103 protein-coding genes, 1 pseudogene and 1 riboswitch (2 of these 105 running past the window's edge) are annotated in these 113,227 nt (G+C 63.6%); of the genes and pseudogenes, 64 read left to right on the forward strand and 40 right to left on the reverse strand.

Annotated features, from left to right (window positions below; all coding sequences use genetic code 11):
* The 7 genes in view from LJX93_RS16745 to LJX93_RS16775 are tightly spaced (at most 16 nt apart) and all read left to right on the forward strand, a layout consistent with a single transcriptional unit that may run on beyond the window.
* Positions 1-517, forward strand: the 3' portion of a protein-coding gene (locus LJX93_RS16745) for a hypothetical protein (protein WP_033698866.1). It extends 23 nt beyond the left edge of the window; the window shows 517 of its 540 coding nt (coding positions 24-540); its start codon lies beyond the left edge, outside the window; its stop codon occupies positions 515-517.
* A complete protein-coding gene (locus LJX93_RS16750) occupies positions 514-834 on the forward strand; it encodes a hypothetical protein (protein ID WP_033698867.1) in 321 nt (106 codons plus the stop codon). Before LJX93_RS16745 ends, LJX93_RS16750 begins: the two co-directional genes overlap by 4 nt.
* An 11-nt stretch (positions 835-845) precedes the next feature.
* Positions 846-1,415, forward strand: coding sequence for a DUF6162 family protein (locus LJX93_RS16755; RefSeq protein ID WP_033698869.1), 570 nt, complete (start codon positions 846-848; stop codon positions 1,413-1,415).
* A 16-nt stretch (positions 1,416-1,431) separates the two neighbouring features.
* Complete coding sequence (locus tag LJX93_RS16760) at positions 1,432-2,334, forward strand: metal ABC transporter substrate-binding protein (protein WP_227696210.1); 903 nt, start codon at positions 1,432-1,434, stop codon at positions 2,332-2,334.
* Positions 2,331-3,077, forward strand: coding sequence for a metal ABC transporter ATP-binding protein (locus LJX93_RS16765; protein ID WP_033698873.1), 747 nt, complete (start codon positions 2,331-2,333; stop codon positions 3,075-3,077). The genes LJX93_RS16760 and LJX93_RS16765 overlap by 4 nt, the downstream gene beginning before the upstream one ends.
* Entirely contained in the window at positions 3,077-3,976 is a 900-nt protein-coding gene (locus tag LJX93_RS16770) for a metal ABC transporter permease (protein WP_033698874.1), read from the forward strand. The genes LJX93_RS16765 and LJX93_RS16770 overlap by 1 nt, the downstream gene beginning before the upstream one ends.
* The gene (locus LJX93_RS16775) at positions 3,973-4,842 is read left to right on the forward strand and encodes a metal ABC transporter solute-binding protein, Zn/Mn family (RefSeq protein ID WP_033698876.1); all 870 of its coding nucleotides are present in this window, start codon (positions 3,973-3,975) and stop codon (positions 4,840-4,842) included. The genes LJX93_RS16770 and LJX93_RS16775 overlap by 4 nt, the downstream gene beginning before the upstream one ends.
* Positions 4,843-4,894: 52 nt before the next feature.
* On the opposite strand, the gene LJX93_RS16780 is transcribed toward LJX93_RS16775, so the two are convergent.
* From LJX93_RS16780 to LJX93_RS16800, 5 genes are all read right to left on the reverse strand, one after another.
* On the reverse strand, positions 4,895-5,947 hold the full coding sequence (locus LJX93_RS16780; RefSeq protein ID WP_033698878.1) for a DUF1615 domain-containing protein: 1,053 nt from the start codon (positions 5,945-5,947) through the stop codon (positions 4,895-4,897).
* 26 nt (positions 5,948-5,973) lie between these two features.
* The gene (locus tag LJX93_RS16785; RefSeq protein ID WP_033698881.1) at positions 5,974-6,525 is read right to left on the reverse strand and encodes a hydrolase; all 552 of its coding nucleotides are present in this window, start codon (positions 6,523-6,525) and stop codon (positions 5,974-5,976) included.
* Positions 6,526-6,582: 57 nt separating this feature from the next.
* Positions 6,583-7,302: a thioesterase II family protein gene (locus LJX93_RS16790; protein WP_033698882.1), complete on the reverse strand. Its 720-nt coding sequence runs from the start codon at positions 7,300-7,302 to the stop codon at positions 6,583-6,585.
* Positions 7,299-7,520, reverse strand: coding sequence for an MbtH family protein (locus LJX93_RS16795; protein WP_033698884.1), 222 nt, complete (start codon positions 7,518-7,520; stop codon positions 7,299-7,301). Before LJX93_RS16795 ends, LJX93_RS16790 begins: the two co-directional genes overlap by 4 nt.
* Before the next feature lie 149 nt (positions 7,521-7,669).
* Complete coding sequence (locus LJX93_RS16800) at positions 7,670-8,071, reverse strand: hypothetical protein (protein ID WP_033698885.1); 402 nt, start codon at positions 8,069-8,071, stop codon at positions 7,670-7,672.
* 240 nt (positions 8,072-8,311) lie between these two features.
* Here LJX93_RS16800 and purU point away from each other — a divergent pair, with 240 nt between their 5' ends.
* From purU to LJX93_RS16830, 6 genes are read left to right on the forward strand one after another with little or no spacing between them, the layout of a single operon-like run.
* On the forward strand, positions 8,312-9,178 hold the full coding sequence (purU, locus tag LJX93_RS16805; protein WP_033698887.1) for a formyltetrahydrofolate deformylase: 867 nt from the start codon (positions 8,312-8,314) through the stop codon (positions 9,176-9,178).
* On the forward strand, positions 9,175-10,086 hold the full coding sequence (gene folD / locus LJX93_RS16810; RefSeq protein WP_227696211.1) for a bifunctional methylenetetrahydrofolate dehydrogenase/methenyltetrahydrofolate cyclohydrolase FolD: 912 nt from the start codon (positions 9,175-9,177) through the stop codon (positions 10,084-10,086). Before purU ends, folD begins: the two co-directional genes overlap by 4 nt.
* A complete protein-coding gene (locus LJX93_RS16815; protein ID WP_033698889.1) occupies positions 10,068-11,309 on the forward strand; it encodes an FAD-dependent oxidoreductase in 1,242 nt (413 codons plus the stop codon). The genes folD and LJX93_RS16815 overlap by 19 nt, the downstream gene beginning before the upstream one ends.
* 11 nt (positions 11,310-11,320) lie before the next feature.
* Complete coding sequence (locus LJX93_RS16820; RefSeq protein ID WP_033698890.1) at positions 11,321-11,626, forward strand: sarcosine oxidase subunit delta; 306 nt, start codon at positions 11,321-11,323, stop codon at positions 11,624-11,626.
* Positions 11,623-14,526: an FAD-dependent oxidoreductase gene (locus LJX93_RS16825; RefSeq protein WP_227696212.1), complete on the forward strand. Its 2,904-nt coding sequence runs from the start codon at positions 11,623-11,625 to the stop codon at positions 14,524-14,526. Before LJX93_RS16820 ends, LJX93_RS16825 begins: the two co-directional genes overlap by 4 nt.
* A gap of 3 nt (positions 14,527-14,529) precedes the next feature.
* A complete protein-coding gene (locus LJX93_RS16830; RefSeq protein WP_033698894.1) occupies positions 14,530-15,102 on the forward strand; it encodes a sarcosine oxidase in 573 nt (190 codons plus the stop codon).
* Positions 15,103-15,124: 22 nt separating this feature from the next.
* On the opposite strand, the gene LJX93_RS16835 is transcribed toward LJX93_RS16830, so the two are convergent.
* The 4 genes from LJX93_RS16835 to LJX93_RS16850 form a co-directional block, all read right to left on the reverse strand.
* Positions 15,125-16,030 (reverse strand): LysR family transcriptional regulator, encoded by a 906-nt coding sequence (locus tag LJX93_RS16835; protein ID WP_047581006.1) that lies wholly within the window; start codon positions 16,028-16,030, stop codon positions 15,125-15,127.
* A gap of 104 nt (positions 16,031-16,134) precedes the next feature.
* Positions 16,135-16,524 carry a hypothetical protein gene (locus tag LJX93_RS16840; protein WP_227696213.1) on the reverse strand — a complete coding sequence of 130 codons (390 nt, stop codon included), beginning with the start codon at positions 16,522-16,524 and terminating at the stop codon, positions 16,135-16,137.
* Positions 16,517-17,914 (reverse strand): PAAR domain-containing protein, encoded by a 1,398-nt coding sequence (locus LJX93_RS16845; RefSeq protein WP_227696214.1) that lies wholly within the window; start codon positions 17,912-17,914, stop codon positions 16,517-16,519. Before LJX93_RS16845 ends, LJX93_RS16840 begins: the two co-directional genes overlap by 8 nt.
* Before the next feature lie 108 nt (positions 17,915-18,022).
* Positions 18,023-18,316, reverse strand: a complete 294-nt coding sequence (locus LJX93_RS16850; RefSeq protein WP_227696215.1) for a DUF1330 domain-containing protein — start codon at positions 18,314-18,316, stop codon at positions 18,023-18,025.
* A gap of 78 nt (positions 18,317-18,394) precedes the next feature.
* Between LJX93_RS16850 and ribBA the strand changes: the two genes are divergently transcribed.
* From ribBA to LJX93_RS16885, 7 genes are all read left to right on the forward strand, one after another.
* A complete protein-coding gene (gene ribBA / locus LJX93_RS16855; RefSeq protein ID WP_227696216.1) occupies positions 18,395-19,516 on the forward strand; it encodes a bifunctional 3,4-dihydroxy-2-butanone-4-phosphate synthase/GTP cyclohydrolase II in 1,122 nt (373 codons plus the stop codon).
* A gap of 244 nt (positions 19,517-19,760) precedes the next feature.
* Positions 19,761-20,786, forward strand: a complete 1,026-nt coding sequence (locus LJX93_RS16860; RefSeq protein WP_033698898.1) for a polyamine ABC transporter substrate-binding protein — start codon at positions 19,761-19,763, stop codon at positions 20,784-20,786.
* Positions 20,783-21,700 (forward strand): ABC transporter permease, encoded by a 918-nt coding sequence (locus tag LJX93_RS16865; RefSeq protein ID WP_033698899.1) that lies wholly within the window; start codon positions 20,783-20,785, stop codon positions 21,698-21,700. The genes LJX93_RS16860 and LJX93_RS16865 overlap by 4 nt, the downstream gene beginning before the upstream one ends.
* A 6-nt stretch (positions 21,701-21,706) precedes the next feature.
* Entirely contained in the window at positions 21,707-22,516 is an 810-nt protein-coding gene (locus tag LJX93_RS16870) for an ABC transporter permease (protein WP_227696217.1), read from the forward strand.
* Between the two features lie 18 nt (positions 22,517-22,534).
* Positions 22,535-23,683, forward strand: a complete 1,149-nt coding sequence (locus tag LJX93_RS16875; protein ID WP_033698901.1) for an ABC transporter ATP-binding protein — start codon at positions 22,535-22,537, stop codon at positions 23,681-23,683.
* A 98-nt stretch (positions 23,684-23,781) separates the two neighbouring features.
* Complete coding sequence (locus LJX93_RS16880) at positions 23,782-25,089, forward strand: substrate-binding domain-containing protein (protein WP_047581018.1); 1,308 nt, start codon at positions 23,782-23,784, stop codon at positions 25,087-25,089.
* A gap of 163 nt (positions 25,090-25,252) precedes the next feature.
* Entirely contained in the window at positions 25,253-26,314 is a 1,062-nt protein-coding gene (locus tag LJX93_RS16885) for a TerC family protein (RefSeq protein WP_227696218.1), read from the forward strand.
* Between the two features lie 72 nt (positions 26,315-26,386).
* Here LJX93_RS16885 and LJX93_RS16890 read toward each other — a convergent pair whose 3' ends face one another.
* From LJX93_RS16890 to LJX93_RS16900, 3 genes are all read right to left on the reverse strand, one after another.
* On the reverse strand, positions 26,387-26,788 hold the full coding sequence (locus LJX93_RS16890) for a hypothetical protein (RefSeq protein WP_156311234.1): 402 nt from the start codon (positions 26,786-26,788) through the stop codon (positions 26,387-26,389).
* Positions 26,781-28,178 carry a PAAR domain-containing protein gene (locus LJX93_RS16895; RefSeq protein ID WP_227696219.1) on the reverse strand — a complete coding sequence of 466 codons (1,398 nt, stop codon included), beginning with the start codon at positions 28,176-28,178 and terminating at the stop codon, positions 26,781-26,783. The genes LJX93_RS16890 and LJX93_RS16895 overlap by 8 nt, the downstream gene beginning before the upstream one ends.
* A gap of 182 nt (positions 28,179-28,360) precedes the next feature.
* Positions 28,361-29,590, reverse strand: a complete 1,230-nt coding sequence (locus LJX93_RS16900; RefSeq protein ID WP_227696220.1) for an acyl-CoA dehydrogenase — start codon at positions 29,588-29,590, stop codon at positions 28,361-28,363.
* A gap of 140 nt (positions 29,591-29,730) precedes the next feature.
* Here LJX93_RS16900 and LJX93_RS16905 point away from each other — a divergent pair, with 140 nt between their 5' ends.
* Positions 29,731-30,657: a LysR family transcriptional regulator gene (locus LJX93_RS16905; RefSeq protein ID WP_033698907.1), complete on the forward strand. Its 927-nt coding sequence runs from the start codon at positions 29,731-29,733 to the stop codon at positions 30,655-30,657.
* 187 nt (positions 30,658-30,844) lie between these two features.
* Positions 30,845-31,999, forward strand: a complete 1,155-nt coding sequence (locus tag LJX93_RS16910) for a cysteine desulfurase family protein (protein ID WP_095063612.1) — start codon at positions 30,845-30,847, stop codon at positions 31,997-31,999.
* 40 nt (positions 32,000-32,039) lie between these two features.
* Here the strand turns inward: LJX93_RS16910 and LJX93_RS16915 are convergent, their stop codons facing one another.
* Positions 32,040-32,693 (reverse strand): oxygen-insensitive NAD(P)H-dependent nitroreductase NfsB, encoded by a 654-nt coding sequence (locus LJX93_RS16915; protein WP_033698911.1) that lies wholly within the window; start codon positions 32,691-32,693, stop codon positions 32,040-32,042.
* A gap of 104 nt (positions 32,694-32,797) precedes the next feature.
* Here LJX93_RS16915 and LJX93_RS16920 point away from each other — a divergent pair, with 104 nt between their 5' ends.
* The 3 genes from LJX93_RS16920 to LJX93_RS16930 are packed head-to-tail and all read left to right on the forward strand — an operon-like array spanning position 32,798 to position 35,233.
* Complete coding sequence (locus LJX93_RS16920) at positions 32,798-33,721, forward strand: LysR family transcriptional regulator (protein ID WP_227696221.1); 924 nt, start codon at positions 32,798-32,800, stop codon at positions 33,719-33,721.
* Positions 33,722-33,767: 46 nt separating this feature from the next.
* Positions 33,768-34,598: an AraC family transcriptional regulator gene (locus LJX93_RS16925; RefSeq protein WP_227696222.1), complete on the forward strand. Its 831-nt coding sequence runs from the start codon at positions 33,768-33,770 to the stop codon at positions 34,596-34,598.
* Between the two features lie 50 nt (positions 34,599-34,648).
* Entirely contained in the window at positions 34,649-35,233 is a 585-nt protein-coding gene (locus LJX93_RS16930; RefSeq protein ID WP_095063615.1) for a LysE family translocator, read from the forward strand.
* Positions 35,234-35,295: 62 nt separating this feature from the next.
* Here the strand turns inward: LJX93_RS16930 and LJX93_RS16935 are convergent, their stop codons facing one another.
* Positions 35,296-36,495: a sugar transporter gene (locus LJX93_RS16935; protein ID WP_033698919.1), complete on the reverse strand. Its 1,200-nt coding sequence runs from the start codon at positions 36,493-36,495 to the stop codon at positions 35,296-35,298.
* A 201-nt stretch (positions 36,496-36,696) separates the two neighbouring features.
* Between LJX93_RS16935 and LJX93_RS16940 the strand changes: the two genes are divergently transcribed.
* A complete protein-coding gene (locus LJX93_RS16940; RefSeq protein WP_227696223.1) occupies positions 36,697-38,013 on the forward strand; it encodes a hypothetical protein in 1,317 nt (438 codons plus the stop codon).
* A gap of 61 nt (positions 38,014-38,074) precedes the next feature.
* On the opposite strand, the gene calA is transcribed toward LJX93_RS16940, so the two are convergent.
* Positions 38,075-39,127, reverse strand: coding sequence for a vanillin reductase (gene calA / locus LJX93_RS16945; RefSeq protein ID WP_033698923.1), 1,053 nt, complete (start codon positions 39,125-39,127; stop codon positions 38,075-38,077).
* Positions 39,128-39,307: 180 nt separating this feature from the next.
* Here calA and LJX93_RS16950 point away from each other — a divergent pair, with 180 nt between their 5' ends.
* The 4 genes from LJX93_RS16950 (at position 39,308) to LJX93_RS16965 (ending at position 44,645) form a co-directional block, all read left to right on the forward strand.
* On the forward strand, positions 39,308-40,213 hold the full coding sequence (locus tag LJX93_RS16950; RefSeq protein WP_227696224.1) for an AraC family transcriptional regulator: 906 nt from the start codon (positions 39,308-39,310) through the stop codon (positions 40,211-40,213).
* A gap of 430 nt (positions 40,214-40,643) precedes the next feature.
* A complete protein-coding gene (locus LJX93_RS16955) occupies positions 40,644-41,150 on the forward strand; it encodes a sigma-70 family RNA polymerase sigma factor (protein WP_033698927.1) in 507 nt (168 codons plus the stop codon).
* On the forward strand, positions 41,147-42,124 hold the full coding sequence (locus LJX93_RS16960; protein ID WP_227696225.1) for a FecR family protein: 978 nt from the start codon (positions 41,147-41,149) through the stop codon (positions 42,122-42,124). Before LJX93_RS16955 ends, LJX93_RS16960 begins: the two co-directional genes overlap by 4 nt.
* A 91-nt stretch (positions 42,125-42,215) precedes the next feature.
* Positions 42,216-44,645 carry a TonB-dependent siderophore receptor gene (locus LJX93_RS16965; protein WP_227696226.1) on the forward strand — a complete coding sequence of 810 codons (2,430 nt, stop codon included), beginning with the start codon at positions 42,216-42,218 and terminating at the stop codon, positions 44,643-44,645.
* A 24-nt stretch (positions 44,646-44,669) separates the two neighbouring features.
* On the opposite strand, the gene thpR is transcribed toward LJX93_RS16965, so the two are convergent.
* A complete protein-coding gene (gene thpR, locus LJX93_RS16970; protein ID WP_033698932.1) occupies positions 44,670-45,215 on the reverse strand; it encodes an RNA 2',3'-cyclic phosphodiesterase in 546 nt (181 codons plus the stop codon).
* A gap of 157 nt (positions 45,216-45,372) precedes the next feature.
* Here thpR and lpxO point away from each other — a divergent pair, with 157 nt between their 5' ends.
* The 3 genes from lpxO (at position 45,373) to LJX93_RS16985 (ending at position 47,476) form a co-directional block, all read left to right on the forward strand.
* Positions 45,373-46,272 (forward strand): lipid A hydroxylase LpxO, encoded by a 900-nt coding sequence (lpxO, locus tag LJX93_RS16975; RefSeq protein WP_033698934.1) that lies wholly within the window; start codon positions 45,373-45,375, stop codon positions 46,270-46,272.
* Positions 46,273-46,485: 213 nt separating this feature from the next.
* On the forward strand, positions 46,486-46,830 hold the full coding sequence (locus tag LJX93_RS16980) for a carboxymuconolactone decarboxylase family protein (protein ID WP_033698936.1): 345 nt from the start codon (positions 46,486-46,488) through the stop codon (positions 46,828-46,830).
* Between the two features lie 76 nt (positions 46,831-46,906).
* Complete coding sequence (locus LJX93_RS16985) at positions 46,907-47,476, forward strand: GNAT family N-acetyltransferase (RefSeq protein WP_186654880.1); 570 nt, start codon at positions 46,907-46,909, stop codon at positions 47,474-47,476.
* A gap of 69 nt (positions 47,477-47,545) precedes the next feature.
* On the opposite strand, the gene LJX93_RS16990 is transcribed toward LJX93_RS16985, so the two are convergent.
* A complete protein-coding gene (locus tag LJX93_RS16990) occupies positions 47,546-48,292 on the reverse strand; it encodes an outer membrane beta-barrel protein (protein WP_227696227.1) in 747 nt (248 codons plus the stop codon).
* Between the two features lie 260 nt (positions 48,293-48,552).
* On the opposite strand from LJX93_RS16990, the gene LJX93_RS16995 reads away from it, so the two are divergent.
* The 6 genes from LJX93_RS16995 to LJX93_RS17020 all read left to right on the forward strand — a co-directional run bounded on the left by LJX93_RS16995 (position 48,553) and on the right by LJX93_RS17020 (position 54,666).
* A complete protein-coding gene (locus tag LJX93_RS16995) occupies positions 48,553-49,719 on the forward strand; it encodes a DUF1624 domain-containing protein (RefSeq protein WP_033698941.1) in 1,167 nt (388 codons plus the stop codon).
* 28 nt (positions 49,720-49,747) lie between these two features.
* Positions 49,748-49,941, forward strand: a riboswitch (cobalamin riboswitch).
* A 127-nt stretch (positions 49,942-50,068) separates the two neighbouring features.
* Positions 50,069-51,079 (forward strand): ABC transporter substrate-binding protein, encoded by a 1,011-nt coding sequence (locus tag LJX93_RS17000; protein WP_227696228.1) that lies wholly within the window; start codon positions 50,069-50,071, stop codon positions 51,077-51,079.
* Positions 51,079-52,095 carry a FecCD family ABC transporter permease gene (locus tag LJX93_RS17005; RefSeq protein WP_227696229.1) on the forward strand — a complete coding sequence of 339 codons (1,017 nt, stop codon included), beginning with the start codon at positions 51,079-51,081 and terminating at the stop codon, positions 52,093-52,095. The genes LJX93_RS17000 and LJX93_RS17005 overlap by 1 nt, the downstream gene beginning before the upstream one ends.
* Positions 52,092-52,880 (forward strand): ABC transporter ATP-binding protein, encoded by a 789-nt coding sequence (locus LJX93_RS17010; RefSeq protein ID WP_033698947.1) that lies wholly within the window; start codon positions 52,092-52,094, stop codon positions 52,878-52,880. Before LJX93_RS17005 ends, LJX93_RS17010 begins: the two co-directional genes overlap by 4 nt.
* Before the next feature lie 17 nt (positions 52,881-52,897).
* Complete coding sequence (locus LJX93_RS17015; protein WP_033698949.1) at positions 52,898-53,332, forward strand: pseudoazurin; 435 nt, start codon at positions 52,898-52,900, stop codon at positions 53,330-53,332.
* Entirely contained in the window at positions 53,329-54,666 is a 1,338-nt protein-coding gene (locus tag LJX93_RS17020; RefSeq protein WP_227696230.1) for an OprD family porin, read from the forward strand. Before LJX93_RS17015 ends, LJX93_RS17020 begins: the two co-directional genes overlap by 4 nt.
* Before the next feature lie 24 nt (positions 54,667-54,690).
* Here LJX93_RS17020 and LJX93_RS17025 read toward each other — a convergent pair whose 3' ends face one another.
* Positions 54,691-55,014 carry a hypothetical protein gene (locus LJX93_RS17025; protein WP_033698953.1) on the reverse strand — a complete coding sequence of 108 codons (324 nt, stop codon included), beginning with the start codon at positions 55,012-55,014 and terminating at the stop codon, positions 54,691-54,693.
* A 131-nt stretch (positions 55,015-55,145) separates the two neighbouring features.
* Positions 55,146-55,643 (reverse strand): GNAT family N-acetyltransferase, encoded by a 498-nt coding sequence (locus LJX93_RS17030; RefSeq protein ID WP_033698955.1) that lies wholly within the window; start codon positions 55,641-55,643, stop codon positions 55,146-55,148.
* Positions 55,644-55,773: 130 nt separating this feature from the next.
* Between LJX93_RS17030 and LJX93_RS17035 the strand changes: the two genes are divergently transcribed.
* The 7 genes from LJX93_RS17035 to LJX93_RS17065 all read left to right on the forward strand — a co-directional run bounded on the left by LJX93_RS17035 (position 55,774) and on the right by LJX93_RS17065 (position 64,053).
* Positions 55,774-56,259, forward strand: coding sequence for a hypothetical protein (locus LJX93_RS17035; protein WP_033698957.1), 486 nt, complete (start codon positions 55,774-55,776; stop codon positions 56,257-56,259).
* Between the two features lie 87 nt (positions 56,260-56,346).
* Positions 56,347-57,924, forward strand: coding sequence for a diguanylate cyclase (locus tag LJX93_RS17040; protein ID WP_227696231.1), 1,578 nt, complete (start codon positions 56,347-56,349; stop codon positions 57,922-57,924).
* Positions 57,925-58,046: 122 nt separating this feature from the next.
* Positions 58,047-58,823, forward strand: a complete 777-nt coding sequence (locus LJX93_RS17045) for a ParA family protein (protein ID WP_033698961.1) — start codon at positions 58,047-58,049, stop codon at positions 58,821-58,823.
* 125 nt (positions 58,824-58,948) lie between these two features.
* Positions 58,949-59,356: a DUF2946 family protein gene (locus tag LJX93_RS17050; RefSeq protein ID WP_033698962.1), complete on the forward strand. Its 408-nt coding sequence runs from the start codon at positions 58,949-58,951 to the stop codon at positions 59,354-59,356.
* A 68-nt stretch (positions 59,357-59,424) separates the two neighbouring features.
* The gene (locus LJX93_RS17055) at positions 59,425-61,575 is read left to right on the forward strand and encodes a TonB-dependent receptor (protein ID WP_033698964.1); all 2,151 of its coding nucleotides are present in this window, start codon (positions 59,425-59,427) and stop codon (positions 61,573-61,575) included.
* Positions 61,576-61,692: 117 nt separating this feature from the next.
* Positions 61,693-62,460: a hypothetical protein gene (locus LJX93_RS17060; RefSeq protein ID WP_033698965.1), complete on the forward strand. Its 768-nt coding sequence runs from the start codon at positions 61,693-61,695 to the stop codon at positions 62,458-62,460.
* 255 nt (positions 62,461-62,715) lie between these two features.
* Positions 62,716-64,053 carry an MFS transporter gene (locus tag LJX93_RS17065; RefSeq protein ID WP_227696232.1) on the forward strand — a complete coding sequence of 446 codons (1,338 nt, stop codon included), beginning with the start codon at positions 62,716-62,718 and terminating at the stop codon, positions 64,051-64,053.
* Between the two features lie 32 nt (positions 64,054-64,085).
* On the opposite strand, the gene LJX93_RS17070 is transcribed toward LJX93_RS17065, so the two are convergent.
* Genes LJX93_RS17070 through LJX93_RS17080 form a run of 3 tightly spaced genes read right to left on the reverse strand, consistent with a single transcriptional unit; the run spans position 64,086 to position 69,714 of the window.
* The gene (locus LJX93_RS17070; RefSeq protein ID WP_227696233.1) at positions 64,086-67,232 is read right to left on the reverse strand and encodes a CusA/CzcA family heavy metal efflux RND transporter; all 3,147 of its coding nucleotides are present in this window, start codon (positions 67,230-67,232) and stop codon (positions 64,086-64,088) included.
* A 16-nt stretch (positions 67,233-67,248) separates the two neighbouring features.
* Positions 67,249-68,448: an efflux RND transporter periplasmic adaptor subunit gene (locus LJX93_RS17075; protein ID WP_033698969.1), complete on the reverse strand. Its 1,200-nt coding sequence runs from the start codon at positions 68,446-68,448 to the stop codon at positions 67,249-67,251.
* A gap of 30 nt (positions 68,449-68,478) precedes the next feature.
* Positions 68,479-69,714 (reverse strand): TolC family protein, encoded by a 1,236-nt coding sequence (locus tag LJX93_RS17080; RefSeq protein WP_033698970.1) that lies wholly within the window; start codon positions 69,712-69,714, stop codon positions 68,479-68,481.
* A 224-nt stretch (positions 69,715-69,938) separates the two neighbouring features.
* Here LJX93_RS17080 and aroQ point away from each other — a divergent pair, with 224 nt between their 5' ends.
* Together aroQ and LJX93_RS17090 are read left to right on the forward strand one after the other, a co-directional pair.
* Positions 69,939-70,388 carry a type II 3-dehydroquinate dehydratase gene (gene aroQ / locus LJX93_RS17085; RefSeq protein ID WP_033698972.1) on the forward strand — a complete coding sequence of 150 codons (450 nt, stop codon included), beginning with the start codon at positions 69,939-69,941 and terminating at the stop codon, positions 70,386-70,388.
* Positions 70,385-71,233: a shikimate dehydrogenase gene (locus tag LJX93_RS17090; RefSeq protein ID WP_227696234.1), complete on the forward strand. Its 849-nt coding sequence runs from the start codon at positions 70,385-70,387 to the stop codon at positions 71,231-71,233. Before aroQ ends, LJX93_RS17090 begins: the two co-directional genes overlap by 4 nt.
* Before the next feature lie 54 nt (positions 71,234-71,287).
* Here the strand turns inward: LJX93_RS17090 and LJX93_RS17095 are convergent, their stop codons facing one another.
* Both LJX93_RS17095 and LJX93_RS17100 read right to left on the reverse strand, forming a co-directional pair.
* Positions 71,288-71,824 carry a thioredoxin family protein gene (locus tag LJX93_RS17095; protein WP_033698975.1) on the reverse strand — a complete coding sequence of 179 codons (537 nt, stop codon included), beginning with the start codon at positions 71,822-71,824 and terminating at the stop codon, positions 71,288-71,290.
* On the reverse strand, positions 71,814-72,089 hold the full coding sequence (locus LJX93_RS17100; protein ID WP_033698976.1) for a DUF2790 domain-containing protein: 276 nt from the start codon (positions 72,087-72,089) through the stop codon (positions 71,814-71,816). The genes LJX93_RS17095 and LJX93_RS17100 overlap by 11 nt, the downstream gene beginning before the upstream one ends.
* A gap of 219 nt (positions 72,090-72,308) precedes the next feature.
* Here LJX93_RS17100 and LJX93_RS17105 point away from each other — a divergent pair, with 219 nt between their 5' ends.
* The 3 genes from LJX93_RS17105 (at position 72,309) to LJX93_RS17115 (ending at position 74,975) form a co-directional block, all read left to right on the forward strand.
* On the forward strand, positions 72,309-73,049 hold the full coding sequence (locus LJX93_RS17105; RefSeq protein ID WP_033698977.1) for a response regulator: 741 nt from the start codon (positions 72,309-72,311) through the stop codon (positions 73,047-73,049).
* On the forward strand, positions 73,046-74,332 hold the full coding sequence (locus tag LJX93_RS17110) for a sensor histidine kinase (protein WP_095063625.1): 1,287 nt from the start codon (positions 73,046-73,048) through the stop codon (positions 74,330-74,332). Before LJX93_RS17105 ends, LJX93_RS17110 begins: the two co-directional genes overlap by 4 nt.
* A 148-nt stretch (positions 74,333-74,480) precedes the next feature.
* The gene (locus LJX93_RS17115; protein WP_033700153.1) at positions 74,481-74,975 is read left to right on the forward strand and encodes a DoxX family protein; all 495 of its coding nucleotides are present in this window, start codon (positions 74,481-74,483) and stop codon (positions 74,973-74,975) included.
* A gap of 60 nt (positions 74,976-75,035) precedes the next feature.
* On the opposite strand, the gene LJX93_RS17120 is transcribed toward LJX93_RS17115, so the two are convergent.
* The 7 genes and pseudogenes from LJX93_RS17120 to LJX93_RS17150 form a co-directional block, all read right to left on the reverse strand.
* Positions 75,036-75,746, reverse strand: coding sequence for a DUF2063 domain-containing protein (locus LJX93_RS17120; RefSeq protein ID WP_095063626.1), 711 nt, complete (start codon positions 75,744-75,746; stop codon positions 75,036-75,038).
* The gene (locus LJX93_RS17125; RefSeq protein WP_227696235.1) at positions 75,727-76,563 is read right to left on the reverse strand and encodes a DUF692 domain-containing protein; all 837 of its coding nucleotides are present in this window, start codon (positions 76,561-76,563) and stop codon (positions 75,727-75,729) included. Before LJX93_RS17125 ends, LJX93_RS17120 begins: the two co-directional genes overlap by 20 nt.
* A 105-nt stretch (positions 76,564-76,668) precedes the next feature.
* A pseudogene (locus tag LJX93_RS17130) lies at positions 76,669-76,938 on the reverse strand (EF-hand domain-containing protein); the annotation flags it as partial.
* A 165-nt stretch (positions 76,939-77,103) separates the two neighbouring features.
* The gene (locus tag LJX93_RS17135; protein ID WP_033698985.1) at positions 77,104-77,664 is read right to left on the reverse strand and encodes a DUF4174 domain-containing protein; all 561 of its coding nucleotides are present in this window, start codon (positions 77,662-77,664) and stop codon (positions 77,104-77,106) included.
* A gap of 225 nt (positions 77,665-77,889) precedes the next feature.
* Positions 77,890-82,413 carry an NEL-type E3 ubiquitin ligase domain-containing protein gene (locus tag LJX93_RS17140; protein WP_227696236.1) on the reverse strand — a complete coding sequence of 1,508 codons (4,524 nt, stop codon included), beginning with the start codon at positions 82,411-82,413 and terminating at the stop codon, positions 77,890-77,892.
* 80 nt (positions 82,414-82,493) lie between these two features.
* Entirely contained in the window at positions 82,494-84,854 is a 2,361-nt protein-coding gene (locus LJX93_RS17145) for a DNA polymerase II (protein WP_033698989.1), read from the reverse strand.
* Between the two features lie 103 nt (positions 84,855-84,957).
* Positions 84,958-86,148 (reverse strand): MFS transporter, encoded by a 1,191-nt coding sequence (locus LJX93_RS17150; protein ID WP_033698991.1) that lies wholly within the window; start codon positions 86,146-86,148, stop codon positions 84,958-84,960.
* Positions 86,149-86,267: 119 nt separating this feature from the next.
* Between LJX93_RS17150 and LJX93_RS17155 the strand changes: the two genes are divergently transcribed.
* A complete protein-coding gene (locus tag LJX93_RS17155; RefSeq protein ID WP_033700155.1) occupies positions 86,268-87,173 on the forward strand; it encodes a LysR family transcriptional regulator in 906 nt (301 codons plus the stop codon).
* Here the strand turns inward: LJX93_RS17155 and LJX93_RS17160 are convergent.
* Positions 87,158-88,078 (reverse strand): LysR substrate-binding domain-containing protein, encoded by a 921-nt coding sequence (locus tag LJX93_RS17160; protein WP_033698993.1) that lies wholly within the window; start codon positions 88,076-88,078, stop codon positions 87,158-87,160. The two genes, LJX93_RS17155 and LJX93_RS17160, sit on opposite strands and share 16 nt — an antisense overlap.
* Before the next feature lie 159 nt (positions 88,079-88,237).
* On the opposite strand from LJX93_RS17160, the gene LJX93_RS17165 reads away from it, so the two are divergent.
* From LJX93_RS17165 to LJX93_RS17200, 8 genes are all read left to right on the forward strand, one after another.
* Positions 88,238-89,014, forward strand: a complete 777-nt coding sequence (locus tag LJX93_RS17165; protein ID WP_033698995.1) for a YqcI/YcgG family protein — start codon at positions 88,238-88,240, stop codon at positions 89,012-89,014.
* Positions 89,015-89,016: 2 nt separating this feature from the next.
* Entirely contained in the window at positions 89,017-89,643 is a 627-nt protein-coding gene (locus tag LJX93_RS17170; RefSeq protein WP_033698997.1) for a LysE family translocator, read from the forward strand.
* 26 nt (positions 89,644-89,669) lie between these two features.
* Positions 89,670-90,764 (forward strand): hypothetical protein, encoded by a 1,095-nt coding sequence (locus LJX93_RS17175; protein WP_033698999.1) that lies wholly within the window; start codon positions 89,670-89,672, stop codon positions 90,762-90,764.
* 150 nt (positions 90,765-90,914) lie between these two features.
* Positions 90,915-91,616 (forward strand): sel1 repeat family protein, encoded by a 702-nt coding sequence (locus tag LJX93_RS17180; protein WP_227696237.1) that lies wholly within the window; start codon positions 90,915-90,917, stop codon positions 91,614-91,616.
* A gap of 102 nt (positions 91,617-91,718) precedes the next feature.
* On the forward strand, positions 91,719-92,420 hold the full coding sequence (locus LJX93_RS17185) for an AzlC family ABC transporter permease (RefSeq protein ID WP_033699003.1): 702 nt from the start codon (positions 91,719-91,721) through the stop codon (positions 92,418-92,420).
* Positions 92,417-92,731, forward strand: a complete 315-nt coding sequence (locus LJX93_RS17190) for an AzlD domain-containing protein (protein ID WP_047581077.1) — start codon at positions 92,417-92,419, stop codon at positions 92,729-92,731. Before LJX93_RS17185 ends, LJX93_RS17190 begins: the two co-directional genes overlap by 4 nt.
* Entirely contained in the window at positions 92,728-93,561 is an 834-nt protein-coding gene (locus LJX93_RS17195; RefSeq protein ID WP_033699007.1) for an AraC family transcriptional regulator, read from the forward strand. Before LJX93_RS17190 ends, LJX93_RS17195 begins: the two co-directional genes overlap by 4 nt.
* Positions 93,562-93,635: 74 nt before the next feature.
* The gene (locus tag LJX93_RS17200) at positions 93,636-93,863 is read left to right on the forward strand and encodes a hypothetical protein (protein WP_156310782.1); all 228 of its coding nucleotides are present in this window, start codon (positions 93,636-93,638) and stop codon (positions 93,861-93,863) included.
* A 33-nt stretch (positions 93,864-93,896) separates the two neighbouring features.
* Here LJX93_RS17200 and LJX93_RS17205 read toward each other — a convergent pair whose 3' ends face one another.
* From LJX93_RS17205 to LJX93_RS17225, 5 genes are all read right to left on the reverse strand, one after another.
* Entirely contained in the window at positions 93,897-94,385 is a 489-nt protein-coding gene (locus LJX93_RS17205) for a copper chaperone PCu(A)C (RefSeq protein WP_033699009.1), read from the reverse strand.
* Complete coding sequence (locus tag LJX93_RS17210) at positions 94,385-94,993, reverse strand: SCO family protein (protein WP_033699010.1); 609 nt, start codon at positions 94,991-94,993, stop codon at positions 94,385-94,387. Before LJX93_RS17210 ends, LJX93_RS17205 begins: the two co-directional genes overlap by 1 nt.
* A 206-nt stretch (positions 94,994-95,199) precedes the next feature.
* The gene (nfuA, locus tag LJX93_RS17215; protein WP_012271640.1) at positions 95,200-95,784 is read right to left on the reverse strand and encodes a Fe-S biogenesis protein NfuA; all 585 of its coding nucleotides are present in this window, start codon (positions 95,782-95,784) and stop codon (positions 95,200-95,202) included.
* Between the two features lie 58 nt (positions 95,785-95,842).
* Positions 95,843-96,877: an acyltransferase family protein gene (locus LJX93_RS17220; protein ID WP_033699011.1), complete on the reverse strand. Its 1,035-nt coding sequence runs from the start codon at positions 96,875-96,877 to the stop codon at positions 95,843-95,845.
* A gap of 153 nt (positions 96,878-97,030) precedes the next feature.
* Positions 97,031-99,331 (reverse strand): fatty acid cis/trans isomerase, encoded by a 2,301-nt coding sequence (locus LJX93_RS17225; RefSeq protein ID WP_047581147.1) that lies wholly within the window; start codon positions 99,329-99,331, stop codon positions 97,031-97,033.
* 165 nt (positions 99,332-99,496) lie between these two features.
* Between LJX93_RS17225 and metH the strand changes: the two genes are divergently transcribed.
* Together metH and LJX93_RS17235 are read left to right on the forward strand one after the other, a co-directional pair.
* A complete protein-coding gene (gene metH, locus LJX93_RS17230; protein WP_227696238.1) occupies positions 99,497-103,204 on the forward strand; it encodes a methionine synthase in 3,708 nt (1,235 codons plus the stop codon).
* Between the two features lie 107 nt (positions 103,205-103,311).
* On the forward strand, positions 103,312-103,530 hold the full coding sequence (locus LJX93_RS17235) for a DUF2970 domain-containing protein (RefSeq protein WP_033699015.1): 219 nt from the start codon (positions 103,312-103,314) through the stop codon (positions 103,528-103,530).
* 296 nt (positions 103,531-103,826) lie between these two features.
* Here the strand turns inward: LJX93_RS17235 and LJX93_RS17240 are convergent, their stop codons facing one another.
* Positions 103,827-104,903, reverse strand: a complete 1,077-nt coding sequence (locus tag LJX93_RS17240; RefSeq protein WP_033699017.1) for an ABC transporter substrate-binding protein — start codon at positions 104,901-104,903, stop codon at positions 103,827-103,829.
* Positions 104,904-105,118: 215 nt separating this feature from the next.
* Between LJX93_RS17240 and LJX93_RS17245 the strand changes: the two genes are divergently transcribed.
* Both LJX93_RS17245 and LJX93_RS17250 read left to right on the forward strand, forming a co-directional pair.
* Positions 105,119-106,771, forward strand: a complete 1,653-nt coding sequence (locus tag LJX93_RS17245) for a nitrite/sulfite reductase (RefSeq protein ID WP_033699019.1) — start codon at positions 105,119-105,121, stop codon at positions 106,769-106,771.
* On the forward strand, positions 106,755-107,249 hold the full coding sequence (locus LJX93_RS17250) for a DUF934 domain-containing protein (protein ID WP_033699021.1): 495 nt from the start codon (positions 106,755-106,757) through the stop codon (positions 107,247-107,249). Before LJX93_RS17245 ends, LJX93_RS17250 begins: the two co-directional genes overlap by 17 nt.
* 72 nt (positions 107,250-107,321) lie before the next feature.
* Here the strand turns inward: LJX93_RS17250 and LJX93_RS17255 are convergent, their stop codons facing one another.
* Both LJX93_RS17255 and LJX93_RS17260 read right to left on the reverse strand, forming a co-directional pair.
* Entirely contained in the window at positions 107,322-112,559 is a 5,238-nt protein-coding gene (locus tag LJX93_RS17255; protein WP_227696239.1) for an NEL-type E3 ubiquitin ligase domain-containing protein, read from the reverse strand.
* Between the two features lie 100 nt (positions 112,560-112,659).
* Positions 112,660-113,227: the 3' end of a leucine-rich repeat domain-containing protein gene (locus tag LJX93_RS17260; protein ID WP_227696240.1), read on the reverse strand. It continues 3,482 nt past the right edge of the window; 568 of the gene's 4,050 nt are visible here — the last part of the coding sequence; its start codon lies off the right edge, out of view; it ends in the stop codon at positions 112,660-112,662.

Below are 113,227 nucleotides of genomic sequence, written 5' to 3' on the forward strand. Positions count from 1 at the left end.
CGCCAGCCCGCTCAAACAGTGGTGGCTGAAGTGGCGCTTTCACCTGAACATCCTGCTGATCCTCATCCCGCTGGGGTTCATGCCCAAGTACTTCGCCGACGCCAAGCTGTTTCGCGGCGACGCGGGGCTTGGGGTGAACGTGATCAGCGACATCCAGGTCGGCCCCTACAGCCTGGACCTGGCCGAAATGCGCGACGAGGCACCACGCGCCGACGGCCCGGCGGGCCACTTCAAGTCGTTCAATGCTTCGCTGTGCAAGGCGTGCATCAATGACGTCAAGGCGGTCTACCTGCGCATTGGCAAACCGCGCAGCCTGCGCGCCGCTGGCACCATCTTCTTCGGCGCACCGTATCGCATGGGCACCAACCTGCCGATACCGCCACGCACTCAGCCTGATGCACAAATCTGGATCACCCTCGAAGGCTGGGACGGCAGCATGCACCAAGCTTCAGTGCCACTGGCCAAGGCTTCGCCCGCCACCGTGGCGTGGCTCGAAAAACAAGGAGGCAAGAAATGAAACACCTGATGCGCAAGCTCGCCCTGCCCTTGCTGGTGCTGGCCGCCGGCCCCGCCCTGGCACACAACCCGATGTGCGAATGCGAAGAGGTCGCCAGCGGCCAGGTCAAATGCACCGGCGGCTTCTCGGATGGCAGCGGCGCCCCTGGGGTGACCCTGGATGTGATCGGCTACGACGAGCAGGTGCTGGTTGGCGGCAAGCTCGGCGACGACTCGACCCTCACCTTCAAGCGCCCCGACGGTGAGTTCTACGTGCTGTTCGATGCCGGCCCTGGGCACGTTGTCGAAGTCGACTACGCCGACATTGGCCAACCATGAGCACGCCTACCATGAGCCGTGCCCAGGTCGTACGCCCGGCTGGCGCTGGGCACGAAACCCTGTACGTGCTGCTGGTCAGCCTGCTGATCGTGATTCTTGCCGCTACCGTGGTGATGCTGCGCGGCGAACGCGAGGACGAGCAGGCCATCGCCAGCCACCAGATCGACGCCCGCCGCGACCTCACCGCCGCTGAACAGGGGCTTTACACCGACCTGCGCGTGGCCTTCGACGAGATCCAGCTGCTGCGTGAAGAAACCGCCGCCGTGCCCAGTGTGCAAGCCCTGGCCGACGAAGGCCTGCCACCCTTCGTGGTCGACGCAGGCAGCCAGAGCCGCGGTAGCCACCAGTGGTCATGGCTGGAAACCGGCGCCTACCTGGGCCGCAGCCAGGCCCCGCAGGTAGCGGGCAGCCTGCTGCTGATCCTGCCGGGCGACAGCAGCGGCCAGGCAGATGTCTGGCTACGCCGCGACAGCGCTGCCGTCACGCCGGATGACCTGGGCCACGCCGCCCTGATCGCCGCCGGCTGGCAACAGGTGGTCAGCCACTACGACGCCGGGGTCACCCGCGAACACCGTCACTGAACCCAAGGACTTCCCCATGTTCCGCTCCGCCCTCGCCCTGCTTCTGGCCCTTGCCCTGCCGGCAATGGCCCTGGCCGATAACGGCAAGCCGTTGCGCATCGGCATTACCTTGCACCCGTATTACAGCTACGTAAGCAACATTGTCGGCGACAAGGCCGAAGTGGTGCCGCTGATTCCGGCGGGGTTCAACCCGCATGCCTACGAACCGCGGGCCGAAGACATCAAACGCATCGGTACGCTGGATGTGGTGGTACTCAACGGTGTCGGCCATGATGATTTCGCCGACCGCATGATCGCTGCCAGCGAAAAGCCCGGCATCGCCACCATTGAAGCCAACCAGAACGTGCCTTTGCTGGCCGCCACCGGTATCGCCGCCCGGGGTGCCGGCAAGGTGGTCAACCCGCACACGTTCCTGTCGATCAGCACCACCATCGCCCAGGCCAACAACATTGCCCGGGAGCTGGGCAAGCTCGACCCCGACAACGCCAAGCTCTACACGCAGAATGCCCGCGCCTATGCCAAGCGCCTGCGTGCCCTGCGTGCCGAAGCCCTGGCCAAGGTCACCGAAGCACCCAGCGCCACCTTCCGCGTAGCGACCATCCATGCGGCCTACGACTACCTGGTGCGTGACTTCGGCCTGGAGGTCACAGCGGTGGTCGAGCCGGCCCATGGCATCGAACCCAGCCCGGCCCAGCTGAAAAAAACCATCGACCAGCTCAAGGCGCTGGACGTCAAGGTGATCTTCTCGGAAATGGACTTCCCGTCCGCCTATGTCGAAACCATCCAGCGCGAGTCGGGCGTGCGCCTGTACCCGCTGACGCACATTTCCTACGGCGACTACACCAAGGAGAAGTACGAGGTAGAGATGAAGCGCAACCTCGATACCGTGGTCCGCGCCATCCAGGAGAACCGCGCATGACCGCCGCCGCCCACCTCGACGCGCCCAGTGGCCCGCGCATCGAATTCGCCGGCATCGACCTGACCCTCGGGCGTACCCGCATTCTTGAGCAGGTCAGCTTCAACGTGGCGGCCGGCAGCGTGCATGCGATCGTCGGCCCCAACGGCGGCGGCAAGAGTTCGCTGATCAAGACCCTGCTCGGGCAGATGCCCCACCAAGGCCAGTTGACTTTGCACTGGCCCAGCGCCCTTGAGGTGATCGGCTATGTACCCCAGGCGTTGGAGTTCGACCGGGGCCTGCCGATGACCGTGGACGATTTCATGGCCGCGATGTGCCAGCGCCGGCCGGCCTTTCTGGGGCTGTCGCGCCGCGTGCAACCGGCTATCGATGCCGCCTTGGCGCGAGTCGGCATGCTCGACAAGCGCAAACGGCGCATGGGCGCGTTGTCTGGCGGTGAGCGTCAGCGGGTGCTACTGGCCCAGGGCCTGATCCCCGAGCCGCAACTGCTGGTGCTGGATGAACCCATGTCGGCCCTCGATGAAGCGGGCATCCAGGTCTTCGAACAACTGCTGCACAGTTGGCGCCAGTCCGGCACCACCGTGCTATGGATCGAGCACGACCTGCAAGCCGTGCTGCGCCTGGCCGACCGGGTCACCGGCCTGAGCCGCCAGGTATTGTTCGACGCCCCACCGGTACAGGCCCTGACCCCGGAGCGCCTGCTCAGCCTGTTCTCCGTTCACCCGCGCAGCGAGAGCCTTGCCTGATGAGTTTTGAAGCATTTCGCCAACTGGTCCAGGAATGGGCCAACGCCGGCTACCTGCCCGAGGCACTGGCCTACGGCTTCGTGGTCAATGCCCTGCTGGCCGGCCTGATGATCGGCCCGGTGCTGGGCGGCCTGGGCACCCTGGTGGTGGTCAAGCGCTTTGCCTTCTTCTCCGAGGCGGTCGGCCATGCCGCGCTCACCGGCGTGGCTATCGGCATCCTGCTGGGCGAGCCCTATACCGGCCCCTACGGCAGCCTGTTCGGCTACTGCCTGCTGTTCGGCATCCTGCTCAACTTCCTGCGCAACCGCACCGGGCTGTCGCCGGATACGCTGATCGGCGTGTTCCTGTCGGTGTCCCTGGCCCTGGGCGCCAGCCTGCTGCTGATGCTGGCGGGCAAGATCAACGTGCATATCCTTGAGAACGTGCTGTTCGGCTCGGTACTGACCGTCAGTGCCCAGGACCTTATGGTGCTGGGTATCGTCGCGGTGCTGGTACTGGCCCTGGCCTTGCCCCTGTACAACCGCATCATGCTGGCCAGTTTCAACCCGCAACTGGCGGCGGTGCGCGGGGTAGCGGTAAAGACCCTGGACTACCTGTTCGTGGTGCTGGTAACGCTGGTCACCGTGGCTTCGGTGAAGGTGATCGGGGCGATTCTGGTCGGCGCGCTGCTGGTGATACCGGCGGCGGCCGCACGCCTGGTCAGCCAGTCACTGAAGGGCTTTTTCTTCATTTCGGTGCTGATCGCCACGCTGAGCACCCTGCTCGGCATTCTGCTGCCAATCGTCTACGACCTGCCGGTGCCCTCGGGCGCGGCAATCATCCTGGTGGCCGGTATCTGCTTCGCCTTGGCCGCGCTGGCCCGCGCCCTCGTTCCACGCCTGCAAGGAAACCCGGCATGAACCTGAAACAGCTGACCTTGGCACTGGCCCTGGCGGGCCTGCCCTCGCTCTCTTTCGCTACGCAAGTGCTGACCACCCTGCCCGTCACCCACAGCCTGGCCACGGCGTTGCTCGACGGTACCTCGGTGCAACTCAAGCGCGCCGCACCCGCCAACCTGCCGGCCAGCCGCCAGCCGTCCTACTTCAGTGGCCGCGGCGGCGCCACCCTGGAGAAGGCCGCGCAACAGGCAGACGCCGTCATTGGCGTACGCTCGATCTGGCGTGACGACCCGCTGTACCCGATGGCGCGGCGCAGCAACATCCGCATCGTCGAAATTGATGCGGCGCGGCCGGTGGACGGTGCCTTGCCGGGGATTGCAGTGACCGGTGACGATGCCTACGGCGCGTACCCGTGGCTCAACCCGACCAACCTCGGGCGCATGGCCGATGTGGTGGCCAATGACCTTGAGCGCTTGTCGCCGGCTGACAAGGCGAAGATCCAAGGCAACCTGGCAGGCCTCAAGCGCCAGTTGCTGGAGTTGACGGCCAACAGCCAGACCCAGCTGGCCGAGGTCGACAACCTTACGGTGGTGAGCCTGTCCGAGCGCTTGGGGTACCTGGCCAGCGGGTTGAACCTGGATGTGGTGGAGCAGGCGCTACCGGCCGAGGGCAAGTGGGATGAAGCGGCGCTCAAGGCGCTGGGGGACAACCTGAAGAATCAGGATGTGGCGCTGGTGCTCGACCACCGCCAGCCGGATGCCGCAGTGGCCGAGGTGATCAAGGCCTCTGGGGCGACGCTGTTGGTGGTGGAGAGTGATGCCGATGATGCTGTGGCAGGGTTGAAGGCCAGTGTCGAGCAGGTGGTTGGAGCATTGACCGAAAGCTGACGCCTGGTGCTAGGAGCGCCCTTGCCGGGCGCTCCTACACAAGGTTTTAGCGCTAGCGCTTCATGCACCGCTGATAACGCTCATCCACCCTGCCGGCGAACCACGCGGTGGTCAGTTTGCGGGTAATTTTCGGGCTCTTCAGCTGAATCCCAGGCAGTACCGCACGCGGCACCGGCTTGCCCGCCGCTGCATCCGCCAAGGCGAATACCCCGCTGTACAGCTTGCTGTCTTCAAAGGCCAGGCTGTCGCCCAATTCCAGCTGGCTGCGAATCTGCGGGTTGCGCAACCCCAGCTTCACCCCCAGCTTGCGCGCCGCCTGCTCGGTGGTCCCTGGCATGATCGCGCCTGGGGCAATCAAGTCCCCGTCCAAGGCCAGGTTGGCACCCGCCACCTTGCTCAGCGCAGCCTGAAACGCCGCATTGCGGCTGGCGTACCAGCCTGCGTTGAAATCTGCGAAACGGTACAGCTGGCGGTCGTAATGCACCGGGTAGCCGAGTAGGTGGGCAATCCCGAAATACATGCCCCCACGCCGGCTGAACACTTCCTGGCGTACCGTGCCGTCGTAGGTGTAGGGGTAACCCTTGGCATGCTGTTCGGCAAATTCGATGCTCACCTGCATCGGCCCGCCGGTGTGCACCGGGTTGAGCCCGCCCAGCAAGGTCTTGCCCAATGGCAGGCGGGCAATGACTTCATCGAACAGTGCACTCAGCTGCTTCTCGCTGCGTACCGCAAGTAGCCGCTGCTGATAGGTTTGGCCGTTGCCGGACGGCGTTTTCAGTGCACCATCGACCAGCAAGCGCGGGATGTGCAGGCGCGCGGCGCGGCGGTCGATCTCGTCACGGGCGATACGCCCCAGGTTGGGCACCTGCGGGTCGGCATTGAAGGTCGACTCTTGCTCGGTCACCGCCAGTACCGCGCACAAGTTGCTCTTGCTGGGGGCAATCCGCTGGGCTTCGAAGGCCTGCTGAATGTCCTTGGCCCAGCCCTCACGGTCCTTGGCCTGAGCGGGTAAAAGCCGCAGCAACTGCGCACGCACCTTGGCCGGGTCCGCTTCTGGTTCTTCTTCACGGCGCCCGGCACAGCCTTGCAGCAGCGCCAGGGCCATCAGCCCCGCCGCCAGTAACCGCGCGTTCAGGGCTGCTCACCGACCAGGTAGGTCTTGCTGATATGGCGGAACAGCGGATGGCTGGCACTGCCCATCAGCTCGAACAGCACCATCTCGCGGGTCACGATGTGCGCCCCGGCTGCGCGCATGCGCGCCAGGCCTGCAGCCTTGCTGGCGGCCGTGCGGCTGTCACAGGCATCCTCGACCACGAACACCTGCTTGCCCAACGCCAACAGGCCGAGCACGGTCTGCAACACGCAAACGTGGGTTTCCATGCCGCAGACGATCACCTGCTCACGCGCCATCAGGCTGGCCGGCAGGCACTCGGCGGCCACACAGGAAAAATGGCTTTTTTCCACTACCTCGGCAGCGGGCGACGCAGCAATCAGCTCTGCCAACGTATGGCCAAGCCCTTTGGGGTACTGCTCGGAAACCACGGTGGGCAGCTCCAGCTCGGCAGTCGCCGCCAACAACCAGCGCGCCCGCGCGCGGGTGCCTTCAGGGTCGCTCATGGCGCCGATGAGTTTATCCTGGATGTCGACGACCAGCAGCGTGGCCTTGTGTGGATCGATCAGCATTGTCTGCCCCTTGCCTGGGAAAAGGCCTAGCCTCCCCCAGGCAAGCGGTGACGTCAATCAGGCAGAAAGCCGATGCGGCTCAAGCGACGCGGCCAGCAGGCCGAGTACGCGGTCCTCGTGTTCGTGGATGAAGAAGTGGCTGCCGGGGAACACCTCCAACGAAAAGTGCCCCAAGGTTTCCTTGCGCCAGGCCAGCAGTTGCTCCTCGCTGGCTCGGTCATCCTCGCCACCCAGCACGTGCAGCGGGCACTGCAACGCAGGCCGCTGACGATAGGCATAACGGCCGCAGAGCAAGAAATCGGCACGCAGAATCGGCAAGGTCAGGCTCATTAACTCGGCGTTGCCCAGTACTTCCTCTGGCGTACCGTTGAGTGCGCGCAACTCGCTGATCAGCTCATCGTCGCTTTTAGGGTCGCGCCAGTTCTTGCCGTCATAGTCTTCACGCCGAGTAGGGGCGGCAGTGCCGCAGGCAAACAACGCCAACGGCGGCGGACAACCCAGCGCCTGCAGCTCGTGGGCCAGCTCGAATGCCAGCAACGCGCCCAGGCTATGGCCAAGCAGTGCGTAGGGCGCGCTGGCCGCCAAACGCTGTTCGGCTGCCAGTTGCCGGGCAAGCGCCTGCATGTCGGTTTGCAGCGCTTCCCCCATGCGCGCGCCGCGCCCAGGCAGCTCCACCGGCCGCACCTGAAGCCAGGCTGGCAGCTTGCGCCGCCAGCGGCTGTAGACCATGGCGCTGGCCCCCGAGTACGGCAGGCACAGCAGGTTCAGCGTGGTCACTGCGCTGCGGCTTCGGCCATCTTCTGGCGCAGGCTCAGCGGGCGCATGTCGGTCCAGACTTCGTCGATGTAGGCCAGGCAGTCTTTTTTCAGGCCGCTCTTGCCCACTGCACGCCAGCCAGTGGGGATGGCCTTGTAGTCGGGCCAGATCGAGTATTGCTCTTCGTGGTTGACCACTACCTGGAACTGGATATCGTCGCGGTCGAAAACGGAAGTCATTGCCTGTCTCCTTGAGTGATAGATGCCGATACGCGTATGGCGTAGGGCGGCTCTTAGGTAGACGTAGGGCGATGCGGAAAAATTAGAGGGGATTTGGGGTGCATGACGGGGGCCTTGCAGCGCCTGTGAGCCAATTCACCGATCCCGCTTCAAGCCCCCCGCAGCAGGTCATGGTCATCAAGCAACCGATAAGCCACCTGCGGATTACGCTCCAACCCCCGCCGAATCGCTGCCGGTATCAACTGCCGGGTCTTGCGGCACAACCCCGGTTGCTCATCCAGCTCGATCACGATCCCGCGCATGGTCCGCACTTCGTTGAACCCAGGCGCAATGCGCACACGAATACCCAGGTTCTCGTACATCCGTTGCTGCAGCCGCTGCAGGTCATCCAGGTCCTTGAGGTTTTCCAACCGCTCGATCAGGCGTTTTTCTTCCTGCCGGGTAAGCAGGAGGATGCGCTGCGCCGCCGGCGGGTGCTCGGCCAGGTGCTCGCGGCCGCAGTTACAGGCACCAGGGGGGCAAGGTTGGCGAAGGCTGGGTGCTGTGCTCATGGGCCAAGCATAGCGCGTGCCGGCCTCTTCGCAGGTACACCCACCCTGACAGGGAGGGCGCAGCCTTAAAAACTTTCCTGCCAGGATAAAAAGTTTCACAAACCCCTAGACCGCAACCCACCTCTTCGCCTATAAATCGCCTAAAGGAAATTAATATTCCTACGAAGAAACACTTTTCACCACCCCGCGACCCCCTTTGCCCTTGTGCCGACCTGCCCCACTCCACCACGAGGCCCCGACATGCACCCCGCTCCCGATCATTTCATCCTGCGCGTCAGCTGCCCGGCCGTGTCCGGCATCGTCGCCGCAGTGACCACCTACCTGGCCGAGCACGGTTGCTACATCAGCGAAATGGCGCAGTTCGACGACGAGGACAATGGCCGCTTCTTCATGCGCGCCGTGTTCCGCTACAACACCGGCGTGAGCGGCGACACAGCGCAACTGGAAGCGGGCTTCACCGACGTTGCCCAGCGCTTCGACATGGACTGGAGCCTGCACAGCAGCGCCCGCCCGATGCGCGTGCTGCTGATGGTCAGCAAGTTCGACCACTGCCTGTCCGACCTGCTCTACCGCCACGCCAAGGGCGAGCTGGACATGCACATCACCGCGGTGGTCTCCAACCACCTCGACCTGCGCCCCATGGCCGAGCGCCAGGGCATCCGTTTCGTCTACCTGCCGGTGACCAGGGAGACCAAGGCCGAGCAGGAGGCCGCGCTGATGCGCATCGTCGAGGACAGCGGCACCGAGCTGGTGGTACTGGCGCGTTACATGCAAATCCTCTCCGACGACCTGTGCCGCCAGCTGTCCGGCCGGGCAATCAACATCCACCACTCGTTCCTGCCCGGCTTCAAGGGTGCCAAGCCCTATCACCAGGCCTATCAGCGGGGCGTCAAGCTGATCGGTGCCACCGCCCACTACGTCACCAGCGACCTCGACGAAGGCCCGATCATCGAGCAGGAAGTGCAGCGCGTGGACCACGCCTACGCCCCCGAAAACCTGGTGGCGATCGGTCGTGACACCGAGACCATCGCGTTGTCCCGTGCGGTGAAGTACCACCTGGAGCACCGGGTGTTCCTCAACCACGACCGCACGGTGATCTTCAAATGAACGCCACCCTCAGCGTCAAACTGATCGACGGCAAGGCCACCGCCGCGCGGGTATTGGCTGAAGTCCGAGAGCAGGTGCAGACCTTGCGCCAGGGCGGCGTGCAACCGGGCCTGGCCGTTGTGCTGGTGGGGGCAGATGCCGCCAGCCAGGTGTATGTGCGCAACAAGGTGCTGCGTGCCGAGGAAGTGGGCATCCACTCGCTGGAACATCGCCTGCCCGCCGACACCTCCCAGGCGCACCTGCTGACCCTTATAGGCCGGCTCAACCGCGACAGCGCGGTCAACGGCATCCTCGTGCAGTTGCCACTGCCGGCGCATATCGACGCACACCGCGTGCTGCAGGCCATCAGCCCGCTCAAGGACGTGGATGGCTTTCACAGTGAAAACGTCGGCGGCCTGGCCCAGGGCCGCGATGTGCTCACCCCTTGCACGCCCAGTGGCTGCATGCGCCTGCTGCGCGATGCCTGCGGTGAGTTGCGCGGCAAGCATGCGGTGGTGGTCGGCCGCTCGAACATCGTCGGCAAACCCATGGCGGCGTTGCTGTTGCAGGCCGACTGCACGGTGACCGTGGTGCACTCGCGCAGCCACGACCTGCCAACGTTGTGCCGCCAGGCCGACATCCTCGTTGCGGCGGTCGGCAAGCCAAGGTTGATCGGTGCCGACTGGCTCAAGCCCGGCGTGGTGGTGATCGACGTGGGCATCAACCGCATCGATGAACACGGCCGCAGCCGCCTGGTCGGCGATGTCGACTTTGCCGCCGCCTTGCCCCAGGTCGCCGGCATCACCCCGGTGCCCGGCGGCGTCGGCCCGATGACCATCGCCTGCCTGATGAAAAACACCCTGCTCGCCCTCGACCTGCAACAACAGGCCGCCCAACAGGAGCGCACCGCATGCCTTTCGCCCTGCTGAAATACGGCCTGAGCGCCGACTACCCGGTGGAGGTCGACCTGCCACCCCCTTGCGACCTCAAGCCGCACTACGACGTGGTGATCATCGGTGGCGGCGGCCACGGGCTGGCCATCGCCTATTACCTGGCCAAGTACCACGGCATCACCAACGTCGCGGTGCTGGAAAAGGCCTACCTAGGCGGCGGCAACACCGCACGCAACACGGCGGTGATCCGCTCCAACTACCTCACCAGCGAGGGCGTGCGCTTCTACGCAGAATCCGTGCGGATGTTCCAGAACCTGTCCAACGAGTTCGACTTCAACATCATGTACTCCGAGCGCGGCCAGCTCACCCTGGCGCACACCGACGCCACCGTGCGGGCCTTCCGCCAGCGGGCCGAGGTCAACAAGCACTTCGGCGGGCGCACCGAGATGATCGACCGCCAGCAGATTCGCGAGCTGGTGCCGAGCCTCAACCTCGACCCCGGCCACCTGCCGGTGCTGGCTGGGCTGTGGCATATCGACGGCGCCACCGCGCGCCACGACGCCGTGGCCTGGGGCTATGCCAAGCAGGCGGCCAAGCGCGGTGTGCAGATCCACCAGCTGACCGAAGTGCAGGAGCTGCTGATCCGCAACGGGCGCATCGAGGCGGTCAAGACCAACCGCGGCACCGTGCAGTGCGGTTGCGTGGTGCAGGCGGTGGCCGGGGCCAGTTCGCTATTGATGGCCAAGGCCGGCATCCGCGCGCCGATCCACACCTACCCGCTGCAGGCCATGGTCACTCAGCCGTTCAAGCCGTTTCTCGATCCGCTGGTCAGCTCGTCGGCGCTGCACTGCTACGTGCAGCAGACCAGCCGTGGCGAAATCGTCTTCGGCGGCGGCTCCGACCCGTACCCGCTGTACAACACCCGCTCCACCCTCGACCTCAAGGAAAGCCTGCTGGCCCACGCCATCGAGATGTTCCCGTTCATGGCCAACGCCAAGCTGATGCGCCAATGGGCCGGGAGCACCGACATGACCCCGGACTACAGCCCGATCATGGGCCTGTCGCCGGTCGACAACTACTACCTGGACGCCGGCTGGGGTACCTGGGGCTTCAAGGCCACGCCCATCTGCGGCAAGACCATGGCCGAGCTGGTCGCCAGTGGCGGCAAGGTGCCAGAGATGATCGCGCCGTTCGCCCTGGAGCGCTTCAGCCGCTTCCAGCAAGTCAACGAGATGGGCGCGACTGCGGCCAGCCACTAGAGGAACGCACGATGAAGATCCTCACCTGCCCCTTGAACGGCCCGCGCAACATCAGCGAATTCACCTACGGTGGCGAGTTCAAGCTAATGCCCGACCCGGCCCGTTGCAGCGACGTCGAATGGGCCGACTACGTGTTCAACAGCGACAACCTTGCCGGTGTGGTCACCGAATGGTGGCTGCACAACGCTTCCAGCTACTGGTTCCTGGCCGAGCGCCACACGGTCAGCGACCAGGTGCTGCGCACCTTCGACCCAAACGAAATCTTCGACCGCCGTGTCGAGTTCACCCCAGCCGCCAACCCGGAGATTGCCGGATGAACAGCCTCACTCGCCTCCCCGCCCCCATGGGCCTTTTGATCGACCGCGAGCGGCCGCTGCGCTTTGTCTTCGATGGCCAGGCCTGCCAGGGCTTTGCGGGCGACAGCATCGCCAGCGCACTGCTCGGCAGTGGCCGCTGGCTGCTGTCGCGCTCGTTCAAGTACCACCGCCCGCGTGGCCCGCTGAGCCTGGCCGGGCAAGATGCCAACACCTTGGTGCAACTGCCCGACGAACCCAACGTGCTGGCCGATATGGAGGCGGCCCGTGATGGCCAGGTGGTCGAAGGCCAGAACTTCAACGGTAGCCTGGAGCACGACCGTGACGCCTACCTGGGCAAGTTTTCGCGGTTCATGCCGGTTGGCTTCTATTACCGGTCGTTCTACAAGCCCAAAGGCATGTGGAAGGTCTGGGAGCCGCTGATCCGCAAGAAAGCCGGCCTTGGCGTGCTCGACCTGGGCTTCAAGCCGCAGTACCACGACAAGGCTTACCTGTTTGTCGACGTGGCCGTGATCGGCGGCGGCCCTGCTGGCCTGCGCGCGGCGCTGGACGCGGCCACTGCCGGGGCCAAGGTGCTGCTGATCGAGCAGCAGCCCGTGCTGGGCGGTTCCCTCACCTACGCCCGCTTCGACATTGCCGGCACCCGCGCCAGCCACCTGCGCCAGGCATTGCTCGATGCCGTCGAGGCCCACCCGAACATCCAGGTGCTGCTGCAAGCCACCTGTAATGGCTGGTTCACCGACAACTACCTGCCGGTGATCCAGCACACACGCCTGTACAAGGTGCGTGCCACTCGCTGCCTGGTCACGGCCGGTGCGTTCGACCAGCCGGTGGTGTTCCGCAACAACGACCTGCCCGGGATCATGCTGACCAGCGCCGCGCAACGGCTGATGAAGTTGTACGCGGTCAAGCCGGGGCAGCGTGCGGTGGTCCTCACCGGCCACGACGACGGCTACCTGGCGGCCCTCGACCTGCAAGATCAAGGCGTGGCCGTCGCCGCCCTGGTGGACATGCGCGCGGCGCCGGCAGACGCCGCATTGGCCAGCGAGCTCAAGCGCCGCGACATCCCTCTGCACCTGGGCAGCACCGTTTATGAAGCCCTGCACGACAAGGGCCTGCGCCATGTCAGCGGCGTCGACATCCGCCCCATCACCGGCCAAGGCAAGGTGGGTACGCAAGGCCTGCGCCTGGCCTGCGACCTGCTGTGCATGTCGGCCGGCTACATGCCGGTATATCAACTGCTGTGCCAGGCAGGCGGCAAGCTGGCATACGACGTCGACCGTGATGCGTTCAGCCTCAGCAACTTGCCAGTCGGTCTGGCTATCGCAGGTTCGGTGAATGGCCGGCATCACCTGGACAACGTGCTCGCCGACGCGACCCGCGCCGCTGCCGAGGCGGTCGCGGCGCTGGGCCTGCCAGCGCCCGCGCTGACGGCTTTCGGCCCCGAGGCCAAGGTCAACTTCCCCTGGCCGATCTTCCCGCACCCCAAGGGCAAGGACTTCGTCGATTTCGATGAAGACTTGCAGGTGCGCGACATCGTCAACGCCACCCGCAGTGGCTACCGCGACGTGCAACTGGTCAAGCGTTTCTCCACGGTGGGCATGGGCCCGTCCCAGGGCCGGCATTCGGCGCTGCCCACCGCGCGTCTGGTGGCCCAGGCCACCGGGCGCAGCATCAGCGAAACCGGCGTGACCACCGCCCGGCCACCCTTTCAGGCCGAGAAGCTGGCGCATGTCGCCGGCCGTGCCTTCGACCCGTACCGGCAGACGCCGATGCACCGCCGCCATGTGGCGGCGGGCGCGAAGATGATGCCCGCCGGCATCTGGCAGCGCCCTGCCTACTACGGCAAACCCGACGAGCGCGAACGCTGCATGCAGGAAGAAGCCCGCCATGTGCGCGAAAAGGTCGGCCTGATCGACGTCTCCACCTTGGGCGGCCTCGACGTGCGCGGCCCAGACGCCGCCGAACTGCTCGAACGCCTGTACACCTTCGGCTTTGCCAAGCTGGCCATCGGCCGCACTCGCTATGCGCTGATGACCAACGAGCATGGCGTGGTGATCGATGATGGCGTGTGCGCCCGCCTGAGCGAGCAGCATTTCTACGTCACCGCCACCACCAGTGGCGTCGAGCGCATCTACCAGCAGATGCTCAAGTGGAACGCGCAGTGGCGGCTGGACGTGGACATCACCAACGTCACCGCCGCCCTGGCCGCCGTCAACCTGGCAGGCCCCTTGTCGCGCCAGGTGCTGGCCACGGTGTGCGAGGGTGTGGATCTTTCGGCCGAGGCCTTCCCTTACCTGGGCGTGCGCCTGGGCAAGGTGGCCGGCATCGCGGCGCGCATCTTGCGGGTCGGTTTCGTTGGCGAGCTGGGCTATGAGGTGCATGTGCCGGCGCGCCATGCCGAACGCCTGTGGGACGCGTTGATGCAGGCCGGTGCCGGGCTGGGTATCCGCCCCTTCGGCGTCGAGGCTCAGCGCCTGCTGCGCCTGGAAAAGGGCCATGTGATCATCAGCCAGGACACCGACGGCATGACCCACCCGGCCGAGATCGACATGCAATGGGCAATCGGCCGCAAGAAGCCGTTTTTCGTCGGCAAACGTTCGATCGAGATCCTTGAAGCGCAGCCGCTCAAGCGCAAGCTGGTCGGCTTCACCCTGCCCAAGGGCAGCCCGCAGCCGCTGGAAGGCCACCTGGTGCTGGACGGCCCGGACATCAGCGGCAACGTCACCTCCTGCGAGTACTCGCAAACCCTCGGGCAGATCATCGGCCTGGCCTACGCCGGCGCCCATCAGGCCACGCCTGGCATGCACATCCCGATCCGCGTCGAGGGCGGGGTGATGGTCAATGCCAAGGTGGTGCAACTGCCCTTCCACGACCCCGACAACCTGCGCCAGGAACGCTGAGCCATGACCAACCTGAACACGCAAGCATTCCTCTCAAACGGCCCGCAGACCTGCGCGTTGACCGACCTCACCGATTTGCCGCGGGTCGGTTTTCGGGGCAGCGACAGCGCGGGCTACCTGCAAGCGCACGGTTACCATTTGCCATCGCTGCCTAACCAGGCACTGCGCCAGGACGACGGTGGCTGGGTGGTGCGCCTGTCGGCCAGTGAGTATTTACTGTTGGGCAGCCTCAGCGACCAGGGCGCGAGGGTGGCCGCGCAAGAGGCCGAGTGGGTGCAGGGCGCCCAGCGCAACTACCTGCTGCCGCGCCAGGACAGCCATGCCTGGCTGCAGGTGTCGGGGCAGCATTGCAGCGCGGTGATGGCCAAGCTGTGTGGCGTTGACCTGCGTGCAGAGGCGTTTCCGGTCGGTGCCGTGGCGCAGACATCGGCGGCGCGGATCAACGTGATTGTGGTGAATGTGGCCAGTGAGGGGGTGCCGAGGTTGCAGATCCTGTTTGATCGGCCTTCGCTGGCGTATTTCCGCGAGGCGATGCTGGATGCCATGGCGGAGTTCGATGGGCGGCTTGTCGGATGAATCCCCAAACAAGCCCACACGATCAATACAGGCCGTTCAGCACTTGAAGTTGCGCCAATCGCTCCCGTAGAAACTCGACAAACCCCTGCACCGGCCTGGCCACCTGCCGGTGCTGCGGATACACCGCCGACAACTGCAACGCCGGCGGTGTCCAGCCTTGCAGCAGACTTACCAACCGCCCATCGGCCAACGCCTGCCCGACAATGAAGGTCGGCAGGTACGTCACCCCCATCCCGGCAATCGCCGCGTCCCTCAGCAGCTCGCCATTGTTGGCCCGCATCCGACCGGTCACCGCGATGGCCTGAGCCTTGCCACCTTGGGTGAACTGCCATTGCACCTGTCGTGAATGCCCATAGGGCAGGCAGTCATGCTCGGCCAGCGCTTCGGGCCGCTGCGGCACGCCTCGCGCGTCCAGATACGCCGGGCTGGCGCAATACACCCGCTCGACGCTGGCAATCCGCCGCGCGATCAGGCTGGAGTCCTCCAGCGCGCCGATGCGCAGGGCCAGGTCGTAGCCTTCGCCGATCAGGTCCACCGCACGGTCGCTGAGGTCCACCTCCACATCCAGCTGCGGGTGCAAGCGCAGAAACTCGGTCAGCAGGCAGCCCAGGTGCGACATGGCAAACGACAGCGGCGCACTCAGACGCAAGGTACCGCGCAGGGCCTGTGCCTGGCCGCTGATGTCGTGCTCCACCTGTTGCACTTCGCCCAGCAGGCGCAGCGCCGACTGGTAGTAGTGCTGGCCGAGCGGCGTGGCGTCCAGGCGCCGGGTGGAGCGGTTGAGCAGGCGCACGCCCAGGCGTTCTTCGAGCTGCATCAGGCGCCGGCTGACCGATTGCTTGGACATGCCCAGGCGGTCGGCGGCAGCGGTGAAGCTGCCGGCTTCCATGACCTGGGCAAAGATACGCATGTCTTCGTAGGGGTTCATTGTCTCGCTCTTGATGACAGTCCGCCGCTTTATAGCGGTTTTCTACCCTCAGTGCAGCTGCATAATGCTTTACATTTCTACGAAAATAACGCCAAGCATCGGCATTACCACGTAAAGCAATTCACTACTGCGATTGACAATAGAATCCCTGACACCATGAGGCCCATTGCTAATTGCATACGGAACTTCAAATACCCTGGAAACTCATCATGATCATCAGGATGCAAGGTGCCGCGCTGAATGAAGAGGCTTGGCCAGATGAGAGGCGTCGTCATACCTGCAATTATCAAGAAGCGAGACTTGAGGCCAAAATCACCTGAAGTCCGCTGTTCCTCCTTCAAGGCGGTACTGCGGCTGAACGAATCGCACATGACCTGATAGTGACGAGACATGGCTATATGCCAATTTATCGCCAAGCCCCCCAGCAACGCCACGACCGGAACAAACAGTAACACCAGTCGAACGCCTATGGGCCAACCGCTCAAGTCAATCATAGATAGCCTCGTAGATCTGCTCTCCTAAAAACTCACCAAAAGCTTCGACTCCTTTTGAACTGCCGAACGCCAACCCACCAACAGTGACAATGCCACAGGCAGCTTTACCCCAGGCACCGAATTTACAGACTGCGGATGCAGCCGACTTTCCAGCGGCAGCCCCCACCGCCCCCCCGACAAGGCCTCCTGAAAAAGTACCTGCCTCTGTAAAGCGAACTTTCTTACACTCATCGGTCTCACCTGCACGGCAAGCTTCATGTACTTTCAGGTAGGAAGCACCGGCGCCAAGTCCGATCCCAACCCAACCGCCATACTTCAGATACTTTGAGACCTTTGCCACCTCGTCCAGATGCGTCACGTAACCCGGGATCTGCCCTGGCACACCCGCTTTCTTCCAGTGATGCACCACACTCTTGGTAGAGATCCCGAGATCACGTCGTAAATTATCGTAGCTTCCCAAACCTAGCGATTTGTTCAGAAACGCCGTGCGCAATTGGCCATCCAGTTGCTTGTGGAGCTCCTTGCGCAACGCAAAAAACTCAGGGCTATTTAGATGACCATGGAGCGCAAATTGGCGTTGGTGTAAGGCTTCGATGCCTTTCAACGTATCCTTCACCTGCGACAGCCCCCGCTCCAGCATGTCCTTGCCCACCCCCATTGACTGACTTGCCCCATTGAGCACCCCGGCAATCTCACCGATGTGCTTCATCATGAAGTTTGCCTCCTCCTCGGAAAGGATCGCCAGCGACGCTCTTGCCTCCTCCGCCACCATAATCAATTCGGCCTCCGCTGCACTGCAGGAAAACCCGCTGTGGGGGCTGCCGAGCACAAAAATTTCACCCGCCTTGAAACCCTCTGGGTACGTAGGATTCAAGCGCTGCAAAAACGCCACTGGCAAAGGGCTGTGCGTCGCGCCAAGGCTCTGAAGCACCTGCTCGAACGACATGCTGCGTTGCACAATATGGAAGCCAGGCTCAAGTACAGACGATGAGCCGACGGGAAATGCGGGGTACGCCTGTGCAGGGCTTTGCCCTGCTATAGAAGCCGAGTGACGGGCGGCAGAGGCAGGCGATGTAGCCTGAGCAGAATGGCTGCCTGCTCTGTGCATGGCTGACTGCGCGATGACCCGGTTGCTGCCGTTTGGGCAATCACACTTGACCAGCGCCCCATCCACAACTGCCGGTTTACCTCCGATGATGAAAAAACTCACCCCTTCTACAATGACCCCGGCCTTCTTGCAGTTCGGGCACTCGGTCGTGGCATCGCCCAGGCGCAGTGCACGTCGGTTGTCCCCCCGGAAGTTCGTACTGCTGGCAATGCAGACTGCGCCTGTGGTGGTGATATCGCCATCCAGCGCTTGCCCTTTTCCATGTATCGATATGCGCGTCATGAATAGCCTCCGGCCGTAGAAAGCTGGAAGCTAGCACTGGAAAAACATGTACAGACCTGGTTCGAGGAAAATCAGAATTCCCTTACAAGAACGCCGGCGCTCATCCGCTCAGGGCTCGAACCCTTCGACAATGATGACCTCAGCTTTCGCCACACCTCGGCGATGGCCGCAGGCGTCCTGGTACAGCTCGGACCGGTAACAGGCCAGCGCCTGCTCATACGATTCGAACTCGATCACCACACTGCGCTGCGGCGTCTGCCTGCCTTCCATCGCCTCGCTGCGCCCACCCCGGGCCAGGAACCGCCCGCCGAAAGCCGCAAAGGCGGCAGGCGCACGCTGGGTGTACTGCTGGTACTGCCCAGGGTCGGTCACGTCCACGTGGGCGATCCAATACGCTTTCATCCGCTGATCTCCTGTTGCAAATCTATTTGTGTATGATGGTATACCATAATAATCACCCCATCACAGCGAGCGTGCAACATGGCTTTCAACAGCATCGAAGAACTCCTCGAAGACTACCGGCAAGGCAAAATGGTACTGCTGGTGGACGACGAGGATCGAGAAAACGAAGGCGACCTGCTGATCGCCGCCGAGCGCTGTGACGCCCAGGCCATCAACTTCATGGCCCGCGAAGCCCGTGGCCTGATCTGCCTGACCTTGACCGACGAGCACTGCCAGCGCCTGGGCCTGGAGCAGATGGTGCCGGCCAACGGCAGCGTGTTCAGCACCGCCTTCACGGTGTCGATCGAAGCCGCTACAGGCGTTACCACCGGTATTTCCGCGGCTGACCGGGCACGCACCGTGGCTGCGGCCATGGCGCCGAGCGCACGCCCCGAAGACCTGGTGCAGCCTGGGCATATCTTCCCCCTGCGTGCCCGCGAAGGCGGCGTGCTGACCCGCGCCGGCCACACCGAAGCCGGCTGCGACCTGGCCCGCCTGGCCGGTTTCAGCGCCGCTTCGGTAATCGTCGAAGTGCTCAACGACGACGGCACCATGGCCCGCTGCCCCGACCTGGAAGTGTTCGCAGCACAGCACGGTATCAAGATCGGCACCATCGCCGACCTGATCCACTACCGCCTGAGCACCGAGCAGACCATCAAGCGCATCGGCGAACGCGAACTGCCCACGGTGCACGGCACCTTCCGCCTGGTCACCTATGAAGACCACATCGAAGGCGGTGTGCACATGGCCATGGTGATGGGCGATATCCGCCGCGAACAGCCCACCCTGGTGCGCGTGCATGTGATCGACCCGCTGCGCGACCTGGTGGGCGCCGAATATGCAGGCCCGGCCAACTGGACGCTGTGGGCGGCGCTGCAGAAGGTGGCCGAGGAAGGTACCGGCGTGGTGGTGATCCTGGCCAACCATGAATCCTCGCAGGCGTTGCTCGAACGCGTGCCGCAACTGACCCAACCGGTGCGGCCTTACCAACGCGGGCAGTCCAAGGTGTATTCGGAGGTCGGTACCGGGGCGCAGATTCTGCAGGATCTGGGCGTGGGCAAGCTGCGCCATCTGGGGCCGCCGCTGAAGTACGCCGGGCTGGCGGGGTATGAGCTGGAAGTGGTGCAGAGCATTCCCTTCGAACCCGGTGTGGAAGGCTGACACCGCCCCTACACCCAACAGCGTTGGGATGTTTGCAGAGGTGGAGTGATGGCCGGTCGCCTTCGCCTCTTGCCAAAACTTTGGAATACCATAATATGATATCCCGTAGACCTTGAATGTGCAGGCCAGCACCTAGAATCACAATCCGGCCACACGACACTTTGTTTTAGCTGCTCCCCGAATACTGTTGGCGGGCGCACCAAAAAGCCCCGCCTCGAATAACAAAAGCAACGAGGGCGTAACCATGCTGTTGAGCAAACGTGTAACCGCAGTGCTGTCCGCCAGCCTGCTGACCCTGGCCTGTCAGGCCACGCAGGCCGCTGACAGCCTGAACTTCGTCAGCTGGGGCGGTACCACCCAGGACGCCCAGAAAGAAGCATGGGCCGTACCCTTCTCCAAATCGACCAATATCAAAGTCGTCCAGGACGGCCCGACCGACTACGGCAAGCTAAAGGCCATGGTCGAGAGCGGCAACGTGCAGTGGGACGTGGTCGACGTCGAAGCCGACTTCGCCCTGCGCGCCGCCAGCGAAGGCCTGCTCGAACCCCTGGATTTCAACACGGTCAAGAAAGACCGCATCGACCCGCGCTTCGTCTCCGATCATGGCGTCGGCTCGTTCTTCTTCTCGTTCGTGCTCGGCTACAACGAAGGCAAGCTCGGTGCCAACAAGCCAGTGGACTGGACCTCGCTGTTCGACACCAAGACCTACCCCGGCAAGCGCGCCCTGTACAAGTGGCCGAGCCCCGGCGTGCTGGAGCTGGCCTTGCTGGCCGACGGCGTCGCGCCCGACAAGCTCTACCCGCTGGACCTGGACCGCGCCTTCAAGAAACTCGACACCATCAAGAAAGACATCGTCTGGTGGGGCGGTGGCGCCCAGTCGCAGCAATTGCTGGCCTCCGGTGAAGCCTCGCTTGGCCAGTTCTGGAACGGCCGCGTCTACGCCTTGCAGCAAGACGGTGCACCGGTTGGCGTGAGCTGGAAGCAGAACCTGGTCATGGCCGACTTCCTGGTCATCCCCAAAGGCGCCAAGAACAAGGACGCGGCCATGAAGTTCCTGGCCAACGCCAGCAGCCCCGAAGGCCAGGCCGATTTTGCCAACCTCACGGCGTACGCACCGGTCAACCTGGACAGCGTGCCCAAGCTCAAAGCCGACCTCGCGCCAAACCTGCCGACCGCCTACGCCCAGGACCAGGTAACCCTGGACTTCGCCTACTGGGCGAAGAACGGCCAGGCCATCGCCGCGCGCTGGAATGAGTGGCTGGTCAAATGAAAGTCGCCATCAACGCCCTGCACAATGCGCAAGGTGCCCCCACGGGCACCGGCGCCCCGGGAACGGCCCCCCGCCGCGTGAGCCTGGGCCAGCGCTGGAAAGGCAGCCGCAACCTGCTGCCTGCCTTGCTGTTTCTTGGCCTGTTCTTCTTCGCCCCGCTGATCGGCCTGTTGCTGCGCGGTGTGCTGGAGCCGGTGCCGGGCCTGGGTAACTACGAGCAGTTGTTCGCCAACTCAGCCTACGCCCGGGTGCTGTTCAACACCTTCTCGGTGGCTGGGGTGGTAACGCTGATCAGCGTGCTGCTGGGCTTCCCGCTGGCCTGGGCGATCACCCTGGTACCCAATGGCTGGGGCCGCTGGCTGCTGAACATCGTGCTGCTGTCGATGTGGACCAGCCTGCTGGCGCGCACCTACTCGTGGCTGGTGTTGCTGCAGAGTTCGGGGGTGATCAACAAGGCGTTGATGGCCATGGGGATCATCGATACCCCGCTGGAAATGGTGCACAACCTCACCGGCGTGGTAATCGGCATGAGCTACATCATGATCCCGTTCATCGTGCTGCCGCTGCAGGCGACCATGCATGCCATCGACCCAATGGTGCTGCAAGCAGGCTCGATCTGCGGCGCCAGCCCATGGACCAACTTCTGGAAGGTGTTCCTGCCGCTGTGCCGCTCGGGGCTGTTCTCGGGGGCGTTGATGGTGTTCGTGATGTCGCTCGGTTACTACGTCACCCCAGCCCTGCTCGGCGGTGCGCAGAACATGATGCTGCCCGAATTCATCATCCAGCAGGTGCAGTCGTTCCTCAACTGGGGCCTGGCCAGCGCCGCCGCCGCACTGCTGGTGGTCATCACCCTGGTGCTCTTCTACCTGTACCTGAAGCTGCAGCCGGAATCCCCGGTCGGCAACGCGAGGTAATCCGCCATGCTCCTGTCACCCAATGCCATGGGCCGCCCGCTGCGTACGGGCTTGTACCTGACCACCGGGATCATCGCCGCCTTCCTGTTGCTGCCGGTGGTGTTCATCGTGCTGCTGTCGTTCGGCTCGTCCCAGTGGCTGGTATTCCCGCCACCGGGCTGGACCTTCAAATGGTATGGCCAGTTCTTCTCCAACCCTGAGTGGATAGACGCAGCCCTGGCCAGCCTCAAGGTCGCCGTGCTGACCACGGTCGCCGCAGTACTGCTGGGCCTGCCCACCGCGTTTGCCCTGGTACGTGGCCGCTTCCCCGGCCGCGAGATGCTCTACGGCCTGTTCACCATGCCGATGATCGTGCCGCTGGTGATCATCGCCGTGGCGGTGTATGCGCTGTTCCTCAAATTGGGCTACACCGGCACGCTGTTCGCGTTCGTGGTCAGCCACGTGATCGTCGCCCTGCCCTTCACCATCATCTCGATCATCAACTCGCTCAAGCTGTTCGACCAGTCGATCGAGGACGCTGCAGTCATTTGCGGGGCCTCGCGCCTGCAGGCGATCTTCAAGGTGACCTTCCCGGCCATTCGCCCGGGGATGATCGCCGGCGGCCTGTTCGCCTTCCTCGTCTCGTGGGACGAAGTGGTGCTCAGCGTGATGATGGCGAGCCCCGACCTGCAGACCCTGCCCGTGAAGATGTGGACCACCCTGCGCCAGGACCTGAGCCCCGTGATCGCCGTGGCCTCGACGCTGCTGATCGGCCTGTCCCTGCTTGTGATGATTATTGCCGCCGCCCTGCGCCGGCGCACCGAAGTCAACGCCTGAGTGCCGGAGAGAACAACAATGAGTGCAGTGATCAAAGACAACGCGCACACCAAGACCCTGGTCAGCCTGCGCGGCCTGAACAAGCACTACGGCGACTTCACCGCCGTGGACAACCTCGACCTGGAAATCCAGGACGGCGAGTTCCTGACCTTTCTCGGCTCCAGCGGTTCGGGCAAGTCCACGACCCTGTCGATGCTGGCCGGTTTCGAGACCCCGAGCAGCGGCGAGATTCTGGTCGAGGGCCAATCACTGGTGAACGTGCCGCCGCACAAGCGTGATATCGGCATGGTGTTCCAGCGCTACTCGCTGTTCCCGCACTTGAACGTGCGCGACAACATCGCCTTCCCCCTGGCCATCCGCAAGCTTGGCAGCGCCGAAATCAACAAGCGGGTCGACGCCATGCTCAAGCTGGTGCAACTGGAGAAGTTCGCCCACCGCAAGCCTTCGCAGATGTCCGGCGGCCAGCAGCAGCGCGTGGCGATTGCCCGGGCGCTGGTCTACGAGCCCCGCATCCTGCTGATGGACGAACCGCTGGGCGCGCTCGACAAGAAGCTGCGTGAAGACCTGCAGGACGAACTGCGCCAGTTGCACCGGCGCTTGGGCATCACCATCGTCTATGTGACCCATGACCAGGAAGAGGCCATGCGCCTGTCCCAGCGCATCGCTATCTTCAGCCACGGCAAGATCGTCGGGCTGGGCAGTGGTTACGACCTTTACCAGAACCCGCCAAATGCGTTTGTCGCCTCGTTCCTGGGCAACTCCAACTTCCTGCGGATCAAGGCCAGCAGCAACGGCGCGGGCAGTTTCGAGGGCCAGCCTGTGGCGATCCGCCTGACCGCCGGTTTGGCTGCCGGGCAGGAGGCGCTGATCATGGTGCGCCCGGAAAAAGCCTTGGCGCTGACCACCGCCCAGGCTGCGGCGCAACCCCTGCCGCCCGGCTGGAACGAGGTGGCTGCCAAGGTCGCCGAGGTGCTGTTCCTGGGTGAAAGCCAGACCTGCCATGTGGTCACCGCAGGCGGTACCGAGATGACCGTGAAGGCGCTGTCTGCGGCAGGCATGCCGATGCAGCCGGGCGACACCGTGAACGTGCGCTGGGCGGTGGCCGATGCCTGCATCTATACCGAGTGGGCAGAGAGTGACCTGAGCAAGTCGGCAGGCGCGCACTGAGGGTGCTGGGGCCGCAAAGCGGCCCCAGGTGACTGTCATATTTCCATCACGCAACCGTCGTAATCTGCCGGGCAACTCTATGCCATAGGTAGCCCGGCATGCCCCGCCTGCTGCTCGCTCTACTCGCCCTGCTGCCGCTATCGGCCCTGGCCGATTCTGCCCATTTGCGCGTGCAGGGCTCCAACACCATCGGTGCTGCGCTGCTGCCGGCCTTGGTCCAGGGACAATTGCGCTCGCAACAGGCAACCGCCATCGAACAAGCCCCCGGCGCGCAGGCCAACGAAACCGTCATCACTGCCCGCGACGTGCGCGGGCAACCGTTGCGTATCGATATCGCCGCGCATGGTTCCAGCACTGGCTTCGCTGCCTTGGGCCGTGGCGAGGCCGACCTGGCTGCTGCCTCACGGCCAATCAACGACGCAGAAGTGCGCCAACTGCAGGCCCTGGGCAATTTGCGCGCGGCCAGCGCCGAGCAGGTCATCGGCCTGGATGGCGTGGCGGTGATCGTGCACCCCAACAACCCGCTGCCACAACTGACCACCCGGCAACTGGCGCAAATCTTCTCTGGGCAAGTCCAGCGCTGGGACCAGCTGGGCATCACCGGAGGGTCGATTCACCTTTACGCCCGCGACGACCGTTCCGGCACCTACGAAACGTTCAAGGCACTGGTGCTCGACCCTCATCAAGGCGCGCTGTCGGCCCAGGCCCAGCGCTTTGAGTCCAGTGATGAGCTGGCCGAGCGGGTCAGCAGCGACCGCCAGGCCATCGGGTTCAGCAGCTTGGCCGCAGTGCACGGGGCCAAGGTGCTGGCAGTAGCCGAGGGCGATGCACCGGCCATGCTGCCGCAGCGCGCGCAGGTGGCCAGCGAAGATTACCCCCTGTCGCGGCGCTTATTTTTCTACCTGCCAGCCAATGCCAAACCTCAGGCCAAGGCCCTGGCCGAATTCGCCCAGAGCCCGGCTGGCCAGGCCATCGTCGCCCAGGTGGGCTTCGTCTCGCAGCAAGTCAAGGCCCAGGCTGTGCAGCCCCAGGCCGACATGCCGCCGCGCTACCGAACGCTGGCCCAGCAAGCGCAGCGGCTGAGTGTGAACTTTCGCTTTCAGGAAGGCAGCGCCAGCCTCGACAACAAGGCCTTGCGCGATGTGCAGCGGGTGGCCGACTACCTGCGCCAGGTGGGCAAGCTGCAGAGCAAGGCGGTGCTGGTGGGGTTTGGCGACCCCAAGGAAACACCGGGGCGTGCGGCGCTGCTTTCACGCTTGCGGGCGCTGGCGGTGCGCCGCGAGCTGGCACGCGATGGTGTGGACGTGCTGGAAGTGACCGGCATGGGTGATGAGCTGCCGGTGGCCGGGAATGACCAGGAACAAGGTCGCTTGCGCAATCGGCGGGTGGAAGTGTGGGTCTATTGAAGCGCCCGCGCACCAGGCAAAGAAATGTAACAGGTCGGCGTTCGGCATCCCGGGGAAACGCGGCTAGGCTCAAGCCTATGTGATACCGGGCCCCTCTGACGGCTGCCAAGCCGCCATGTCGGATCACTGTTGCCATGCAACGTCGACAATCAAGGAGGGGCTCATGACAGCTCTGCACACATTCCTCACCACCCCGTTTCTCGGTACCAGCACCTGGTTGTGGCTGGTGTTCATGGCCATCGTCATCGGTTTGCTAGTGCTCGACCTGGGCGTGCTGCACCGCCAGGACCGCGAGATCGAAATGCGCGAGAGCCTGCTGCTGTACTCGGGTTATTTCAGCGTCGGCGTGCTGTTCGGGGCCTGGGTCTGGTTCGAGCTGGGCGCGCAGTCGGCGCTGGAGTTCTACACCGGGTTCCTGGTCGAGCAGTCGCTGTCGATGGACAACGTGTTCGTCATGGCGATGATCTTCGGCTTCTTCGCCATCCCCCGCCGCTACCAGCACCGGGTATTGTTCTGGGGCATTCTGGGTGTGGTGTTCCTGCGCGCGATCATGATCGGCGTGGGTGCGACACTGGTGCAGAACTTTGAATGGGTGTTGTACATCTTCGGCGCTTTCCTGCTGTTCACCGGGGTGAAGATGGCGCTGTCGAAAGAAGACAGCCATCTGGACCTGGCCAACAATCCGGTCCTGAAATTCGTGCGCCGGCACATGCGCGTTACCGACCAGATCCACGGCTCGCATTTCTTCGTGCGCCTGCCCCCGCCCGGGCACAGCAAGGCGCTGCGCTATGCCACGCCGCTGTTCCTGGCGCTGGTGCTGATCGAACTGGCCGACCTGGTATTTGCCGTGGACAGCGTGCCAGCGATCTTTGCCATTACCCAGGACCCGTTCATCGTCTACACCTCGAACATCTTTGCCATCCTGGGTTTGCGTTCGCTGTACTTCGCACTTTCGGCATTGATGCACCGGTTCGTGTACCTCAAGTATGCGCTGGCGATGGTGCTGATCTTCATCGGCTGCAAGATCTTCTACCACGGCATGGTGGGCAAGGTACCGGCGTTGCTGTCGTTGGGGGTGACGTTTGGGTTGTTGTTGGGTGGGGTGGTGGTGTCACTGGTCAAGACGCGGGGGGACAAAGCGACGGTGGAGGCAAAGTTGCAGCATCTTCCGCCTGAGAAAAGTGACGATGAGCAGAAGGAGAAAGACCCGCAATTGCGGGTCTGACTGACGCGCATCTCATACGTTCTAATGGACCATTGTCGCAGCAGGCATAAGTCAATTATCAAGAAACAAAAATTACTTCATTTTGGAAATTTCTATAACACAAGCTGCGAGCATCAGCCACCCAAAACCAATGATGATAAGCCATGCAGACACAGCCAGCCATCGCTTCAATTTTGGTGGGAAAACTTTTAGCTCGTCAGCATCGAGCTGGCCTCGACGAAGCACAAACCCAGGGAATGTGACAACCCCCCCAATTGCACAAACCAACATGAGCCGCCACTTAAAGCTAGAGCCACCCCATGCAATCTTCAAGCTCTCAATATACGAATTACTTTCAATCGAAGAGCAAACTATCTCATAATTTCGCGTCAAAGCTATATAGGCACTTATCGACACACCTGACAGAGAAATTACAAATGGCATCAATACAAATGATAGCTTTAGCGCAGCAGGCCAAGCATCAATATCAATCACTTGTTGCCCCATAGATGTATTCGCCTGTCCATTCCCCGAGAACTTCACCCCCCTTGCCGCCTACGAATCCTCCGCCCCCAACTACTAAAATACCGCACAATGGTGTCGCAACTCCCCCAGTACCTACGGCGAAAAAAGCACATGCTGTTCCCGCAGCTAAACTCGCAAGTGCAGAGCCTGCTATTCCACCGCTAACGCTGCCGCTGAATTTTCCGGCCTCTACAAAACGGGCGCTTCTACAAGCCTCCGTGTTCCCTGCCTGGCAAACCTCTTTCACATTGAGATACGACGATGTCCCACTGAGTCCAATAGCAGCATGACCACCATACTTAAGGTACTTGGAAAGCTTCGCTACTTTATCAAGATGCGTCGCATACCCCGGTATCTGCCCCACCCCACCCGCTTTCGACCAATGGTGCACAAGGCTTTTGGTAGAAATATTCAGACTCTTCTTTAAACGTTCATAGTTGCCGAGGTTAAGCTGTTTATTGAGCAGCGCCGCTTTCAACTGAACATCCAGTTGCTGCAACAGCTGGCGCCGCGAGGCGAAAAACTCACGACTGTTCAAATGCCCGTGCCGCAAGAACTCACCCTGATGCAACTGCTCGATCTGGTTCAGTGTGCTCTTGACCTGTTTCAACCCTTGATCGAGCATGTCCTTGCCCACGCCCATCGACTGGCTGGCACTGCTCAGCAAACCGGCAATCTCAGCCTGGTGCTGCACCATGAAGTCGGATTCTGCGAAATCGAGCACCGCCAACGCGCGCCGTGCATCCTGAGCGGCAGCCATCAGCTTGGCCTCCTCGAGGGTACAGGCATCACCATTGTCCGGGTCACCGATGACGAAGATTTCCCCAGCCTTGAAACCTTGCTCGAACGTGGGGTTGAGCCGCTGCAAACGGGAAATCGGCAAGGTGGCGTCGTGCTCGGATAATTGCAGCAGAACCTGAGAGAACGACATGCTTTTGGGCACCACGTAGAAGCCCGGCTCCAACGTGCCTGGCATCGCAGTCACCGCGCCCCGCACGAGGCTTTTCGGATGGGCGCCGGCCGCTGCCTCGGTAGGCATTGCGCGACTGTTCGCAAGTGCCTGCCTGGATAGCGGGGCCGCACCCAGTGGTGCTACGACCCGATTGCTGCCGGACGGGCAACCACATGCCACCAGTGCACCGTCCATGGCCACGGCATGACCGTTGGAGATGAAGTATCGAACGCCCTCAACGACAGTCCCTTGCTCGCCACAGCGCGGACAAGGCGTCGTTTTGTCCCCCTCCCGAAGCACCCTGCGGCCATTGCTCAAATAACCGAGGCCGGCAGCGATGCAAATAGCACCTGTCGTGGTGACATCGCCATCAACCGCCTGGCCTTTACCACCCAGATTGACACGCATCGGCAAGTACCTTGTGCAAAAAGTAAGGTGTCGAAGCCTAACAGCTGCAAAAGGGCTTTTAGTGCCTGAACGTGAAAACCAGACACTTCCTACACCAAATACATACTTGTTCAGCCAGCTCATCCGTAGCCAGCATGCGCGTTAATTGGACAAGGAATTCCCGTGCAAGAACTTCCGATTCTTCATCTTGAACTGCGCAGCATCTCCACCGGCACATACTTGCCGATCTCATATTTGCCAATCGCCGCCCGGTGCACTTCGTCCGGCCCGTCGGCCAGGCGCAAGGTGCGCTGCATGGCGTACATGTAGGCCAAGGGGAAGTCACCGCTCACGCCCGCGCCGCCATGCATCTGGATCGCCCGGTCGATCACCTTCAAGGCCACATTCGGCGCCACCACCTTGATCTGAGCGATTTCACTGCGTGCGACCTTGTTGCCCACGGTGTCCATCATGTACGCCGCCTTGAGCGTCAGCAGGCGTGCCATGTCGATTTCCATGCGCGAGTCGGCGATCTTGTCGACGTTGCCGCCCAGCCGGGCCAGAGGCCGGCCGAAGGCAGTGCGCTCGACCGAGCGTTTGCACATCAACTCCAACGCCCGCTCGGCCATGCCAACCGAACGCATGCAGTGGTGAATACGGCCTGGGCCTAGGCGCCCCTGGGCGATCTCGAAGCCGCGGCCCTCGCCGAGGATCACGTTTTCATAAGGCACCCGCACATTCTCGAATAGCACCTCGGCATGGCCATGTGGCGCGTCGTCGTAGCCGAACACCGGCAACGGCCGCACAATCTTCACGCCCGGCGTATCGGTCGGCACCAGCACCATCGAGTGCTGCTGGTGGCGCGGCCCCTCGGGGTCGGACAGGCCCATGAAGATCATGACCTTGCAGCGCGGGTCACACGCGCCGGATGTCCACCACTTGCGGCCGTTGATCACCCATTCATCGCCATCACGCACGGCGGTGGCAGCCATGTTGGTGGCGTCTGACGAGGCCACGTCCGGCTCGGTCATGGCGAACGCCGAGCGGATCTCGCCGCGCAGCAGTGGCTCCAGCCACTCGCGTTTCTGCGCCTCGCTGCCATACCGCACCAGCACTTCCATGTTGCCGGTATCCGGTGCCGAGCAGTTGAACGGCTCTGGCCCGAGCAGCGAGCGGCCCATGATTTCGGCCAGTGGGGCGTATTCCAGGTTGCTCAGCCCGGCGCCGTACTCCGACTCGGGCAAGAACAGGTTCCACAACCCCTCGGCGCGGGCCTTGGCCTTGAGCTCTTCCATGATCGCGGTGGGCTGCCAGCGATCACCCTCGGCGACCTGGCGCTCGAACACCGCTTCTGCGGGATAGACGTAGGCATCCATGAACGCAGTGACGCGCTCGCGCAGTGCCTGGACCTTGGGCGAATAGGCGAAATCCATCGGGGCTACCTTCACGGTTCGGAGTACATGGGCCAGAGCCTAGAGCAGCAAGCGCCCATCCACCTAGTCTATTTTCCGCGTGTATAAACATTCATAACCGATATATGATCGGGCAATAATTCCAACAATGAGCGGCGCACATGAACCTCAGCAAGGTCGACCTCAACCTGTTCATCGTCTTCGATGCCATCTACACCGAAGCCAACCTGACCCGCGCCGGGCAGATTGTCGGCATCACTCAGCCGGCGGTGTCCAATGCCCTGTCGCGACTGCGCGAAACCTTCAACGACCCGCTGTTCGTGCGTACCGCGCAAGGCATGGTGCCCACGCCCATGGCCCAGAACATCATTGGCCCGGTGCGCAACGCCCTGGCCCTGCTGCGCACGTCGGTGCAGGAAAGCCGTATCTTCAACCCGCAGCAGGCCAACAAGACCTTTCGCATCAGCATGACCGACCTGACCGAAGCGGTGATCCTGCCGCCGTTGTTCCAGCGGCTGCGCCGCCTGGCACCTGCAGTGCTGATTGAAAGCTTTCTGTGCAAACGGCGCGAAACCACCAAGGAACTGGCAGCCGGGCGCCTGGATTTCGCGGTCGATGCCCCGCTGAACACCGACCCGCAGGTGCGCCACGTCAAACTGATGCAAGACCGCTACGTCTGCGCCCTGCGCCAAGGCCACCCGCTGGCCGACAGCAAACTGACCCTGGACAGCTACCTGGGCATGACCCATATCCATATTTCCAGCCGCCGCAATGGCCTGGGCTATGTTGACCTGGCCTTGGGCAAGATGGGCGTACAGCGCAAGGTTGCCTTGCGCTCACAGCATTACCTGATGGCTTCGCAGGTGTTGCAGCAGACCGACATGGCCATGACCGTGCCCGAGCGTTTCGCCCGCCGTCATCAATTGCGCTACCAGCCATTGCCGGTAGACGTACCGGCGCTGGAAACGCACTTGTACTGGCACGAGAGCACTGACCAAGACCCTGCCAACCGCTGGATGCGCGAGCAGATCATCGAGTTGTGCGAACAGGTGGTGGCCGAGGAAGAACGCGCGCTGGCGCCGGCCTGAGGCGATTGCCAAAGGTCGTTTACACCGAGTATTGAAAATTAATTTCTCCAGAAACGGGCAAAGCGAGAATTATTTTCCAAGCCTGGGCACAATCAGCCAGGCATAAGACAAAAACCATCAGCCCACGGGCGGGTACGCTTGCACCAACGATCATCGAATCCAACGTGACAGACACGGACCCGCCCCCATGCCCAGCGCCCCGCTCTACTTCGACTACGCCGCCACCACCCCCGTTGACGACCGCGTCATCGAAACGATGCTCGCCTGCCTTGGCCGCCACGCCAACTTCGGCAACCCCGCCTCCAGTGGCCATGCCTATGGTCAGGCTGCCCGCAACGCGGTGGAACAGGCACGCCTGCAGGTGGCCGAACGCGTTGGCGCCCGTGCTGATCAGCTGGTGTGGACGTCAGGCGCGACCGAATCCAACAACCTCGCACTCAAAGGCATCGCCCAAGGCATCAGCCAACCGGGCCACCTGATCACTAGCCAGCTGGAACACAAGGCCGTGCTCGACACGGTCGCTGAACTGGAGCGCCAAGGCTGGTCCATCACGCGCCTGGCTGCGGATGCGGCCGGGCTGATTCAGCCCGATGCCGTGCAGGCGGCATTGCGCGCCGATACCCGCCTGGTCTCGCTGATGGCGGTCAACAACGAATTGGGTACCGTGACCGATTTCGCCGCCATTGGTGAGCGTGTGCGTGCCCATGGGGCGCTGTTGCATGTGGACGCGGCCCAGGCAGTGGGCAAGCTGGCCATCGACCTTGCGGCAATGGCGGTGGACTTGATGTCGTTCTCGGCCCACAAAGCCTATGGCCCCAAAGGCATCGGCGCGCTCTACGTCGGCCCGCGTGCCCGCGAACTGATGCGCGCGCAGATGCACGGCGGTGGGCATGAGCAGGGGCTGCGTTCCGGCACCCTGGCAACCCACCAGATCGTCGGTATGGGTAGCGCCTTCGCCCTGGCTGGCCAGCCGGGCGACAGTGAACACCAGCGCATCGAACAACTGGCCCAGCGCCTGCGCGACGGGTTGCTGGCCTTGCCGGCGGTAAGCCTCAATGGCTGTGCCACGCAGCGCATCCCGCATACCTTGAACCTGTGTATCGATAGCCAAGGCTTCAACAGTGCCGCGTTGGCCAGTGAGTTGGCGTTGTCGACCACGTCGGCCTGCAACTCGGCGAGCAATGCACCCTCGCATGTGCTGCTGGCCCTGGGGCTGGATGAAAGCCGGGCGCGCAACAGCGTGCGCTTGAGTATCGGACGCTTCAGCACCGAGGCCGAAGTGGATAAAGCACTCGAGGTCTTCGCCAGGGTCACAGCGGCGGCTTCGCTGGCGCTCTGGTAAGGCGCAAACAGCAGGGGCCGGCGGGCGGCCCCTGGCGCTATCAGAGGAAGGTGAATACCTTCGCAGCCGGCAACCGCGACTTGTTCAGCCCCGCATTGAAATCACCCTCGCTACGGTAGCCCAGGCTCAAGATCACCACACTGGTAAAGCCCTGCTCACGCAAGCCCAGTTCGGCATCCAGTACCTTGCTGTCGAAGCCTTCGATGGGCGTGGCATCCAGGCCATGCGCCGCCGCGCCGAGCAGCGCGGTGCCAAAGGCCAGGTAGGTCTGCTTTTCCATCCAGTGCTGCACGTCTTTCTGGTCGAAACGGTGCAGGTCGACGTAATGGCGACGGCTCTGGTTCTGCGCGGCGCGGGCCTGCTCGTCACGAAAACGACCATCGGCGGCTTCCTGGTCTAGCAGCGCCTGCAGATGAGCCTCGGGCATTTCGGTACGGGCGCAGAACACGATTACATGGGACGCATCGAGGATCTTCGGCGAGTTGTAGGCGAAACGGTCCTGGGTGCTCTTGGCCAACCGTGCCTTGCCTTCGGCACTGTCGGCGACGACGAAGTGCCAAGGCTGGGAGTTGACCGAGGACGGGCTGTGGCGCAGTTGCTCGAGCAACGCGTCGATCGTGGCCTGAGGAATGCGGCGCGAGGCGTCGTAAGCCTTGGTGGTGTAGCGGCGCTTGGCCAGGGAAACGGTATCCATGCAACAACTCCTGCGGTGAAAATGGGATGTGTCGCGCATGGTATCTTTCCTGCAAAAAAGAAAAACCGGCACAATGCAGCAACACTTTCATCCCAGGAGTGAAAATGCTACGCATCGCCGACCTCGAACTGTTCGTGCGCAGCAGCGTGCTGGGCAGCTTCACAGCCGCCGCCCACGAGGCCGAACTGCTGCCGGGCCAGGTGGCCGCCGCCATCAAGCGCCTGGAGCGTGAGCTGGACGTGCGCCTGTTCGCGCGCACTACCCGCAGCCTGCGCCTGACCGCCGAGGGCGAGCTGTACCTGCCAACGGCGCAGAACGTGCTGGAAAGCCTGCGCCAAGGCCGCGAGGACCTGCACGGCAACGCCAGTACCTTGCGCGGGACCCTGCAGGTTTCGGCACCTTCGGACATGGGCCGCAACATGCTGCTGCCTTGGCTGAGCGCGTTCCGTCGCGAGCACCCGGCGCTGCACCTGCGCTTCTTTCTGTCCGACCAGATGGCCGACCTCAATCGCGACCCGGTGGACATCGCCATCCGCTATGGCCTCAACCAGGACGCCAACTACATCGCCCTGCCCCTGGCCAACTGGAACCGTCGGGTGCTGGTTGCCTCCCCGGACTACCTGGCGCGCCACGGCCGCCCGCAGACACCGGAGGCACTGCAGCAACATGCCTGCCTGTTGTACCTGCAACAGAACCGCGTCTATGACAAATGGCGGGTGGGCAACCGCACCGTGCAGGTACGGGGGCCGCTGGTCAGCGACGACGCCGACGTGATTCGCCGACTGGCCCTGCTAGGTGAAGGTATCGTCTATAAATCGTGGCTGGATGTGAGCGCCGACATCGAGGCGGGCGAGCTGGAGATCCTCTTGCCCGAGTACCTGGGCGAGCCGACGCCGGTCACCTTGGTCTGCCCACACCGCAAGCAACTGACCTCGGCAGTGACGCAGTTGCACCTGTGGCTGCGCGAGCGCTTCGAAGCCCTGCGGCCCCGGCTGCTGAACAAGGGCTGCACAATCGTTCCAGACTGATACGGGTACGTGCGTTAAGGTAGCCATTTCCCCACGGGCTGCCCCCATGAGCAACTGGATCGTCCTCAAGCAAGACGCCGACACCGGCATCGAGTCGGTCCGCGCGCATTTCACCGGGCATGCCTACGACCCCCACTGGCATGACAGTTTTCTGGTCGGTATCACCGAGCAAGGCGTGCAGCAGTTCAACTGCCGGCGGGTGCGCCATCGCAGCACGCCGGGGCAGGTGTTTCTGCTGGAGCCCGGCGACCTCCACGACGGCCTCGCGCCGACCGCCGAAGGCTTTACCTACTCGACGTTGTACTTGGAGCCTGCATGGCTCGAAGACCAGCTACGAACGCTGTTCGAGCATGCACCCAGTGCCAGCCTGCCCAGCTTTGCCGATACCCTGTGCCACGACGCGCGCCTGGCACGGGCCACCGCGCTGGCCTTTCACACCGTGCACAACCAGGATTTTCGCATCGTTCGCCAGACGGCCATGGACGACCTGCTTGCCTGCCTGACCCGCCACCTGCACTGGCGCAAACGCCTCAACCCAGACCCTCGCCTGCCGCTGACCGCTCAGCGCGCACGTGACTACCTGCATGCTCACCTGGACCGTGACATCGGCCTGCAAGACCTGGCCCAGGCATGTGGCGTCGACCGTTTTCGCCTGACCCGCGCCTTCAAGGCCGCGTTCGGCCTGGCACCGCACGCCTACCTGATACAGTTGCGCCTGGCCCGCGCCCGGCGCCTGCTCGCCCAAGGCCAGACGCCCGCTGAAGTGGCCATGGCGCTGGGCTTTGCCGACCAGAGCCACCTGGGTCGCTGGTTCCGCCGGGCCTATCGGTTGACCCCGGCCGACTACCGCAGGCGCTGCTCAAACCTTCCAGACTGACGGCGGCCTGACGGCGAACATGGTGCTTCGACCCCTCGGAGCTTTGTGTCATGTCGCAGTCGTTGTTGCCCTTCATCCTCTTCGCCCTGGTTGCCAGTATCAGCCCGGGGCCGACCAACTTGTTGATTCTGGCGCACGGTGCACGGCAGGGCCTGCGCGCAAGCGTGGCCCCCATCCTGGCCGGCTGTGGCGCAGCGGCGGCGGTGGTGCTGCTGGTCGGGCTGGGGCTGGGCGAGCTGTTACTGCGTCACCCCCTGGCCCAGCAACTGATGAGCTGGGCGGGCGTGCTGTGGTTGAGCTGGCTGGCCTGGCGCATGCTGCGCAGCGCCGGGCAGCCCTTGGACCTCAGCGCACACAAACCTTTCGATGCGTTCAGCGCAGCTGCGCTGCAAGTGGTCAACCCGAAAGTGTGGATGATGGCAGTGGCGGTGATCGGGGTGTTTGCCGCGCCGGCGCTGCCGGTGTGGCAGTTGGCGCTGGTGTTTCTGCTGATTGCCCTGCCGTGCATGACGGCCTGGGCGCTGCTGGGGGTGGGCAGTGCGCGCTGGTTGCAGGCACCCGAGCGGTTGCGGTGGTTCAACCGAGGGTTGGCGGGGATGTTGCTGGTGTCGGCCTGGGCGACGCTGCTTGGTTGAATTTGATGGTGGCTGCACCGGCCGCTTCTCGGGCAAACCCACGAAGCGGCCGGCACGGTCAATCAGGTGCCCAAGGCTTCGCGAAAGCGCCGAGTGCTGGCGAAGGCCAGGGCCAACCCCACCACCGCCACACAGCCTCCGACCAGGCCAATATAGGCCACATCCATCTGGCTGCTGACGATACTGCCCAGCAGTGCCCCACCGCCAATCCCGATGTTGTAGATACCCGAGAACAAGGCCATGGCCACGTCGGTGGCATCGGACGCCAGCTTCAAGGTCTTGGACTGCAACGACAGGCTGAAACTCAGGATCGCCACACCCCAGAACATGCTCAACGCACAAAACACGTAGAAGTTGCCCGACAGCGGCAACAGCAACAACAGGCAGGCCGCCAGCAGGCCGATCGAACCCACCAGAAAGCCTTGGGGGAAACGCTCACTGTAGCGGCTGAACAGCACCGAACCGAACACCCCGGCGCCACCGAACAACAGCAGCAACAACGTAGTGCGCTCGCCACTGATCTGCGCCACGTTCAGGGCGAAGGGTTCGATGTAGCTGTAGGCAGTGAACTGTGCGGTGATCACCAGCGTCACCAGCAGGTAGGTGACGACCAGGGCCGGGCGCTTGAACAGAATCGGCAGGCTGCGTAGCGAACCGGAGTTCTGGCTTGGCAGCAGCGGCAACGACTTCATCAGGCAAAGCATGGTGGCCAATGCCACCCCGGCAATGCTGAGGAACGTTACCCGCCAGCCCAAGGCTTCCCCTACCACGCGGCCCAGTGGAATACCCAACACCATCGCCAGGGTGGTGCCGGTGGCCAGCAGGCCGAGTGCCTTGGCCTGCTGGCCAGGCGGCGCCACGCGCACCGCCAGCGACGCAGTGATGGCCCAGAACACGGCATGGGCCAGGGCGATGCCGATGCGGCTTACCAGCAGCATGGCAAAGCTCTGCGACAGCCACGACAACAGGTGGCTGACGATGAACACCAGAAACACGAACAACAGCAGGCGCCGTCGCTCGATGTTGCGGGTCAGCAGCATCATCGGCAGCGACGCCAGGGCGACCACCCAGGCATAGATGGTCAGCATCAGGCCGACCTGGGCGGTGCTCATGTCGAAGCTGCGGCCAATGTCGCTGAGCAGCGCCACCGGGACGAATTCGGTGGTGTTGAAGATGAAGGCCGCCAAGGCCAGGGCAATGACGCTCAGCCAGCTGCCGCCACCGGTGGTCGGCGGCAGGTCGGTGGGTATGGGTCCGTTCATGGGTGGAATTCTATGCTCCGCAGGCATGGCGAAAAGACGCGCGTCAGGGGCCAAGTATCGGCCGCGCTGAGGCACGGGTTTGTTATTGGAAGGAATGCCGGCATGGTACGCGTCAATACCAGGCCTCACAACCCGCGCACATTGCGCGTAACATGCGCGCTTTGTGTGAACTGCAAGCGGAACAAGGAGCCCGATCCGCCCATGGACAAGCAACAACCCCAGCAGCAGTGGCAGCAGGCGGTCACCGCCTACGCCCAGGCCATCAACCGCTACGTCGCGCAAGGCTGCGAGCAGGGCTGGGATGACCTCGAAGAACCCCAGCACGCTGCCACCGAGCACTTGCTCGACGCCTGGCAGGCCGCCCTGCAAGCGATCAACCAGCCGGGGGTAGACGAACAGCAACGCCAGGCCTTCCGCACGGCCTGGCCGCCTGCACACCTGCCGCTGGTGCCATTGCTCGACACGCATGGGCAAGGTATCAGCAATGTCTTGCTGCTGGACGACGGCAGCCTGCTCGCACGCATTGGCATGCCCTATGAGAAGGGCCAGGTAGTACGCATCGATCAGCAGGGCGTGACGCCGGTCATCGGTATCGAGCATTTCGGCCGTTGCCCGCAACGCCGCTACTTTGCCCTGGCCAACGCCGAGGGCGTGCGCGTGACCGATGGCTGGGGCGGCCCGCAGGTCGCCCGGCTCCCTTGGCCTAGCGGGTTGGAGGGGCTGCCAGCCGGTTACCCCTTCGACCCCTTCGACCTGCCGCCGACCCCCACCACGCTGGTGCCCTTCGCGCAAGGCCAACGGGTACTGCTGGTGAGCGCCGAGGGCATCTTCCTGCTGGCGGCCGAAGGCGCCACCCGGTTGCTGCCGCGCCAATCGCAAATACTCGAAGAGCTAGCCGAAGGCACCGACCCGGACGATATCGCCTTGGGCCTGGCCATGGAGCATGGTGCGGTGTCGCCGGATGGGCGCCTGATCGTGGTCGGCGAGCAGAGCAGCCGCCATCTGGTGTTGGACGATCAGTTGGCGCTGGTGGCGCAGGTAGGCCCAGGTGGTGAGTACCCACATTTCGCCCTGTTCAACCGCCGCGGCGACCAGTTGATCGTCAATGCCTGCCACTTCTACAACGGCGGCACGCTCGGGGTACGCGTGGCCGACCTGCCGGGGCTGGATACCGACTACTACAGTGAAGACCCACGCACACCGCTGCTGCAGGATGGGGCGCGGGTTTACGCTGGGGTCGCAGGCGATGGCGAGTATATCGTCGGTGACGCCTACGGCTACTTGCGGGCCTTTGGCGAGGATGGCGCGGAACACTGGCAGCACTACCTGGGTTCGACCATCAGTGCCATGGACATCAGCGCTGACGGGCGCACGGTGGTTGCGGCGAGCCATGCCGGCTTCATTTCGGTGATTGCCCTGGGCAGCGGGCGGCCTGAATGGCAGATCGGCACCGGGGAGCATGGCGAAGTACGGCGGTGGTTGTTCTGGAAGGGGTGGGACAAGGCGCTGGTCTGGTAAATCTGCACTGGCCCTTTCGCGTGCAACGCCGCGAAAGGGCCAGTGCAGGCCAACCCGTGGATCAGCCCTGAAGCGTGGCCATGTCGATCACGAAGCGATACTTCACATCGCCGGCAATCATCCGCTCGTAAGCCTGGTTGATATTGCGGATATCGAGCATTTCGATGTCGCAACGGATGTCGTGCTCGGCACAGAAATCCAGCACTTCCTGGGTCTCGGCGATACCGCCGATCAACGACCCAGCCAGTACCCGGCGCTTGAGCACCAGGTTGGCCGCGTGCACCGCCGGGTCGATAGGTTCGATCAGACCGACCAGGATGTGCACGCCATCGAACTTGAGGGTTTCCAGGTACGGGTTGAGGTCGTGCTGCACCGGGATGGTGTCGAGCAGGAAGTCAAAATGGCCGGCCGCAGCACGCATCTGCTCGTCATCGGTGGACACGATCACATGGTCGGCACCCTGGCGGCGGGCTTCTTCGGCCTTGGCCTGGGAGCGGGTGAACAAGGTCACTTCCGCGCCCAGGGCCTTGGCCAGCTTGATGCCCATGTGGCCGAGGCCGCCCATACCCAGGATGCCGACCTTGTGGCCCGGCCCTACACCGTGGTGCTTGAGCGGCGAATAAGTGGTGATGCCGGCGCACAGGATAGGCGCGGCGCTGGGCAGGTCCATGCCGGCGGGGATACGCACCACAAAGTGCTCGCTGACCACGATGCTGCTGGAGTAGCCGCCCATGGTGTTGCTGCCATCGACCCGGTCCGGGGTGGCATAGGTCATGGTCGGGCCTTCCAGGCAGTATTGCTCCAGGTCCTTGGCGCATGCCTCGCAGTGGCGGCACGAGTCGACCATGCAGCCGACGCCTACCAGGTCGCCGACCTTGTGTGCAGACACCTTGTCGCCCACGGCGGTGACGCGGCCGATGATCTCGTGGCCCGGCATCAGCGGGTACACGGCGATGCCCCACTCGTTGCGTGCCTGGTGGATGTCGGAGTGGCACACGCCGCAATACAGGATGTCGATAGCGACGTCGTCCGGGCGCGGGCTGCGGCGTTCGAAGGTCATGGGGGCCAGTGGGCTGGTCGAAGTTTGGGCGGCATAACCGATGGCGGTGTACATGCGGGACCTCGCAAAAAAGTGAAACGATTCAGGCGGCGCATTCTGCGCGTCATGCCCCCCCTCGCCCACCGCAGATTCTCCGGCATCCATGCCCGATTCTCCGGAGTTGCCTGCCAGCATCTGACGCTAGACCGTCAATCTGCGATGATGCAACTGTCTGATTCTCTGCCCAGGTTAACCATGCAGCTCACTCGTCACGTCGACGCCAATGCCCCCCTTTGCGCGCTGATCCGCCGCCTCGCCACGCGTCCGGGCTTCGTCCCCACCCACCTGCCCCAGGTTCAGGTGCTGAGCTGGGACCACTATGTGGCCAGCAGCCCGCAGATCTACGAGCCGAGCCTGATGATCCTGGCCCAGGGCAGCAAACTCGCGCGCCTGGGGCCACGCACCCTGGAGTACGGCGCCGGCCACTACCTGGTCCAGGCGCTGTCGGTGCCGTTCATGTGTGAAACCTTTGCCACCGGTGATGCGCCTCTGCTGGGCGTGGCGGTGGACATTGACCGTGGCGTGCTCGGTGAACTGGTGCAAAGCATGGACCTGGCCCCGGATGCCGCCGTACAGGCGCAGACCCCGCAGTCGATGACGTCGGCGGCCCTGGATGCGCCCATGCGCGACAGTGTCGAGCGGCTGCTGCAGTGCCTGCAGGACCCGCTGGATGCCAAGGTGCTCGGCCCGCCACGGGTGCGCGAAGTGCTGTATACCGCGCTGCGCGGCCCGCAGGCCGGGGTGCTGCGGGCACTGGTCGAGCAGCAGGGGCATTTCGCCCGCATCGGCGCCGCCCTCGCCCACCTGCGCGAACACTACACCGAGCCACTGAGTGTCGAGGCACTGGCTGCGCGTGCCAACATGAGCGTGTCGACCTTCCACGAACACTTCAAGCGCTGCACCGACATGGCGCCGATGCAGTACCTCAAGCGCCTGCGGCTGCTCAAGGCGCAGCAGATCCTGATTGGTGAGGGCCTTGGCGTGGCGCAGGCGGCGCACCGGGTGGGGTACCAGAGCACCTCGCAGTTCAGCCGCGAGTACAAGCGCCAGTTTGACCGCAGCCCTGGGGATGAGACGGCTTATCAGAGCTTGCCGGTTTAGTTGCGGGGGGAATGTGTGGGGTGTTCAGGTGCCTGGCTGGGGATGTGTGGGGGAGCGGATATCGAGCGCCGCCCGCGCGGCGCTTCGCGGGGCAAGCCCGCTCCCACTGTCTACCTTCGGCCAATTATGCCTGTGGCATCTTCACTGTCCGCCTTGTGTGCCCGACTCGATATTGAGGCGGGTGCTGTTTGCTTCACCTCAATCTCATGCCATGCACCAAGGCTGGCAGTGGAAATGTAACTGACAGCACTGGCCGGAGGTAGACAGTGGGAGCGGGCTTGCCCCGCGAAGCGCCGCGCGGGCGGCGCTCGATATCCGCCCCACCGCCAAACCCAGCCGTACACCCCGAAGAGCCACGCCCCCATTGCTACCCACCAGACTCCCCAGTTACCATTGAGAACGATTCACACTCACAACTGGATGCCAGGCGTTGGACAGCACCTCGACCCGCAAGCTGGGCTTCTTCTTCAGCGACCATCACCGCTGGCTGCTCCAACACATCTTCAAACGCCTGCGCAATCGCGCCGACGCCGAAGACACTGCGGCCGAAGCGTTCTGCCAGATGCTCGGCGCGCGTGTCGACCCGGACAGCATCCAGCAGCCGCGCGCCTACCTCTCGACCATCGCCCGGCGGCTGATCTTCGACCGGCATCGCCGCCGCCAACTCGAAGAGGCCTACCTCGAACGCTTGGCACTGCTGCCCGAGCCAGTCGCCCCTTCGGCCGAAGAGCAACTGCTGCTGATCGAGGCACTGGTGGCCATCGATAAGGTGCTGGACGGTTTGCCCGCCGTGGTCAAGGCCACCTTCCTGTTCAGCCAGCTCGACGGCATGAGCTATGTCGACATCGCCGCCCGGCTGCAGATCAGTGAACGCACCGTCAGCCGCTACATGAAGCAGGCCCTGCGCCAGTGCTACCTGTGCGAGGTGCAAGCATGAGCGCAGCCGGCCTGGACCCGATAAGCGAGCAGGCCATCGACTGGATGGTCGCGCTGAAAGCCGGCACGCCAGACGAGGCATTGCTGCAACGCCTGGCCCACTGGTTGCGCCAGGACCCCGCGCACCAACGGGCCTGGGACCGCTTGCAACAGCGCGTCGGCAGCCCGTTTGCTGCGTTGCGCGCGCTGGACCGGCGCGCCCCCGGGCATGCCGCCGATGCGCGCCAGGTCTTGCTCGCCCCCACCCACTCCCGGCGCGAAGTGCTGGGGGCCCTGGCTGGCCTGAGCGTCGCTGCTGCCGCAACCTGGGGCGGCTGGCGCAGCGACGGGGCGCAAAACTGGTTGGCCGACCTGCACACCGCCAGTGGCGAACGGCGCAGCTTCACCTTGGCCGATGGCAGCCGCCTGAGCCTCAACAGTGGCAGTGCCGTCGACCTGGACTTCGATGCCAACCAACGGCTGCTGATACTGCGCCGCGGAGACCTGTTGATCCAGGTCGCGGCAGACCCGCGACGGCCGCTGCGGGTGCGCACGGCGCAAGGGCAGGTGCAGGCGCTGGGCACCCGTTTCCTGGTGAGCCAGGAAGCCAACGCCACCCGCGTTGTGGTGTTCGAGCACAGCGTGCGCGCCAGCCTGCCCGATGGCCGCTGGCAAGACCTGCAACAGGGGCAGGCAGCACTGCTGCGCAGCGATGGCATCCAGCGTCTGGATGGCGAGCAACAACAACGTGCAGCCTGGCTGCAGGGCCGCCTGGAAGTGCTCGACGAACCGCTGCATGCCGTGGTCGATGCGCTGCGGCCGTACCAACGGGGCTATATCCGGGTAGCGCCAGCGGTACGAGACATACGCGTGCAAGGTGTATTCCCGCTGGACCAGCCACAGCAGGCGCTGGCGGCCCTGGCCGAGGCCCTGCCGATCAGCGTCGAGCGCTATGGCCCGTGGCTGATGTTGATCGCCCCCAAGCGCAATAAATGAAAATATTTGTGAAAATCATTCGCAGACGTGTCCGGTTTTCGTTTCTCGTCCCACCTATCTCCTGACAAGCCACTTCATTCGGGAGAATTCTGTGCTCAACCTCTGGCCCCGCGCCCTGCCCCTCGTCGTCGCCCTGACCAGCCTCAACGCCCATGCCCAGGTGCAGACCCTGGCGTTCGACCTGCCGCCCGCCAGCCTGGCTACCACCCTTAACCGGATCGCGAGCCAGAGCGGCTACATCATCGCCCTCGAACCGCAACGGGTGCGTGGCAAGCAAGCGCCCGCGGTGGTCGGCCAGATGAGCGCCGAGCAAGCCATGCAAGCCGCCCTTGCCGGTAGCGGCCTGCAATTGCGGCTCACCAGCAGCGGGCACTTCAGCGTCGCCCCGGCCACCCCTGAGACCGACGTGCTGGAGCTTGGCAGTACCAGCATCACCGACAACTACCTGGATGCCACCAGCGAAGGCAGTGGCTCGTACGCAGCCCGTGCGGTGACCCTTGGCAAAGGCACCCACAGCCTCAAGGAAATTCCCCAGTCGGTGACGGTGATCACCCGTAAACAGCTGGACGACCAAGGCATCACCGACCTGCAGGATGCACTCAACCACACCACCGGGATCGTCGGCGCACAGGGCATCGGCCCTGGCGTGGTGGTGACTTCGCGCGGCTTCCAGATCGACGACTGGCAGTACGACGGCGTGCCGATTCCACGCAACACCTACTCGCTGGGCAACTGGGCAACCCAGGACTTGGTGTTCTTCGACCGCGTGGAGGTGCTGCGCGGCGCCTCGGGCCTGTTGCAAGGTACCGGCAGCCCCGGCGGCGCGATCAACCTCGTGCGCAAGCGTGGCCAGGCCACCCCGACGGTCACTGTCACCGGCAAGGCCGGCTCCTGGGACCACTATGGCCTGCAACTGGACGCAGGCGGCCCATTGACCGCCGATGGGCGTGTGCGCGGTCGGTTTGTCGCCGACGAGGACCAGAGCGACAGTTTCATCGACTACCAGTGGAGCAAATCGCACTCGCTGTATGGCGCACTGGACATCGACCTGAACGACGCCACCACCGTGGGTGCCGGCATCAGCTACAACCGCCAGCAGTCGCGGCCGATGCTGCGTGGCATCCCTCGCTATGCCACCGGTGAACCGGTTGACCTGCCACGCTCGACCTTCACCGGCGCCCGCTGGAACCGGGCGCAGACTGACGTCACCACCTACTACCTGGACCTTGAGCACCGCTTCGACGACGATTGGACCTTCAAGGCTGCAGCCCTGCGTATGGGCGAAACCAACACGTCCACCCATCAACGGACGCAAACGGTGCTGGAAGGCCTGGAGCCTGACGGCAGTGGCCTCGAATATGCCGACTGGATCACAGACTTCCACTCAACCAAACTGGGCCTGGACATGAACCTGGTGGGGCACTTCGACACCGGCCCCCTGGCCCACGAGGTGACCCTCGGTGGCAACTACTCCAAGCTGACCACCGATGATGGTTACTGGCGCACCTTTGGTGGCAATGACAACATTTTCGACATCGACCATGATCGCCCCGAGCCCAGCCGCGACAGCTTGCTTGCAACCCCCTTCGGGCGTTCCGAACGCAGCGCCTATGATATCCGCCAAAAAGGCTTGTACGGTGCCTGGCGGATCAAGCCGACTGACCGTTTGACGCTGATTCTGGGGTCGCGTGTCAGTTGGTTCGACTACAGCTATGCCACTACCACTTACCGCGGCCTCAACCCAGGCCAGGTCAACCCCACCAGCCACATGACCGAAACAGGGGAAGTGACACCGTATGCAGGATTTGTCTACGACCTGACCCGCGAATGGGCCTGGTACGCCAGCTACACCGATGTCTTCGTCCCGCAGACCGAGCGCGCCCTCGGCAATGCCCCTCTCAAGCCGGTGATCGGCAGCAACTACGAAACGGGCCTGAAGGGCGAGTTGCTGGACGGCCGGGTCAACGCCTCGCTGGCGCTGTTCCGCTACGACCAGGAAAACCGCGCGGTTACCGACGTGGCCTCGGGCTTTGCCTGTGATGGCGGGTACTGCTCCACCGCGGCGGGCAAGGTGCGCAGCCAGGGCATCGAGGCCGAGATCAGCGGCGAGGTGCTCAGCGGCCTGCAACTGTTCGCAGGTTATACCTACAACACCACCAAGTTCCTCGACGACCCAGATAACGAAGGCCGCGTATTCAGCCAGTGGACCCCCAAGCACATGCTGCGCGCCTGGGCCGACTACACCCTGCCGCTGGACAGCCAGCGCTGGAGCACCGGCCTGGGCTTCACCAGCCAAAGCCACACCCTGGGCTACGAGCGCACCTACACCGTGCCCGGCTACACCGTATGGAGCGCGCGCCTGGCCTACCAGCTGACGCCGGAAGTGAATTTGGCAGTGAACGCCAACAACCTGTTCGACAAGAAGTACTGGGTCGCCGGCTTCAACCAGCTCAATGGCAGCAACAACTACGGCGAACCGCGCAACTTCATGCTGACGGTCAAGTACACCCCTGAGTTTTAAGCAGCAGAACGTTCCGAGCAGGCGTCAGTCGGCCATCGGCCATTGCGCAAGCGGCCAGTAAACGCCCTTGCGCGACTCGTACAGGGTGAAATGCCGCGCGGCCAGGAAGAACTCCGGGGCGCTGGCGGCCTCTGGCGGCTGGCCGCGATAGTCCCTGGACAAGGTCAGGTGCGGGCGGTACTCGCGGCTCGCCGCCTCCAGGCCCAAGGGCAGCAGCGCCTGCTGCAAGCCATAGACCAGCTGCAACAAGGCCGGCGGCGTTTGTTGCGGCTCAAGCACCAGGGCGCCGGCGCGCGGCCACACCTGCAAGCGGTCAAGCAACAGGCGCGGCGGCGCAGCCGGGCGCTTGAGCACGTCGACCGCAGCGCAGATCGCCGGCACCAGGGCAGTGTCCACATCCCCCAAAAACAGCAGCGTCACATGGAAGTTGTCGGCCGGTACCGGCTTGCCGCTGCGCAGGTTCAAGCCGCGCCGCCACTGGGCCAGGGCACGGCGCTGGGCATCGCTGACCGGCAAGGCGAAAAACAGCCGTTTGAAGGGGGCGCCACTGGCGCGAGCGTCCTGAACCATGTGATCTCCTTGGCGTGAATCGTTTGCGCAAGCGCTAGGCCATTACACCTAAGTCGCGCGGTAGTCACGTAACAATAAGTACAAACTGCCCCCATGATTGTTTATGCTGGCGAGCTTATGCCATGGCGCATGGCCATTTTTCGACAAGTAAACGTCCATGAAAATTGCACTCGTACTCCTTTTCGTTCTCTCGATCGCCTATGTTCACCTGCGCGGTCGGGTTCGTCACAAGCTGACTCGCCAACTGGGCGACCACTCCAGCTTCCTGGCGCCGGTCAACAGCTTCCTTTACCTGTTTTCCAAGCACCCGGCCAAACCTTACCTGCCGGTCGAGGCCTTCCCTGAACTGCAACCGCTGCAGGATCACTGGCAGGAAATCCGTGCCGAGGCTCAGCAGTTGCTGCACGTGGGCGAAATCAAGAAGTCCGAGAATTATGACGACGTGGGCTTCAACTCGTTCTTCAAGACCGGCTGGAAGCGCTTCTATCTGAAGTGGTACGGCGAAAGTCACCCGTCTGCCATGGCCCTGTGCCCGCGTACCACCGAGTTGCTGCAAGGTATCGGCACGGTCAAGGCGGCGATGTTCGCCACCCTGCCACCGGGCGCCAAGCTGGTGCGCCACCGCGACCCGTATGCCGGGTCCTACCGCTACCATCTGGGCCTGGACACGCCGAACGACGACGGCTGCTACATCGATGTGGACGGCGAGAAGTATTCGTGGCGCGACGGTGAGGGGGTGATCTTTGATGAAACCTACATCCACTACGCCGCCAACACCACCGAGCACAACCGCATCATTCTGTTCTGCGATGTCGAGCGCCCGCTCAAGTACCGCTGGGCAACCGCATTCAACCGTTGGTTCAGCCGCAACGTCATGGCTGCCGCTGCCGCGCCCAACGATGCCAACGACAAGACCGGCGGCATCAACCGGCTGTTCACCCGCATCTACAAGATCCGCGAGCGCGGCAAGGCGCTGAAAAAGCGCAACCGCATGCGCTACTACCTGGAGAAGTGGGCGGTGGTGGCAGCGCTGGTACTGGTGTTTATCTACATCTGACGCTTCGGCGTGGGTGCTGTCGTTGTAGGAGCGGCCTTGCGTCGCGAACGGGCTGCGTAGCGGCCCCTGGGTACTTGCAGTGACGTTGAAATACAGGGGCCGCTACGCAGCCCGTTCGCGACGCAAGGCCGCTTCTACACAGACAGCACACAGGCATCCTTAACATCGACTAGCCTGAAAGCTCCACTCGCAACCCTTCCCAAGGTGAAGACGATGAGCATGATGGACTGGGACGCCTACCGTAAGCAGTTGATGGCCGGCATCGGCGACCTCAAGCAGTTGTCCCCCGACACCGTGGCCGGCTACATGACCGCCAGCGGTGCGGGCGCCAAGACCAACCACCTGGACGCCAAGACCCGTGAGCTGATCTCCCTGGCAGTGGCCGTGACCACCCGCTGCGACGGCTGTATCGCCGTGCACTCGCAGCAAGCGGTGAAACACGGCGCCAGCCGCGAAGAGATCGCCGAGGCCCTCGGTGTGGCCGTGGCGATGAATGCCGGGGCCGCACTGGTCTACTCGGCCCGCGCCATGGATGCAGTGGGCAAGGCCACCGGCTGAGCCCACGCGGCGCATCGCCCTTGCGCGATGGCGCCGCGCCACCCAGACTTGGCGGCCAGCCATTGCAGGATCCACCATGAGCCACATCCGCCCCATGACGCTTGAGGACTTCGAGCGCTTCTGGCCCACCTTCCAGGCCATTGTCCAGGCCCGCGAAACCTACGCCTTCGACCCCGCCTTGAGCGTCGAACAGGCCCGGCACTTGTGGCTGGAGCTACCCCTGCATACGTGGGTGCTTGAGGACGCCGGTGAGCTACTGGGCTCGTACTACCTCAAAGCCAATGCCGCCGGCCCCGGTGCCCATGTGGGCAATTGTGGCTACATGGTGTGCGAGGCCGCACGCGGCCGTGGCGTGGCCCGTGCTATGTGCGAGCATTCGCAGAAGCTGGCGCGTCAGGAAGGGTTTCTTGCGTTGCAGTTCAATTCGGTCGTGGCCAGCAACGAAGTGGCCGTGGCGCTGTGGCACAAGCTTGGCTTCGACACCGTCGGCCGCCTGCCCAAGGCATTCCGCCACGCCCGCCTGGGCCTGGTGGATTGCCTGGTGATGTACAAGTGGCTGGCGGATGAGCCCGTGGTGGAAAAACCCGCCTTGCTGATCGGGCGCAAGAATATCGAGGCCCGGGTGTCGCGGCGGCGCGGGCGTTAATCGTCAACCCCGGGATAGGAGCACGCTTGCGCGGCTCCTACACGTACCACGGCGTTGGCCAATCGCAGCTTAGAACGCCAAGCCGACCTTGAAACCAAACTCGTCACGCTTGAGCTTGGTGTTGTCCGCCACGGGCGAGTCGCCATCGAGCTTGTATTCAGTGCGGGTGTAGTAGACCCCGGCCTGCACCGGCATGCCGCCCTGCTGGTTCATCAGCAGCGTTACCTCGGCATAAGGGTTGGTGCGGTCCTTGAGGTCCACGCTGTCGCTGCCAAAATCATCCACCTTCAGGCGTGCTCGGCCATCGAGGGTATGCCGTGCGCCCACTTCCACACGCAGGGTCGAGGCGTCGAACTGGTGGTTGTAGCCCAGCGCTGCCTTGGCGAAGGGCGATTTGACGGTGAGTTTGGTGTCCAGGTCGTTGATTTCGGGCTCGAAGCGCGACCAGCTGTAACCACCGCCCACGGTCACGTCGACGAAGTTGCGGGCATCCAGCGCCGCACGCCAGCCGAGGTCAAGGTCGGCCTGGGCCTCCTTGAGTTTGTTGTCGTTCTTCTTGCCGTACTTGGCCTCGGCACCGATCTGGTAGATGAAGCCGGATTCGGCAGTCATCTTGTTGCCGAAAGTTGCGAACACACCGCCCTGGCCCAGGTGTTCCTTGTCGGTTTCGCTGCCCCCTTCGAACTTGAATTTGTCGTAGGCACCCAGCAGGCCGAAGGTGAACAGAGGGTCGGTGCTGGGCGCGGCGGTGGCCGCCAGGGGCGATGCAATAAGGGCAAGCAGGCAGGTGTGACGCAGCAGATGACGAGCGGACATGCGTGGAGTCTCCATGACTTGTGAATAAATGATGAACGATCGGTTCGAGACACACGCTGTCGAGAAAGTTCGAAAAGAAATCAGTTAGAACGCGCAATGCGATGTTTTTAAAAGGTATTTCTGGGGCGCCAGAAATTGACGCGCAAGGTAGTTGGTGGGGTGCATGCCTGAATTCAACCTAAACCGTCATTGCCGGAAACCCGAATAAAGATATAAGATAACATTTCATAACAACACTCCATTCCTACCAGCGACCCCTCATGACCAGCGCCAGCGCAACCCCCACTCTCCTCACCCAGCGCCTGCAGAGCATCGATGCCCTGCGCGGCCTGGTGATCCTGTTCATGCTCCTGGACCACGTCCGCGAGACCTTTTTCCTCCATCGCCAGGTCAGCGACCCGATGGCCATCGACGCCACCGACCCATCGCTGTTCTTCAGCCGCACCCTGGCCCACCTGTGTGCGCCGGTGTTCGTCCTGCTGACTGGCTTGTCGGCCTGGTTGTATGGCGAGAAGTATCAGGGCCGCAGCGACGTCTGCGCCTTCCTGTTCAAGCGCGGGCTGTTTCTGGTGGTGCTGGAGTTCACCTTGGTCAACTTCGCCTGGACCTTCCAGCTGCCCCCCAGCGTGGTCTACCTGCAGGTGATCTGGGCTATCGGCGTGAGCATGATCGCGCTGTCGCTGCTGGTGTGGTTGCCACGTGCGGCGCTGATCGCCCTGGGTGCAATCATCGTCGGCGGCCACAACCTGCTCGACCCCCTGCACTTCGGCACAGAATCGGCCATGCACGTGCCGTGGGCGATCCTGCATGACCGCGGTTGGCTGGCGTTTTCCGACACCCTGCGCCTGCGCACCTCGTACCCCGTGTTGCCCTGGATCGGCGTAATCGCCCTGGGTTACGGCCTCGGCCCCTGGTTCGCCCGCAACAGCGATGCAGGTCAACGCCAACACCGGCTGTTGCTGGCCGGGGCGATCGCGCTGCTCGGCTTTATCGTGCTGCGCATGCTCAACGGCTATGGCGAAGCCCCCTGGAGCGGGTACCCGACGTTGACGCAGACACTGATGAGCTTCTTCAACATCACCAAGTACCCGCCCAGCTTGCTGTTCCTCGCCCTCACCCTGGGCTGCGGCCTGCTGCTGTTGCGCGGCTTCGAGCGCGTCGGCCAGGCGCGCTGGATCAGCGCCCTTGCGGTGTACGGCGCAGCACCGATGTTTTTCTACCTGCTGCACCTGTATGTGCTGAAGCTGTTGTACCTGGCCTGCGTCGCCCTGTTCGGTCACAACCAGGGTGATTATTTCGGCTTCGACGGCATCACCGCGGTGTGGCTGAGTGCCGCGTTGCTGGCCGTGTCGCTGTACCTGCCGGTACGCGGGTTCGCCCGTATGAAGGCGCGGCGGCGTGACATCACCTGGCTGAAGTACTTCTGAAAAGCGTTTTCACCCGGTTGCCTGATGGTCTACCATGCGGGCCGCCGGTTTCCACCACGGAATCAATAGGGAATCCCAGGCCCGTCACCGGGCCAAACGGAACTGCCCCCGCAACTGTAGGTGCCGAGCCTGCTCCATCAATGCCACTGGATCAATCCGGGAAGGCTGGAGCCGGGCCATGACGCACCAGTCAGGAGACCTGCCGGCGAAAATCCACCAACCGGCGGGGTGTCCGGGATGGCCATCTCCACCCGTTTGCGGGTGCTGCCCCCTGCCCTGCGCAAGGGGCATCGGCGATGCCTGTCCGTGCGTTCATGCCGTGAACCATTCGATAGGAGATCGCCCCACCATGCTGCCCCGTATAGCCGCCCTGATCGCTGGCCTCGGCCTCACTGGCCTGGCCCAGGCCGCTGCCACCCACTACCCGCTCACGGTCGACAACTGCGGCATGCCACAGACCTTCGCCCACGCCCCCGAGCGTGCGGTCACCATCGGCCAGGCCGGCACCGAAATCCTCTATGCACTGGGCCTGGGCCACACGCTGGCCGGCACGTCGCTGTGGTTCAACAACGTGCTGCCCGAGTTCAAGGCCATGAACGACAAGGTCGAGCGCCTGGCCGACAACGACCCGAGCTTCGAGGCTGTGGTGGGCAAGCGTCCGCAGCTGGTGGCGGTGCAATTCGAGTGGATGGTCGGCGCTCAAGGCGTGGTGGGTACCCGCGAACAGTTCGACGAGTTGAAGATCCCGACCTACCTGTTGCCCTCGGACTGCGAAGGCAAGGACAACCTGGTGGGTGCCGATGGCACCCGCCTGCAGGCATTCCAGGTCGACAGCATCTATAAAAGCGTCAGCCAGCTGGCGGAGATCTTCGACGTGCAAGACCGCGGTGCGACGTTGAACGCCGACCTCAAGGGCCGCCTGGACAGCGCCACGGCGCAACTGGCCGGCAAGGACCTGTCCAACACCTCGGCGCTGTTCTGGTTCTCCAGCGCCGACCTGGATATCGACCCCTATGTGGCTGGCCGCCAAGGCGTCGCCGACTTCATGCTGCGCACCCTGGGCGTACGCAACGTGGTCGAGTCCACCGAAGAATGGCCGACCGTGGGCTGGGAAACCCTGGCCAAGGCCAACCCGACCTGGCTGATCATCGCCCGCATGGACCGCCGCCGCTTCCCCGCAGACGACTACCAGAAAAAACTCGAGTTCCTGCACAACGACCCGGTAACCCGCAACATGGACGCGGTAAAGCACGACCGCATCATCGTCCTTGACGCCGACGCCATGCAGGCCGGCATCCGCCTGTTCCGAGGCCTGCAGACCCTGTCTGTGGCGTTCGCCAGCGGTAAAGCGGCACAGTGATGAGCCGCTTGTTGCCTTACAGCGTCCTGGCCTTGGCAGCCCTGTGCGCCGCGCTGCTGGCCGGTACCGCGATCGGCGAGAGCGACCTGGCGCCGAACGTGGTCTACCAGGTGCTGGCCAATCACCTGTGGCAGGCCGGTTACCCGGTCGACCCGATCGACGCCGGGATCGTCTGGAACTACCGCCTGACCCGCACCCTGGTGGCGGCCGCCTGCGGCGCCGGGCTGGCCACGTGCGGGGTGATCCTGCAGGCGCTGCTGCGCAACCCGCTGGCCGAACCCTACCTGCTGGGGTTGTCCGCTGGCGCCTCGACCGGCGCGGTGCTGGTCGGCCTACTGGGGCTGGGCAGCGTGGCCCTGAGCATGTCAGGCGGTGCCTTCATCGGCGCGCTGGCGGCTTTCACGCTGGTGCTGGTGCTAGCCCGCGCTGCCGGGCCGAGCAACAACAATGCTCAGGTGATCCTTGCCGGCATTGCCGGCTCGCAGCTGTTCACCGCCCTTACCGCCTTTCTCATCACCAAGTCGGCCACCGCCGAGCAAGCACGCGGCATTCTGTTCTGGCTGCTGGGCAACCTCAGCGGCGTGCGCTGGCCGTCGGTGGGGCTGGCATTGCCGGTGGCGCTGTTCGGGCTGGTGGTGTGCCTGTGGCATCGCCGCGCACTGGATGCCTTTACCTTCGGCACCGATTCGGCGGCGTCACTGGGGATCCCGGTGCGGCGTACCCAATTGCTGTTGATCAGTTGCGCCGCGCTGGTGACCGCAGTGATGGTGTCCATCGTCGGCGCCATCGGCTTTGTCGGGCTGGTGATTCCCCACGCCCTGCGCCTGCTGCTCGGCCCCGGGCATAGCCGCCTGCTGCCGGCCAGCGCCCTGGGTGGGGCATTGTTTCTGATCACTGCGGATATCCTGTCGCGCACGCTGATCCCAGGCCAGGTGATCCCGGTGGGCGTGGTCACCGCGCTGATCGGCGCTCCGGTGTTCGCGCTGATACTGGTCAGCCGACGGGGGCGCCCATGACCGTCATGGCCAACCTGCAGATCGCCCCGCTTGCCTGTCAGGGCCTGGGCTTGCAGCTGGGCGGCAGGAGCGTGCTGCGCGACATCGACCTGGCCGCTATCCAGGGCGAAACGCTGGCCATCGTCGGCCCTAACGGCTCTGGCAAATCGTCCCTGCTAAAACTGCTGGCGGGCTTGCGCAAGCCTGGCAGTGGCCGTGTCGACCTGCTGGGTGAGCCCCTGGCGCAGCTGCCACGCCGGCGCATTGCCCAGGCCCTGGCACTGGTCGAGCAGCAGGCGGACACAGCTGATGCGATCAGCGTATACGACGCGGTTGCCCTGGGCCGTACCCCCTGGCTGTCGGCCCTGGCGCCGTTCGCCAGCCAGGACCGTGCCATCGTCGAGCAGGCCTTGGCCGACCTTGACGCGCTGCACCTGCGCACGCGCCTGTGGCATTCGCTTTCAGGTGGAGAACGCCAGCGTGTGCACATTGCCCGCGCCCTGGCCCAACGCCCGCAGGTGCTACTGCTCGACGAGCCAACCAACCACCTGGACATCCAGCACCAGTTGAGCCTGCTGCAACAGGTCCAGGCGCTGTCGGTCACCACCCTGGTGGCCCTGCACGACCTCAACCAGGCGCTGACCTGCGACCGCGTCGCGGTGCTCGACCAAGGCCACCTGGTCGCCCTCGGCAAGCCGTTCGACGTGCTCACCCCCGAACGCCTGCTGAGTACCTTCGGCGTGCACGCCCACTACCTCACCGACCCCTTCGACGGCGCGCGCATTCTGCGTTTTCGCGCCCCCTGAACCAGGAAGTTCCCACCATGCTGTTGCGCCCTGTCGCCCTGCTGCTCGCCAGTACCCTGTTTGCCCCTGCCGTGCTGGCAGAGGTGCACGAAGTGAAGATGCTCAACCGGGGCACGCAGGGTGCGATGGTCTACGAGCCCGATCACCTGCACATCGCAGCCGGTGACACGGTGCGCTTTCTGCCGACCATGAGTGGGCATAACGCTGCCAGCGTGCCAGGGTTGCTGCCACAGGGGGCGCAGGCGTTCAAGAGCAAACTGAACCAGCCTTACGAGCACCAGTTCAGCGTGCCGGGCGTGTACGGCATCCAGTGCATTCCGCACCTGGCGATGGGTATGGTGATGGTCATTCAGGTGGGTGACGCGGCGCCTGCCGAATTGCCTGCCAACCTACCTGCACGGGCGCAAGCCCGCTTTGCTGCGCAACTGCAGAAGCTGGGGGCTGGGCAATGAAGCGCCTGTTGTTGGCGCTTCCACTGGTGGGGCTTACTCCTTTCGCAACGGCTGACTCTGCCCAGTCCAACAGCAAGGGCTTCATTGAAGACGGCAGTTGGAGCCTGCTTAATCGCAGCGTATTCGACCAGCGCGATTACCGGCACGGCGGGCGCAACAGCAGTGGCCGCAATGCCTACAAGCCCCGAAGCGAACGCAGCGACAAGGCTGAGGAATGGGCTTACGGGCTGATGGGCACGTTACAGTCCGGCTTCACCCAGGGCCTGGTTGGCGTCGGTGTCGATGCCCATGCCTACCTGGGCGTACAGCTCGACAGTGGCGGTGGCCGTGTCGGCAAGGCGCGCCTGCTGGGTGTCGCCAACGATGGGCACCCAAAAAACGAATACAGCCGAGCGGGCGCTGCGCTGAAGGTGCGGGTGTCGAACACGGTGCTGTCCTACGGCGAGCAGCGGGTAAAGACCCCGGTGTTCAGTTCGTCCGACAGCCGTTTGCTGCCCGAGACCGCCACCGGCTTTTTCCTCAACAGTAGCGAGATCGACACGCTCCGGCTGGTCGCCGGCCACTTCAACGAAAGCACGGACCGCAACGCCTCAAGCCACGATCAGGGGTTCGTGGTGAACTACTCCAATGGCCGCCAGGGCAACAGCTTCGACCTGGCCGGCGTGGTCTGGAACCCCGGCGCGGCCTTCAACGCCAGCCTGTATACCTCACGTTACGAGGACAGCTGGAACCAGCACTACCTGGGCAGCACCCTCACCCACGCCCTGGACGAGCGCCGCAGCCTGAGCCTGGACCTCAACCTGTACCGCACCACCGACACCGGCAAGGCGCTGTCCGGGCGCATCGACAACACCACCTGGAGCCTGGTCTCGCGTTACAACCAGGGGCCGCACGGTTTCAGCCTGGGCTGGCAGCAGGTGGACGGCAATACCCCGTTCGACTATGTGACGCGCGGCGCGATCTTCATTGCCAACGCCGTGCAGATGTCGGACTTCAACGCGCCAAACGAGAAATCATGGCAGGCGCGGTATGACCTGAACATGGGCGCCTACGGGGTGCCGGGTTTGAACCTGACGGCGCTGTATGTGCGCGGGTTCGATATCGATGGCACGCATGTCGACCCCGCTGGCGGCTATGCGTACCTGGGCTACGGCAAGGGCGGCAAGCATTGGGAGCGCGACCTTGAGGCGCGGTACGTGGTGCAAAGTGGCAAGGCCAAGGGCACCACGTTCTCGATTCGCCATAATGCACACCGGGGCAACACGGCGCAGGCGGAGCTCGACGGTGATCAGATTCGCCTGGCAGTCGAGTGGCCGCTGGGGGTCGGGTTCTGACACGCCTCGAAGCAGCTCTCAGGGTCAAGGTGCCGCAGCGGATTGCGCCTGCAACCCCCACTCGGCCTTTTCCTGCGCCGTCATCGACACAAGCACTTCGGCAAACGTCTGGCCCAACTCTGCGCTGACATTGCCGAATGCCTTGTAGTTGGTCAGCAGGTAGCGCTTCACGGTCCTGGGCCAACGCCCTTCCTTGTGCGCCGTATTGATGATGCCCTTGGCGTCGTGGCGCGTGGCACCCCGCCACAAGTCCATCAGCCTGTTTTCGAAGTGGCCGAATGACCATAGGTCCCTACGGTCTTCGAATTCATCGAGCAGTTTGAGCTTGTACAAGGCCATGTGTGGCATCGGCGATTCTCCCGCTTGTGCATTGTCGAGCTGTGAGCGGGAAGGTAAGCAAGCTGGCGTGCTTTTGAAATGAACGCGTTGAGCACAGCAGAACGCCAGCTGTAGGGGGTTTCTGAACGGATACGCGCAGCTCATGCCAGCTGCAATTGCATATGGGTGGTTTGCCAGATTGGGTCCTGCTCCACATCGATCACCGCGAACCCTTGGCGCTGCCAGAACGTAATCGCTCCCGGCAGAAACGGGTGCGTGTGCAGGTACAGGCACTCGACGCCCGCCTGCTCGGCCGCCTGGCGCAACGTGGCGAACAACGCCGCGGCCAGCCCATGCCGGCGATACGCCGGCAAGACGAACAGGCGCACCACCTCGACCACGTGCATGCGCTGATACGCAAGCTGGGCAAAGCGATGGTCATAGGGGACATAGCCAATCACCGCCACCAGCCGGCCCTGATCGCGGGCTTCGAGGAACACGCCTTCGCCGTCCAGGTAGGTCTCGGCAAAACGCGCCAGGTCATTGGGCAACGGTGCAGCGGCGAGCAGGGGGAAGAGCTCGCGGCGGGCGCTGTCGACGAAAGCCACGACTTCGTCGATGGCTGCCTGCGGGACGGCTTGGATGATCCAGTTCGGCATGTGGGCAAAGGCTTTGGGAGTGAGGGCAAAGGTTCTACCGCAGCGGGCCGCCCCTGGCAAATTCAGGGGTCGTCGCGGTCTGGCCGACCTCGCTATAATCCGAGGTCTTGACCGCCCACCAGGCCATTCCATGCCCCGCTTCCAGACGTTGCTGCTGCCACTGCTATTGACCGCGGCCCTCGCCGCCTGCGACCAGAAACCCTCTCGCGAAGAACAGATACTGGCGCAACTGCCACTGCAGGACGCCTATGAGCACAACATCGACCGCATGGCGGCGCTGCTGTCACGCCGCTACCCGCAAGTGCCCGAAGCGAGCATCCGGGATGTCCTGCGCAAGCACCTGACGGTCGACGACCAGCGCCAGGACTTGTTCAAGCTCTACAGCGAGAAGAACTTCAGCGACGCCGAATTCGCCAGCATCGTCGAAGCCATGCAGGACCCAGCCAAGGCCCGCGCCATGGAAGACACCGAGGCTGGCAAACGCCTGAGCGAGAAGCTGACCGCCCTGATGCGCGAAACCGCCCGTGACGCGAAGGTACAGGCACTGGTCGAGCAGCGCATGCAAGACGTCGAGAATGAGCTGGATGCACTGGCAAAGGAAAAGTCAGGTTCCTGATCGACGTTACACGCGGCTGCGGCGACAATAGCCCACTACACCTATAAAAAGCAGGGTTACTCCCTTTTCGTACCAGCGAGGTCAGGATTGACACACACCAAGCATGGATTGCGCCTGGATCTACGCTCGCTCATTCTGGTGCTTTGCGCCCTGACCGCCTTGGTCATGCTCTGCGCCAGTTATTTCGCCAGCTATCGGGTTCAGCGCCAGTTGCTGATCGACCACGCCCTGGAGGCCAACCGGGTGTACGCAGCAAAACTGGCCTCGATCACCGAGACCTTCATCGCCAGCGCCTTGCGGCAGTTGGCGTTCAGCGCCGGGGTACAAGCCAACCAATTGGCCGATGCCGACGCCCTGCAGGCAGAAACCGATCGCGTGTTGCACCAGGGCATGGCCTTCAACTCGACCTTCGTGGTCGATGCCCAAGGCATCCTGCGGGCCATATCCCCTGCTACATTGCGCCACTACCTGAACACCAAGGTGCAGTCACCCGGTGTTCAGGAGGCCTTGCATGAGCGCAGGGCGCTGGTTTCGACACCCTACCTGTCAGCCGCCAACAACCTGGTGGTGGCACTGTCGCAACCCATCTTCGATAGCAATGGCCGCTACCTGGGGTACGTCGGCGGCAGCCTGTACCTGCGCGAGCGCAACATCCTCAACAGCCTGCTGGGCGAGCACTTCTACAAGGATGGCTCGTACCTCTATGTGGTCGACCGCAATCGCCGCCTGCTCTATCACCCGGACAGCCAGCGAGTAGGCACGGTGGTGGAAGGCAACGCGCTGATCGATCAACTGGCGACACTGGACAGCGGTACCCGCCAGCTCACCAACAGCCAGGGCGTGCCCATGCTCGCAGGCTTCGCCACGGTGCCGAGCGCTCGCTGGGGGGTGGTGGCGCAGCAACCGCTGGAACAGACCGTGGCACCGCTGAGCCGCCTTGTGCTCAACGTGGTGGGCACCTCCGCGCCGCTGGCATTGGTCGGCAGCCTGGCGCTGTGGTGGCTGGCAATGACCATCGCCCGGCCACTCTGGCAACTGGCGGCCGGGGCCAGGTCGATGGACCGCGCGGGCACCGCCGAGCGCCTGCATCGGGTGCCGGCCTGGTACTTCGAGGCGGCCGAACTCAAACGTGCGCTGCTATTCGGGCTCAACCTGCTGCAAGAGCGCATCGGCCGGCTGAACCGCGATGCCCAGACCGACCCGCTGACCGGGCTGGGCAACCGCCGCAGCCTGGATTTCAGCCTGTCGCTGCTGGAGGCCGAAGGGCGAGCATTTTCGGCCATCGTGCTGGATATCGACCACTTCAAGCGGGTCAATGATGGGCATGGGCATGAGGTCGGCGACCAGGTGCTGCAGCGGCTAGCCGAGCTCATGCGGCGTTGTTGCCGCGAAGGCGACCTGCTGTGTCGCACCGGCGGCGAGGAGTTTCTCATGCTGCTGCCGGGGGCCAGCCTGGAGGTTGCCGCAGCGGTGGCGCAGCGGCTGCGGGTGGCGGTGCAGGATACGCCGGTGGAACCGGTGGGGGCGGTAACCGTGTCGCTGGGCGTGGCGCATTGGCCTGGCCCTGCAGGCAGCGAGCCTGGCGATGCATTGAGCAAGGCAGACCGGGCGCTTTACAGCGCCAAACAGCAGGGGCGCAATCGGGTGTGCGTCGAGGGTTTATAGCGCTGAACCCATACAGCCCGCTCGCCCCATGAGTTGTTACAAGCCTTGTCATAAAACTGTCGTGTTTCAGTCATAGGATTGACCCCAACCTGACATTTTCACTCTTCATGGATGAGCGTCTCATGCGTCGTGTGGTTTTCAATCAGAAAGGTGGCGTGGGCAAATCAAGCATTGCCTGCAACCTGGCGGCCGCCAGTGCCGCTGAAGGCTATCGCACCTTGCTCGTCGACCTCGACCCGCAGGCCAATGCCACCTACTACCTGACCGGGCTGGTCAATGACGCCATCCCCTCGGGCATTGCCGATTTCTTCCGCCAGACGTTGTCCCCCGCCACCGCGCACGGCAAGAAGCACCGCGTGGCCATCACCGAGACCCGCTACAGCAACTTGCACCTGATCACCGCCAGTCCTGACCTTACCGACCTGCAAAGCAAGCTGGAGAGCAAGTTCAAGATCAACAAGCTGCGCAAGCTGCTGGTGGAACTGGCCGAAGACTACGAGCGGATCTATATCGACACGCCACCGGCGCTGAACTTTTACACCTTCAGCGCGCTGGTGGCCGCCGAACGCCTGCTGATCCCGTTCGATTGCGACAGCTTCTCGCGCCAGGCGCTGCATAGCGTCATGGCCGAGGTGGAAGAACTGCGTCAGGACCATAACCCGACGCTGCAGGTGGAAGGGATTGTCGTCAATCAGTTCGCCGGGCGCACTGCACTGCATCAGACCCTGGTCGATCAATTGCGGGGGGAAGGCGTGCCGGTGCTGCCGGTGTACTTGAGCAGCTCTATCAAGATGCGCGAGTCGCATCAGGTGTCGGTGCCGTTGGTGCATCTGGCGCCGCGGCACAAGTTGACGCTGGAATTTGCCGACCTGCTGGATGTGCTGGAGCGGGCGGCTTGAGCGGACCTGGAGCACACCCTACCTCGTTGCTTTAGTAGAGGACTGTGTGGGCAATTGCCTACAGACCCAGCATTTTGGGTGATCAGGGCTACCCGATCACTCATCCGGGTGATAGATTCGCCGCCATGAAAACCACCCGGCAGACCCGCACGCTGACCGCATGGACGCTCTATGCCAGCGTCCTGTTCAGCCTGTTGCTGTGCGGCCTGCACCACGGCCAGATGGGCGGCCTGCGCCTGGCTGGCCTGGAAGGTGGTTTCTGCTCGATCAGCAGTGAGCATGGCCCGGCCATCGACCTGGATCACGCCGGTGGTGACCAGCACATGGCCCAGCTCGACTGCCCGGTATGCTCCTCGTTCGGCCTGGCGGTGCCGCTTGCCCATTCCAGCTGGGCGTTCATGCCCACCCAGGCCGGGGCCAACGCGCCCATCGTCGTGCGCAGCTGGGCACAACCGCCGCCACGCTACCTACGCCCCGCCCTCAACCCCCGCGCCTCCCCCGCTGTGCTTCACGCCGCCCTTCAGTTCGCCTGACCTCGACCCGGCGCGCCTCAGTGCGCGCGGGTGGTCAGCCATGACCTTTGCGTGGAAGACACGACAACATGATCCGCAATACCTCCCTGGTGCTCCTCATGGGCACTTGCACATTCGCCTGGGCCGAAACCGCCCCGCTCGAACTCAACGCCACCACCATCGATGGCGAACGCGACACCCCCTCCGGCGTACGACTGGACGAGCCGATCCGCACTGGCTCGCGCCTGGGCCTCACCGCGCGGGAAACCCCCGCGTCGGTCAGCGTCTCGGACCGCCGCCTGATCGAGGCGCGCGACGCCAAGGACAGCCAGGACGTGATCAACGCCATGACTGGCGTCAACGCCTCGGCCAACCCAGGTTACGGCGGCTTCGTCGCCTACCGGGGTTTCACCCAGAACCAGGTTACCCAGCTCTACAACGGCATCAACCTGGGCTACAGCAGTGCCACCCGGCCCGTGGATGCCTGGGTGCTCGACCGGGTCGAGCTGATTGGCGGGCCGTCATCCTTCCTGCACGGCGCAGGTGCCGTGGGCGGCTCGATCAACTACATCACCAAGCTTGCCAGCCGTGACCAGCAGACCCTCGACGGGCGCGTACGCTATGGCAGTTACGATGACTCGGAGGTGGCCTTCGGCATCAATCAGGCACTGGCCAGCAACCCCGCCGATGCCCGCCACTTCATGCGCCTGGATTTCAGCCGGGGCCAGGGCAATGGCTACATCGACCGCAACCAGCGACACAGCGACAGCCTGGCATTCTCGCTGCTGAGCGACCTGGCGCCCAACCTGACCCACACCCTGGCGCTGGAGTATCAGGAAGACCGCGAGGACAGCCCCTACTGGGGCTCGCCGATCCTGCCCGGGCGCAGCACGATGAAAATCGACAAAAGCCGCCGCTTTGAAAACTACAACGTCGCTGACGGTCGCTACGAACAGCGGGTACGCTGGCTGCGCTCGATCCTCGACTACCAGCTCAGCGACAGCACCAGCGTGCAAAATACGCTGTACCACTACAATGCCCAGCGCGACTACCGCAACGTCGAACGCTACAGCTACACCCCTGATGGCAAGGTGCAGCGCAGCAGCCCCTACCTGCAAAGCCACGACCAGAACCTGCTGGGCGATCGCATCGAGTTGCGCCATGACAACACGCTGTTCGGCTTCGCCAGCCAGTGGTCGCTGGGGCTGGAGTACTCGCGCATGCGCCAGACCCTCTACCCGACGTCGAGCAGTTGGAGCGACGTCGTCGACGCCGACCATTTCGACCCCGGCAGTTTCGACGATATCCCAGGGGTAAATGCCGGGCTGACCAAACAGCGCCGCCACGAAGTCACCAACCGCGCGGTGTTCGCCGAAAACCGCCTGCAACTGACCGATCGCCTGGCCTTGCTAACTGCCCTGCGCTACGACTACCTGGACATGCAAGTGACCAACTATGGCGCGGTCTCGCCGACTTCGCCGGCGTTCTTCGAGCGCCGCTGGGAGCCGCTTTCCGGGCGCATCGGCCTGACCTACGCGCTGACCCCCACCGCCAGCGTATACGCCCAGTACAGCAGCTCTGCGGATTTGCCGGCCGGTTCGCTGGCGGCGGCGACCTATTCCAACGTGGGCTTGTTCGACCTGTCCAAAGGCGAGCAATGGGAAGTCGGCAGCAAGTTCGACTTCCTCGACGGCCGCGCCGCCGCCACCCTGGCGCTGTACCAGATCGTGCGCAAGGACTTTGCCGTGCGCGACTCCAACGATGCCAACCTGACGGTGCAGGCCGGCCAGCAGACCTCGCGCGGTGTCGAGCTGTCCGGGCGGTTGCAGGTGACCCCCAAGCTGCTAGCCGAGGCCAACTACGCCTACGTCGATGCGCAGTACGATGCGTTCAACGAAGCAGTCAACGGGGTATCGGTATCGCGCAAGGGCAATGCCCCGGTCAATGTCCCGGCCAACGTCGGCAACCTGTGGCTGACCTACAGCTTCACCCAGGCGTGGTCGGCAGGGGTCGATGGGCGCTACGTGGGCTCGGTCTATGCCGACAACGCCAACACCCTCAAGGCACCGGCCTACACGCTGTTCGGCGCTTTCGCGCGCTACCGGCTGGATGAGTACACCACGGTCACCGGGCGGGTGCGCAACCTGACCGACGAGGTGTATGCCAAGCAGGCCTACAGCAGCCAGTACTACATGGGTGCCCCGCGCACCTTCGAGCTGGCGCTGGATATGCGCTTCTGACCAACCGGCTCTGGCGCGGGGGTTACCTCGCGACAGGGCCGCCAGTGATAAGCTTCCACCTTCATGATCAGCCGGCTCACGAAGACACCCGGCTACCGCTTCAGCAAGGACGTTCACGTGTACAAGACACTGCCCCCCGCGCTTCTCGGCGCGGCCCTGATTACCTTGATTGGGTGCCAATCGTCCCCTTCCGCCGACCGACCGGCAGACGTCGATCCGCAAGCCCTGAAAACGTTCACCGTCAACATGCAGCAAGCCTTGCAGCGGAGCATCGCCCTCGCCCCAACCGGCGAGCAGATGGGCGCCGTAACGCTACAGGTCACCTTCGACCGGCAAAGCGCGCCGGTCGCCTGCAAGGCCGAAAAAGCCCCGTTCAAGTATGGCGCGCTGCTGCCTGCCGATGTAACGCCCACCGACCATCAGGCGCTGGCGAGCCTGGTCGAAGCCCTGTGCTGGAAGACCATCTACCCCGTCGTACCGGCGGCGTTGTACAACGACGATGAAACCGTCGAAGTGCGGGCGCCGATCATCGTCCAGCTGCCTCGCGCGGTTCAGGCCCCCGGCACCGCCCGCTACCGGGCCATTGCCCAACGCGAGTACTTCTGGCAACAACTGCTGCGCGATCTGCCGGTCACCAGCATCGGCAAGGCCTCGGTGTTCTACCAGGCCAACGCACAAGGCAAGGTCGACGGCTGCCTGGTGCAGCTTTCCCCCAACCCGCTGCGCGAGGACGCCTTCCGCCTGGACGGCAACCTGCAGGCGCAACTCAACAGCCGTTGCATGAAGCTCGACCTGAGCAAGATGCCAGGCTTCAGCAGCAACGAGCAGGGCAAGGCCGAAGGCTACAGCGAAGTCGACTATGCCCCGTGGATGGTTGGTTTGTAGGAGCGGCCTTGCGTCGCGAAAGGGTCGCGCAGCGGCCCCAGGTTGTGTGGCGCAGCAAAAATCGCCGGGGCCGCTGCGCGACCCTTTCGCGACGCAAGGCCGCTCCTACAGAACGGTTGAAACAGGTATCCCGATGTCGCCCTCGACGAAGCACCCGCAGGCGCTCGCCGCTCTACTGGACAGCACAACAATGATGACGCGGCCCGACCGTGTCACGTTCATTCAGGCTGCCAATGGAAACCGGAGAGTATCCGCATGTCCGCACCTCATGAGGTATCCCCCGCCACCCTGCGCCGGGTAATCGCCGCCTCGGCCATCGGCAACTTCGTCGAGTGGTTCGACTTCGCCGTCTATGGCTTTCTCGCAACCCTTATCGCCAGCCAGTTCTTCGCCAGTGAAGATGCCAGCGTGGCCTTGCTCAAGACCTTCGCCGTGTTTGCCGTGGCGTTTGCCCTGCGCCCGCTGGGCGGGATCGTGTTCGGCGCGCTGGGCGACCGCCTTGGGCGCAAGCGCATTCTGTCGCTGACCATCTTGTTGATGGCCGGCTCCACCACCTTGATCGGTTTGCTGCCGACCTATGCCAGCATTGGCCTCGCGGCCCCCGTCCTGCTAACCCTGGCCCGTTGCCTGCAAGGCTTCTCGGCAGGCGGCGAGTACCCCGGTGCCTGTGCCTACCTGATGGAACATGCGCCCAACGACAAGCGCGCGTTCTACGGCAGCTTCGTGCCGGTCTCGACCTTTTCCGCCTTTGCCTGCGCGGCGGTGATCGCCTATGGCCTGGAAGCAAGCCTGACGGCCGAGGCCATGAGCAGCTGGGGCTGGCGCGTGCCCTTCCTGATCGCCGCCCCGCTGGGGTTGGTGGGCCTGTACCTGCGCTGGCGCATGGAGGAAACCCCGGCGTTCCGCGAAGCCGTGGCACAGGGCAAAGAACATGAGCATTCACCGCTCAAGGAGACCCTGCGCAACCATGGCCGGGCCATCCGCAACCTGGGGGCGTTCATCTCGCTGACAGCGCTGTCGTTCTATATGTTCACCACCTACTTTGCCACCTACCTGCAGCTGGTCGGCAACCTGACCCGCGCCCAGTCGCTGCTGGTAACCACCGTGGCCTTGCTGTTCGCCGCCGTCGGCTGCCCGCTGGCTGGGGCGTTTTCCGACCGGGTGGGGCGGCGCAAGACCATTGGCTTTACCTGCCTGTGGGTGATGATCTGCGTGTTCCCTGCGTATTGGCTGGCCAGTTCCGGTTCGCTGTTCGGGGCGCTTCTGGGGGTGATTCTGCTGGCAGTGGGTGCGCTGTGCAGTGGCGTGGTGACCGCGGCATTACTGTCGGAAAGCTTCCCGACGCGAACCCGCTACACCGCCTCGGCGATCACCTACAACGTCGCGTATACGCTGTTTGGCGGCACTGCGCCATTGGTCGCTACCTGGTTGATCGGGCAGACCGGCAGCAGCCTGGCACCGGCATTCTACCTGGTGGTGATTGCACTGGTGGCGCTGGTGGGCGGGTTGGCGCTGCCGGAGACGTCGCGGATTTCTCTGCATGATGAGGCAGGCGTCGACGGCGTGCAGATTACAGCGCGTAGTAACGTTTGAGCTTATGGGGCCGCCTTGCGGCCCCGGCATTCTCAGCCTTCTTGCTCCTCATCGCGCCGATACGCCCACTGGTACAACGCCGGCAGCACCAGTAACGTCAACGCCGTCGACGACAGGATCCCGCCAATCACCACGGTCGCCAGCGGCCGCTGCACTTCTGCTCCGGTCCCGGTCGCCAACGCCATCGGAATGAACCCCAGCGATGCCACCAGCGCGGTCATCAGCACCGGCCGCAAGCGCGTCAGCGCGCCCTCTTCGACCGCCGTGCGCAAAGAACGCCCTTCCTCGCGCAGGCTGCGGATAAAGGCGATCATCACCAGGCCATTGAGCACCGCCACCCCCGACAGGGCGATAAATCCCACCCCGGCCGAAATGGACATCGGGATATCCCGCAGCCACAACGCCAGTACCCCCCCGGTCAAGGCAAACGGGATACCGGTGAACACCAGCAAGCCATCCTTGAGGTTGTTGAACATCATCAGCAGCAGCGCCAGCACCAGCAGCAAGGCCACCGGCACCACCACCTGCAAACGCTCGGCCGCCGACTGCAACTGCTCGAACTGGCCACCCCAGCGCGTCCAGTAACCGGGCGGGATCTGTACCTGCTCGATCAGGGCCTGTTCGGCCTGGCGCACAAACGATCCAAGGTCGCGCCCGCGCACGTTGGCACTGACCACCACCACGCGCTTGCCATCCTCACGGCTGACCTGGTTCGGCCCCAGCTGCAGGTTCAGTGAGGCCACCTGCGACAGCGGGATGAAGCCGATCTGGGCAGCACCGGCTGCGCTGCTGGCCGGTACCGGAATCAACAGGCCGGAAAGCCCGTCGACATCGGTGCGCAAGGCCTCGGACAGCCGCACCACCATGTCGAAACGCCGGTCGCCCTCATACAACGTGCCGGCCGTGCGCCCGCCCACGGCAATGGCGATGGCGTCCTGCACGTCGCCCACGTTCAGGCCATACCGGGCAGCCTTGTCGCGGTCAATGTCAATGGTCAGTACCGGCAAGCCCGTGGTCTGCTCGACCTTCACCTCAGAAGCACCTGGTACGTTCTGCAGGCTGCTGGCGACCTCTGCGGCGGTACGGTTAAGCACGTCCATGTCATCGCCGAAGATCTTCACCGCCACATCACTGCGCACGCCCGAAATCAGTTCGTTGAAGCGCAACTGGATCGGTTGCGACAACTCGTAGTTGCTGCCCGGCACACTGGCGGCGGCGCGCTGCACCTCGGCAATCAATGCTTCACGCGATTTACCCGGGTCAGCCCATTGCGCATGCGGGCGCAACATGACGTAGGCATCGGAGATGTTCGGCGGCATCGGGTCGGAGGCGATTTCGGCGGTACCGGTACGGGCAAACACGCGCTCCACCTCCGGGACCTGGGCAATGATCGCCCGTTCCAGGCGCTGCTGCATGTCCACCGACTGCGTCAGGCTGGTGCCTGGCACACGCAGGGCTTGCAGGGCGAAGTCGCCCTCGCTGAGGCTGGGGATGAACTCGCTGCCCATGCGGCTGGCCATCACCCCGGACAACAGCACCAGCACCGCCGCCGCACTGAACGCCAGCTTGCGGCGGCCCAGTACCCAGCCCAGCACCGGTGCATAGCGCTGGCGCGCGGTGCGCATCACCAGGCCTTCTTCTTCCTTGACCTTGCCGGTCACGAACAGCGCAATTGCTGCGGGCACGAAGGTCACCGAAAGGATCATCGCGCCCAGCAGGGCAATGACCACGGTGAAGGCCATAGGGTGGAACATCTTGCCTTCGACCCCGGTCAGGGCAAAGATCGGCAGGTACACCACCATGATGATCAACTGCCCGTAGATCAGCGGGCGGCGTGCTTCACGGGCGGCGGCGAACACCTCGTGGAAGCGCTCGGCACGGGTCAGCATGCGGCCATGGCGTTGCTGCGCGTGGGCCAGGCGGCGAATGGCGTTTTCGACGATCACTACCGCGCCATCGACGATGATGCCGAAGTCCAGCGCGCCAAGGCTCATGAGGTTGGCGCTGACCTTGTTGCTGAACATGCCGGTGAAGGTGAACAGCATCGACAACGGGATGACCATGGCGGTAATCAGCGCGGCGCGGATGTTGCCCAGGAACAGAAACAACACGGCGATGACCAGGATCGCGCCTTCGATGAGGTTTTTCCTTACCGTGGCGATGGCTTTTTCGACCAGGTTGGTACGGTCATACACGGTGACCGCAACCACCCCCTTGGGCAGGTTGCGGTTGATCTCGACCAATTTGGCCGCAACCGCCTGGGAGACCGTGCGGCTGTTCTCGCCGATCAGCATGAACACCGTGCCCAATACCACCTCCCGGCCATTTTCGGTCGCCGCCCCGGCGCGTAGCTCTTGGCCGAGGCCAACCTGGGCGACATGGCTGACGCGTATGGGGGTGCCATCGACGCTGGAAATAACGATGTTGGCGATGTCTTCGGCGGAGTCCACCTGGCCCGGTGCGCGAATCAGCAACTGCTCGCCATTGCGCTCGATATACCCAGCACCGACGTTGGCATTGTTGCGCTCCAGCGCCGCGATCAGGTCATTGAGGGTGAGTTTGTAGGCGGCCAGGCGCTTGAGCTCGGGCGCGATCAGGTACTGCTTGGCATGGCCACCGATGCTGTTGACCTCGGCCACCCCGGGCACGTTGCGCAACTGCGGCTTGATGATCCAGTCCTGGATGACCCGCAGATCGGTCTGGGTGTAGGGCGTACCGTCGTCCTTGAGCGCGCCCTCCTCGGCCTCGACGGTCCACAGGAAGATCTCCCCCAGTCCGGTGGAAATCGGCCCCATGCCCGCCTCGATGCCCTCGGGCAACTGCTCCCGCGCCACTTGCAGGCGCTCATTGACCAGTTGCCGGGCGAAGAACAGGTCGGTGCCATCAGCGAAGATCACCGTGACCTGGGACAAACCCGAACGTGACAACGAACGGGTCTGCTTCAGGCCAGGCAGGCCGGCCATGGCCGTCTCGATGGCGAAGGTGATGCGCTGCTCGGTCTCAAGCGGCGAGTAGCCGGGCGCGGCGGTATTGATCTGCACCTGGACGTTGGTGATGTCCGGGACTGCATCGATCGGCAGTTGCTGGTAGCTGTGAATACCCACTGCGGCCATCAACAGCACGGCAAGCATCACCACCAGGCGCTGCTCGATGGCGAATTGGATCAGACGTTCGAACATGGGTGCGTTCCCGGTTTCAATGGCTGTGCTCGGCAGAACCTTTGCCAAGCTCCGACTTGAGGACGAAGCTGCCGGCGGTGGCAACCTGGGTGCCTGCCGCCAGCCCGGCGGTGACTTCCACCTGGCCTGCGTCGCGCCGGCCGGTCTGCACCGGGCGCGCTTCGAAGCCTTGCTCGGTGCGGACAAACACCACGGTTTGCGCTTCCCAGGTCTGCAGAGCGCTTTCCGGCACCACCACGGCGGCGCCGGCGCGCTCGACGCTGACCGCGATGTTCACGAACAGCCCAGGGCGCCAGGCGCCATTGGGGTTGGCCAGGGTGGCACGCACGGTGGCGGCGCGGTTCTGCTCACCGAGCAGGCTGCCGACATAGTTGACCTTGCCCTCGACCTCGGCCCCCAGGTCCGGTGCACTGACCGTGACGCTGCGGCCGGTGACCACTCTGTTCAAATCGCGCGGGGCCACGGCGAACGTCGCCCAGACACGGCCGAGGTCGGACAAGGTGAACGCATTGCTGGTCTCGTCGACCACCTCGCCCACGGTCAGGTGCTTTTCCACCACCACCGCATCGAAGGGGGCACGCAGCTCATAGCGGTTGCCGGCGCCGGCCGGGCCGACTGCCGCGACCTTCTGCCGGGCGTTTGCCAAGGCGATCTCGGCCTCTTGCAACGCCTGTCGAGCCTGCAGGTAATCTTGTTCGGCACTGATGCGTTCCTGCCACAGCTGTTGTTCGCGCTGGAAGGTCAGGCGCGCCAGCTCCAGGCGGCGCTGCGCGGCCTGTTGTTCACTGCGCAGGTCGGAAATCTGTTGGCTGGCGATCACCGCCAGCACCTGGCCGCGCTTCACCGCCTGGCCAAGGTCAGCCTGCACCGACTCCACCACGCCAGGTACACGGGGTACGACGTGGGCGGTGCGGTCTTCATCGAAGCGAATTTCACCCGGGAAGTTGATGGCGGTGCCCAGCTCACGGGGGCCGGCCGCCGCCAACTGCACGCCTGCCGCCTCGATCTGGGCGTCGGACAGGTGCAGTTGGCCCGCCTCGTCTTCGTGGTCTTCGCCGGCCTGTTCATCAGCGTGGCCGTGGCTGTCTTCGCCATGCCCGTCGTGTTGGGCTTCGCCGCTGCTGGCCTGGCCGAGGTTGCCGGTCCAGGCCAGGCCACCGAGGCCAAGCACGGCCAAGGCGACAACCAGCATGGCAATCTTGCGTGGGTTATCCATTGTTGCTCCTGCTGTAGGATTTTTTGCGAATCACAAACTGCCTTCGAGGTCGCCATAGACCCGCTCGAGCTGGGCCCGCGCATCGGTCGCCGCGGCCAATGCAGCCAGATACAGCCCGCGCGCCTCGATCAACGTGCGCTGGGCATCGAGCACATCGAGGAAGGCGAACTTGCCCATCTCGAAGCCGCGGGTGGCGGTGTCCACTGCCTGCTGCGCCGAGGGCAGGATGGTGCGGTCGTAGGCCTGCACCTCCTGCATGGCCGTGGCCCACTGGCTGAGGGCGCTGCGGGTTTCACTGCGCAAGCGCAGCTCGACAGCATTGCGCAGGTCACGTGCCTGGTCGGCCCGGCGCGCGGCCACCAGCACGTTGCCCTGGTTGCGGTCGAACAACGGCAGGGGCATGGACAGCCCGACCACATTGACCCGCTCCCTGTCCTCGCGGCTGTACTGGCTGCCAAGGCTGACGGTGAGGTCGGGGATGCGTTGGGCTTTTTCCGAACCCAGCGACGCTTCGCCGCGTTCGACCTGCGCCGCTGCCAGGCGCCACTCGGCGGTTTGCTCGACCTTGTCGAGCAGGGCCTCGGCCGTGGGCGCGGCACCCGGCGACAGCTTGGCGGCCTGCAGGTGGTCGAAGGTCGCCAGCGGGCTACCTGTCAGCCGCGCCAAGGCCTGGTAGGCCACGCTGCGCTGCGAAGCGGCGCGGCCTACCTCAGACTGTGCCTGGGCCAGTTGAACCTGGGCGCGCGTAGCCTCCACCGGCGAAGCCTGGCCGGCCGTAACACGCCCTTGCACCACACGCAGCCCACGCTCGGTCAGCGCCTGCGACTGCTGCGCGAGTTCCAGCGCCGTTTGCGCACGCAGCGCCGTGTGAAAGGCCTGTACCACATCGGCGCGCAAGCCATTGCGCTGTCGCTCCAGCTCAAGCTGGGCGATGGCCTGCCCGGTGGTGGCCACGGCGACGCGCGCCCCGCGCTTGCCACCCAGTTCAAATGGCTGGCTCAGGGTGATGGTGGTAGTGCGGGTATCGCGGCGAGTGTCCTCGGCCTCCCAGGACAGCTCCGGGTTGGGCAGCAAACCCGCCTGGCGCCGCTCGCCCTCGGCGACACCCACTTCACGGCCGGCGGCGGCGAGTTCCGGGTTTTGCGCAAAAGCGGCGGCCAGCGCTTCAGGCAGGCTCAGGCCGGCACTGGCCTGGGCACTGCCGATGGCCGCCAATAGCAGGCTGAGCAAGGCGATCTTGCGGGGGATGGCATGGGTGCGGGGCACGAAACAGGTCCTCGTCGGCGAGCGTTGGCGAGGGACTGTAGGGTGGCGTGCTTATCGGGGTGGTGGCGGCAACATTACAATTCTGTCATCCGAAGAATGCCGGCCATGGCGCAAAACGTCCGGTTATCGCCCACTATCCGGCCGCAGCGGCTCCATGCAATTGACGAAACTAACCAGGTGGTACAAATATAAGCGCAACCAAAAACAACAAAGCGATGCCTGTCATGAAGCCCCTTATTCTTGTGCTGAACGGCCCTAACCTGAACATGCTGGGCACCCGCGAGCCTACCCAGTATGGTCGCGAAACCCTCGCCGACCTCGCCCAGGGCTGCGCCGACAGCGCCCACAACCTGGGCCTGGATATCGAATTTCGCCAGACCAACCACGAGGGCGAACTGATCGACTGGATCCACGCGGCCCGTGGCCGCTGCGCCGGTATCCTGATCAACCCCGGCGCCTGGACCCACACCTCGGTGGCCATCCGCGACGCCCTGGTTGCCAGTGAACTGCCGGTCATCGAGGTGCACCTGTCGAACGTGCACAAACGCGAACCCTTCCGCCACCTGTCGTTCGTCTCGTCGATTGCCGTTGGCGTGATCTGCGGCCTAGGCAGCCATGGCTACCGCCTGGCCCTGAGCCATTTCGCAGACATGCTGCGGGAGCAGGCAGCATGAGCAAACAAGCCATCCTCGCCGGCCTGATCGGCCGTGGCATCCAGCTGTCACGCACCCCGGCGCTGCACGAGCACGAAGGCGACGCTCAGGCGCTGCGCTACCTCTATCGCCTGATCGATGCCGATCAGTTGCAGTTGGACGACAGCGCCCTGCCCGGCCTGCTCGATGCCGCACAGCACACCGGGTTCACCGGGCTCAACATCACCTACCCGTTCAAGCAGGCGATTCTGCCGCTGCTCGACGACCTGTCGGATGAAGCGCGCGGGATCGGCGCGGTGAACACCGTGGTGCTCAAGGACGGCAAGCGGGTTGGCCACAATACCGACTGCCTGGGTTTTGCCGAAGGCATGCGCCGCGGCTTGCCAGATGTGGCACGCCGGCAGGTGGTGCAGATGGGAGCTGGTGGCGCCGGTTCAGCGGTGGCCCATGCCCTGTTGGGTGGCGGCGTGGAACAGCTGGTGCTGTTCGAGGTGGACACTGCGCGGGCGCAAGCACTGGTCGACAACCTCAACGCGCACTTCGGCGCAGGCCGAGCAGTGGTCGGTACAGACTTGAGCACGGCAGTGGCCGAGGCAGACGGGTTGGTCAATACCACGCCAGTGGGCATGGCCAAGCTGCCGGGGACGCCGTTGCCGGTGGCGCTGCTGCACGCACGTTTATGGGTGGCGGAGATCATCTACTTCCCGCTGGAAACCGAACTGTTGCGGGCAGCGCGAGCGCTGGGCTGCCGTACGCTGGACGGCAGCAACATGGCGGTGTTCCAGGCGGTCAAGGCGTTCGAACTGTTCAGCGGGCGCGAGGCCGATGCGGGGCGGATGCAGGCCCACTTTGCCAGTTTTAGCTGAACCGGCATCGGCACTTTCGCGGGTTTGCCCCGCGAAAGTGCCGGCACAGGCCGATCAAGCCTTTTCATCCAGCAATGCCTGTATCACCTGTTCCTGCGCGCCATAGTCCCCCTCGCCAAAATGCACATGGCGTACCTGCCCTTTGCGGTCGACAAAATAATGCGCCGGCCAGAACTGGTTGCCCCATGCATTCCACACCTGATGGTCGTTGTCCACTGCCACGGGGTAAGCGATCCCCAGCATGGCCACCTTGTCGCGCAAGGTTGCAACATCATGCTCGTAATCGTATTCAGGCGTATGCACGCCCACCACGACCAGGCCCTGGTCGGCGTAGCGCCGTGCCCAGTCATTCACATGCGGCAGGCTGCGCTGGCAGTTGATGCAGTCCCAGGTCCAGAAGTCCACCAGCACCACCTTGCCTTTGAGTGCCGGCGCATCCAGTGGCGGGGAGTTCAGCCACTGGCTGGCGCCCACCAGCGAAGGCATGGCGCCGTAACTGTCGCCTGCATTCAGGTAACCGGCCAGGCCCAGGCTTGTCAGCGCCAGCGCCAGGCCGCCCACCTTCAGCGCCAGGCGCCGATCAATTCTCATGGCAGCCGCCGGTGGCGTAGGAGCGGTATTCCACGCTCTGCTGCTGCCCTTTGGAGTCGAGATAGTCCATGCGGGTGTTGACCAGGCCGCAGGTGTTGCTTTGATCATCCTGCACCGACAAGACTTTCTTCACATCCAGGTGATCACCGTAACGGTACTGCATGACACTGGCATCGTTCATCGGCGCCATGGCGGCCTGGGCGGTCAAGGCGCCGAAGCTGAGCACGGCAAGCAGGCTGGCGCTGGCAATGGATTTGAGGTTCATGGCAACTCTCCTGTGGAACGCTGGGGGTGGGGAGGATTGCTCCCCGGTCGAGAGCCATTACACGTCCGCCAGGTATCCCGTATGTGTCACCTGAGCCTGTGATCTGCTTCCTCCTGTATCTGTACCCGCAGCAGATACACTGCAATACAAAGCCCCGCAGGCAAGCCCGATAACGCTCGGTACACTGCGCCCACACCCTTCCACACAGGTACGCTGCGCATGGAACACGTCGATCACATCCTGATCGTCGACGACGACCGCGAGATCCGCGAACTGGTCGGCAACTACCTGAAGAAGAACGGCCTGCGCACCAGCATCGTCGCCGATGGCCGGCAGATGCGCGCCTTTCTCGAAGCCAACAGCGTCGACCTGATCGTCCTCGACATCATGATGCCCGGCGACGATGGCTTGTTGCTGTGCCGTGAACTGCGCGCCAGCAAGCACCGCAACACGCCGGTGCTGATGCTGACTGCGCGCAACGATGAAACCGACCGCATCATCGGCCTGGAGATGGGCGCCGACGACTACCTGACCAAACCGTTCTCCGCACGCGAACTGCTGGCCCGCATCAATGCCGTGCTGCGCCGCACGCGCATGCTGCCGCCCAACCTGACCATCAGTGAAAGCAGCCGCCTGCTTGCCTTCGGCCCGTGGCGCCTGGACACCACCGCACGCCACCTGCTCGACAGCGAAGATACCCTGGTGGCCCTGAGCGGCGCCGAGTATCGGCTGTTGCGGGTATTCCTCGACCACCCGCAGCGGGTACTCAGCCGCGAACAACTGCTCAACCTGACCCAGGGCCGCGAGGCGGACATCTTCGACCGCTCCATCGACCTGCTGGTCAGCCGCCTGCGCCAGCGCCTGGGGGACGACGCCCGCGAACCTGCCTGCATCAAGACCGTGCGCAGCGAAGGCTATGTGTTCTCACTGCCGGTGCAACTGCTCGAGTCGCCCTCATGAAATGGCCACGTACCCTGGCCTCGCGCCTGGCGCTGATCTTCTTCACGGGCCTGGTGCTGGCCTATGGGCTTTCGTTCGGCCTGCAAGCCTATGAACGCTACATCAGCAGCCGTTCGATGATGCTCAGCAACCTGGAGCAGGACGTCGCCACGTCGGTGGCCATCCTCGACCGCCTGCCCGCAGCCGAACGCGCTGCCTGGCTGCCACGCCTGGAACGGCGCACCTACCGCTACCACCTTGACCAGGGCCTGCAAGGCCAGGCGATGCCGACCAGCGACCCGCCCATGGCCGCCGAGTCGATCGTCAAGGCCATCGGCGACGACTATCGCCTTACGTTCCAGGAGATCCCTGGCCCGAATGCGCACTTTCAGGTGCACTTGACCCTGGCCGACGGCGCACCCCTGACCCTCGACGTCACCCCGGCAAGCGTACCGGTGGCCCGCTGGCTGCCTGTGGTGCTGCTGATCCAGCTGGCCTTGCTGTTGCTGTGCACCTGGCTGGCAGTGCGCCTGGCCATCGGCCCGCTCACCCGCCTGTCGCAGGCGGTGGACAACCTCGACCCGGACAAGCCCGGTGTACAACTGGACGAAAGCGGCCCACGCGAAGTGAAGTACGCCGCCGTCGCCTTCAATGCCTTGCAAGCGCGCATCGCGGCCTACCTCAAGGAGCGCATGCAGCTGCTGGCAGCGATTTCCCACGACCTGCAAACCCCCATCACCCGCATGAAGCTGCGCGTCGAAGTGATGGACGATGGGGTCGAGAAAGACAAGCTGTGGCATGACCTGAGTGCCATGGAGCACCTGGTACGCGAAGGTGTGGCGTATGCCCGCAGCATGGACATCAACACCGAGGCCCCGTGCCGGATCAACCTCGGCGCGTTCCTCGACAGCCTGGTGTTCGATTACCAGGACAGCGGCGCCCAGGTCGAACGCCACGGCAACGCCGATGGCCTGTTGGAAACCCGCCCGCATGCACTGCGCAGGGTGCTGGTCAACCTGGTGGACAATGCCCTCAAGTTCGCTGGCAAAGCACAACTGGAGATCAGCCGTGAACAGGGCTGCACCCGAATTCGGGTACTCGATGACGGCCCCGGTATCCCGGACGATGAGCTCAATGAGGTGCTCAAGCCCTTTTACCGGGTAGAAAGCTCGCGCAACCGCAGTACCGGGGGCACAGGGCTGGGGTTGGCGATTGCTCAGCAATTGACCCAGGCCATGGGCGGGCGCTTGACCCTGAGCAATCGCCAAGGCGGCGGACTGTGTGCAGAAATCGAGCTGCGGTGAGTTCGGGCCCTACTCGTGGCTTACACAACCGATAGCTACAGTCCGATACACACTGACGCATCCACCGACACACTGCCGATACGCCACCGCTACACACTCCTGGCCACACAATGGCACACCAGGAGTTACAGCGATGAAACCGCTAAGCATGACGGCAATCACCCACGCGTTCACCCGTATCGACCGTATCGGCAGCTGGAGCGCCGACCTGCCCCTGCGGCTGTTTCTGGCCTGGGAGTTCTTCGAGTCTGGCTGGGAGAAATTCACCGGCTACAACTGGTTCGGTCACCTGCAGTCGAACTTGCCGTTTCCCTTCAGCGCACTGCCGGCAGAACTGAACTGGCAACTCTCGATGTGGGCCGAATTGGTGCTGCCTGTGCTTCTGCTGCTTGGCCTGGGTACGCGGCTGGCCTCGGCCGGGCTCATGGTCGTTACTGTGGTGGCCATCGCGGCGGTGCACTGGCCGGCACAGTGGTCGGGCCTTGGGGAGCTGGCACAGGGGTATGCGATCACCGACCAGGGCTTTGGCAACTTCAAGTTGCCAGTGATCTACTTGGTGGCATTGCTGCCACTACTGCTCCAGGGCGCCGGCCGTCTGAGCCTTGACCATTGGCTCCGGGCACGGCTCGCGGCCAGAGGCTGAATAGCAATGAAATGATTATTCAGGATAGGTTGGTAACCCCAACCCTATCCCCTGCCTGCCTCAGCCTGCCCCGACAACCGTACCGATAACAACCCCTTGCGCGCGCAAGCTTTCCAGCAGTGCCAAGCCCTGCCCCTGGTCCGCTGCCAGTGCTTGCAGGCGCTCCCGCCCCGTGCCCCCCACCTCGGCCAGCAAGCGATAGGCCATGGGCGCCAGACGGGCGAAGCGCACCTGCAACCCGACATCTCGGTAGACCAGCAGCAACGTGGGCGCCTCAGGCGCCGCCTGCGGCTGATAGCCAGGGCCGATACGCTCGACAGGCCAACGGTAAGCCAACACCCTGGCCATGCACGACAGCAGCGGCTCGCCCTGCAGCAGGTCCCCCTGCGGATCATGCGCCGGGTCCTGGGCATCGCTCAGGTACAGCTGGGCTTCGACCCACTCGTAGTGGGCGAGCTCCAGCTGCCACGGAGCATCGAGCTCGACACCCTGGAGGTAGTCGATGAACGTCTCGGCGATTTCGGTGAACAAAGGTGTCTGGCTGCGGTAGTTGGCATAAAAATCACGCACCCGGGCATGCCAGTGCGGCTCGCCCAGGGTTTGCCGCATCACCGGGAAGCTGCCGGCCAACAGACCCTCGATGGTGTCATAGAACAGTTCACGGTAAACCTTCAAGCGGCGCGCTTCGATGCCAGGCGGTGGGGCATGCCGGGCCGGATCGCGCAAATGCCGCGCCAGTGTGTACTGCTGTTCACGCAACACTTCGCGCATGCGCCACCTCCTGCTGCACAGCACGCATGCGGGCGAGCTCGTCGAGCAGTTCGACCAATGGCGGGTAATTGAAGTCACGCTCAAGCACCGTCGGCTTGGCACCGAAACACTTGCAGGCCATCGCGAACAACGACCACACATCTTCTTTTACCGGTGCTCCGTGGGTATCGACCTTGAAGTCGGGGGCCTCATCGTAGTGACCCGCCACATGCATGCCGATGACCCTCGCCTGTGGCAACCCCTGAAGGAACGCCTGCGCATCGTAAGCATGGTTGCACGCGTTGACGAACACGTTGTTGACGTCCAGCAGCAGGTCGCAATCAGCCTCGTCGAGCACCGCACGGATGAAATCCAACTCGCTCATCGCCTGGTAAGGCGCTGCGTAGTAGCTGATGTTTTCCACGGCGATGCGCCGCTGCAGGTGGTCCTGGGCCTGTCGGATCCTGGCGGCAACGTGATGTACCGCCTCTTCGGTGAAAGGCATCGGCAGCAGGTCATAAAGGTGGCCGTCATCGCTGCAGTAACTCAAGTGTTCGCTGTACAGGCGTACCTGGTAGCGATCGAGGAAGTCACGGGTCTGGTCCAGAAAGCTTCGATCAAGCGGCAGGCTGCCGCCAAGGGACAGGGACAGGCCATGGCAGGCCAGGGCAAAGCGTTCGGTCAGTTGCGCCAAGCCTCGGCCATAGGCACCGCCGACAGCGATCCAGTTTTCCGGCGCACATTCGAGAAAGTCCACTGCGCCCTCTTCAAGGGTCAACAACTCGGGCATCAGGCCACGGCGCAGGCCAAGGCCTGTAAACAAGCGAGAGGTAGTCATCGATAAGTCTCCGCAACATGCACAACGCCCCACCTGACCAGCAGGCGGGGCGTTGTGGCATTTCAAAGATTGAAGTCAGGACTTACCGGTCACCTTGGCATCACCCGCCTTGCCAGCGGCGCCACATTTACCTTCACCGCATTTACCTTCGCCCTCGCTGGCCTTCTTGTCGCCACCGCATTTGCCTTCACCTTGGCTGGCCTTGTTGCTGCCCCCGCACTTGCCTTCGCCACATTTGCCCTCGCCGGCAACCTTAGCCGAAGCCAGTTGATAACCCTGGGACAGGGGCTCGACAGCGAACGCGCTGCTGCCAAAGGCCATGCTGCCGAGCAGTGCGGCGCCGAGCAGGCCGAGGGTGTTCCGTGCATGAGTCATGGTGTTGCTCCACTGTGGTTGGGGTGTGGAGCCATTAGGCCGCGTGGGTGTGTCGGGGATGTATCGCCGATGTCCGAATTTTGTACAGAAATGGGTCTGCAGCCGTGCAGGATACAGTGCGATACAGAGCGCCCGCCCCTGCGGCCAGGGAGCGGGCGAAGGCGATCAGTCCTCCAGCGGTTTGGGCGGTGCAGCTGGCTTGGCCGGCTTGACCGGTTTGGCCGGTTTGCTGTCCTTGCCCTTGGCTTCAGGCGCTGCCGCGACAGGCTCCGGCGCCGTCACGGCCTTCTCGCTCGCCGGCAGTTCATCGACCGCCTTGAGGATGGCCTGCGGGTCGATCGGCTCGCCGGTCGCGTCATCCTTGAGCATGTGCCGTTCACCGTCCTTGCCCACCAGGATCACCTTGGTACCCGCGCTCGCGCCGAGCTTGAGCTCGCGGATCAGGGCCATGGTGGTCTGCTGCTCGAGGTTCTTGTCCTCGCGCTTGCCCACCATTTTGGCCACGCTGTACAGCACCAGGCTGCGCTCCTTGAAGGCCGCCTGAATGGCAGGGTCTTCCAGTGCTTTATTCAACCCGCGCAGTGTCGGGTCGGCTGTACTGGGGGCGATGATCACCAAAGGCCGTGCCTTGCCCAACTCCTTGGCCAAAGGCGCGTCGCTGTCTGCGGCGAACAGTGGGCTGGTGACGGCGAGCAAGGTGGCGAGGGTCAGTGACCGAACGAGCATACACATCTCCTTAATATCTCGATAAACCAATGACTGCAGATCACGGAGAAAAATCCGACCTGGAGCCTAAACCACTTCAAACACCCGGTGTGTCAGGGAAAAGTAACGGGCAATTTCCAGCCATGCGTCAGAACAGGATGACGGCCTTTACCGAACACGCCGCCCTGTCACTGAGCATAGTCCAAAGCCGCTGCAGACACGGCTGTGCCCTGCCAGTCGGGGCCATTACACATCGATACCCGCATCCGTGGGCCCGGCTTCGAGTGCCGCCAGCGTCATGTCGAGCATCAGCCCCCGCCGTGCTGCGCGCTGTTCGCCAAGTATGGCATCGGACTGTGCCTGTCTGGTCCCGTCGGTCAGCGCCTCATCATCGAGTACGCTGTCGAGCCGGCGCCGGAACGGCCTGTCGACTTGCGCGAAACGTTCCGGGTGAGTGCGTTCCAGGTGCGCCTGCCAGAAGGTTCGGTCCACCAGCGAACGGGCGACCTGCTCTTGCGTCTCGGCCTCAAGCACGTGCGCTTCGACCCGTGCAAGGTGCGCCTCAGTCACCCCTGCCAGTGGCCGAAAACTCATGTCTCCCACTTGAATGGGCAAGCCCAGACGATCACGCAATCCAAGGCGATAGGCGAGCCCCACCTCGCTTTCATCCGGGTTGCCACCGCGATCAAGAATGTCGCGCACGGCAAGGCGGTCGACTTCATCCAGACGCCACAAACGCCGACCCAACGCCAGCAAGGCATGCTCCGTATTACCTTGCGCATCCGCACGGGCTTGCCACACCAGCACATTCAACTCAAGGTTGCTGAGGCACCAGGTAGCGCCATCCTGACAACCCCACTCGTCGTTGGCGATGTCCAACAATGCCTGACGCAGAGCTGGCTCCTTGGACATCGCCTGCAGCACAGCCAGTACCCGCTGCGCGAGTGCCTGGGGATTGATGTGAAAATCCGCAGACTGCAGCAACTGCTGCAGCACGCGAAAGAAACGCTCTGCAGGCTCGCCTACATCCACCGCCTCCCATGCAGCGATCAGCAGGCCACGGTGCTGCGGACCGACAGCATCCCCCCAAACCTCCCGGCTACGGACAAACTGTTCTCGCAGCAAGGCCTCGTCCAGCGGCACGAGAGGTGCCATGAACGAAGCCTGCAGACGCACCAGCTCGTCGCCTTCCAGCGGATTGCCGGCCAACCGGGTGCGCCGCCGAACCCCGGGCGGCAGCTGATAGAACCAGTGGGGGATCTGGGTAATGCGGTTTTCACGCATATCCATGAGAACCAGGTTTGAACGGCTGGCCATACCATGGGGAAAATGCGTCAGGCCAGTGTTGCGCAAGTTCAACCAGCGCAGCGTAGTCAACCCACTCAGGGTAAAGGTGCGCCCCAATGGGTTGTGGGACAGGTCGATGTACTCCAAGTTTGTGGCGCTTGCCAAGGTAGCCGCCTGGCTGGTGCTCAACACGATTCGGTTGTTGGTCAGGGTAAGCTGACGCAAGTACGGTAGCTGCAACAAGGGCTGCGGCAATTGAGTCAGGAGGTTCCCGCCCAGGTCCAGCATGCTCAGGCGCGAGAAGGCGAGCAGGAAACTCGCTGGAACGTCTCGAAGTTCCAAGCGCAGCAGGGACAGATCGGAAACATGAGCGAAGCTGACCTGGGCCGGTATTTCCGGCAGCCCTTCAGGGTTCATGTTGTACAAGACCATGCGATAGTTGTGGTCGGTGTTGAGGTGGGCTTGCCCGGCGTCGGTGGTGCGCTGCCAACAATCGATCAGCGTGTCGCGCAAGCAGGCCCGGTCCTCCCTGGTTTCACCTACGGCCTCCCTAACCCATGCGTCCAGGCTGTTGCGCAGCGCCCTGTACTCTGTGCGCAGCGCGGCCAGTACCGCATCCAGCTGTCGACCCGAGCGCCGCACATTGTCGGTCCATGCCGCCACCTGCTCATCACTGAACGACGGAAACAGGTCACGCACCGTCGCCCCCAGCGCCCGCTCGGGCCGTCCAGGGCCACCCGAGTTGCTGCCGCCCAAGGGGTAGCCCAAACGGCCATCAGCCAATCGCTGCGGTGGCCGGAAAAAGCCCAGGCGCGGTACACCCAGCAGGCCTTCGACTTCAGCGTGCCGTCGCATGGCCTCACGCGCCAGCGTGACCCTCAGGTTATGGGCGAAAGGCTCGTTCACCTGCATGGCCGCGCGCTGATGCGGTGCATAGGCAGCAGTCATCACCTCGAACAACTCGCCGGCCTGACCGTGCGGTACGCCTTGCGAATCGAGCAATTGGAAGGCGCCACGCTGGTGCAAGAGATCGAAACCGTGGGTGCCCTCCTCAACCGATGACAGCAGTGGCCCACCGCGCTGGCCTTCGAAAAGACGCCAGCGTACACCTTGGCCAGCGCCAGGCAGGTACTTGAGCAACCCCAGTACCACTCGTGCCAGGTCGGCGTTCTGTGGGGTATCCAGGGTCAACGCTTCAAGCACTCGAACCCTGCGGATGTCCGAGACACTGCGCCTGGCCGCTTCGGCCAGGTTCAATGGCACGCGACCGCTTTGCATCAACCGCCGCCGATCATCCCCGTTGGCTGCCGCCAGCAGCGCTCGTGCGGCACGCGAATGCAGCCCCGGAAACACCTTGCGCAGCAAGACAGAACCGGGCGTGTCGCGGGGCTGCACGGCCTCATACAACTGCCCCAGCAAGTGCCTGCGCTGGGCCCATGCCAGTTCGGCCAACGCCTGGTCTGACGCACCGGAGGCACCTTGCAGGCGCCGGGCATGCTGGAGCACGGCGAAATCCTCAACCTGCTCACCCGCGCGCAAATGGCTGACCACCTGGCGGATCCGCCAGTCAAGCCTGGAGCGCTCGGCGCTGTCGAGCATCCCAGGCTCCGGCGCACGCCCGTAAATATGCAGCGCCCGCAGGTGATCGGCGTTGAGTTCATGAAAGCCCAGCACCTGGTCGATCTGCTCGTCACTCATGCTGTCCAGCGGTGCGCCAAGACGGCGGAACATGCGGTAGGTGTCGTCCCATTGCGCGGGCTGCTCGGTCCATACCCGCCAGGCGCCAGCGCCGTTGTGGCGTAGCGCAGGCCCGTTGCCACCGCGTGGGCGAAGTTGCCATTGGCCATCGCCAGCCGGCTCGACCACAGGGTAGTGATGCCCGTCCATTTCGACCCAGGCCTGGCCACCGTAGCGCCGAATACCCAAGGCGTCCTGGGCCGCCGCACTGCTCGGCGCGATGCTGCGATACGCTGCCAGGTCCTGCTGCCAGAGCTTGGTGCTACCGTCTTCAAGCCGCGCAGGCACCATCGCATCGACCACCGCCGAACGTGCCCACAGCCGCTTGGTCAGCGAGACGCCCGCCGCCGTGGCCGCGACAATTGCAAGGTCGGTGGCGACGTGGGTCAGGTGATCAAGTGCCTGTTGGGTGTCACCGTCATGCAGGGCCTCGATAGCGTGGTAGACCTCGCCCAGCAACTCCCATACGGTCACCGCGAGCATGACCAGCCCCAAGCCCGGTACAAAGAACGACGCCAGGTTGAGCAGCGCCCACCCTTCTGCGGCCAGCCGTTCGTCATGGGCACGCTGAAGCTCGCGATCAAGCCGAGCCACCGGCACCGCGATCATCGCTGCGTCCTCCTTGATCTGGCGGATGCGCGCCTGCGCCAGGCTGTTGAACAGCGGTGACGGATACGCCTGCAAATACGGTTTAAGGTCAAAACTGGCCCAGTCTGGAAGGTCGTCAAAAGCCGGCACTACCCTGGCGAAAAATGCCTGGCTGTCGCGCCTGAGCACGAAACGGCTGAAGAACCGTTGATACGTCTTGAGGCGCAGGCGATGGCCCAGCGCGCGGTTAAGGTCATCGAGGCTGTCGAATGCACTCCAGGCCGCCACCGGGTCACCCGGCACATGCATCAACAACCGCCGAGTAGTGTTGAACAGGGGCCCTTGATCGATCACTTCGAGCACCACGACCTGCTCAATGGCGCACCCGAGCAGCCTCAGTTGCCTGGCCACCACCAGGTCACCTGCCAGGCGCAACAGCTTGCCCTCAAGGCACATGCTCACCAACAGTTTCAGGTCGCTGGCATCGAGCACCTCTTCTTGCCTGGCCTTGTACCCGTCCACCAACATGGCATAGCGGATTGCATCGACCAGCAGCGACTCGATGCGTTTTGGGTTCTCGTCGGGCTTGAGGATGGCATCCAGATGACGCTGATAGCCCTCGCCCAGGTCCAGCTCGCGGCACAATGCGGCAAAGGCGATGGCGGTGGGGAGGTTGTGGGTGCCTGCACGCGGTACCAGCAGCCGGTTGCCGACAGGCTGGCCGCCCGTGCTGGCCTGTTCGGCAGTGAAGTTACGCAGTACCACCTCGAGCAATGGTTTTTCTTCGTATACCACCTCGGTGAGGTGGGCCCCAACGGGTTGAGCGTTGATTACCGGCTCACGGCGCCCTTCGAGAAACGTCAGCCGGCGTGGATTGCCCGTGACGCCATAGCGCTCGGTGAGCGCGTTCTGCAGCGCTGATTCGACGAAATGATCGATCCCGTCGATGCGCGCCAGCAGCGCGCCCACTTGCTGACGGCACTCAAGGCTCTTGGCCAGTGCGCGACTGATCTCGGGCAGCTGCTCAACCGGCGCCTGGCGCAGCCAGCGGGGCAAGCGCTGGCCGATGATGTCATCCTGAAACGCCTCGCTGTCGCGCTGCAGCGTGTCCAGATGCGGCAAGCCTGACTCAACATCATTGCCCACGGTAGTGCCCATGCTCAAAGCCTCCTGTTCAGTGAAGAGGCCAGCCTAGGCAGAAGAGGTTGGTCGAGGCGTTAGATAGCTAATGCCCGCACTTAGAACAACGCTAACTGGCTGCCCGTCAACGCCGCGAAATCATCACCGACAAAGGGCAGGATGGCATCGGCCACCGGCTGCAGTTGGCGGCTCAGGTAGTGCTCGTAGTCGATGGGCGCCTGCAGGTTCTCCAAGGGTTCAGGGCCGGCAGTGGTGATCAGGTAGCTGATCCAGCCACCGTTCTGGTACTGCCGTGGACGGCCGAGGCGGCTGTTGTACGCGTCGGCCAGGCGCGCCGCACGCACGTGCGGCGGTACGTTTCGCTGGTAGTCGGCCAGCGGGCGGCGCAAGCGCTTGCGGTAGACCATCAGCTCATCCAGTTCACCGGCCAGGGTCTGTTGCACGTACTGGCGCACGTAGTCGCGGTACGGTTGGCCGCGGAAGATACGCCCGTACAGCGCCTGCTGGAACTCCCGCGCCAGCGGCGACCAGTCGGTGCGCACCGACTCCAGGCCCTTGTACACCATCTGTTCACTGCCGTCGGCGCGCTGTACCAGGCCGGCGTAACGCTTTTTGCTGCCCTCTTCGGTGCCGCGAATGGTGGGCATCAGGAAGCGTCGGTAATGGGTTTCGAACTGCAACTCCAGGGCGCTGTCCAGCCCCATCGAATCGTGCAGGTGCTGGCGCCACCACAGGTTCACTTCTGCCACCAACTCACGGCCGATGCGCGCGGCGGCGTCTTCGTCATGGGCGCCCTTGAGCCAGACGAAGGTGGAGTCGGTATCGCCGTAGATCACATCAAAACCACGCGCTTCGATCAATTCACGGGTCTGGCGCATGATCTGGTGGCCGCGCAGGGTGATCGACGACGCCAGGCGCGGGTCAAAGAAGCGGCAGCCGCTGGAACCCAGTACACCGTAGAAGGCATTCATGATGATTTTCAGTGCCTGCGACAGCGGCGCGTTACCCGCGCGCTTGGCCGCCTCCCTGCCCTGCCACACACGCTCGACGATGGCTGGCAGGCAGTGCCGGCTACGGGAGAAGCGAGCGCCGCGAAAGCCGGCCACCGAGTGCTGGTCATCGGGCTGGCGCAGGCCTTCGGCCAGGCCGACCGGGTCGATCAGAAAGGTGCGGATGATCGAGGGGTACAGGCTTTTGTAGTCCAGCACCAGCACCGAATCGTAGAGACCAGGGCGTGAGTCCATCACGAAGCCACCGGGGCTGGCCTCGTCGGGGCGGCTGCCGAGGTTGGGCGCGACAAAGCCCAGGCGGTGCATCTGAGGCATGTACAAATGGCAGAACGCCGCCACCGAGCCACCGCTTCGGTCCACGGCCAACCCCGTGACGCTGGCACGCTCAAGCAGGAATTCGAGTAGGCGGGTATGGGCGAAGATGCGCGTGACCAGTTCGCAGTCCTTGAGGTTGTAGCGTGCCAGCGACGGTTTGTCCTCGGCGAACATGCGGTTGATTTCGTCCATGCGCTGATAAGGCGTGCTGATGGCCTTGCCCTCGCCCAGCAGCGTTTGCGCCACGTTTTCCAGGCTGAACGAAGGGAAGCTCCAGGTGGCCGAACGCAAGGCTTCGATACCGTCGATCAGCAGCCGCCCGGGGGCATCGGCGAATACGTGACCACCGCTGGCGTGAGCGCGCAGGGTCATGGGCGCGCCGTTGCGCCCCAGGGCCAAAGGCACCTGCAATTGCTTGGCGTGTTCGTGCAACAGGCGCAGGTCGAACTGCACCAGGTTCCAGCCGATGATCGCATCCGGATCGTGCCGGGCCATCCATTGGTTGAGGCACGCGAGCAGCGCGGCAGGGTCGTCGCAGTAATGCAGGTCGAAGTCCACGGCGCTGCTGTCGCCGTTTGCCGGGCCAAGCATGTACACCTGGCGCTGGCCGCAGCCTTCGAGGGCAATACTGTAGAGCTCACCGCGCTGGCTGGTTTCGATATCCAGCGACACCAGGCGCAGTGGCGGGCGATAGTCCGGCAGGGGCTTGAGCTGGGCATCGCAGAGGACGCCGTGGCCGTCGGGTTGGCCGGTGAACTGCACGGGGGCGGTAATGAAGCGCTCCATGAGATAGCGCTCGGGTGGGCGGATGTCCGCCTCGTACACCTCAACGCCGGCGTTGCGCAGGCGTTGCTCCACCTGCATCAACTGGCGATGCTGGCGGCAGTAAAGGCCCAGCACCGGGCGCTGATCGAAGTCACGCAGTTGCAAGGGTTTGAGCTCGACGCCCGGCTCGTTGGCCAGCAGCACGCGAGCATGCTCGGCTTGCGCCTGGGGGAGGAACGCCACCGACACCTGCGGCGCCAGGCGCAATTGCCGCGGCCCCTGGTCGGTAGCCAGCCAGAACTCCACGCACGTGCCTTCGGGTGTGTCATGCCAATGCCGGGTCAGGACAAAGCCCTGCTGCAAATCCACCGCGTCGACCTCTGGTTGTCTGTTGTGCCTGAAGTGACGATTCTACCCTTTGCAGGGCAGCCTGTGGCTTTGCATGTCTTGCCGGGGCAACTCAGCGCTGTTTTCAGCGGGAGCCGGCGACGAACCCGCTACGCCGCCCTGCCCACGCCAGCAGCCACGCCAAGCCGATCAACAGCAACGCCACTGGCGCAAACCACGCGACACCGGCCCCGGTCAGCAGCAAACCGCCAATAATCCCCCCCAACGCAATCGCACTGTTCCACACCGTCACCAGCATCGATTGCGCCACATCACCGCCCTCGCCCGCCGCATCCGCACAGGCCGTCTGCAACAGCGTTGGCGCGCCGCCGTACGTCACGCCCCACAGCGCAATGCTCAGGTACATCGCCCACGAAGACGCCTGCCCCAGCACCAGCGTGGCCACGGCAAACCCGGCGAGGCTCAGCAGTACCAGCTTGCGCAGATGCCGATCGACCAACAACCCGACCAGCCCGATGCCCGCCAGCGCCGATAGGCCGAACACCATCAACACCTGGCCAATCTCGGCGGCCATCCCCGCCGCCGCCAACAGCGGCACGATGTAGGTATAGAGGATGTTGTGGCCCAGGACCCAGGTCAGGATCACCAGCAGCACCAGCGCCACGCCCGGTGTGCGCAACACCTGCAACGCCGCAGGGCGCTTGCCGGCGGCCTGCCCCGGGTAATCCGGAACCGCGCGCAATACCCAGACCACCAGCAACAGCGCCACCAGGGTGACCACGACGAAGGTCGCACGCCACCCCAGCATTGCCCCAAGCCAGGTACCAATAGGCAACCCCAGGGACAACGCTATCGGCTGCCCAAGCATGGCCACGGCCATCGCCCGCCCCTGCAAGGCCACCGGTACCATGCGCCGGGCATGGCCGGCGATCAGCCCCCAGGCCAGGCCGGCAGCGGCACCGGTGAAAAAGCGCAGCACCAGGGTAAGAGCGTTGGACGACGACAACACCGTCAAGCCGTTGAACAGCACAAAGCCGCCGATCGCCAGCAGCAAAGCGCGACGGCGATACCAGCCCTGCGTCAGGGTCACCAAGGGAATGGCAGTCAACAACGATCCGAGTGCGTAGGCCGTAACCCATTGCCCGGCCATGGCCTGGCTGATGTGCATGCCACCGGCGATCTGGTCCAGCAAACCGGCAGGCAGGGTTTCGCTGAGGATGGCGATAAAGCCGGTCATGGCCAGCGCCAGCAGGCCACTCAGGGGCAGGCGCTCGGCGCGCTCAACCAATGGCGGTGCGCAAGATATCTGGGACATTGCAGGGTGCCTTGAAGTGGAAATCGAGGGCGACAGTGTGCACGGCGGCGGCATTACGGAAAAAGACGGTTACAATGCCGCTCACCCCGGACATCAATGTCCGCAATCAGGAACACGTCATGGACAGCCTCAGCGGCTTCGTGGTCTTCAACCGAGTTGCCGAAACCCGCAGCTTCGTCGCTGCCGGTCAGTCACTGGGCATCACTGCCTCGGCCGTAGGCAAGCGCGTGGCACGGCTGGAAAGTCGCCTGGGTGTGCGCCTGTTCCATCGCAGCACGCGCAGCATCACCCTGACCGCCGAAGGCACGCTGTTTCTGGAGCGCAGCCGGCGCATCCTGGCGGAAATCGAAGCGACCGAGCAGGCGCTGTCCCAGGCCAGCGAAACCCCGCGCGGCCGCCTGCGCGTGAGCCTGCCCCAGGTCACCGGGCTGGTGATGCCGGCGTTGGCCGAGTTCATGGCGCTGTACCCCCAGGTTGAGCTGGACCTGGAGTTCACCGACCGCATGGTGGATATCGTCGGAGAGGGTTTCGATGTGGTCATGCGTGGTGGCCAGCCGCTGGACTCACGCCTCAATGCCAAATTCCTCGGCCACTTCCAGCACCGCCTGGTGGCATCACCCGAATACTTGCGCGAGCGCGGCACGCCCAGCCACCCGCGTGACTTGAGCACACACACCTGCCTACACTACCGCTTCCCCAGCAACGGCAAGCTGGAGGTCTGGCCGCTGCGCCAGGAGCACCCCGACCAGGGCTATGACATCCCCATTTCGATGGTGTGCAACCACGTCGAGACGCGCATCTGCTTTGCCCTAAACCACCGCGGCATCACCTGCCTGCCAGACTTCAGCGTGCGCCGCGAATTGGCCGCAGGCACACTGGTGAGCGTGCTCGAGAGTTTCATGGAACGGCGTGGCAGCTTCTACCTGCTGTGGCCGTCGGGGCGCCACGTGCCGCCCAAGCTGCGAGTGTTCATCGACTTCATGCTCGAACGGGTATTGCCTGGCGGCCCTCAGCCATACAAGTAGTTGATGTCCTTGTAGGCCAGCGGCGGTACCTGGCCGAACAGGAAATCACGCAGCTTGTGCATCTGCCGGGCCTTGGGGCTGGATTTGAGCCAGGTCATGTAATAGCCGTCGCCCGTGGCTACCGCGTACTTGAACGGTGTGACCAGGCGGCCTGCCGAAAGATCGGTCGTGGCCAGCACCAGGTCCACCACCGAGATGCCCAACCCTTGCTGAGCCGCCGAGATGCCCTGGTCGAGGGTGTCGAACACCTGCCCCTGGTCGATGCTGATGTCCAGCGCATCCATGCGCGCCAGCCAACGCCGCCAATCGCGCCGGTCCGGGGACGGGTGAAGGAACTCGCATTGGCGCAGGTCGCCCAGGTCGGGCTGCGGTTGTGCCATGTAGTCGGGGTGGCAGACCGGGATCAGCCATTCATCGAACAGTTTGAAGCTCTCGACGTCGGCGGGGAAACGCCCGTTGGCCAGCAGGATGGCGCAGTCGTAGGGTTCGGAATAGAAATCCACGCTGTCGATGTCCATCCACACGCTCGACAGTTGCACGCTGCAGCTGTCGTCGTTCTTCTTGAACCCGTCCAGTGCCCTGAGCAGCCAGCGCATGGTAAGCGTGGACGGGGCCTTGAGGCGCAGGCCGTAGCGGTCCTGGCGCAGCAACGCGCAGGCATTCTCGATGATCTTGAAGCCGACCTTGAGCTCCTGGGACAACAGGCGACCGTGCTCGGTCAGGCTCAGTTTCGGGCCACGGCGCTCGAACAGGTCGCAGCCGAACATGGCCTCGAGGGTCTTGATGTGGTGGCTGACTGCCCCTTGGGTCAGTGCCAGCTCCTCCGCCGCACGGGTAAAGGAGCCATAACGAGAGGCCACCTCGAAAGCACGCAAGGCGTGCAGAGCCTGAATCCGTTCCGACATGGCGACGTCCGAAGCATGAGTAAGACTAATAGTAGGTCATAGTTCCACGCGTTTTACAACGTTAAGTCCGTCTCAGAAAATGCATGTAAATAATAAAGATAACCAAGATTCTGCCTGCATATGCCTGGAACGTTACTTAATTGGAAACCTGGGGAAATCATGTTTACGGGTTATGGAAACTGCTATCGCCTGGATGCGCTAGAGCTGGCCACTGAACATGTCCGGAACACGCAGCATTGGACGTACAAAACCATACAGCATTTTCGCGGCATTCTCGCCAGCCCCGACTTTCCGTGCCTGTTCGGGCGCAAGGCGGTCGCCAGCGAAACCTGCCACATCCTCTTCGCCCGCGCCGAGCAGCTGGCCGATGACATCGCTCAGGGCCTGGCCGACTATGTGCGCACCATCGCACCGATTCCGCTCAAGCAGCGCATCGGCAGCCCACTGGTGGTGTTTCTCGAAACCCCTGGCGACTACACCCTTGCCGAGCAACAGGCCTTGGCCTGGAAGGTGCTGCGTGGGGTCCATGCCCGCGACCCACATCCCTGGCCGCAGGCCATACCCTCCGACCCGGACGATAACGGCTGGTCGTTCTGCTACGCCGGCATGCCGCTGTTCATCAACATGAACTTCCCGGGCCACCGGCAGATGAAAAGCCGCAACCTGGGCCCGCACATCACCTTCGTCATCAACCCCCGGGAGAACTTCGACGAAGTGGCCAACGCCAGCACTGAAAGTGGCAAGCGTATTCGTGCCCGCATCCGCGAGCGCGTGGCCCACTATAACGACGGCGTCATGCCCGACACCCTTGGCGCATTCGGCGATGCCGACAACTACGAGTGGAAGCAGTACCAACTGCAGGAGGCAGGTTCGCTCAACCCGTCACGCTGCCCGTTCCACGCCCATGTACCCGCCGACACACTGATCGAGAATTGACCGTGAATACCGCACTGACCGCCACCTATGCACTGACCGTGCTGCTGCTGATCGCCACCCCTGGCCCGGTGGTAGCACTGATCGTCAACACCGCTGCCGCCTCCGGCTCGCGCAAGGCCATGTTCACCGCCGTGGGTACCAACTGGGCGTCCCTGGTACTGATAGGCGCGGCAGCCTGGATCATCCTGACCAGCGCGGCCATCGACAAGGCCTGGCTCAGCGGCATGAGCCTGATGGGCTGCCTGTTCATCGGCTACATCGCCGTGTGCACCCTCAAGGAAGCCCTGCAGGCGCCGGCGTCGGACGCGGCGAACGAGACACAAGGGCCTGGGCGCGGCGGCCTGCTGCAAGGCTTCATGGTGGGCATCTCCAACCCCAAGGACATCATCTTCTTCATCGCCTTTTTCCCCCAGTTCATCCAGATCACCGAGTCGTTCGGCAAGAGCATGGTGGTGCTGTCGCTGCTGTGGGTGGCCATCGATTTCGCCGTGCTCAGCCTGTACATCTTCGCCATCGGCAAGATCGCCTCGCAACGCAGCAACCGCCTGATCAGCCTGGCTTCGGGCGTCGCCCTGTTGCTGATCGCAGCGGGCGGCCTGCTTTACAACCTCAAGGAACTGGCGGCCTGAGCCAGCAACAACGCGAAGGAGTGCCCATGAGATCGACCGACACCAGCACGCCTGTCCCGGGCCCTCCTTCGCCGCTGCAACAGGACTACCAGCGCTTTCTGTTACTAGGCAACCACCGTGCGCCACACACCCTACAAGTGCACGAGCGCGGTTATCGCTCCGGCACTATCAACACCGATGCCCTTGGCCTGCGCTACAGCCATTGTGCGGGCAAGCGTTTCTCGGCGGCCGAGCGCGGCGCGGCGCCGCGCATCAACTTGCTGGTGGGGGGCTCTACCGCCTTGGGTATAGGCGCCAGCTGCGACGAACATACGGTGGCTTCACATTTGTCGATGCTGACCGGTGAAGTCTGGCTGAACCTGGCCGGCTGCGGGCTCAATGCCGGCCAGGAGCTGCTGATGTTCCTCACCCACCAGCATCGGCTCGGCCAATTGGGCCATGTGGTGGTGCTCAGCGGCCTCAATACACTGGCCCATGAAGCCCTTGGCGAAGTCCTCGCCAGCCCCCACGACCCGCTTCACGCCACGGCCCTGCGCGACACGCTGAACAGCTACAGCGACGGCATGCCGCCTGCTGTGGCCCCGCGCCCGCAATCGCTCTGGCGACGGCTTGGCCAAGCCTTGACCACGCGCCCGCCCGTAGCGCCTGTCGCCAGGCCATTATCGCCCCCTGAAAAGCGACTGGCCCGCGCGGCCGACACCATCGGCCGCACCTTGCGCCAATGGGAGCGTCTGCTGGCAGACAGCCATGCCACCCTCACCTTCATACTCCAGCCACTGCTGCCCTGGTGCCGCGAAACCCTGCCTGAGGGTGAGCAGGCCATGCTGACGGCGCTGGAGCAACAGCCGGCCAACTTCGACCGCCTGCTCGACGGGGTCTTTGACAGCCAGTTGCACATGGCCTTCTTTCGCCGCATCAAAAGCCAGGCCGACCCGGTACCCTGTTACGACATGAACAGCATGCTCAGCAGCTCGCCGGTATTCGGCGCCGACCTGTTCGTCGACCGCCTGCACCTCAACGACCTGGGCAACAATGCCCTGGCCAAGGTCATTACCGCCAAGCTGGGCCTGGCCCAGGAAAAACACGCTCAGCGCAAGGTCACACCCATCAAGCTCGTCTGACAGTTGCCTGCTGGTCTTTCGGCGAGGGCCCTTGGGTGGCTAGAATACGTCGTCGTTCCGATCCGCCTGAGGCGCACCTGTACCTGTCATGAACATCGAAGCCGTCCATCAACAACTGGCCGCCTGCCGTGACTGCGCTTTTCACGAGGCATGCCTGTGAGTCGCGCGGTCATCCTGCCCCCGCTGTTGATCGCCCTGATGCCGTTGGCTGCGCAAGCGCTTGACGTGCGCATCGACCCTCATGCCGACCTGCTCTACCGCCAGGCCCTGCCGCTGCTGGAACAGGCCGACAGCCAAGATGACAGCGCCAGTTCACTGCGCACTGCCCTGGGCAGCGACCCGGAACTCACCCGTCAGGGCCAGGCCCTTGCCCACACCTTGCCTACCGCGGTGGCACTGCTGAAAAAGTCAGTGGCGCTGGGCCACCCGGTGGCGCAGTACCGGCTGGCGCTCTACTACATGACCTATTTGCCCGCCGGGCAGATCCCCGACGCGGCCTGCCCTTTGCTGGTAGCCAGCCTCAAGCAAGGCTTCGCGGCTCCGGCACCGGCCATCGCCACCTGGTGCCCGGCCTACAACGCCAGCGCGGAGTATCGCGCTGCACTGGAGGCGATCCCGAGCATGGCCACCCAGTACGCCCCCTACTACCCGCAACCTGCCACGCGACTGGCCTGTAGCCGCAGCCAGCCGCAGGGCCTGGAAATGCAGTGGGGGCGTCAGCGCGACTACCAGGCCGAGGTGTACCGGCTGCTGGCAGACCTGGACTCGCAACAGCGTCAGACCTTGCTGCAGAAGGCCGTGGACATCAACGGGTGCGTGACAGCGCAACTCGGATTGGCCAGCCATCGCTAACGCCCTTGAGCCCGAACAGGGCCCAAACCAGCAAGATCGTTCAAGCCATCGCCATTACCACTCTGGCATGCTGCGCAACCGAGTACACGCGTTGCAGCCACCATGCCCCACAGCCCACACATTGCCCGCCAAGCCTTTCTGCGTGGCGCCATCGCCATCCTCCCGCTATCCCTGGCCGTGGCCCCCTGGGGCCTTTTGGCCGGGTCCATGGCCATTGAAGCCAACCTCAGTGCCTGGGAAGGCCAAGGCCTGTCGGCTATCGTCTTTGCCGGTGCCGCGCAACTGGTGGCGATTGGCATGCTCAAGGGCGGCGCCAACCTGGCGTCGATCCTGCTCACCACCTTGCTGCTGACCTCGCAGCACCTGCTGTACGGCCTGTCCATGCGCCCCGTGCTGTCGAACCAGCCACTGCGCTGGCGGTTGGGCCTGGGCTTTTTGCTGACCGACGAATTCTTTGCCATGACCAGCCATTACGACCAGCAACAGTTCAACCGCTGGTACGCGCTGGGCGTGGGCCTGACCTTCTATGTCGCCTGGAACCTGTTCACCCTGGCCGGCATCGTGCTTGGCCAGAACATTCCGCACCTCGACCAGTTGGGCCTGGACTTTTCCATTGTCGCCACCTTCGTCGCCCTGATCGCGCCCCTGGTGCGCAACCTCGCAACGGTAGTGTGTGTGGCCGTTTCGCTGTTCTGCTCGGTGCTGTTCAGTGCCTGGCACTGGGAAACCGCCTTGGTGGCGGCAGGCCTGCTCGGCATGAGCGCCGGTTTCGTTTGCCAGAAGTGCTTTGGAGGCCGTGCATGACCTGGTTACTGATATTCGCCATGGGCGCCATCGTGTTCCTCAACCGCTATGCGTTTCTCGAACCGCGCCTGCCTTTGCGCCTAAGCTCCAACGCCCGGCAGTTTCTCGGGTTTGCGGTGCCGGGCATGCTCACCGCCATCTGCGGGCCGATCATCTTCATGCCTGACCATCACCTGAACCTGAGCCTGCTCAACCCGTATCTGCTGGGCTCAGTGGTGGCCGTCGCCCTGGTGCTGTTGACCCGCAGCGTGTTGCTGAGCATGCTGGTGAGCATGTTGATCTTCTTCCTCCTGCGCAGCTGGCTGGCATGACCACGCCCCTGCGTGAACAGACACACCTGTGGCAGGCGCCGGCGCTGGGCGACGTCGAGATGCTGCACGCGCGGTACTTTCAGCAACGCTTCGCCCCGCACGTGCACGAAGGCTATGTGTTCACCGTGATCGAGTCCGGCGCCCAGCGCTTCTGGCATCGTGGCAGCGAGCACCTGGCCCCGGTCGGCAGCATGGTGCTGATCAACCCCGACGAGCTGCACACCGGCGCCACTGCCCATGAAGCCGGTTGGCGCTATCGCGGCTTCTACCCGGAACATGAACGGGTCACCGGCGTGCTGGAGGAGCTGGAGCTCGGCCGGCACGGCAGGCCCAGCTTCAAGGACAGTGTGATCCAGGACCCGGCCCTGGCGCTGGCCTTCAGCCAGTTGCACCAGCTGTCCGAATCGGCTGCCAGTGCGCTGGAGCAGCAGACCGCCTGGCGCCATGCCGTGCTGGCCTTGGTGCAACGCCACGGGCAGTGCGCCGAGCCATCAGCACCCGGCCTCGAGCCCCTGGCGGTGGCGCGTGCGCGCGAATTGCTGGAGAGCCAACTGGCCGCCCCGCCCTCGCTTGAAGCCCTGGCGGCTGCGGTCAACCTGTCGCCCTTCCACTTCGCCCGGGTGTTTCGCCAGGCCACCGGTTTGCCGCCGCATGCCTGGCTCAAGCAACGGCGCCTGGCCCGAGCCCGGGAATTCTTGAAAAGCGGCCTGGCGGCGTCCGAGGTGGCATTCAGCCTGGGCTTCGCTGACCAAAGCCACCTGAGCCGGCAGTTCAAGCAGGCCTATGGCGTGACGCCGGGGGCCTATCGACAGGCCTGCCTGCACAGCTAGGCAGGCCGCGGAACTGGCCGGGCAAACGGGTCAGGCACTGCTACACTGACAGGGCTGAATTGGAGGATCCTGCCATGTCCGAAAGAGAGCTCACCACCCTCATATCGCTGATGAACCAGCGTCAGGTCTGCCTGAGCAGTGCTTGCAAGGAGATCGCCGACTGGATCGACCGGCAGGGCGATGTGCCCGTCGCCGGCAAGATTCGCGCGAGCCTCAAGGCCCTGGAGGCCGACGAAGCCCAGGTACGCAAGACCTTGACCTCGCTGACCCTGGACAGGCCGCTGCCACGCTTTCGCAGCTGAATGAACTGGGGCCGCTATGCGGCCCCCGATATTTCAGTGGTTCATGTGCATGTGGTCATGCCCACCGCCAGCCTCGGCGTTGAGCGGGCGCACCGGCGCCTGCACCTGCAGCGTTTGCTTGCCACCCTTGGTGTCTTCGATGAACAGGGTCAGAGGTACCTGTTCACCCTCCTTCACCTGCTGCTTCAAGCCCATCAGCATGACGTGCAAGCCATTCGGGTCCAGGGTTACCGCCTTGCCAGCCGGCAACTCGACTGCCTTGACCTCACGCATGCCCATCACATCACCGTTCATGGTCATTTCATGCACCTGCACGGTCTTGGCCACTGGCGACTCGACCCCTACCAGCTTGCTGTCGCTGCTGGCAGTCAAGGTCATGAAGGCACCGGTGGACTGCTGGTGCGGCACGCTAGCACGGACCCAGGCATCACTCACGGTGGTCTCGGCCAACGCTGGCAGGGCAAGGCCCAGCAGGGCGATGGCGGCCAGGCCGCGCTTGAACGGTTGCAGTGAAACAGCCATTAGCAAATCTCCATCAGGGTGACCAGGTCTTCGGCGCATTCCTTGGCGTTCAGGGAATGGCCCAGGCTCAGGCGCAGAGTGCCACGTGTGTCGTAGACGTAGCTGGTGGACGAATGAGAGATGGTGTAGGTGTCACCGGCCGGGACCTTCTCGTAGAACACCTTGAATTCCTTGGCCACCTCGGCGATTTCCTCAGGGGTACCGGTCAGGGCGGTGAACGACGGGTCGAACGCCTTGACGTAGGCATCGAGCACTTCGGGGGTGTCGCGCTCCGGGTCCAGGGTGATGAACACCACCTGGAACAGGTCACGGTCACGGCCCTTGAGCATTTGCCTGATTTGCGCCGCGCGCGCCAGCGTGGTCGGGCAGACCGCCGGGCACTGGGTGAAGCCGAAGAAGATCATCGGCATGCTGCCGTAGAAGCTCGACAGGGTACGCGGGTTGCCTTGGGGGTCCTTGAGGTTGAACTTGCGCCCAAGGATTTCGTTGCTCATGTTCTTGCCGTACTTGAACTCGAGACCCCGGGCCGGGCTGCAGCCGGCCAGCAGGCCAAGCCCGAGAACGCCCATCCCAGCGACAACCGCGCGCCGGGTATACAGATCATTCATGGAACCATCCTTTACAGGCCATCCTTCACAGGAAAGGTGCCGACCCAGGGAGGGGCCGGTCGAAAAACCGGGGCATTCTTACATGACACCCCAAGTGCTTCTACCCGATGAAGGCGGTGTTGGCCTGCAGCCCTTTGAATACGGGCTGCGGCCTGTTGTCGCAGGGGTTGAATCCGTAACAGTTTGTTGCTAAGGGCGCGTACTCGTCAGTAGTACGCGTTTTCCTTCTGGGTGTGGTCAGTCACGTCACGCACACCTTTGAGCTCGGGAATGCGCTCGAGCAGGGTGCGCTCGATGCCTTCCTTCAACGTCACGTCAGCCTGGCCGCAGCCTTGGCAACCGCCGCCGAACTGCAGCACGGCAATGCCGTCGTCGACCACGTCCACCAGGCTCACCTGGCCGCCATGGCTGGCCAGACCGGGGTTGATCTCGGTCTGCAGGTAGTAGTTGATACGCTCGTTGATCGGGCTGTCCTCGTTGACCATCGGCACCTTGGCGTTTGGCGCCTTGATGGTCAGCTGGCCGCCCATGCGGTCGGTGGCGTAGTCGACCAGCGCGTCTTCAAGGAAGGGCACGCTGACCGCATCGAGGTAAGCGGTGAAGCTCTTCAGACCCACGGCGGTGTCGTCGGGCTTCTCTTCGCCCGGCTTGCAGTAGGCAATGCACGTCTCTGCGTACTGGGTGCCTGGCTGGGTGATGAAAATGCGAATGCCGATGCCGGGCGTATTCTGCTTGGAGAGCAGATCGGCCAGGTAATCATGGGCGGCGTCGGTAATGGTTATAGCGCTCATGTAAGTTCCTCACAGACTTGCGGCCAAGTGTACGCCAACCTGGCCCCGGCACAAAGTCCTAGTATTTGACTCGGGAAAGCACGTAAGCCGGGGCCTGCCCCCGTGGGGCCGCCAGCCAGGCCTGCATTCGCCGGTACAAGCCACGCTCCAGCCACTGGTAGCTGAACCACGACATTAGTCCAATGGACGGCACGCACAGGGCAAACACCAGATACGGGTTCAAGTGCAGCCGCTGGCTGGCAAACCAGCCGGCATACAGCACCAGCACGTGGATCAGGTACACCGAATACGAGCAGTCGCCCAGTGCCTTGAGCACCTGGTTACCCTTGAAGCACGGTTCCAGGGCAATGAAGGCCAGCACCACCAGGGCGCTGGGCACGCCCCAGTGCAACAGACGCTGGGAAGCGTCCAGGTGATAGAGGGCGTACCCCGCCACCCCGAGCAACGCCAGCGGCATCCACACGCCCTCGCGAATCAGGCCCCGGCGATACAGCACACCCAGGCCGATGCCGAGCAGGAATTCATAGATGATGTCGTTGTTGTAGAAATGGCTGAGCACGCCCAGCCGGCCCAGCACTTCACTGACCAGCAACAGCGCCGCGCTCACCAGCCACAGGTGATGGCGCTGGCGCACCAGGAACGCCAGGCCGAACAGCAGGTAGAAGAACATCTCGAAATTCAGCGTCCAGCCCACGTTCAAGGTCGGGTAGAGCCCGTACCCCCCAGGGTTTTCCGCTGGCACGAACAGCAACGACAGCAACAGGTGCTGCCAGTCGAACTGCTGGTGCGGCATCCAGCGGCTGGCCGCCAGCAGCAGGCCCGCCATGAGCAAGCTGTAGAACCAATACGCCGGCACGATGCGCAGCACCCGGTTGAGCAGGAACTGACGCGGTTCGATGGTTTTGTCACGGGTCGACAGGTAGATCACCAGCCCACTGATGACGAAGAAGATATCGACGCCCACGGCGCCCCGGTCGGTAAGCAGTTGGCCGATCGGGCCGCTGGCGTGGAAGTCGAAGAAAATCTGCATGAAATGGTGGCAAACCACCACCCAGGCGGCGAACGCCCGCAGTGCCTGAAGCGAATACAGCATGGAATACCCTGCGATTGCCGGTGCATTGAGGCCGGTGACCGAGCGCAGAGGGGGCAATACCCGCGAAAGGCTGCCCAGCAGCCCCCCCTGCAGTCGATCAGGACCACCCACCGTTTCCGACCGCAGCTACCCCGGAAAGGTCAGGCCAACCGATCAGAGGTTCTCGTAGCGGTTCATGTCCAGCACACCCGCTTCCACCGGCTGGGTCTCCTTGATGTAGCTGTTCAGGTCATGGAAGTACTGCCAGAACTGCGGATGGCTACGGCGCACACCCCAGCGCATGACGATGCGCTCGAACTTGCTCGGGTCATCACGCGCATACTCCATGTCTTCGACAAATTCCGGCACATCCTGGGTCGGTATGTTGAAGATGAAATTCGGGTAGCTGCTGAGTACGCCCGGGTACAAGGTCAGTGTGTCCAGCCCTGGCTGATAGCGGGAAGCCTCGCCCAGCAGGAAGGCGACGTTGCTGTGCGCACGGTTGCGCAGCAGGCTGTACACCTGGCGCTGACCGCCCTGCCCTTCGATGCGCAGCATGCTTGCCTCAGGCAGCTGGTTGATGACCTTGAGCCCCGCCGCCGGGCGCGACACCAGGCGGCTGAGCGACTGCTCGGCATTGCGGAACTCTTCGCTCATTTGCGGCCGTGAGCAGTAGGCACCCTGGCACCGGTTGATCGGGTCGGGCGCCGCATTCAGGCTGCCGGTGCGCTGCAACAGCTTGAGGCCGAAGTCGCGCTTGGGGTTGCCAGGGTCGAGCTTGATGCCGCTCGGGGTATCGGTGTCGATGTCTTCATAGTCGAGCCACATCTTCACTTTGCCGCTGGTCTGGTACCAGTCGCTGAGGATCGCACCGCGCTGATCGGCCGGCATCAGGCGCAAGAAATTGACCTCGGCACCGTTGCGGATCAGGTCGAAGTACAGGCGTGTCTGCAACTGGTGCGAGACGTTGCCGAACACATCGAAGTTGACCGCCAACTGGTAATAGGTGCGCTCCAGCAACGGGTAGTCGAACAGCCACACCGTGAGCGGCACATCGCCGACCAGGCCTTTGCTCACCGAGGCGCTGTCGAAGTGGCGGAAAATGCTCAGCAGCGCATTGTCGTTACCCGCCCACAACGTCGACCAGCCCGGCGCCGGCATTTCGGCATAGGCTTCGCGGCGCAGTTTTTCGTACTCGTTGCGCTTGTCGCGGTAGGCGTGCCAGAGGCTCAGCACACTGCCCACGTCATCGATCTGCCCCGGCATGGCCAGCAACGGGGTGGCGGCGCCGCGGTACTGGGCATCGGTGATGTAGCGATCATGGGCCGGCTCCTGGAACAGCGCCCAGAAGTTGTCGCGAATCACGTCGGTCGCAATCTGCCCACGGCACACCGGGCCGCGGATGAAGGTGCGCACGAAGTACTCGGCGTTGTCCAGCATGAACTGGTAGCGCGCCACCGCCGGGATCGCCTCGAAGGTCTCGAACGGGTTGGCCCGATGACGCGGGCCATAGCCGGGCAGCGCCGCAGCGTGCCAGTCACCGGCGTAAAACAGTTGCTTCACCCGCTTGAGCTTTTGTGGGCCCATTGGGTAGGTGATGTGCGTCTTGTGCACGATCACGCCTTGCACCGGAATCAGCCGGTAATAGAAGTCGGTGCCCGGTGGATCGTTGGGGCGACGGGTAGCGATCAGGTCGACCGGCTGGCCGCTGGGCGTGCGCGAACGCACCCATTGGAAGAAGTGGCCCTGCTCCCCGCCAACGAAGTAGATGTGCGCAAGGAACAGGTGCTCGTACAGCCAACGCCCGACCAGGGCTTCGGTGGAGCCCGGGCGGTTGAGCAGCTCTTCCCAGTCGGCAATCTGCCTGGCCTCGGCCGGGTTCGGCTGGACCGGCTGGTACTCTACCGGCGCCCCCGTGGCCAGCCAGCGTTGCAGCGTGCTGTACTCCTGGTCGGTCAGGCCGGTGACCGCCAGCGGCATGCCTTCCCTGGGGTGCGCGCCGGCGTAGGCGTCGAACTCATGGGGCAACGGGCACATGTTGTTGCGGCTGATCCCCAGGACGATGTCCTCGGGCAACTTGGCATTGGGCGTGAGCGGTGTCTTGTGCCCAAGTTCGAGCATGCGCGCCATCAGCGCCGCCTGGCTGCCCTGGCTGTCGAGCACCGAGTAGAAGCCCTTCTTGCGCCACTCGCCCTCGCTGTGGGCGTCGTAGAACAGCCGCGTGGTGGGCACCGCCTTGCTTCGGTCGCCCTGGTACACCGGTACCTTGGTGGCCCCGCGCACGGCCCCTTCGGGGCTTTCCAGCTTGAGCTGGCAGGCCGCATCGTTACAAGCGTGGCAGGCCACGCATTTCTCGGTGAAGATCGGCTGAATGTCCCGGGTGTAGGAAATGGCCGGACTCGACTGGGGGGCTTGCCCGAACGCCACGCCGCTGATGAGCAAGGCGAAGACGCCGGCAAGAATACGTTGCAGCATGTGCGAAAAGTCCTGGTTCCTGAAAGCCATCACGATTGCCTGGTCGCGCCTGGGTGCTTGTGCGCCAACATGAGCAAAATTCATGCAAATGGGCGATGCGCCTAAAAACCGCGCAGCTTTGTTATGATTCGGCACCTTCTGATATCGCCCGACCAGGTAGTTCCTATGTCCGACCGCAGCGCTCGTCTCCAAGCACTCCAGCACGCACTCAAAGAGCGCATCCTGATCCTCGACGGCGGCATGGGTACTATGATCCAAAGTTATCGCCTCGAGGAACACGACTATCGTGGCACGCGCTTTGCCGATTGGCCAAGCGATGTAAAGGGTAACAACGATCTGTTGCTGCTCAGCCGCCCCGATGTCATCGCCGCCATCGAAAAAGCCTACCTGGATGCTGGCGCCGATATTCTCGAAACCAACACCTTCAACGCCACGCAGATTTCCCAGGCCGACTACGGCATGGAGTCGCTGGTCTACGAGCTGAACGTCGAAGGCGCGCGCATCGCCCGCCAGGTCGCCGATGCCAAGACCCTGGAGACGCCGGACAAACCGCGCTTCGTCGCCGGCGTGCTTGGCCCGACCAGCCGCACCTGCTCGATTTCCCCGGACGTCAACGACCCCAGCTACCGCAACGTCACCTTCGACGAACTGGTGGAAAACTACGTCGAGGCCACCCGCGGCCTGATCGAGGGCGGTGCCGACCTGATCCTGATCGAAACCATTTTCGACACCCTCAACGCAAAGGCGGCGATCTTCGCCGTGCAGCAGGTGTTCGAGGATGACCAGGTCGAATTGCCGATCATGATCTCCGGCACCATCACCGACGCCTCCGGCCGGACCTTGTCCGGGCAGACCACCGAAGCCTTCTGGAACTCGGTGCGCCATGCCAAGCCGATTTCCGTGGGCCTGAACTGCGCCCTGGGCGCCAAGGACCTGCGCCCGTACCTGGAAGAGTTGTCGACCAAGGCCGACACCCATGTCTCGGCGCACCCCAACGCCGGCCTGCCCAACGCCTTCGGCGAGTACGACGAAACCCCGGCCGAGATGGCCGCAGTGGTCGAGGAGTTCGCCGCCAGCGGCTTCCTCAACATCATCGGCGGCTGCTGCGGCACCACCCCGGGCCACATCCAGGCCATCGCCGAAGCCGTGGCCAAGTACAAACCCCGCGAGATCCCGGAAATCGCCAAGGCCTGCCGCCTGTCGGGCCTGGAACCCTTCACCATCGATCGTCAGTCGCTGTTCGTCAACGTTGGCGAGCGCACCAACATCACCGGCTCGGCCAAGTTCGCCCGGCTGATTCGTGAAGAGAACTACACCGAAGCCCTGGAAGTGGCCCTGCAGCAGGTCGAGGCCGGCGCCCAGGTGATCGACATCAACATGGACGAAGGGATGCTCGACTCCCAGGCCGCCATGGTCCGCTTCCTCAACATGATCGCGGGTGAGCCGGATATCTCCCGGGTACCGATCATGATCGACTCTTCCAAGTGGGAAGTGATCGAGGCGGGCCTGAAGTGCATCCAGGGCAAGGGCATCGTCAACTCGATCTCCATGAAAGAAGGCGTCGAGCAGTTCAAGCACCACGCCCGCCTGTGCAAACGCTACGGCGCCGCCGTGGTGGTGATGGCCTTCGACGAGGTCGGCCAGGCCGACACCGCCGCGCGCAAGAAAGAAATCTGCAAGCGCAGCTACGACATCCTGGTCAACGAAGTGGGCTTCCCGCCGGAAGACATCATCTTCGACCCGAACATCTTCGCCGTCGCCACCGGCATCGAAGAGCACAACAACTATGCCGTCGACTTCATCGAAGCCTGCGCCTACATCCGTGACCACCTGCCGCACGCGCTGAGCTCGGGCGGGGTGTCCAACGTGTCGTTCTCGTTCCGAGGCAACAACCCGGTGCGTGAAGCGATCCACTCGGTGTTCCTGTTCCACGCCATCCGCAACGGCCTGACCATGGGTATCGTCAACGCCGGCCAGTTGGAGATCTACGACGAGATCCCGGCCGACCTGCGCAACAAGGTCGAAGACGTGGTGCTCAACCGCACCCCGGAAGGCACCGATGCACTGCTGACCATTGCCGACGACTACAAAGGCGGCGGCGCCACCAAGGAAGTCGAGAACGAGGCCTGGCGCTCACTGCCGGTCGGCAAGCGCCTGGAACACGCCCTGGTCAAAGGCATCACTGCGCACATCGTCGAAGACACCGAAGAATGCCGCCAGCAATGCGCGCGGCCCATCGAGGTCATCGAAGGCCCGCTGATGAGCGGCATGAACGTGGTCGGCGACCTGTTCGGTGCCGGCAAGATGTTCCTGCCCCAGGTGGTCAAGTCGGCACGCGTGATGAAGCAGGCCGTAGCCCACCTGATCCCGTTCATCGAGGCCGAAAAAGGCGACAAGCCCGAGGCCAAGGGCAAAATCTTGATGGCCACGGTCAAGGGCGACGTGCACGACATCGGCAAGAACATCGTCGGCGTGGTCCTGGGCTGTAACGGTTACGACATCGTCGACCTCGGCGTGATGGTGCCGGCAGAGAAGATTCTGCAAACCGCACGCGACGAGAAATGCGACATCATCGGCCTGTCCGGCCTGATTACCCCGTCGCTGGACGAGATGGTCCACGTTGCCCGCGAAATGCAGCGCCAGGGCTTCAACCTGCCGCTGATGATCGGTGGTGCAACCACGTCCAAGGCGCACACGGCCGTGAAGATCGAGCCCAAGTACAGCAACGACGCGGTGATCTACGTCACCGACGCTTCGCGCGCCGTCGGCGTAGCGACCCAGTTGCTGTCCAAGGAGCTCAAACCCGGCTTCGTCGAAAAGACCCGCCTGGACTACGTCGATGTCCGCGAGCGCACGGCCAACCGCAGTGCCCGTACCGAGCGCCTGAGCTACGCCAAGGCGATTGCCGCCAAGCCGCAATACGACTGGGCCGGCTACCAGCCCGCAGTGCCCTCCTTCACCGGCGTCAAGGTGCTGCAGGACATCGACCTGCGGACCCTGGCCGAGTACATCGACTGGACCCCCTTCTTCATCTCCTGGGACCTGGCCGGCAAGTTCCCGCGCATCCTCACCGACGAAGTGGTCGGCGAAGCGGCCACAGCGCTGTACAAAGATGCCCGCGAGATGCTCGACAAGCTGATCGACGAGAAGTTGATCAGTGCCCGCGCAGTGTTCGGCTTCTGGCCGGCCAATCAGGTCGCCGATGACGATATCGAGGTGTATGGCGACGACGGCCAGCCGCTGGCGACCCTGCACCACCTACGCCAGCAGACCATCAAGCCCGACGGCAAGCCGAACTGGTCGTTGGCCGACTTCGTCGCGCCGAAGGGCAGCGGTGTCACCGACTACGTCGGCGGCTTCATCACCACCGCCGGCATCGGCGCCGAGGAAGTGGCCAAGGCTTATCAGGACAAGGGCGACGACTACAGCTCGATCATGGTCAAGGCCTTGGCCGACCGCCTGGCCGAAGCCTGCGCCGAGTGGCTGCACGAACAGGTGCGCAAAGAGCACTGGGGTTACGCCCGTGACGAACACCTGGACAACGAGGCGTTGATCAAGGAGCAGTACAGCGGCATCCGCCCTGCCCCAGGCTACCCGGCCTGCCCGGACCACACCGAGAAAGAAACCTTGTTCCGCCTGCTCGATGGCACGGCCATTGGCGAGACCGGCGCAAGCGGCGTGTTCCTGACCGAACACTTCGCGATGTTCCCGGCGGCGGCGGTCAGTGGCTGGTATTTTGCCCACCCGCAGGCGCAGTACTTTGCCGTGGGCAAGGTAGACAAGGACCAGATCGAGCGCTACAGCGCGCGCAAGGGCCAGGAAGTGAGCGTGAGCGAGCGTTGGTTGGCACCTAACCTCGGGTACGACAACTAAGACTCTGCTGGCCCTTTCGCGGCTTTAACCGCGAAAGGGCCAGCAAAGCCAACTACCCTGGCATTGCCTACACTGTCCCTGATTGCCTCCGAAACCCAGGAGCCACCATGGACGACTCAAGCCAAGGCAAGCCCCCCACCTTCTGGCAAATGCTGCACAGCATCCTCGCCGCCGCCTTCGGCGTGCAAAGCGGCAAGAACCGCGCGCGCGACTTCACCCACGGCAAGGCCAGCCACTTCATTGCCATGGGCACGGTGTTCACCCTGCTGTTCATTCTGCTGCTGATCGGGTTGGTGCAGCTGGCCATGCACCTGACGGCACGCTGACGTTCAGCCTGAATGAAAACGCCTGCAGGCATCCACCCCGCAGGCGCTCAGGCTGCATCACGGTCTGAAGGGAAGTCTACTGGTGGCTGACCCAATACACGGCGGTAACGACCACCAGCACGATCAAGCACAGAATCGCCCAGGCATCGACACTGCTGTCAGCTTTGCGGACCTTGGTTGAGTTTCCCATTGCATTGCCTCTTGTAGTGGTTATGGGAATGCACTTCACCCAAAGCAGTAAAGACGAGCAATGCCCTTCCCTCAAGCAGGGTTTTTCGTTAGTCGCGCCAGGCAGATCAATAGTCCACAGGGGAAGTCAGGAAGGGATACTGAAAATCGGATGGACGGCCTTCAGCGCTGTAGCGTCGAAAGTCGACGCCGTAGTCGTCACGTCCGAGCAGCTTGAGCCAGCGTCGGGCCTTGTCCGGGTCAATCGACTGCAGCACCGGCACACTGTGCTCACGCCGCCCGTCCCGATTGATCGGCAGCCCCTGCGCATCGTCATTGAGCATGACCATGGCCCAACCACCCAAGGTGAAATGCCCGCCCATGAGCACGCCCAGACGCCCGTCGATGCGCGCACGCAGCGCTTGCGGCGAGCTGTTGACGGCGCTGAATACCGCATCCCGCCCCGGTATTCGCCCGGCAGCCTCGAACGCCTGCATGGCGCCGAAGGCCATCTCGTCGTTGGCCGACCACACCAGGCGTGTGCCCGGGTAGCGCTGCAACAGCAGTTGCGCCTGCTCGAATGCACGCTGCCGGTTCCAGCCGCCATACACCACCTGGCGCAAGCGCACCTGGGGGAAGTCGGCCAAGGCGCGGCGCATGCCCGCTTCACGCAGCTGCGAGGCGGGGGTGGTCTTGACCCCGGCAAACGCCACGAGGTCCACCGGCTCGTTGCTCGGCGGCAGCAGGGCGACCATCTCGTGCAGCATCTGGTAACCGGCTTGCTCGTCGTTGGTGATCAACGTGCCCAGTACCTGGGCATACTTCTCGGGCTGGGCCTCGATGCTCTGCGCCTGGCTGGCGGTCAGGCCGTTATTGACCAGAAACAGCTTGACCCCGGTGCCCTGGGACAGCCGGATGATTTCCGGCGCCACGTACTGCTCGTTGACCAGCACCAGGTAGTCCGGGCGCTGCGGGCCTTTGAGCAGCGCCCGTGCCTGGTTCAGCGCACGTTCGGCGCTGCGTTCGCTGTATTCCACCCGCAGCGTCAGGCCCAGGTCGTCGGCCGCCGCCTGCATGAAGCGCGAATAGCCAACCCAGAATGTCTCGTTCGAAAGGCCCGGGTTAAGGAACACGACTGAAGCAGCCTGCGCATTGGCTGCCAACGGCAGGCTCAGGCACAAGCTTTGGCAGAGCGCCTTGAGCATGCGGTTACACCCCTTGCAACAAACCCGCGAGTATAAACCTACGACCCGCGTTGACGAACAAATGCCAGTCAGTCTCACTTAGTTCGTTTGGTTCTTTTCATATGCAAAAACATCACTTTAGCGCATAAACACACTCTGATATCGTTTCCCAGCTCCGAACCGGAGTGCGCGGCCGTGCGCGCGAATAGCTGCATGCAGCCTGAGACAGGACTTTTATGTACGTATACGACGAGTACGATCAGCGGATCATCGAGGACCGCGTCAAGCAGTTCCGTGATCAGACCCGCCGCTACCTGGCCGGTGAGCTGAGCGAAGAAGAATTCCGCCCTCTGCGCCTGCAGAACGGCCTGTATATCCAACGTTTCGCGCCGATGCTGCGCGTCGCCGTGCCTTATGGCCAGCTGAACGCCCGCCAGGTCCGCACACTGGCCAAGATCGCTCGCGACTACGACAAGGGCTACGCCCACATTTCCACCCGCCAGAACGTGCAGTACAACTGGCCGGCGCTGGAAGACATCCCGGACATCCTTGCCGAGCTGGCCACCGTGCAGATGCACGCGATCCAGACCAGCGGCAACTGCCTGCGCAACACCACCACCGACCAGTTCGCCGGTGTCGCCGCAGATGAGCTGATCGACCCGCGCCCGTGGTGCGAGATCGTCCGTCAGTGGACCACCTTCCACCCGGAATTCGCCTACCTGCCGCGCAAGTTCAAGATTGCCATCAACGGCTCGAAGGAAGACCGCGCTGCCATCGAAGTGCACGATATCGGCCTGGAGCCGGTGCGCAACGAAGCCGGCGAGCTTGGCTTCCGCGTGCTGGTGGGCGGCGGCCTGGGCCGTACCCCGGTGGTCGGCTCGTTCATCAACGAGTTCCTGCCCTGGCAGGACCTGATCAGCTACCTGGACGCCATCCTGCGCGTGTACAACCGTTACGGTCGCCGTGACAACAAGTACAAGGCGCGGATCAAGATTCTGGTCAAGGCGCTGACGCCTGAAGTGTTCGCCGAGAAGGTCGAGGCCGAAATGGTCCACCTGCGTGGCGGCAGCAGCACCCTGACCGAAGATGAAGTCCAGCGCGTGTCGCGCCACTTCGTCGACCCGGACTACCTGGCCCTCGACAACGTCGATTACAGTGCCCAGGACGCCGAATACCCAGGTTTCGCTCGCTGGCGCTCGCGCAACACCCGCGCCCACAAGCGCCCTGGCTACGTGGCCGTGACCTTGTCGCTGAAGCCCACCGGCGTTGCCCCTGGCGACCTGACCGACAAGCAGCTGGACGCCGTGGCGGACCTCGCCGAGCGCTACAGCTTTGGCTTCCTGCGCACCTCGCACGAGCAGAACATCATCCTCGCCGACGTCGAGCAGCGCCAGCTGCACGCCCTGTGGCAGGAGCTGCGTGAAGGTGGCTTCGCCACGCCGAACATCGGCCTGTTGACCGACATCATCTGCTGCCCGGGGGGTGACTACTGCTCGCTGGCCAACGCCAAGTCGATCCCGATCGCCGAATCCATCCAGCGCCGTTTCGACGACCTGGACTACCTGTTCGACATCGGCGAGATCGACCTCAACATCTCTGGCTGCATGAACGCCTGCGGCCACCACCACGTGGGCCACATCGGCATCCTCGGCGTGGACAAGAAAGGCGAGGAGTTCTACCAGGTGTCCCTGGGCGGCAACGCTGCGCGTGACGCGAGCCTGGGCAAGATCCTCGGCCCATCCTTCGCCCAGGACGCCATGGCCGACGTGATTGAAAAGCTGATCGCCGTGTACGTCGAACAACGTACCGAGGAAGAGCGCTTCATCGACACCTACCAGCGTATCGGCATCGACCCCTTCAAGGAACGCGTCTATGCAGCGAATCATTAAGAACAACCAGATCGTCGACGAAACCTGGCACCTGCTGCCCAAGGAAACCACCCTCGACGAGCTGAGCAACTGCGACGATTACATCGTCCCGCTGCAACTGTGGCGTGACCATGCCCACGTGCTCAAGGCCCGCGACGGCGGCCTGGGCGTGTGGCTGGACAGCGACGAGGAAGCGGAAGAGATCGGCGAGGACGTGCAGCACTTCCAGGTCATCGCCCTGAACTTCCCGGCCTTCACTGATGGGCGCAACTACTCCAACGCGCGCCTGCTGCGTGACCGCTACCAGTTCAAAGGCGAGCTGCGCGCCATCGGCGACGTTCTGCGCGACCAGCTGTTCTTCATGGCCCGTTGCGGTTTCGATGCGTTTGCCATCCGTGCCGACAAGGACCCGGAAGATGCACTGGAAGGTCTGAAAGACTTCTCGGTGACCTATCAGGGCGCCACCGATCAACCGCTGCCGCTGTTCCGCCGCCGCTGACCGCTGCAAGTACGGCCCACCACCCGGCGGGCCGTACCCTTTCTTCTACCGCAACCCACGCAACACCGCTTTTCAGCCTCTGCGGCCCCGGGGTTTCCTGCTCGCAGTGGCTTGCTGCTGCTCTAGCGCCCTGGCCCATTCGGCCTGCACCCGTGCCAGCGCCTCGCGTATTCGCTGCATGACCTCTTCGTTCAGCTGATTGTGTTCGAGATTGATCGTTTCCGGGTGGGCTTCGATCCAGTTCAACGCGTCCTCGCCAAGCGTCGCAATGCGGTTACCACGCAGGTCCACGACCAGGTCCGGGTAGCGCTGCATCAACGCCAGCGGAACACTGCGCAAGCCCGTTGCACGCAACGACACGTACTGCAGGTGAACGTTGTAGCGCAACTGAGGGGCCACACCCAACGGGTTTCCATCAAAGTCCAGGACTTCCAACCGGGAGAACCACTCCAGGCGCAACTGGCTTGCTGCATCGAGGGTTATCACATTGTCGTGCAGGTACAGCTGGGTCAGCCTGCCCAGATGATTCAAATGCTCCGGGACAGTGGCAAAGCGGTTCGCGCCAAGGTTGAGAATATTCAGTTGGGCAAGGTTGCCAAGGCTGCTGGGCACACTGCTCAGCAGGTTACCGCTCAACTGCAGGTTCTCAAGGCTTGCCAACTGCCCGATGCGCTCATCGAGTACGTTGAGCCGATTGAACGAAAGGTCCAGGCTGGCCAGTTGGGCCAACTGCTCGACTCCGGCCGGCAGTTGCTCCAGGTGGTTGCCACTGAGGTCCAGATCGGTCAGGAGGGTCAGGTGCTGCAACCCTGTCACCGTCTCAAGCAGATTTCCGCCAAGGTCCAAGCTGCGCAACTGCGGCAGGTGTTGCAGCCCGCCAAGCTCGGTCAGTCGGTTGCCAGACAGCTGCAAGACCTCCAGATTGGGGAAATGACGCAGGAAATCAGGCTCGATGGTCGAAAGCTGATGATTGCCCAGAGACAAGGCTCGTAGCCGGTCGAACATGATGCCGCCGGGCAGCACTGGCAAAGAACTGATGGTCATTCCCGTGCGGGTTGTGCCCAGGGACGGTCCGTCTTCGCGATAATTCGACTGCCAGAACGTGCGCAGTACATCCGCGACATGGGACCGCGCTGCATGCTCTGGCTCGCCCGGAAAACCGCGCCATAGCGCCAGGCTTGTTTCAAGCCGCCTCGACAGGTGCGCAAACGCCCGGGTGCCAGGCCCCTGGGGAGGGTGGAGCCGATACCATGTCCAGTAACTGCCGCGGGCTAGTGTCAGCGTCAGTGCCTGCTCCTCCTCCCGGCGCTGTTCGGTGATGCGCGCCAACGCTTCTGGCGCCCCCTGATCGTGGCCTTGGTCTGCGGCAAGTGCGGCTTGTCGTTCAGCGTAGGCCTGACGGATGACGGCAAACTGATCGTCGTAAGCAACCCGAACGTGATCTTCCCAGAACGCCTGCTGCGCCAGGAACTGGCTGAGCGCCTCGGCCGTCTCGGCCTCGTACACAGCTGCTTCGGCCCCGACAAGATCATCTGGCGTCACATGCTCGATGTGCCTGAAACTCAAGTACGTCGGCTGGCCATAAATGCCCAACTGCTCTGCGAGCTGTGCCCGAAATGCCAGGTAGATCTCACTCGGGTTGAATGACACGGCGCGCAGACGCAGGCCGTCCATATGACGTGCAGCAAAGCGGTTCACCTGATCGAGCCTGAACAGTTCACGCCCAAGGCTACGCAGCTCACGCTCGATACGCCGGCCGTGCACCCCATCGGTACGCAATGCAACCTGCAACCTGATGATGAGGGCATCAAGGTCGACGTTGCTGCGAGGCACAGCCGCTTGCAGGAAAATTGCCTGTCGAATGTGAGCATGGTGGTACATGGCGCTTATCAACTCGCCTACCCGACGCCGCATCTCTGCGGGTTCAAGCGCAAACTTCTCGCTAGCCAGCAACGCATCGAGAAATGCGAAGAACCCGCCGCTGCCAGCCTCATGCTCTAGCGCCTGCCACTGGCTGCGATGCAGTGCCGCTTCGTGCTCGCTCACCCCTTCGAACCAGCGCTCACTGCTTCCTGCGCCCTGCTCGAGTGGTACTGCAGGCGCCCCCAGCGCCAGCCGCTCGCGTGCTACTGCCGATAGCGGATTACCCAGCAAATGCACCCGTTCGGGGTTGGCGCGCAGCGCGTTCGCCTGCGCTTCGCTGATATCAACGATGAGGTTGTCGCGCAGATCAATCTGCCGAAGCTGCGTCAATGCGGCAGTTTCGGGTATCGATGCCAACCGGTTAGACGACAAATCCAGACGATGCACATTGGGAAAGCGGGCGAGAAAAGCCGAGTCGACAGTTGTCAGATCCAGGCTACGCAGGGTAAGCGTGGTCACATGATCAAAACGCACCGTTTCTGGCAGTTCCGGCAGGGTGCCCAGGCGCGTGCCTTCCAACGTCAGTGCTGGATGCCCTTCAACATCGTGCACGCGTCGTTGCCAGGCATGACGAATCCGCCGTGCCATACGCACCCGTCTGAGCAACTGGATCGGCCCGGACGATTGTCGCCGCCACAGGCCCAATGCCTGATCCAGGGCACGCAGCTCTTCACACAGGCGCAGGTAGTAGTTCCAAGGGGTCAGCCCAAGCGCGCGGGCGTCTTGCGCGAAGCGTGCCATCGTACTTGAGTCAATGTCGGGGAACAGCCGTTGGATACCGCGCCGCAACGCACGATCGCTGCTCTCGCCACGCCCGCTCAGCGGGTAGCCCAGGCGACCATCGCCGAGCCGTACCGGTGGCCTGAAACCACGCCCGATCGGCGCCATGCCCAACAGCGCTGCGGCATGATCGCGCTGCTCACCGGCCCACAGCGACAGCGCCTCAGCCAGCGCCTCAGGTGAGTCGCCAGCGTTACCCAACGCCCGCTTCTGCCAAGGGTCAAGTTGCAGCAACAGGGCCTGGAACAAAGAGTCTTCGGCCGTTGCCGATGGCAGCGGGACACCGTGCGCATCCAACGCCTGATAGCCATGGGCAGTTCTGACTACGCTACGGACTTCACTAGCTTCTTGCGCACCGGCCCAGGCAGACCGTGCGCCCAAGTGCGTATCGCCGCGCACCTCGATGCGCACGCCGCGCCAAGGAGCACGGTCAGCGATCAGGCCCAGCGCCAGTTGCTCGGTATCACGATTGATCGCTGCGGCTTGCAGCAGCCCCGCGCAAGCGCGGTCCAGGCGCGTATCGCGCAAGTACCAGCGCGCGTGCTCGGCCAAGGCCAGCGGTACACGCTGGTGCGCCTGCAACTGCTCGACCAGGTCTTCACCAGCGTGTGCGATGATCTCCCGCGCGCCCAGCACCGACAACCCGGGGAAATCCCGACGCAGCAGGGTTTCGGCCTCGGACGGCCAGGGCTGCTGCGCCAGCAACTGCAGCTCGAAGCCCTCGCCTTGCAGCCCTGGCAACTGCGTGTGCAACTGTTGCCGCTGCAGCGCATCCAACACGCGGGCCGGGGGCGAGGCGTGTTCCACATGCAATCGGCGCAACAGGTCTTCATTGAGCCCTGTGGCCCGCATCACGTTATGTATGGCCTGCTCGTCGAGGTTCGCCCAATCTGCAGCGAGATCCTTGAACAGCTGAACACTGCCGTGCCATTCATGTGGGGTCTCAAGTTCATGCTGCCAGCCACCGGCATCGTTGCCTTCAAGCAACGGTGCGTAGGCATTGCTGCGCGTGGGGTGCCGGATACGGCGCTGCTGGGTTTCGCCGTCTGCTGAGGTCACATGGCTGGCCAGGGGGGTACGCACCACTTCTGCGCCTTGCACCGTGACCACCGTGCCGACGGTGCCTTGGTGTTGAACGGCATACCCTGGCAAGTCGAGGTCGCACAACTTCACCGTGCCATCAACCGCATGCACCGGCACCAACGTTTCGACCCGTACGTTACGCGCCAGCCGGTGCGATGCTGCGCCTGCACCAGCATTCACAGCGGTCATGGCCACGGTTTCTGCAACCGCATACACATGTTCCAGAGCGCCCTGGCGGTCCCCCAGTTGCCAATCGGCATAACCCTCGTAGACCTCATCCGCCACCTGCAGCGCAGTGATGCCCAGCAGCGGCAAAGCCAGCACGGGCAGCGCGAAACTTGCCAGGCCCAACGCATCAAGGGCAAAACTCAGGTAGAAATGCAGGCGCCTGTCGCGTACCTGCGCATCCACTTCTGCAGTGGGCACGCCGTGCACCTTGGCGTTGTCCAGCAGGGTGTCGATCTGCTGCGTGCGCAAATGCTCGAACAGCGGCAGCTCGATTGCTTCATGACGCCCGTCAAGCTCGACCGGCACATCCCGGTCGGTGGCTTTCAGCGCGTTATCCAGGGCGCGCACGTAGGCTTGCAGGTCACGTGCACCGATGAACCGCTGAAAGAACTCGACGTACCCAGGCAAGCGAAACTGCTTGCCCAAGGTCAAGTACAAGACATCCCAGGACGGGTACCAGGTCAAGGGGCCTTGAGGGTCATCGGGGATCCAGCACAATATCCCCTCGAATACCTCACCAGTGGCCTCCTGATGAGTGATTTCAAACGCCACCGCACCGCGTACCCGCTGACCGAATACCCGCAGTTGCATGGGCCGCAGCCCTGAAGCCGAAAACGCCTCGGATGAAAACAGCGCAACCAGCGCAGCACAATGTTCATAAGCGTGCTGCGCAATTTCCCCGTTGACCAGCGATAACCGCAACGCCGCCTCCAGGTTTGCACGCAAGCCCTCCTCGATCAGTGCTTCGAGTTGACGACCGGCCTCCCCTGCTGGTGTCAGGTGCGCCTGGAGGTACGACTGGTACTGGCCACCGAGGTCGAGCGAGCGGCACAGCCTGAAGAATGCCTTGGGAGCAAGCGAACAAGGCTGCCCGGTTGCATCCAGCACCGCGGTCCCCTGCATGATTGCGCTGGCGAATGTTTCGCCCTCGGTGAAGTTATGCAAGGCCGATTGCAGCAAGCTGTGTTCATAAACCTGTTCTTTGACCCCATCTGGCACGTGCGCAATGTGCGAGGGGAAGCGCTGCAAGGTTCTGCGTCGCAATCTGGCCTGACGCACATCGAGCGTCAGCTGATGCTGCGCTTGCAGTGCGTGTTCCAGCAATGGGGCGGCGAAGACGTCCAGCGGTGCGATCTGCGCCAGCAGGTCGTGCAGTAGCTGCTGTACCTGCTGTTGACGGCGCTGGCTTTCGTGTAACGCGTAAAGGGTATCGAGTGGGGCCTCGGTCAGCCAGGCAGGCAAGCGACTGGCAATCAAGGCATCTGTTGACGCTTCGGGAAATGGCGGGGTCTGCATCACAGGCTCCTTATGGCGAGAGCTGCGATTGCACCACTGCCAAGCGGGGGGCTGGCGGTAACTATTGCAAACCGCCCCACTGGCAGCGGCAGCCCTTGAATCAACCGTGCTGGCTTAGCGTGTCGAACTGCACCCGCGCGGCACGCCAACGTGCCAGCACCTGCTCATCAAGGGGATTGTTGTTGATGTTGAGCCGGTTCGGGTGCTGGCGAATCCAGATCAAGGCCCGCTCGCTCAATTCGACGATCAGATTATCGGCAAGGTCCACGTACAGCTGCGGATGATGCTCCAGAAAAGCCAATGGAAATTCCCTCAGGCCTGTCGAGCGCAGCGACAGATGGGCCAGGTGGTCGAGGTTACGCAGTGGCGGGATCATGCCGATCGGGTTGCCATTCAAGCTGAAGGTTCGCAACGCGCTGAACGCTTCCAGGCGTTGGCCGCCTGAGACATCGATGACGATCTGGTTATCGCCCAGGTACAGTTCGGTCAGCTGTCTCAGCCGTTCCAGGCCCTCGGGTATCGCGGTGAGCTGGTTGCCGCGCAAATTGAGGATTTTAAGGCTGGTCAGGTTACCAATGGCCGCCGGGACATTCACTAGCCTGTTCTCGGCCACGTGCAGCTGCAACAACCGGCTCAGCCCGCCTAACGCCTCCGGCAGTTGGTCAAGG

This window comes from Pseudomonas sp. HN2-3 (assembly GCF_020691745.1).
In the GTDB taxonomy this organism is placed as follows: domain Bacteria; phylum Pseudomonadota; class Gammaproteobacteria; order Pseudomonadales; family Pseudomonadaceae; genus Aquipseudomonas; species Aquipseudomonas capeferrum.

What these genes read in the sequence shown, in the direction of transcription:
- LJX93_RS16750 (WP_033698867.1), top strand. Translation starts at nt 514, where the DNA reads ATGAAACACCTGATGCGCAAGCTCGCCCTGCCCTTGCTGGTGCTGGCC.
- LJX93_RS16755 (WP_033698869.1), top strand. Translation starts at nt 846, where the DNA reads ATGAGCCGTGCCCAGGTCGTACGCCCGGCTGGCGCTGGGCACGAAACC.
- LJX93_RS16760 (WP_227696210.1), top strand. Translation starts at nt 1,432, where the DNA reads ATGTTCCGCTCCGCCCTCGCCCTGCTTCTGGCCCTTGCCCTGCCGGCA.
- LJX93_RS16765 (WP_033698873.1), top strand. Translation starts at nt 2,331, where the DNA reads ATGACCGCCGCCGCCCACCTCGACGCGCCCAGTGGCCCGCGCATCGAA.
- LJX93_RS16770 (WP_033698874.1), top strand. Translation starts at nt 3,077, where the DNA reads ATGAGTTTTGAAGCATTTCGCCAACTGGTCCAGGAATGGGCCAACGCC.
- LJX93_RS16775 (WP_033698876.1), top strand. Translation starts at nt 3,973, where the DNA reads ATGAACCTGAAACAGCTGACCTTGGCACTGGCCCTGGCGGGCCTGCCC.
- LJX93_RS16780 (WP_033698878.1), bottom strand. Translation starts at nt 5,947, where the DNA reads ATGGCCCTGGCGCTGCTGCAAGGCTGTGCCGGGCGCCGTGAAGAAGAA.
- LJX93_RS16785 (WP_033698881.1), bottom strand. Translation starts at nt 6,525, where the DNA reads ATGCTGATCGATCCACACAAGGCCACGCTGCTGGTCGTCGACATCCAG.
- LJX93_RS16795 (WP_033698884.1), bottom strand. Translation starts at nt 7,520, where the DNA reads ATGACTTCCGTTTTCGACCGCGACGATATCCAGTTCCAGGTAGTGGTC.
- LJX93_RS16800 (WP_033698885.1), bottom strand. Translation starts at nt 8,071, where the DNA reads ATGAGCACAGCACCCAGCCTTCGCCAACCTTGCCCCCCTGGTGCCTGT.
- purU (WP_033698887.1), top strand. Translation starts at nt 8,312, where the DNA reads ATGCACCCCGCTCCCGATCATTTCATCCTGCGCGTCAGCTGCCCGGCC.
- folD (WP_227696211.1), top strand. Translation starts at nt 9,175, where the DNA reads ATGAACGCCACCCTCAGCGTCAAACTGATCGACGGCAAGGCCACCGCC.
- LJX93_RS16815 (WP_033698889.1), top strand. Translation starts at nt 10,068, where the DNA reads ATGCCTTTCGCCCTGCTGAAATACGGCCTGAGCGCCGACTACCCGGTG.
- LJX93_RS16820 (WP_033698890.1), top strand. Translation starts at nt 11,321, where the DNA reads ATGAAGATCCTCACCTGCCCCTTGAACGGCCCGCGCAACATCAGCGAA.
- LJX93_RS16825 (WP_227696212.1), top strand. Translation starts at nt 11,623, where the DNA reads ATGAACAGCCTCACTCGCCTCCCCGCCCCCATGGGCCTTTTGATCGAC.
- LJX93_RS16830 (WP_033698894.1), top strand. Translation starts at nt 14,530, where the DNA reads ATGACCAACCTGAACACGCAAGCATTCCTCTCAAACGGCCCGCAGACC.
- LJX93_RS16835 (WP_047581006.1), bottom strand. Translation starts at nt 16,030, where the DNA reads ATGAACCCCTACGAAGACATGCGTATCTTTGCCCAGGTCATGGAAGCC.
- LJX93_RS16840 (WP_227696213.1), bottom strand. Translation starts at nt 16,524, where the DNA reads ATGATTGACTTGAGCGGTTGGCCCATAGGCGTTCGACTGGTGTTACTG.
- LJX93_RS16845 (WP_227696214.1), bottom strand. Translation starts at nt 17,914, where the DNA reads ATGACGCGCATATCGATACATGGAAAAGGGCAAGCGCTGGATGGCGAT.
- LJX93_RS16850 (WP_227696215.1), bottom strand. Translation starts at nt 18,316, where the DNA reads ATGAAAGCGTATTGGATCGCCCACGTGGACGTGACCGACCCTGGGCAG.
- ribBA (WP_227696216.1), top strand. Translation starts at nt 18,395, where the DNA reads ATGGCTTTCAACAGCATCGAAGAACTCCTCGAAGACTACCGGCAAGGC.
- LJX93_RS16860 (WP_033698898.1), top strand. Translation starts at nt 19,761, where the DNA reads ATGCTGTTGAGCAAACGTGTAACCGCAGTGCTGTCCGCCAGCCTGCTG.
- LJX93_RS16865 (WP_033698899.1), top strand. Translation starts at nt 20,783, where the DNA reads ATGAAAGTCGCCATCAACGCCCTGCACAATGCGCAAGGTGCCCCCACG.
- LJX93_RS16870 (WP_227696217.1), top strand. Translation starts at nt 21,707, where the DNA reads ATGCTCCTGTCACCCAATGCCATGGGCCGCCCGCTGCGTACGGGCTTG.
- LJX93_RS16875 (WP_033698901.1), top strand. Translation starts at nt 22,535, where the DNA reads ATGAGTGCAGTGATCAAAGACAACGCGCACACCAAGACCCTGGTCAGC.
- LJX93_RS16880 (WP_047581018.1), top strand. Translation starts at nt 23,782, where the DNA reads ATGCCCCGCCTGCTGCTCGCTCTACTCGCCCTGCTGCCGCTATCGGCC.
- LJX93_RS16885 (WP_227696218.1), top strand. Translation starts at nt 25,253, where the DNA reads ATGACAGCTCTGCACACATTCCTCACCACCCCGTTTCTCGGTACCAGC.
- LJX93_RS16895 (WP_227696219.1), bottom strand. Translation starts at nt 28,178, where the DNA reads ATGCGTGTCAATCTGGGTGGTAAAGGCCAGGCGGTTGATGGCGATGTC.
- LJX93_RS16900 (WP_227696220.1), bottom strand. Translation starts at nt 29,590, where the DNA reads ATGGATTTCGCCTATTCGCCCAAGGTCCAGGCACTGCGCGAGCGCGTC.
- LJX93_RS16905 (WP_033698907.1), top strand. Translation starts at nt 29,731, where the DNA reads ATGAACCTCAGCAAGGTCGACCTCAACCTGTTCATCGTCTTCGATGCC.
- LJX93_RS16910 (WP_095063612.1), top strand. Translation starts at nt 30,845, where the DNA reads ATGCCCAGCGCCCCGCTCTACTTCGACTACGCCGCCACCACCCCCGTT.
- LJX93_RS16915 (WP_033698911.1), bottom strand. Translation starts at nt 32,693, where the DNA reads ATGGATACCGTTTCCCTGGCCAAGCGCCGCTACACCACCAAGGCTTAC.
- LJX93_RS16920 (WP_227696221.1), top strand. Translation starts at nt 32,798, where the DNA reads ATGCTACGCATCGCCGACCTCGAACTGTTCGTGCGCAGCAGCGTGCTG.
- LJX93_RS16925 (WP_227696222.1), top strand. Translation starts at nt 33,768, where the DNA reads ATGAGCAACTGGATCGTCCTCAAGCAAGACGCCGACACCGGCATCGAG.
- LJX93_RS16930 (WP_095063615.1), top strand. Translation starts at nt 34,649, where the DNA reads ATGTCGCAGTCGTTGTTGCCCTTCATCCTCTTCGCCCTGGTTGCCAGT.
- LJX93_RS16935 (WP_033698919.1), bottom strand. Translation starts at nt 36,495, where the DNA reads ATGAACGGACCCATACCCACCGACCTGCCGCCGACCACCGGTGGCGGC.
- LJX93_RS16940 (WP_227696223.1), top strand. Translation starts at nt 36,697, where the DNA reads ATGGACAAGCAACAACCCCAGCAGCAGTGGCAGCAGGCGGTCACCGCC.
- calA (WP_033698923.1), bottom strand. Translation starts at nt 39,127, where the DNA reads ATGTACACCGCCATCGGTTATGCCGCCCAAACTTCGACCAGCCCACTG.
- LJX93_RS16950 (WP_227696224.1), top strand. Translation starts at nt 39,308, where the DNA reads ATGCAGCTCACTCGTCACGTCGACGCCAATGCCCCCCTTTGCGCGCTG.
- LJX93_RS16960 (WP_227696225.1), top strand. Translation starts at nt 41,147, where the DNA reads ATGAGCGCAGCCGGCCTGGACCCGATAAGCGAGCAGGCCATCGACTGG.
- thpR (WP_033698932.1), bottom strand. Translation starts at nt 45,215, where the DNA reads ATGGTTCAGGACGCTCGCGCCAGTGGCGCCCCCTTCAAACGGCTGTTT.
- lpxO (WP_033698934.1), top strand. Translation starts at nt 45,373, where the DNA reads ATGAAAATTGCACTCGTACTCCTTTTCGTTCTCTCGATCGCCTATGTT.
- LJX93_RS16980 (WP_033698936.1), top strand. Translation starts at nt 46,486, where the DNA reads ATGAGCATGATGGACTGGGACGCCTACCGTAAGCAGTTGATGGCCGGC.
- LJX93_RS16985 (WP_186654880.1), top strand. Translation starts at nt 46,907, where the DNA reads ATGAGCCACATCCGCCCCATGACGCTTGAGGACTTCGAGCGCTTCTGG.
- LJX93_RS16990 (WP_227696227.1), bottom strand. Translation starts at nt 48,292, where the DNA reads ATGTCCGCTCGTCATCTGCTGCGTCACACCTGCCTGCTTGCCCTTATT.
- LJX93_RS16995 (WP_033698941.1), top strand. Translation starts at nt 48,553, where the DNA reads ATGACCAGCGCCAGCGCAACCCCCACTCTCCTCACCCAGCGCCTGCAG.
- LJX93_RS17000 (WP_227696228.1), top strand. Translation starts at nt 50,069, where the DNA reads ATGCTGCCCCGTATAGCCGCCCTGATCGCTGGCCTCGGCCTCACTGGC.
- LJX93_RS17005 (WP_227696229.1), top strand. Translation starts at nt 51,079, where the DNA reads ATGAGCCGCTTGTTGCCTTACAGCGTCCTGGCCTTGGCAGCCCTGTGC.
- LJX93_RS17010 (WP_033698947.1), top strand. Translation starts at nt 52,092, where the DNA reads ATGACCGTCATGGCCAACCTGCAGATCGCCCCGCTTGCCTGTCAGGGC.
- LJX93_RS17015 (WP_033698949.1), top strand. Translation starts at nt 52,898, where the DNA reads ATGCTGTTGCGCCCTGTCGCCCTGCTGCTCGCCAGTACCCTGTTTGCC.
- LJX93_RS17020 (WP_227696230.1), top strand. Translation starts at nt 53,329, where the DNA reads ATGAAGCGCCTGTTGTTGGCGCTTCCACTGGTGGGGCTTACTCCTTTC.
- LJX93_RS17025 (WP_033698953.1), bottom strand. Translation starts at nt 55,014, where the DNA reads ATGCCACACATGGCCTTGTACAAGCTCAAACTGCTCGATGAATTCGAA.
- LJX93_RS17030 (WP_033698955.1), bottom strand. Translation starts at nt 55,643, where the DNA reads ATGCCGAACTGGATCATCCAAGCCGTCCCGCAGGCAGCCATCGACGAA.
- LJX93_RS17035 (WP_033698957.1), top strand. Translation starts at nt 55,774, where the DNA reads ATGCCCCGCTTCCAGACGTTGCTGCTGCCACTGCTATTGACCGCGGCC.
- LJX93_RS17045 (WP_033698961.1), top strand. Translation starts at nt 58,047, where the DNA reads ATGCGTCGTGTGGTTTTCAATCAGAAAGGTGGCGTGGGCAAATCAAGC.
- LJX93_RS17050 (WP_033698962.1), top strand. Translation starts at nt 58,949, where the DNA reads ATGAAAACCACCCGGCAGACCCGCACGCTGACCGCATGGACGCTCTAT.
- LJX93_RS17055 (WP_033698964.1), top strand. Translation starts at nt 59,425, where the DNA reads ATGATCCGCAATACCTCCCTGGTGCTCCTCATGGGCACTTGCACATTC.
- LJX93_RS17065 (WP_227696232.1), top strand. Translation starts at nt 62,716, where the DNA reads ATGTCCGCACCTCATGAGGTATCCCCCGCCACCCTGCGCCGGGTAATC.
- LJX93_RS17070 (WP_227696233.1), bottom strand. Translation starts at nt 67,232, where the DNA reads ATGTTCGAACGTCTGATCCAATTCGCCATCGAGCAGCGCCTGGTGGTG.
- LJX93_RS17075 (WP_033698969.1), bottom strand. Translation starts at nt 68,448, where the DNA reads ATGGATAACCCACGCAAGATTGCCATGCTGGTTGTCGCCTTGGCCGTG.
- aroQ (WP_033698972.1), top strand. Translation starts at nt 69,939, where the DNA reads ATGAAGCCCCTTATTCTTGTGCTGAACGGCCCTAACCTGAACATGCTG.
- LJX93_RS17090 (WP_227696234.1), top strand. Translation starts at nt 70,385, where the DNA reads ATGAGCAAACAAGCCATCCTCGCCGGCCTGATCGGCCGTGGCATCCAG.
- LJX93_RS17095 (WP_033698975.1), bottom strand. Translation starts at nt 71,824, where the DNA reads ATGAGAATTGATCGGCGCCTGGCGCTGAAGGTGGGCGGCCTGGCGCTG.
- LJX93_RS17100 (WP_033698976.1), bottom strand. Translation starts at nt 72,089, where the DNA reads ATGAACCTCAAATCCATTGCCAGCGCCAGCCTGCTTGCCGTGCTCAGC.
- LJX93_RS17105 (WP_033698977.1), top strand. Translation starts at nt 72,309, where the DNA reads ATGGAACACGTCGATCACATCCTGATCGTCGACGACGACCGCGAGATC.
- LJX93_RS17110 (WP_095063625.1), top strand. Translation starts at nt 73,046, where the DNA reads ATGAAATGGCCACGTACCCTGGCCTCGCGCCTGGCGCTGATCTTCTTC.
- LJX93_RS17115 (WP_033700153.1), top strand. Translation starts at nt 74,481, where the DNA reads ATGACGGCAATCACCCACGCGTTCACCCGTATCGACCGTATCGGCAGC.
- LJX93_RS17120 (WP_095063626.1), bottom strand. Translation starts at nt 75,746, where the DNA reads ATGCGCGAAGTGTTGCGTGAACAGCAGTACACACTGGCGCGGCATTTG.
- LJX93_RS17125 (WP_227696235.1), bottom strand. Translation starts at nt 76,563, where the DNA reads ATGACTACCTCTCGCTTGTTTACAGGCCTTGGCCTGCGCCGTGGCCTG.
- LJX93_RS17135 (WP_033698985.1), bottom strand. Translation starts at nt 77,664, where the DNA reads ATGCTCGTTCGGTCACTGACCCTCGCCACCTTGCTCGCCGTCACCAGC.
- LJX93_RS17140 (WP_227696236.1), bottom strand. Translation starts at nt 82,413, where the DNA reads ATGGGCACTACCGTGGGCAATGATGTTGAGTCAGGCTTGCCGCATCTG.
- LJX93_RS17150 (WP_033698991.1), bottom strand. Translation starts at nt 86,148, where the DNA reads ATGTCCCAGATATCTTGCGCACCGCCATTGGTTGAGCGCGCCGAGCGC.
- LJX93_RS17155 (WP_033700155.1), top strand. Translation starts at nt 86,268, where the DNA reads ATGGACAGCCTCAGCGGCTTCGTGGTCTTCAACCGAGTTGCCGAAACC.
- LJX93_RS17160 (WP_033698993.1), bottom strand. Translation starts at nt 88,078, where the DNA reads ATGTCGGAACGGATTCAGGCTCTGCACGCCTTGCGTGCTTTCGAGGTG.
- LJX93_RS17165 (WP_033698995.1), top strand. Translation starts at nt 88,238, where the DNA reads ATGTTTACGGGTTATGGAAACTGCTATCGCCTGGATGCGCTAGAGCTG.
- LJX93_RS17175 (WP_033698999.1), top strand. Translation starts at nt 89,670, where the DNA reads ATGAGATCGACCGACACCAGCACGCCTGTCCCGGGCCCTCCTTCGCCG.
- LJX93_RS17180 (WP_227696237.1), top strand. Translation starts at nt 90,915, where the DNA reads ATGCCTGTGAGTCGCGCGGTCATCCTGCCCCCGCTGTTGATCGCCCTG.
- LJX93_RS17185 (WP_033699003.1), top strand. Translation starts at nt 91,719, where the DNA reads ATGCCCCACAGCCCACACATTGCCCGCCAAGCCTTTCTGCGTGGCGCC.
- LJX93_RS17190 (WP_047581077.1), top strand. Translation starts at nt 92,417, where the DNA reads ATGACCTGGTTACTGATATTCGCCATGGGCGCCATCGTGTTCCTCAAC.
- LJX93_RS17195 (WP_033699007.1), top strand. Translation starts at nt 92,728, where the DNA reads ATGACCACGCCCCTGCGTGAACAGACACACCTGTGGCAGGCGCCGGCG.
- LJX93_RS17200 (WP_156310782.1), top strand. Translation starts at nt 93,636, where the DNA reads ATGTCCGAAAGAGAGCTCACCACCCTCATATCGCTGATGAACCAGCGT.
- LJX93_RS17205 (WP_033699009.1), bottom strand. Translation starts at nt 94,385, where the DNA reads ATGGCTGTTTCACTGCAACCGTTCAAGCGCGGCCTGGCCGCCATCGCC.
- LJX93_RS17210 (WP_033699010.1), bottom strand. Translation starts at nt 94,993, where the DNA reads ATGAATGATCTGTATACCCGGCGCGCGGTTGTCGCTGGGATGGGCGTT.
- nfuA (WP_012271640.1), bottom strand. Translation starts at nt 95,784, where the DNA reads ATGAGCGCTATAACCATTACCGACGCCGCCCATGATTACCTGGCCGAT.
- LJX93_RS17220 (WP_033699011.1), bottom strand. Translation starts at nt 96,877, where the DNA reads ATGCTGTATTCGCTTCAGGCACTGCGGGCGTTCGCCGCCTGGGTGGTG.
- LJX93_RS17225 (WP_047581147.1), bottom strand. Translation starts at nt 99,331, where the DNA reads ATGCTGCAACGTATTCTTGCCGGCGTCTTCGCCTTGCTCATCAGCGGC.
- metH (WP_227696238.1), top strand. Translation starts at nt 99,497, where the DNA reads ATGTCCGACCGCAGCGCTCGTCTCCAAGCACTCCAGCACGCACTCAAA.
- LJX93_RS17235 (WP_033699015.1), top strand. Translation starts at nt 103,312, where the DNA reads ATGGACGACTCAAGCCAAGGCAAGCCCCCCACCTTCTGGCAAATGCTG.
- LJX93_RS17240 (WP_033699017.1), bottom strand. Translation starts at nt 104,903, where the DNA reads ATGCTCAAGGCGCTCTGCCAAAGCTTGTGCCTGAGCCTGCCGTTGGCA.
- LJX93_RS17245 (WP_033699019.1), top strand. Translation starts at nt 105,119, where the DNA reads ATGTACGTATACGACGAGTACGATCAGCGGATCATCGAGGACCGCGTC.
- LJX93_RS17250 (WP_033699021.1), top strand. Translation starts at nt 106,755, where the DNA reads ATGCAGCGAATCATTAAGAACAACCAGATCGTCGACGAAACCTGGCAC.
- LJX93_RS17255 (WP_227696239.1), bottom strand. Translation starts at nt 112,559, where the DNA reads ATGCAGACCCCGCCATTTCCCGAAGCGTCAACAGATGCCTTGATTGCC.